The 91966-nt window shown below is 67.1% G+C and carries 80 protein-coding genes and 2 pseudogenes (1 of these 82 cut by a window edge); 48 read left to right on the top strand and 34 right to left on the bottom strand.

Annotated elements, in window-relative coordinates:
- A protein-coding gene (locus ACTJLD_RS16065) for a DUF4148 domain-containing protein (protein WP_027792873.1) crosses the window boundary here: on the bottom strand, window positions 1-35 show its beginning. Its footprint begins 244 nt before the window's first position; only the first 35 of its 279 coding nucleotides appear in the window; the start codon lies at window positions 33-35; its stop codon lies off the left edge, out of view.
- A 269-nt stretch (window positions 36-304) separates the two neighbouring features.
- Here ACTJLD_RS16065 and ACTJLD_RS16070 point away from each other — a divergent pair, with 269 nt between their 5' ends.
- From ACTJLD_RS16070 to ACTJLD_RS16080, 3 genes are all read left to right on the top strand, one after another.
- Window positions 305-3532 carry an efflux RND transporter permease subunit gene (locus ACTJLD_RS16070; RefSeq protein ID WP_059699599.1) on the top strand — a complete coding sequence of 1076 codons (3228 nt, stop codon included), beginning with the start codon at window positions 305-307 and terminating at the stop codon, window positions 3530-3532.
- A gap of 70 nt (window positions 3533-3602) precedes the next feature.
- Window positions 3603-4982, top strand: a complete 1380-nt coding sequence (locus tag ACTJLD_RS16075; RefSeq protein WP_440659274.1) for an efflux RND transporter periplasmic adaptor subunit — start codon at window positions 3603-3605, stop codon at window positions 4980-4982.
- Window positions 4983-5012: 30 nt separating this feature from the next.
- Complete coding sequence (locus ACTJLD_RS16080; protein ID WP_440659302.1) at window positions 5013-6584, top strand: efflux transporter outer membrane subunit; 1572 nt, start codon at window positions 5013-5015, stop codon at window positions 6582-6584.
- Here the strand turns inward: ACTJLD_RS16080 and ACTJLD_RS16085 are convergent.
- Both ACTJLD_RS16085 and ACTJLD_RS16090 read right to left on the bottom strand, forming a co-directional pair.
- Window positions 6565-8073: a heavy metal sensor histidine kinase gene (locus ACTJLD_RS16085; protein ID WP_333975741.1), complete on the bottom strand. Its 1509-nt coding sequence runs from the start codon at window positions 8071-8073 to the stop codon at window positions 6565-6567. The two genes, ACTJLD_RS16080 and ACTJLD_RS16085, sit on opposite strands and share 20 nt — an antisense overlap.
- Window positions 8070-8747: a heavy metal response regulator transcription factor gene (locus ACTJLD_RS16090; protein ID WP_021160488.1), complete on the bottom strand. Its 678-nt coding sequence runs from the start codon at window positions 8745-8747 to the stop codon at window positions 8070-8072. Before ACTJLD_RS16090 ends, ACTJLD_RS16085 begins: the two co-directional genes overlap by 4 nt.
- Window positions 8748-8946: 199 nt before the next feature.
- Here ACTJLD_RS16090 and ACTJLD_RS16095 point away from each other — a divergent pair, with 199 nt between their 5' ends.
- On the top strand, window positions 8947-9204 hold the full coding sequence (locus ACTJLD_RS16095) for a DUF4148 domain-containing protein (protein WP_027792878.1): 258 nt from the start codon (window positions 8947-8949) through the stop codon (window positions 9202-9204).
- 274 nt (window positions 9205-9478) lie between these two features.
- Here the strand turns inward: ACTJLD_RS16095 and ACTJLD_RS16100 are convergent, their stop codons facing one another.
- The 8 genes from ACTJLD_RS16100 to ACTJLD_RS16135 form a co-directional block, all read right to left on the bottom strand.
- The gene (locus ACTJLD_RS16100) at window positions 9479-10591 is read right to left on the bottom strand and encodes a Rieske 2Fe-2S domain-containing protein (RefSeq protein ID WP_027792879.1); all 1113 of its coding nucleotides are present in this window, start codon (window positions 10589-10591) and stop codon (window positions 9479-9481) included.
- Between the two features lie 24 nt (window positions 10592-10615).
- Window positions 10616-12316 carry an NAD(P)/FAD-dependent oxidoreductase gene (locus ACTJLD_RS16105; protein ID WP_059686233.1) on the bottom strand — a complete coding sequence of 567 codons (1701 nt, stop codon included), beginning with the start codon at window positions 12314-12316 and terminating at the stop codon, window positions 10616-10618.
- 93 nt (window positions 12317-12409) lie between these two features.
- Window positions 12410-13495, bottom strand: a complete 1086-nt coding sequence (locus ACTJLD_RS16110; RefSeq protein WP_060084748.1) for a monodechloroaminopyrrolnitrin synthase PrnB family protein — start codon at window positions 13493-13495, stop codon at window positions 12410-12412.
- Window positions 13495-15111 (bottom strand): tryptophan halogenase family protein, encoded by a 1617-nt coding sequence (locus tag ACTJLD_RS16115; protein WP_060357110.1) that lies wholly within the window; start codon window positions 15109-15111, stop codon window positions 13495-13497. The genes ACTJLD_RS16110 and ACTJLD_RS16115 overlap by 1 nt, the downstream gene beginning before the upstream one ends.
- Before the next feature lie 497 nt (window positions 15112-15608).
- Complete coding sequence (locus tag ACTJLD_RS16120) at window positions 15609-16208, bottom strand: LysE family translocator (RefSeq protein WP_222211016.1); 600 nt, start codon at window positions 16206-16208, stop codon at window positions 15609-15611.
- Window positions 16209-17168: 960 nt separating this feature from the next.
- Complete coding sequence (locus ACTJLD_RS16125) at window positions 17169-18143, bottom strand: PLP-dependent cysteine synthase family protein (RefSeq protein ID WP_226113105.1); 975 nt, start codon at window positions 18141-18143, stop codon at window positions 17169-17171.
- A gap of 11 nt (window positions 18144-18154) precedes the next feature.
- Window positions 18155-18562, bottom strand: a complete 408-nt coding sequence (locus ACTJLD_RS16130) for an MAPEG family protein (protein ID WP_440659275.1) — start codon at window positions 18560-18562, stop codon at window positions 18155-18157.
- Between the two features lie 219 nt (window positions 18563-18781).
- On the bottom strand, window positions 18782-19648 hold the full coding sequence (locus tag ACTJLD_RS16135) for an NmrA family NAD(P)-binding protein (RefSeq protein WP_059699618.1): 867 nt from the start codon (window positions 19646-19648) through the stop codon (window positions 18782-18784).
- 208 nt (window positions 19649-19856) lie between these two features.
- On the opposite strand from ACTJLD_RS16135, the gene ACTJLD_RS16140 reads away from it, so the two are divergent.
- Entirely contained in the window at window positions 19857-20789 is a 933-nt protein-coding gene (locus ACTJLD_RS16140; protein WP_124672324.1) for a LysR family transcriptional regulator, read from the top strand.
- A 76-nt stretch (window positions 20790-20865) separates the two neighbouring features.
- Here the strand turns inward: ACTJLD_RS16140 and ACTJLD_RS16145 are convergent, their stop codons facing one another.
- Window positions 20866-21828 (bottom strand): GlxA family transcriptional regulator, encoded by a 963-nt coding sequence (locus ACTJLD_RS16145; RefSeq protein WP_060174497.1) that lies wholly within the window; start codon window positions 21826-21828, stop codon window positions 20866-20868.
- Window positions 21829-22013: 185 nt separating this feature from the next.
- On the opposite strand from ACTJLD_RS16145, the gene ACTJLD_RS16150 reads away from it, so the two are divergent.
- On the top strand, window positions 22014-22892 hold the full coding sequence (locus ACTJLD_RS16150; protein ID WP_060174498.1) for an SDR family oxidoreductase: 879 nt from the start codon (window positions 22014-22016) through the stop codon (window positions 22890-22892).
- A 54-nt stretch (window positions 22893-22946) separates the two neighbouring features.
- On the opposite strand, the gene ACTJLD_RS16155 is transcribed toward ACTJLD_RS16150, so the two are convergent.
- Entirely contained in the window at window positions 22947-24014 is a 1068-nt protein-coding gene (locus tag ACTJLD_RS16155) for a glycosyl hydrolase (protein ID WP_081072709.1), read from the bottom strand.
- An 812-nt stretch (window positions 24015-24826) separates the two neighbouring features.
- On the opposite strand from ACTJLD_RS16155, the gene ACTJLD_RS16160 reads away from it, so the two are divergent.
- Entirely contained in the window at window positions 24827-26230 is a 1404-nt protein-coding gene (locus ACTJLD_RS16160; protein WP_060174500.1) for a GGDEF domain-containing protein, read from the top strand.
- A 98-nt stretch (window positions 26231-26328) separates the two neighbouring features.
- On the opposite strand, the gene ACTJLD_RS16165 is transcribed toward ACTJLD_RS16160, so the two are convergent.
- Window positions 26329-27003 carry a lytic polysaccharide monooxygenase auxiliary activity family 9 protein gene (locus ACTJLD_RS16165; protein WP_059699683.1) on the bottom strand — a complete coding sequence of 225 codons (675 nt, stop codon included), beginning with the start codon at window positions 27001-27003 and terminating at the stop codon, window positions 26329-26331.
- 870 nt (window positions 27004-27873) lie between these two features.
- Between ACTJLD_RS16165 and ACTJLD_RS16170 the strand changes: the two genes are divergently transcribed.
- Window positions 27874-28962 (top strand): porin, encoded by a 1089-nt coding sequence (locus tag ACTJLD_RS16170; protein WP_060174501.1) that lies wholly within the window; start codon window positions 27874-27876, stop codon window positions 28960-28962.
- A gap of 75 nt (window positions 28963-29037) precedes the next feature.
- On the opposite strand, the gene ACTJLD_RS16175 is transcribed toward ACTJLD_RS16170, so the two are convergent.
- Window positions 29038-29412, bottom strand: a complete 375-nt coding sequence (locus tag ACTJLD_RS16175; protein WP_027792893.1) for a hypothetical protein — start codon at window positions 29410-29412, stop codon at window positions 29038-29040.
- Between the two features lie 422 nt (window positions 29413-29834).
- On the opposite strand from ACTJLD_RS16175, the gene ACTJLD_RS16180 reads away from it, so the two are divergent.
- The 5 genes from ACTJLD_RS16180 (at window position 29835) to ACTJLD_RS16200 (ending at window position 37506) form a co-directional block, all read left to right on the top strand.
- Window positions 29835-30743: a LysR family transcriptional regulator gene (locus ACTJLD_RS16180; RefSeq protein WP_027792894.1), complete on the top strand. Its 909-nt coding sequence runs from the start codon at window positions 29835-29837 to the stop codon at window positions 30741-30743.
- Window positions 30744-30765: 22 nt separating this feature from the next.
- A complete protein-coding gene (locus tag ACTJLD_RS16185) occupies window positions 30766-31440 on the top strand; it encodes a response regulator transcription factor (protein ID WP_060174502.1) in 675 nt (224 codons plus the stop codon).
- A 157-nt stretch (window positions 31441-31597) separates the two neighbouring features.
- The gene (locus tag ACTJLD_RS16190; RefSeq protein ID WP_440659276.1) at window positions 31598-34852 is read left to right on the top strand and encodes an efflux RND transporter permease subunit; all 3255 of its coding nucleotides are present in this window, start codon (window positions 31598-31600) and stop codon (window positions 34850-34852) included.
- Window positions 34842-36047 carry an efflux RND transporter periplasmic adaptor subunit gene (locus ACTJLD_RS16195; protein ID WP_440659277.1) on the top strand — a complete coding sequence of 402 codons (1206 nt, stop codon included), beginning with the start codon at window positions 34842-34844 and terminating at the stop codon, window positions 36045-36047. Before ACTJLD_RS16190 ends, ACTJLD_RS16195 begins: the two co-directional genes overlap by 11 nt.
- Window positions 36040-37506 (top strand): efflux transporter outer membrane subunit, encoded by a 1467-nt coding sequence (locus ACTJLD_RS16200; protein WP_440659278.1) that lies wholly within the window; start codon window positions 36040-36042, stop codon window positions 37504-37506. The genes ACTJLD_RS16195 and ACTJLD_RS16200 overlap by 8 nt, the downstream gene beginning before the upstream one ends.
- 83 nt (window positions 37507-37589) lie before the next feature.
- Here the strand turns inward: ACTJLD_RS16200 and ACTJLD_RS16205 are convergent, their stop codons facing one another.
- Window positions 37590-38765 (bottom strand): porin, encoded by a 1176-nt coding sequence (locus ACTJLD_RS16205; protein ID WP_060316198.1) that lies wholly within the window; start codon window positions 38763-38765, stop codon window positions 37590-37592.
- 322 nt (window positions 38766-39087) lie between these two features.
- Between ACTJLD_RS16205 and ACTJLD_RS16210 the strand changes: the two genes are divergently transcribed.
- Both ACTJLD_RS16210 and ACTJLD_RS16215 read left to right on the top strand, forming a co-directional pair.
- A complete protein-coding gene (locus ACTJLD_RS16210) occupies window positions 39088-39360 on the top strand; it encodes a DUF4148 domain-containing protein (RefSeq protein WP_119337469.1) in 273 nt (90 codons plus the stop codon).
- A 69-nt stretch (window positions 39361-39429) separates the two neighbouring features.
- Complete coding sequence (locus ACTJLD_RS16215) at window positions 39430-39585, top strand: hypothetical protein (RefSeq protein ID WP_162923038.1); 156 nt, start codon at window positions 39430-39432, stop codon at window positions 39583-39585.
- 59 nt (window positions 39586-39644) lie between these two features.
- Here the strand turns inward: ACTJLD_RS16215 and ACTJLD_RS16220 are convergent, their stop codons facing one another.
- The 4 genes from ACTJLD_RS16220 to ACTJLD_RS16235 form a co-directional block, all read right to left on the bottom strand.
- Window positions 39645-40328, bottom strand: coding sequence for a response regulator transcription factor (locus ACTJLD_RS16220; protein WP_060084764.1), 684 nt, complete (start codon window positions 40326-40328; stop codon window positions 39645-39647).
- 58 nt (window positions 40329-40386) lie between these two features.
- Window positions 40387-41784, bottom strand: a complete 1398-nt coding sequence (locus ACTJLD_RS16225; protein WP_440659279.1) for an ATP-binding protein — start codon at window positions 41782-41784, stop codon at window positions 40387-40389.
- A 13-nt stretch (window positions 41785-41797) separates the two neighbouring features.
- On the bottom strand, window positions 41798-42475 hold the full coding sequence (locus tag ACTJLD_RS16230; protein ID WP_021160456.1) for a response regulator transcription factor: 678 nt from the start codon (window positions 42473-42475) through the stop codon (window positions 41798-41800).
- Between the two features lie 321 nt (window positions 42476-42796).
- The gene (locus ACTJLD_RS16235) at window positions 42797-43006 is read right to left on the bottom strand and encodes a hypothetical protein (protein ID WP_060174508.1); all 210 of its coding nucleotides are present in this window, start codon (window positions 43004-43006) and stop codon (window positions 42797-42799) included.
- 277 nt (window positions 43007-43283) lie between these two features.
- Between ACTJLD_RS16235 and ACTJLD_RS16240 the strand changes: the two genes are divergently transcribed.
- Complete coding sequence (locus ACTJLD_RS16240) at window positions 43284-43589, top strand: DUF4148 domain-containing protein (protein ID WP_440659280.1); 306 nt, start codon at window positions 43284-43286, stop codon at window positions 43587-43589.
- A gap of 352 nt (window positions 43590-43941) precedes the next feature.
- On the opposite strand, the gene ACTJLD_RS16245 is transcribed toward ACTJLD_RS16240, so the two are convergent.
- The 3 genes from ACTJLD_RS16245 to ACTJLD_RS16255 all read right to left on the bottom strand — a co-directional run bounded on the left by ACTJLD_RS16245 (window position 43942) and on the right by ACTJLD_RS16255 (window position 47424).
- Window positions 43942-44934, bottom strand: a complete 993-nt coding sequence (locus tag ACTJLD_RS16245) for a LysR substrate-binding domain-containing protein (protein ID WP_027792905.1) — start codon at window positions 44932-44934, stop codon at window positions 43942-43944.
- Between the two features lie 613 nt (window positions 44935-45547).
- Complete coding sequence (locus ACTJLD_RS16250) at window positions 45548-46420, bottom strand: ferritin-like domain-containing protein (RefSeq protein WP_440659303.1); 873 nt, start codon at window positions 46418-46420, stop codon at window positions 45548-45550.
- A gap of 56 nt (window positions 46421-46476) precedes the next feature.
- Complete coding sequence (locus tag ACTJLD_RS16255; RefSeq protein WP_440659304.1) at window positions 46477-47424, bottom strand: fatty acid desaturase family protein; 948 nt, start codon at window positions 47422-47424, stop codon at window positions 46477-46479.
- Between the two features lie 418 nt (window positions 47425-47842).
- Here ACTJLD_RS16255 and ACTJLD_RS16260 point away from each other — a divergent pair, with 418 nt between their 5' ends.
- From ACTJLD_RS16260 to ACTJLD_RS16370, 23 genes are read left to right on the top strand one after another with little or no spacing between them, the layout of a single operon-like run.
- Window positions 47843-49606: a fatty acyl-AMP ligase gene (locus tag ACTJLD_RS16260; protein WP_334010842.1), complete on the top strand. Its 1764-nt coding sequence runs from the start codon at window positions 47843-47845 to the stop codon at window positions 49604-49606.
- Window positions 49603-50313 carry an ABC transporter ATP-binding protein gene (locus ACTJLD_RS16265; protein WP_060085965.1) on the top strand — a complete coding sequence of 237 codons (711 nt, stop codon included), beginning with the start codon at window positions 49603-49605 and terminating at the stop codon, window positions 50311-50313. Before ACTJLD_RS16260 ends, ACTJLD_RS16265 begins: the two co-directional genes overlap by 4 nt.
- The gene (locus ACTJLD_RS16270) at window positions 50285-51502 is read left to right on the top strand and encodes an ABC transporter permease (RefSeq protein WP_175864727.1); all 1218 of its coding nucleotides are present in this window, start codon (window positions 50285-50287) and stop codon (window positions 51500-51502) included. The genes ACTJLD_RS16265 and ACTJLD_RS16270 overlap by 29 nt, the downstream gene beginning before the upstream one ends.
- Entirely contained in the window at window positions 51499-52239 is a 741-nt protein-coding gene (locus ACTJLD_RS16275; RefSeq protein WP_322072664.1) for an outer membrane lipoprotein-sorting protein, read from the top strand. Before ACTJLD_RS16270 ends, ACTJLD_RS16275 begins: the two co-directional genes overlap by 4 nt.
- Entirely contained in the window at window positions 52229-53548 is a 1320-nt protein-coding gene (locus ACTJLD_RS16280; protein ID WP_440659281.1) for a hypothetical protein, read from the top strand. The genes ACTJLD_RS16275 and ACTJLD_RS16280 overlap by 11 nt, the downstream gene beginning before the upstream one ends.
- Window positions 53549-53563: 15 nt before the next feature.
- Window positions 53564-54667, top strand: coding sequence for a hypothetical protein (locus ACTJLD_RS16285; RefSeq protein ID WP_136470783.1), 1104 nt, complete (start codon window positions 53564-53566; stop codon window positions 54665-54667).
- 58 nt (window positions 54668-54725) lie between these two features.
- The gene (locus tag ACTJLD_RS16290; RefSeq protein WP_006481176.1) at window positions 54726-54980 is read left to right on the top strand and encodes an acyl carrier protein; all 255 of its coding nucleotides are present in this window, start codon (window positions 54726-54728) and stop codon (window positions 54978-54980) included.
- Between the two features lie 7 nt (window positions 54981-54987).
- Window positions 54988-55890: a hypothetical protein gene (locus ACTJLD_RS16295; RefSeq protein ID WP_440659282.1), complete on the top strand. Its 903-nt coding sequence runs from the start codon at window positions 54988-54990 to the stop codon at window positions 55888-55890.
- A 1-nt stretch (window position 55891) separates the two neighbouring features.
- A complete protein-coding gene (locus ACTJLD_RS16300; protein WP_440659283.1) occupies window positions 55892-56515 on the top strand; it encodes a hypothetical protein in 624 nt (207 codons plus the stop codon).
- Window positions 56516-57499 carry a ferritin-like domain-containing protein gene (locus tag ACTJLD_RS16305; RefSeq protein ID WP_440659284.1) on the top strand — a complete coding sequence of 328 codons (984 nt, stop codon included), beginning with the start codon at window positions 56516-56518 and terminating at the stop codon, window positions 57497-57499.
- 3 nt (window positions 57500-57502) lie between these two features.
- On the top strand, window positions 57503-58483 hold the full coding sequence (locus ACTJLD_RS16310) for a ketoacyl-ACP synthase III family protein (RefSeq protein ID WP_048027510.1): 981 nt from the start codon (window positions 57503-57505) through the stop codon (window positions 58481-58483).
- A complete protein-coding gene (locus tag ACTJLD_RS16315) occupies window positions 58473-59648 on the top strand; it encodes a PLP-dependent decarboxylase (RefSeq protein ID WP_059688711.1) in 1176 nt (391 codons plus the stop codon). Before ACTJLD_RS16310 ends, ACTJLD_RS16315 begins: the two co-directional genes overlap by 11 nt.
- 24 nt (window positions 59649-59672) lie before the next feature.
- Window positions 59673-61256, top strand: a complete 1584-nt coding sequence (locus ACTJLD_RS16320; protein ID WP_440659285.1) for an acyl-CoA ligase (AMP-forming), exosortase A system-associated — start codon at window positions 59673-59675, stop codon at window positions 61254-61256.
- Window positions 61253-62344 (top strand): hypothetical protein, encoded by a 1092-nt coding sequence (locus tag ACTJLD_RS16325; RefSeq protein WP_049097861.1) that lies wholly within the window; start codon window positions 61253-61255, stop codon window positions 62342-62344. Before ACTJLD_RS16320 ends, ACTJLD_RS16325 begins: the two co-directional genes overlap by 4 nt.
- Window positions 62344-64194 carry an acyl-CoA dehydrogenase gene (locus ACTJLD_RS16330; protein WP_440659286.1) on the top strand — a complete coding sequence of 617 codons (1851 nt, stop codon included), beginning with the start codon at window positions 62344-62346 and terminating at the stop codon, window positions 64192-64194. The genes ACTJLD_RS16325 and ACTJLD_RS16330 overlap by 1 nt, the downstream gene beginning before the upstream one ends.
- Window position 64195: 1 nt before the next feature.
- On the top strand, window positions 64196-65458 hold the full coding sequence (locus ACTJLD_RS16335) for a citrate/2-methylcitrate synthase (protein WP_440659287.1): 1263 nt from the start codon (window positions 64196-64198) through the stop codon (window positions 65456-65458).
- 38 nt (window positions 65459-65496) lie between these two features.
- Window positions 65497-66159, top strand: a complete 663-nt coding sequence (locus ACTJLD_RS16340; RefSeq protein WP_440659288.1) for a class I SAM-dependent methyltransferase — start codon at window positions 65497-65499, stop codon at window positions 66157-66159.
- Window positions 66160-66162: 3 nt separating this feature from the next.
- A complete protein-coding gene (locus tag ACTJLD_RS16345) occupies window positions 66163-67236 on the top strand; it encodes a TauD/TfdA family dioxygenase (protein WP_440659289.1) in 1074 nt (357 codons plus the stop codon).
- A gap of 13 nt (window positions 67237-67249) precedes the next feature.
- The gene (locus tag ACTJLD_RS16350; RefSeq protein WP_440659290.1) at window positions 67250-68263 is read left to right on the top strand and encodes an ATP-binding cassette domain-containing protein; all 1014 of its coding nucleotides are present in this window, start codon (window positions 67250-67252) and stop codon (window positions 68261-68263) included.
- The gene (locus ACTJLD_RS16355) at window positions 68256-69335 is read left to right on the top strand and encodes an ABC transporter permease (protein WP_027792024.1); all 1080 of its coding nucleotides are present in this window, start codon (window positions 68256-68258) and stop codon (window positions 69333-69335) included. The genes ACTJLD_RS16350 and ACTJLD_RS16355 overlap by 8 nt, the downstream gene beginning before the upstream one ends.
- Before the next feature lie 44 nt (window positions 69336-69379).
- Window positions 69380-69922, top strand: a complete 543-nt coding sequence (locus ACTJLD_RS16360) for a permease (protein WP_322072671.1) — start codon at window positions 69380-69382, stop codon at window positions 69920-69922.
- A gap of 2 nt (window positions 69923-69924) precedes the next feature.
- The gene (locus tag ACTJLD_RS16365) at window positions 69925-71343 is read left to right on the top strand and encodes an FAD-binding oxidoreductase (RefSeq protein ID WP_440659291.1); all 1419 of its coding nucleotides are present in this window, start codon (window positions 69925-69927) and stop codon (window positions 71341-71343) included.
- A 32-nt stretch (window positions 71344-71375) separates the two neighbouring features.
- Window positions 71376-71618 (top strand): hypothetical protein, encoded by a 243-nt coding sequence (locus tag ACTJLD_RS16370; protein ID WP_440659292.1) that lies wholly within the window; start codon window positions 71376-71378, stop codon window positions 71616-71618.
- Between the two features lie 100 nt (window positions 71619-71718).
- Here ACTJLD_RS16370 and ACTJLD_RS16375 read toward each other — a convergent pair whose 3' ends face one another.
- The 4 genes from ACTJLD_RS16375 to ACTJLD_RS16390 form a co-directional block, all read right to left on the bottom strand.
- Entirely contained in the window at window positions 71719-73071 is a 1353-nt protein-coding gene (locus tag ACTJLD_RS16375) for a TRAP transporter large permease (protein WP_027792027.1), read from the bottom strand.
- A 4-nt stretch (window positions 73072-73075) separates the two neighbouring features.
- Window positions 73076-73645 carry a TRAP transporter small permease gene (locus tag ACTJLD_RS16380; RefSeq protein WP_119338409.1) on the bottom strand — a complete coding sequence of 190 codons (570 nt, stop codon included), beginning with the start codon at window positions 73643-73645 and terminating at the stop codon, window positions 73076-73078.
- Window positions 73642-74628, bottom strand: coding sequence for a TRAP transporter substrate-binding protein (locus ACTJLD_RS16385; protein WP_440659293.1), 987 nt, complete (start codon window positions 74626-74628; stop codon window positions 73642-73644). The genes ACTJLD_RS16380 and ACTJLD_RS16385 overlap by 4 nt, the downstream gene beginning before the upstream one ends.
- Before the next feature lie 459 nt (window positions 74629-75087).
- Window positions 75088-76173: a helix-turn-helix transcriptional regulator gene (locus ACTJLD_RS16390; RefSeq protein WP_244115839.1), complete on the bottom strand. Its 1086-nt coding sequence runs from the start codon at window positions 76171-76173 to the stop codon at window positions 75088-75090.
- A 432-nt stretch (window positions 76174-76605) separates the two neighbouring features.
- On the opposite strand from ACTJLD_RS16390, the gene ACTJLD_RS16395 reads away from it, so the two are divergent.
- Window positions 76606-77718 carry a histidinol-phosphate transaminase gene (locus ACTJLD_RS16395; RefSeq protein ID WP_060349617.1) on the top strand — a complete coding sequence of 371 codons (1113 nt, stop codon included), beginning with the start codon at window positions 76606-76608 and terminating at the stop codon, window positions 77716-77718.
- Window positions 77719-77781: 63 nt separating this feature from the next.
- Here ACTJLD_RS16395 and ACTJLD_RS16400 read toward each other — a convergent pair whose 3' ends face one another.
- Window positions 77782-78033, bottom strand: a complete 252-nt coding sequence (locus ACTJLD_RS16400) for a hypothetical protein (RefSeq protein WP_027792032.1) — start codon at window positions 78031-78033, stop codon at window positions 77782-77784.
- A gap of 773 nt (window positions 78034-78806) precedes the next feature.
- Entirely contained in the window at window positions 78807-79295 is a 489-nt protein-coding gene (locus ACTJLD_RS16405) for a RidA family protein (RefSeq protein WP_060170263.1), read from the bottom strand.
- 280 nt (window positions 79296-79575) lie between these two features.
- Here ACTJLD_RS16405 and ACTJLD_RS16410 point away from each other — a divergent pair, with 280 nt between their 5' ends.
- Window positions 79576-79875 carry an H-NS histone family protein gene (locus ACTJLD_RS16410; protein WP_021160271.1) on the top strand — a complete coding sequence of 100 codons (300 nt, stop codon included), beginning with the start codon at window positions 79576-79578 and terminating at the stop codon, window positions 79873-79875.
- A gap of 172 nt (window positions 79876-80047) precedes the next feature.
- Here ACTJLD_RS16410 and ACTJLD_RS16415 read toward each other — a convergent pair whose 3' ends face one another.
- Complete coding sequence (locus ACTJLD_RS16415) at window positions 80048-80380, bottom strand: cupin domain-containing protein (protein WP_059697042.1); 333 nt, start codon at window positions 80378-80380, stop codon at window positions 80048-80050.
- A gap of 415 nt (window positions 80381-80795) precedes the next feature.
- Here ACTJLD_RS16415 and ACTJLD_RS16420 point away from each other — a divergent pair.
- Window positions 80796-80919, top strand: a pseudogene (locus ACTJLD_RS16420) (integrase); the annotation flags it as partial.
- A gap of 372 nt (window positions 80920-81291) precedes the next feature.
- On the opposite strand, the gene ACTJLD_RS16425 reads toward ACTJLD_RS16420, so the two are convergent.
- Window positions 81292-82362, bottom strand: coding sequence for a substrate-binding domain-containing protein (locus tag ACTJLD_RS16425; RefSeq protein WP_440659294.1), 1071 nt, complete (start codon window positions 82360-82362; stop codon window positions 81292-81294).
- Between the two features lie 248 nt (window positions 82363-82610).
- On the opposite strand from ACTJLD_RS16425, the gene ACTJLD_RS16430 reads away from it, so the two are divergent.
- Genes ACTJLD_RS16430 through ACTJLD_RS16445 form a run of 4 tightly spaced genes read left to right on the top strand, consistent with a single transcriptional unit; the run spans window position 82611 to window position 87151 of the window.
- Window positions 82611-83627: a sugar ABC transporter substrate-binding protein gene (locus tag ACTJLD_RS16430; protein ID WP_440659295.1), complete on the top strand. Its 1017-nt coding sequence runs from the start codon at window positions 82611-82613 to the stop codon at window positions 83625-83627.
- Window positions 83624-85174: a sugar ABC transporter ATP-binding protein gene (locus ACTJLD_RS16435; protein WP_440659296.1), complete on the top strand. Its 1551-nt coding sequence runs from the start codon at window positions 83624-83626 to the stop codon at window positions 85172-85174. The genes ACTJLD_RS16430 and ACTJLD_RS16435 overlap by 4 nt, the downstream gene beginning before the upstream one ends.
- Window positions 85171-86199 (top strand): ABC transporter permease, encoded by a 1029-nt coding sequence (locus ACTJLD_RS16440; RefSeq protein ID WP_059697046.1) that lies wholly within the window; start codon window positions 85171-85173, stop codon window positions 86197-86199. Before ACTJLD_RS16435 ends, ACTJLD_RS16440 begins: the two co-directional genes overlap by 4 nt.
- A complete protein-coding gene (locus ACTJLD_RS16445) occupies window positions 86192-87151 on the top strand; it encodes an ABC transporter permease (protein ID WP_440659297.1) in 960 nt (319 codons plus the stop codon). Before ACTJLD_RS16440 ends, ACTJLD_RS16445 begins: the two co-directional genes overlap by 8 nt.
- Window positions 87152-87184: 33 nt before the next feature.
- Here ACTJLD_RS16445 and ACTJLD_RS16450 read toward each other — a convergent pair whose 3' ends face one another.
- Both ACTJLD_RS16450 and ACTJLD_RS16455 read right to left on the bottom strand, forming a co-directional pair.
- Window positions 87185-88243 carry an ABC transporter permease gene (locus ACTJLD_RS16450; RefSeq protein ID WP_376699221.1) on the bottom strand — a complete coding sequence of 353 codons (1059 nt, stop codon included), beginning with the start codon at window positions 88241-88243 and terminating at the stop codon, window positions 87185-87187.
- A 9-nt stretch (window positions 88244-88252) separates the two neighbouring features.
- Window positions 88253-89776 (bottom strand): sugar ABC transporter ATP-binding protein, encoded by a 1524-nt coding sequence (locus ACTJLD_RS16455; protein WP_440659298.1) that lies wholly within the window; start codon window positions 89774-89776, stop codon window positions 88253-88255.
- Window positions 89777-90230: 454 nt separating this feature from the next.
- Here ACTJLD_RS16455 and ACTJLD_RS16460 point away from each other — a divergent pair, with 454 nt between their 5' ends.
- Window positions 90231-90452, top strand: a complete 222-nt coding sequence (locus ACTJLD_RS16460; protein ID WP_440659305.1) for a carboxymuconolactone decarboxylase family protein — start codon at window positions 90231-90233, stop codon at window positions 90450-90452.
- Window positions 90453-90531: 79 nt separating this feature from the next.
- Window positions 90532-90945, top strand: a pseudogene (locus ACTJLD_RS16465) (cation diffusion facilitator family transporter); the annotation flags it as partial.
- Window positions 90946-90996: 51 nt separating this feature from the next.
- Here the strand turns inward: ACTJLD_RS16465 and ACTJLD_RS16470 are convergent.
- Window positions 90997-91614 carry a hypothetical protein gene (locus tag ACTJLD_RS16470; RefSeq protein WP_440659299.1) on the bottom strand — a complete coding sequence of 206 codons (618 nt, stop codon included), beginning with the start codon at window positions 91612-91614 and terminating at the stop codon, window positions 90997-90999.
- Window positions 91615-91966 lie beyond the last annotated feature (352 nt).

Consider the following 91966-nt stretch of genomic DNA (forward strand, 5'->3'; position numbering starts at 1 on the left):
AGCAGCGCGGTCGCTGCGATCAGTCTGCGATTCATGATGAAACTCCCCAGAACGGTTAGATGAGGACGCATCGTCGATGCGCCGCCGGCGGTGCCGCGGATGCGGTTCTCCGCCCGACGTCTTCATTCTGGTGACTGCGGCCGGCACGACGCTGACCGTTACATGACAATCCTGAAATCTGCGGCGCCACGCGCAGATAACAGTTTCGTAATCTTCGAGTCAGGGCCGGGTCAACGCGGCACCGGCAGACTGCACGCTCGTCGCATCCATCGCGGCGCCCTTGCCCTGCTTCGAGGAAAACATCATGTGGATCGTCCGGCTGGCGTTACGCAGGCCCTATACGTTCGTCGTGCTCGCACTGCTGATCTTCATCGCGGGCACGCTCGCGATCCTGCGCACGCCGACCGACATCTTTCCGAACATCGACATCCCGGTCGTCAGCATCGTCTGGTCGTACAACGGCTTTTCCGCCGAGGACATGGCCAAGCGCATCACGACCAACTACGAGCGCGCGCTCACGTCCGACGTCGACGACATCGAGCACATCGAATCGCAATCGCTGAACGGCGTGTCGGTCGTGAAGATCTTCTTCCACCCCGGCGCGGACATCAATCGCGCGATTGCCGAAGCCTCCAGCAACTCCGCGTCGATCCTGCGGATCCTGCCGCCGGGCACGCTGCCGCCGAACATCATCACGTACAACGCGTCGACGGTGCCGATCCTGCAGCTCGGGCTGTCGAGCAGCACGCTCGCCGAGCAGCAGCTGTACGACCTCGGCAACAGCTTCATCCGCACGCAGCTCGCGACCGTCCAGGGCGCGGCCGTGCCGCTGCCGTTCGGCGGCAAGGTGCCCGAGATCGTCGTCGACCTGAACATGCGCGCGCTGCAGGCCAAGGGGCTCGCGCCGATCGACGTGGTCAACGCGATCAACGCGCAGAACCTGATCCTGCCCGGCGGCACCGCGAAGATCGGCGCACGCGAATACAACGTGCAGATGAACGGCAGTACGCAGACCGTCGCCGCGCTGAACGACCTGCCGGTGAAGACCGTCGGCGGCAACGTCGTCTATGTGCGCGACGTGGCCCACGTGCGCAACGGCTACGCGCCGCAGACCAACATCGTGCGCAGCGACGGCAAGCGCGCGGCGCTGCTGACGGTCGAGAAGACCGGCAGCGCATCGACGCTGACGATCATCGGCCAGGTGAAGGCGATGCTGCCAAAGATCGCGGCCGGCCTGCCGAAGGCGCTGCACATCACGCCGCTCGGCGACCAGTCGGTGTTCGTGAAAGCGGCGATCCAGGGCGTCGCGCGCGAAGCGCTGATCGCCGCGTGCCTGACGGCGCTGATGATCCTGCTGTTCCTCGGCAGCTGGCGCGCGACGCTGATCATCGCCGTGACAATCCCGCTCGCGGTGCTGACGTCGCTGTGCGCGCTGGCCGCGCTCGGCGAGACGATCAACATCATGACGCTCGGCGGGCTCGCGCTCGCGGTCGGGATTCTCGTCGACGATGCGACCGTCGCGATCGAGAACATCACGCACCACCTCGAACGCGGCGCGCCGCTCGAGGAGGCGATCCTGACCGGCGCGGGCGAGATCGCCGTGCCGACCTTCGTGTCGACGCTGTCGATCTGCATCGTGTTCGCGCCGATGTTCCTGCTGACGGGCGTCGCGCGCTACCTGTTCGTGCCGATGGCCGAAGCGGTGATCTTCGCGATGATCGCGTCGTACTTCTTCTCGCGCACGCTGATCCCGACGCTCGCGATGGTGCTGATGCGCGCCAAGGGGCACGGCAAGCCGCCGCGCGGCATCTTCGCTCGCTTCGCGCGCTTCCAGGCCGCCTTCGAGCACCGTTTCGAAGCGGTCCGCGCGCGCTATCGCGCGCTGCTGTCGGCCGCGATCGCGAACCGGCGCCGCTTCGCGGCCGCGTTCCTGCTCGCCTGCGTGGCTTCCACGAGCCTGTTCGCCGTCGCCGGGCAGGATTTCTTCCCGTCGGTCGATACCGGCGAGATCCGGCTGCACCTGCGCGCGCCGACCGGCACGCGGATCGAGGAGACCGCGCGCCTGACCGACGAGGTCGAGACGCGGATCCGCTCGGTGATCCCCGCGAACGAACTGGCCGGCGTGCTCGACAACATCGGCGTGCCGGTCAGCGGGATCAACCTGACCTACGACTCGTCCGATCCGGTCGGCGCCGGCGATGCCGACATCATGATCACGCTGAAGCCGAACCACCGGCCGACCGCGCAGTACGTGACGAAGCTGCGCAACCTGCTGAACCAGGCGTTCCCGGGTGTGACCTTCGCGTTCCTGCCGGCCGACATCGTCAGCCAGATCCTCAACTTCGGGTTGCCTGCGCCGATCGACATCCAGATCGTCGGCAACCGGCTCGATGCGAACCGCGCGGTCGCGAACCGGCTGCTCGCGCAACTGCGCGGCGTGCGCGGCCTCGTGGACGCACGCATCCAGCAGCCCGGCGACGCACCCGCGATCAACGTCGACGTCGATCGCACCAAGGCGATCCAGGCCGGGCTCCAGCAGCGCGACGTGGCGCAGAACCTGCTGATCGCGCTGTCCGGCAGCTCGCAGACCACGCCGAACTTCTGGCTGAACCCCGCCAACGGCGTCAGTTACCCGGTGCTGGTGCAGACGCCGCAGTACGACGTCAATTCGCTGCAGTCGCTCGCGAACATCGCGATGCCGACCGCCGCGCAATCGCCGCAGACGCCCGCGGGCGGCCCCGCGGCCGGCGCGGGCGCGCAGAACCTGCTCGGCACGCTGGGCACCTTCTCGCGCGCCGAGCAGCAGGCCGTCGTGTCGCACTACAACGTGCAGCCGGTGCTCGACATCTTCGCGTCGGTGCAGGACCGCGATCTCGGCGGCGTGACGGCCGACGTGACGAAGCTCGTCGACGCCGCACGCGCGCAACTGCCGCCCGGCTCGTCGATCGTGCTGCGCGGCCAGGTGCAGGCGATGCACCAGTCGTTCGCGGGGCTGCTGAGCGGCCTCGTGCTCGCGATCGCGCTGGTCTACCTGCTGATGGTCGTGAACTTCCAGTCGTGGCTCGACCCGCTCGTGATCGTCAGCGGCCTGCCCGCGTCGCTCGCGGGCATCGCGTGGATGCTGTTCGTCACGAACACGACGCTGTCGGTGCCCGCGCTGACCGGCACGATCCTGTGCATCGGCATCGCGACCGCGAACAGCATTCTCGTCGTCAACGCGGCGCGCGAGCTGAGCGCCGGCGGCACGCCGCCGTGGCAGGCCGCGCTCGACGCGGGGTTCAGCCGGTTCCGCCCGGTCGTGATGACCGCGCTCGCGATGCTGATCGGCATGCTGCCGATGGCGCTCGGCCTCGGCGACGGCGGCGAACAGAACGCGCCGCTCGGCCGCGCGGTGATCGGCGGCCTCGCGTTCGGCACGGTGTCGACGCTGCTGTTCGTACCCGTCGTGTTCGGCTTCGTCCATGCGTGGCTCGAACGGCGACGCGATGCGGCCGCCGCACGCCGCGTGCCGGACACGCCGGCACTGCCTTGAGCACGGATACCCGGATAGCTGGACTGGATACCCGCCGATTTCCTCCGACTCGCCCGACTTCGAACCCATCATGAACGACTCGACCGAACCTCTCGCCCAGCTTTCCGCCGAAACGGCGGCGGTGCCGCCTGTCGCGCGCGACACCGCATCCGACGCGCCGCTGCCCCGTCGCGGCCGCAGGCTCGCCGTGCCGCTGGCCGCGCTCGCACTCGCCGCCGCGCTGCTGGCCGCCGGCATCGTGCCGCGTATCGATGCACGCGCCGCGCAGCGCGTGCAGGTGGCCGCGCAGCAGGCGCTGCCGGTGTCCGTGATCCGGCCCGGCGCCGCGCCGGCCGACCAGACGCTCACGCTGCCGGGTGCGGTGATGCCGTACGCGGAAGCGTCGATCTATGCGCGCACGAGCGGCTACATCGCGCACTGGAGTGCGGATATCGGCACGCATGTGAAAGCCGGGCAGACGCTCGCGCAGATCACGGCACCCGACCTCGACGCGCAGTTGCGCCAGGCGCACGCCGACACGTCGACCGCGCAGGCGAACTACGACTACGCGAAATCGACCGCGCAGCGCTGGCAGGAGATGCTGAAGACGCAGTCGGTATCGCAGCAGGACACCGACACGAAGGTCGCCGACATGAACGCGAAGCGCGCGATGCTCGCCTCCGCGCAGGCGAATGCCGCCCATCTGAATGAACTCGTGTCGTACGAATCGGTGACGGCGCCGTTCGACGGCGTGATCACCGCGCGCAACGTCGACGTCGGCACGCTCGTCACGGCGGGCGGCACACCGGGCAGCCCGGGGCTGTCGGGCGAGCTGTTCCACCTCGAGCAGACCGACACGCTGCGCGTGTTCGTCGACGTCCCGCAGGATAGCGCGGCCGGCGTGTCGGCCGGCACGCCCGTGTACCTGACCACGCAGCAGTATCCGGGCCGGCGCTTCGCCGCACGCGTGGCGCGCAGCGCGGGCGCGATCGATCCCGTGACGCGCACGCTGCGGGTCGAGATCGACGTCGACAACCACGACGGCGCGCTGATGCCTGGCGCGTATGCGCAGGCGCACCTGCTCGTCGCGAGTGCGGCGCCCGCGTTCGAGCTGCCGGTCAGCGCGCTGCTGTTCCGGCCGAACGGCGTGACGGTCGCGACCGTCGCCGCGAACGGCACCACCGCGCTGAAGACCGTGCAAATCGGCCGCGATTTCGGCACGCACGTCGAGATCGTCGCGGGGCTGGCCGCGACCGATCGGGTGATCGACAACCCGGGCGATTCGATCGCCGGCGGCGAGACCGTGAAGATCGTGGCGGTCGAGCCCGGCGCGGCGCAGGCGGCTGCGCGGGCCGGCTCGGCTACCGGCGTGCCGGCGGCGCCTCGCGCGGTTGCGGCCGCGGCAGCGCCGGCCGCCGTCGCGGCGCCCGCGTCGACGCCGGTTGCGACGTCGACGAAGGCCCGCAGCTGACCGTTCATGACAACCCGCGAGATCTCCACCATGTGCCTCTTTCATCCGCTCCCGTTCGCGCGCCGCGTCGTCACGCTCGGCATCGCCGCCGCGTTGACCGCATGCTCGACGCTACCCGCCTACTCGCCCCCCACCGTCGCGGTGCCTGCGCACTATGCGGGCATACCGGCTACGGGCGTACCGGCTACGGGCGTACCGGCTACGGGCATACCGGCTTCGGGCGTACCGGCTTCGGCCGCCCCCGTCTCCCAACCCGGCTGGAACGTCGCCACGCCCGCCGATGCCGCGTCGCGCGGCCCGTGGTGGACCGTCTTCGACGACGCCGCACTGAACGCGCTCGAAGCGCGCGTCGACATCTCGAACCAGACCGTGAAGAAAGCCGTCGCCGATCTCCAGCAGGCGCGCGCGATGGTCGGCTACCAGCGTGCGGGGTTCCTGCCGACCGTCACGGCCGGCGTCGCACAAAGCCGCTCGCGCTTGTCGCAGAACAAGCTCGGCTCGTCGCTCGCCGGCAAGACGACGCCCGACTACCAGGCCGGCATCGCCGCGAGCTGGGAACCCGACCTGTTCGGCCGCATGCGCGACGCCGTGACGGGCGCGCAGGCGAATGCCGACGCGAGCGCGGCCGACCTGCAGGCCGTGAGGCTGTCCGTCACGGCCGAGCTCGCGACCGACTATTTCGCGCTGCGCTCGCTCGACACGCAAAAGCAACTGCTCGACGAAACGGTGCGCGCGTATGCCGATGCACTGAAGCTGCTGAAGCAGCAACTCGCGGACGGCGCGATCGACGCGTCGGCCGTCGCGCAAGCCGAGACGCAGCTCGAATCGACGCAGACGCAGGACACCGACATCGACGCGTCGCGCGCGCAACTTCAGCATGCGCTCGCGACGCTGGTCGGCGAAAGCGCGTCGACCTTCACGCTGCCGCCGCGCGTGCAGGCATTCGACGTGCCGGCGATCCCGGCCGGCGTGCCGTCGCAACTGCTCGAGCGGCGGCCCGACATCGCGGCGGCCGAGCGGCGCGTCGCGGCCGCGAACGCGCAGATCGGCGAGGCGCGCGCCGCGTTCTTTCCCGACCTGGTGCTGTCGGCGAGCGCGGGGCTCGAGAGTTCGTTCTTCGCGCCGTGGCTCACCGCGCCGAGCCTGTTCTGGTCGCTCGGCTCGCAGCTCGCCGGCACGCTGTTCGACGGCGGGCGCCGCAGCGCGTCGCTGCATGCCGCGCATGCGCAGTACGACGGCGTGGTCGCCGATTACCGGCAGACCGTGCTGGCCGCGTTCCAGCAGGTCGAGGATCAACTGTCCGCGCTCGATGCGCTCGCATCGGAAGCGAACAGCCAGCAGCGCGCGACCGACGCGGCCGACCTGTCGCTGAAGCTGACGACCAACCGCTTCAACGCCGGTGCGGTCAGCTATCTCGACGTCGTGACCGCGCAGACGATCGCGCTGTCGAACCGGCGCCTGGCCGACCAGATCGCCGCGCGCCGGATGGAGGCGGCGGTCGCGCTGCTGACGGCGCTCGGCGGCGGCTGGAACAAGGATACGGATATGGATGCGCACGCAACGGCCGCCGCGCACGCGGCCGCTACGCCGTCGGCGTCCTGACGAACGTGAGGATGAAGCGCGTGCCGGCCGCGTCGCTTTCGACGCGTGCGGTGCCGCCGTGCAATTCCATCACCGAGCGCACGATCGCGAGGCCGAGCCCGGCCGTGCCGCCCGGCACGCCGCCGCTGCGCGCGGGGTCGCCGCGCACGAAACGCTCGAAGATGCGCGGCAGCAGCGCGGGATCGATCGGCTCGCCCGGGTTCGCGACGACGACGCGCACCGCATCCGCCGTTTCGTCGACGCTCATCGCGATCACGCCGCCCGCCGGCGTATAGCGCAGCGCGTTGGCCAGCAGGTTGCTGACCGCGCGGCGGAACAGTTCGAGATCGGCGGTCAGTTGCCCGTGCCCGTCGACGCGCAGCGTCGATCCCGCTTCGTCGGCCAGCCCTTCGAAGTAGCCGGCGATACGCTCCAGTTCGTCATGCACGTCGAACGCACGCTGCCGCGTGACGAAGCCCGGATGCTCGGCGCGCGCGAGAAACAGCACGTTCTCGATCATCCGCGCGAGACGGTCGTATTCCTCGAGATTCGATTCGAGCAGCGCCTGGTACTCGTCGGGCGAACGCGGCCGCGCGAGCGCCACCTCGGTCGCGCCGCGCATGTTGTTCAGCGGCGTACGCAGGTCGTGCGCGAGATCCGCGCTGAATTGCGACAGGTGTCCGAACGCCTGCTGCAGGCGGCCGAGCATCGCATTCTGCGCGTCGACGAGCGCCGTCAGCTCGCGCGGCGCACGCGACGCGTCGAGCCGCGTATCGAGCTTGTCGACGGTGATCCGGCCCGTGTTCGCGACGATCTCGCGCAGCGGCGCGAGCGATGTGCGGATCAGCCAGTAGCTGAGCAGCATCGCGAACAGCGCGCCCAGGCCGCCGGCGATCTTCAGCCGGTCACGGTAGCCGTCGAGCATCGCGGCGCGATCGCTCATGTTGCGCGCGATCGCGATCCGGATCGTCGAGTGGTCGCGCAACTGCGCGTCGCTGACGACGCCGCGCACGGACACGCCGCCGGCGGCCGTCCAGGTCGCGATCCGGTCGGTGGTGATCCGTTCGTTCGCGGGCACCGGCGTCGCGTGCGGCGGGAACAGCGCGGCGTCGGGCAATGCCGGCAGCGCGGGCGAGGTGGGCGAGGTGGGCGAGGTGGACGTCGATGCGGCTGCCGCCGGCTCGGGCGAGTCCTCGAACCCGGTGCGCTCGACGTTGTGGCGCGCGAGCACGTTGCCCTGCCCGTCGACGACGGCGATCGACAGCGCCGCGTTGCCGAGCACCTGGCTCGTCAGCCGGTCCGCATGCGTGCGCACCTCGTCGAGCGAATCGAGCTCGCCCGCCAGCCGGCGCGTGTGCCGCGCGGCGAGCACGATGTCGAGGTCGTCCTGCGTGCTCACCTGCCGCTCGAGGGCCGTATACACATAGGTGCCGACAAGCGCGAAGACGGCGAGCATGGTCGCGCCGAACGCGAGCGCGAGCGTCGCGCCGATCGAGCGGCCGAGCGTCATGCGGCGTCCTTCGGTTCGAGCACGTAGCCGACGCCGCGCACCGTATGGATCAGCTTGACCGCGAAATCGTCGTCGATCTTCGCGCGCAGCCGCCGGATCGCGACTTCGACGACGTTGGTGTCGCTGTCGAAATTCATGTCCCACACGTACGACGCGATCTGCGTGCGACTCAGCACCTCGCCCTGCCGGCGCGCGAGCAGTTGCAGCAGCGAGAATTCGCGCGGCGTCAGGTCGATCCGCACGGTGCCGCGCTTCACGCGGCGTCGCACGACATCGATCTCCAGGTCGCCCACCGCGATGCGCTCCGTCTCGCGCGGCGGCCCGCGCCGTGCGAGCGTGCGGATCCGCGCAAGCAGCTCGACGAATGCGAACGGCTTCACGAGGTAGTCGTCGGCGCCGAGTTCGAGGCCGTGCACACGATCCTGCACGTCGTCGCGCGCGGTCAGGAACAGCACGGGCGTCGCGTGCGTGTCGCGCAGCCGCTTGAGCACACTCCAGCCGTCGAGCACGGGCAGCATCACGTCGAGCACGATCACGTCGTAGCTTTCCTCCTGCGCGAGCGTCAGGCCCTCGCCGCCATCCTTCGCGAGATCGACGCTGAAGCCGGATTCCTCGAGCCCTTTCTTCAGGTACGCGCCGGTCTTCGGTTCGTCTTCGACTATCAGGATGCGCATGGTCGGCTCCGTCGCATGGGGTGGTGACATGCGCCGATGTTACCGGGAAACGCGGCGCGCGAGCCGCATCGTGCAAGCGCGAAACGGGCGGATTACAAAACTGTAATCGGCGGGTCAGCGTCGTGACTGCCGCGGCAACCAGAATGGGATACGTGGGGCCGCCCCACTCGCCCGTTCGTTCAACCACCAGGGAATCGCCATGAAACTCTTCACTGCCTTTGTCGTTGCCGCGCTGAGCCTGCCGTTCGGTACACAGGCCTTCGCCCAGTCCACGCAGGCGCCGCTCACGCGCGCCGAAATCTACCAGCAGCTGATCAATGCCGAAGCCGGCGGCCTGCTGCCGACGGACCGGAACGACTACCCGCCGTCGCAGGCGCAGATCGCGCGCAATCGCCAGCTTTACGCGCGCGCGCATCCCGATGCGGCGCCGGTCGCGACGGCATCGGCCGGCTCTTGATCGCCGCCTATGTTCGGCAGCCGGCTGACAGCCGGATCGCGCGCCGACCCGGCGCCTGGCGGCGGATTTCGCGGCGCCCGCAGCCGGGCCCGCGAAATCCTTGTCGCTCAAGCGCTCGAGCGCACCGGCCCGACGGCCGCCCGCCCGTCCGACGACGTGAAACGATGATCGCGAAAAAACGGGCCGTGCTCGGCCCGGGCATGCCGGCCGCATGCCTTTCCGGCGCGATCCTGCTCATTGGCCGGCTCCCGGCCGCCGCCTCACGCCTCGCCGCTCACTCGCGGCGGTGCGGTCGAGCGCCCGTCTCGGCCACGCGGTCGACCCAGCCCCGGTAGAACGCGCGGTACTTGAGCACGAGCTTGTCGTACCTGCTGTACGCGCCGCCGCCGTCCGGCTTCATCCCGTTCCAGATCCTGACGTCGTACCCCGCGGCCTGTCGGGTCTGCAACCCGAACAGCACGTAGTCGGTCGCGCGGCGCAAGACGCCGCCCACCTTCTTGATCGAGATGAGCATGTGCATGACGTTTTTGCCGTCGCTCACCGGCGTGACGCACTGGAGCAGCTTGTATTTGAAGTCTCCGTCCAGCGCGACGGTCATGACGCACCCGCCGGGGTAGCCGTCGAAGTGCAGGTTCATCTGCGACATGTTCAGGCCGAGCGCGCGCGACAGCATGCCGAGGGGCCCGAAGTACCGGTTCACGGTGAAGTCGATCCCGGCACCGAACCACGCGCCCGCCCGGGCCAGCGGCTCGACCTCCGGCCACGGGCGCCAGTCGTCGAACAGCTTGAGTTCGAAGGCCGAGATCGGGAGCGCGTGCACGGGGGTCGCGTGCTGCGCGTCGTAGAAGTTCTCGACGATCCGCAAGACCGCCGTCGTCGTCTCGAACGCGAAGTGCAGGTGCATGAAGTCGCCGTTGTCGACGTCGGCCGCGGCGATTTCGGGCAGCGGGTGCAGCGGCTGCGGGGAGCCGTACCAGACCCACACGTAGCCGTACCGCTCCGCGGTGACCCACGTCGGCTGACGCGCGCCGCGCGGAACGGGCTCCAGCTGCCGCACCACCTGGCTGTGTCCGGGGATGTGAACGCACCGGCCCTGCTCGTCGTACCGCCAGTGGTGAAACGGGCACTGGATGCACCCGTCCGTGACCCGCCCGTCGGCCAGGTTCGCGCCGAGGTGCGAGCAGTGGCGGTCCATCACCACCGCGCGCCCCGTCGCACCGCGCCACGCCACGCACGGACGGCCGAACAGCGTCAACTCCGTCGGCTTGTCCTTGAGGTCGTCCGAGCGCATCGCGACGTACCAGCTCGCGGCCACGCGCGTGGTCGCGTCATACACCCCCGGGGCTTGCTCCGTGGCGACCGCTTGATCGAATTGAACGTCGTTCATCGTTTTCCTGGCGGTGTCGGCCGGCTACTTCAGCGCCAGGCCGATGCGGGTCGTGATGTACGCCTTGAGCAGCGCGAACATCGGGTTGTAGTCGAAGTACCGTTTCACCTCTGCCGGCGCGCTGGTTTGCGTCCAGTGCATCAGCTTCATCGCCGGCACCAGGCTGTACTTCGAGTTGTTGAGTTGCGGCCTGGCCCCGGTGATGCAGTACCCGAAGCCGAACATCGGCCTGGCGAACTCGCGTTCGTCGATGAGGGCGTGAATCCGCGCCGCGGCCTCCCCGGCCTCCTTGCGCCCGGCGCTCACGGCCTCGACCTCGGCTTTGGCGTCGTTGAACAACTGGTAGTACCCCTCCATGTCCGCGCACAGGTACCCGAGATACGGAGGGTCGTTGTCGAGGTGATCGAGGTCGCCCTCGTCACGCGACGCGCGGAACCTCGCATGGGCCTGCACGAGCCGGAACTGCCCGAGGATCGTGCCGACCGCCCACAGCCTGTGGAACGCGTCCCACAGGCGGAAGTCCGCGAACGCCGTGTAGCAGCAACTGACGAAGTCGTCGTTGTGGTCCAGGAGCTTCTGCTGCAGGCGCTCGATGTACTCGAAGCGCTCGGGGGAGAAGTCGTCGTCGCGCAGCGCCTTGATGAGGCGCGCCGCGAGCGCATGGATGGTCACCGCGGTGTTCTCGAGCCCCCGGGAGAACAGCGGGTCGATGAACCCGTTCGCATGCAGCATCAGGCAGTAGCGGTCGCCGACGCAGGCGCTCGACGAGAATTGCAGGCGGTCGGTCTTGACCCAGTCGCGCACCGGCACGGCGTCCCGGAACTGCGCCGCGATGCTCGGGAACCGCGCGAGGAACTCGTCGAATTCCTGCTGCGCGGAGATGTCCGTTTTCGGGTAGACACGCGGGTCGAGCTGCAGGCCGACGCTCACCAGGTTGTTGGTCGATCGCGGGTGGTTGTTGAACGGAATCACCCAGAGCCAGCCGCCCGCGAACATGTGATGCAGGGTTCCCTCGTGCCAGCGCCAGCGCTGCCCCTTGACCTTGAAGATGTCGTCGAACGGCTTGACCCCGAGCATGTGCGTGTAAATGCTGCGCGAATGCGTCTTGAAGCGGCACGGCTCTTCGCGGAGCTTGAACTTGGTCGCGAGCGGCGCGCGCGGCCCGCCGCAATCGATCATGTACCGGCCGGTGAACCGTTCGCCCTGGGCGGTGGTCACCGCAACGCCGTCCTTGTCGGCGTGGTATTCGGTCACGTTCGTCTTCTGGCGCACCGTGCAGCCGTATTTGATCGCGGCCTGCAACAGGTAGGCGTCGACGTCCTGGCGGTAATAGTGGCTCTCCGGGCCCCACGGCAGTTCGGGAATCACGCACTGCGTGAATTCCTTCGGATCGTGCTCCTGGCCGGGCTTGTGGAACACGAAGCCGAAGTTGCGCTTGATGCCCGTGCTCGATGCGACGTAACGCTGCGTCGCGTAGAACGACGTGATGCGGTCGAGCTCCGGAATGCCGTAGCGATCGGCGATGATGCGATTCATCAGGGACGTCTCGGGGATCGACGATTCGCCGATCGTGAAGCGCGGGTGCGACGACTCCTCGATGATCAGCACGCGAAACTGCTGGTTGGCCAGGATCGCCCCCATCTGGGTGCCGGACATGCCCGACCCGAGGATGATCACGTCGAAGTGGTTGCTGTCGCGCCCGTTCGCGGGGCTCTTTTGAGTCATGAGGGCACACTCTCCTTGTGAGATGGAACACATGGCTGCACGCGTCGGGCGTCGGGCGTCGGGCGTCGGGCGTCGGGCGTCGGGCGTCGGGTGTCAGGGCTCGTCGAGCGCGGCGCGAAGGCGGGACCGCACGGCACGCGTGAGCGTGAGCAGATCGCCGAGCATGCTGGGCGCGTACCCCCCGCTGCCGATCGTCGGGCCGCTTCGCCCGACCTCGTACGCCCGCTCCGCCAATTTGACGTGCGGCGCGCGGAAGCGCAGCAGGATCTCGAAGACCCGGTCGAGGGCGGCCAGCCCGGCCACGACGGGCTCACTCCGCGCGCCGGTCGCCTGCACCTCGTCGAGCACGCGGTCGACGAGCGACGGCGCCCCGGCGAACCGCGCGTAGATCGCCCCGAACGCGGGAAGCACGTAGGGCAGGTACGTCTCCTTGAATTCCCGATAACCCGGGTGGTCGGATTGCGACCCCCACAGCACGTGCTCCAGCACGAAGAGCGGCATTTCCACCGCACCGGGGCCGAGGTAGCTCCGGCCCCCGACCCGAATCGGTTCGTAGTACGGCCGAAGCTCGTCGTAGAAGACCTGCACCGAGATATAGCGGTAGGCGTAAACGATCGATTCGACCATCTTGTGGAGATAGTCCGCCAGCTCGTCGCACCCTTCGGCGAACGACGGCGACCGCAGGGGCACGTCGTACAGTTCGACGGTCATCCCGATGGCCGCCTCGAGCGCCGCCATCGAGATACGCACGCTCTCGAGCAGGTGCGCTTCGTCGCGCAGCCCGGTGTAGCTCCGCTGCGCGTCGGCCGCCGCGGGGTTCCAGACCGTCACGTGCAGAAGCGTCTCGCGCGGCGGCAGGCCGGTCACGCGCGCCAGGTCGAGCAGCACCGGCTCGAGCCCGGGCACCGCGTCCACGGGCTCGTGGCCGTGCCGCTTGAGCGAGCCCAGGAAGAACCCGATGTCCCGCATCGCGGCGGCGGCTTCGACGAAGCCCCAGCCGGCGGGCACGCCGCGCACCGGGAGGAACTCGCGCAACAGGCCGACGATGCCGGGCACGTCCTTCTGACGGTTCAGGCCCGGCAGTTGCAGAACGAGTGCCCGCGCCCGCAGCGGATCGCAAGCCGCCACCGCGGCGTGCGTCGCCGCGAATGCGCATGCGCGGTCCAGGGTGCGCTCCACTACAGGATTTCCGGCGCCGCGAGCGTCGGCCCGGGCTGGCTGCGAGACAGCCCCGCGCCGCCGTCGCGCAGCGACCGCAGGTAGTCGTAGTTCGTCGGCAGGCTCGTCCGCAGACGCTCGGCCTCGCGCCGGATGCGGGCGAACATCGCCTCGGCCTTGTCGATCGACTCCGGCCGGTGCTGCAAGAGCGGCAGCGACCGGTCGGGCAGTAGCCCCAAGCCCGCAAAGATGCAGTAGTAGTTTCCGTTCAACCAGAAGTTCCTGAATTCGTAGTCGAACGTTTCGTAGTACGTCGAATCGTCGAACGACGTGGTGGTCAGCGGCAATCCTGCCTTGTAGCGCTGAACCTTTTCCTTGATGGCGTCCGAGAGGCGCAGGTCGTGCCGGTTCGCGAGCCAGAACGGCGTGTCGTCGCGCGACGAGGTGAAATAGTGCGCCTGGACGAAATCCCGGCAGTCGTCGAACATGTGGACGATCTCGGCGTTGAATGCGTCCGCCAGCCGCGGGTCGAACGAGGTATCGGGGAAGTGCTTCACGAGCTGATAAAGCGCCGCGTAGATGAAGTAGATTCCCGTCGATTCCAGCGGCTCCAGGAAGCACGACGAGAGCCCGATCGCGACGCAGTTGTTGACCCACGCCCGCCCGTTGCGCCCGACCCGGAACTTGATCTGGTTGAGCGGCTGCTTGTCCGACAGGCCCCAGAGGTTGAGGAAGTCGGCGGTGGCCTGGTCGCGCGACGTGAACTTGCTCGAGAAGACGTAGCCGCTGCCGAACCGGCCCAGCATCGGAATCTTCCAGGTCCACCCCGCATTCATGGCGATCGCCGAGGTGTACGGCTCGACTCCCACGCGCGCATCGGCGTTCGGCACGGCGCTGGCGACCGCGCTGTCGCACAGCAGGTAGTCGGACATGTCGATGAAGGGCTCTTTCAGCGCCTGGTTGATCAGCAGCCCCCGCATGCCGGAGCAGTCGATGAACAGGTCCGCCTCCAGCGTGCGCCCTTCCTTGGTGGACAGGCTGGCGATGTAGCCGCGTTCGTTCAGGTGAACCTGCTCGACCTCGTCGATCACCTGTTTCACCCCGCGCTCGATGGCCCAGCGCTTCAGGAAGTCGGCTACCAGGTGCGCATCGAAGTGCCACGCGTGGGACATCTGGCGGGTACCGTCGGACAGGCACGGTGCGAGCTTGGCGTCGAGCGCCCCGGGCTGCGGGTAGCACGCGTACTCCATCGGCTGCTGGAAGCCCTGTTCGCGCTTGCGCATCCAGTAGTGGGTAAGCGGTACGCCGTCGCAGTTCGGCACGGTGCCGAACAAGTGGTAGAAATGATCGTCGCGCGAGCGCTCCGGGGACTTCCTCCAGTTCACGAACTTGATGGCGGCCTTGAACGCGCCGTTCACCTGGGGCATCCACTCCCGCTCCGGTATCCCGAGGAAGTCGAAGAACACCTTCTGCAGACTCGGGATGGTCGCCTCGCCCACGCCGATCCGGGGGATCGCCGCGGACTCGACGAGCGTAATGCTCGTGTGCTGCTGGAGCGCCCGGACGAGGTACGAAGCGGCCATCCAGCCCGCGGTGCCGCCGCCCACGATGACGATATTCTTGATCGGGTTGCTCATGACACGGTTCTCATAGGATTTGAAACCTGAAGGGATGGTGCCGCCTGATCGAGCTGAACTCGTAAATCGTCCGGTAACGCGTCATGAATGGATTGGCTTGCTGATGCGGAAATTGCCATTAACGCATCGAATGCACATGAGACTTCATCCTCCCGAAGCTTTCCATACCGTTCGCGCAACCTGTCCGATACACCTTAACAGCGTTCACGACGGCATACCTCGTAAAATTTCATATCAATTTTCATTGCTCCAGAGAAATATTCAATCCATAAAATATCGTCGAGATATTTTATGGATGAGCATTTACATTTTTAAAAATCAACCATTTCATTTTTAGACAACACACCCATTTATTGTATGAAAACGATAAATTAACTACCCAATTAACGGGAAACGAATAAGGTCGCCACCATTTGCGAAACAATGATGTCGACCCTTGCGCATTTCGGCGAACTTGACCTGCTCCCGGCGATGAGAGGGGTGCTGCCCGACAGGCCTTAGCGATTGAGTACGGAAAACGCCAGCGTGCCCGCGAACATCGCCAGCACGACAGACGCGCCGCGAAGCAGCGTTCCGGTATGGGTGGCCAGCGACCGGCGCGCCGTCAGGACACCGCCGACGACAAGCCACATCGAACCGATCGTCACGGCAAGCGCCGTAAAGACCGCGATCGAGCAGAGATAGAACGGAACCGATACGAAAGCCTGCGGGGGAAAGACCGCCGTGGCGAACAACAACGCCTTCGGGTTCATGGTCGTCGCGACGAACATGTCGCGAAAGCCGATGGTGCCCGACCGGATGTCTTCAAGATGCGGGCTTTTCCATAGCTGCAGGGCGAGATAGAAGATGTAGGCCGAACTCCCCAGCTTCAGCACATCGTAAAGCCAGGGCCGCGTGGCCGCGAAGGTCGCCAGGAAGAAGCCCCACAGTGATATCGCGAAGCCGTAGCCCGATGCCTCCGCCACCAGGAGTCGCGACGATTGCCGGAAGCCGACCTTGATTCCCGAGGACAGCAACAAGGTATTTGTCGGGCCTGGCGTGGCCAGGACCAGCGAAACGTAGAGTGCCATCTTCAACATCACCTGGAATGTCGGCATCTTGCTTCCTTGGTGTCGATGACGGTCGCCATGCGTCGGGGCGAGCTGTCGTATCGGTTGTGGGTCATTCTGCATTCGGGCTGCTGTCGACGTTCGCAACAGGCGCCAGCGGTGCCCGGCAACCATGCCAATGGCGATCAAGAGAAAACCAGCCGGGTTCGAGGGGCTTTGGGGAAATGGCGCATTTTTCACGGCATTACCGTTTCGCAGCGAATTGTACGTCGCCGATCCGAATTATGCTGCGCCTGAAAATTCCCGCCTGAGATTAAAAATATATGCAACCAATGTTACTCAATCACACATTTTTTAATTCTGAAAATTAAAGCGCAACTTTCCGCGTGATTGATTCAATTACGTGTTCTTAATCGTTTAATCGGGTCACGATGATCAAAATGGCTCCAATAGCCCCGACAAGAACCGCGCGGTGAAACAAACATCGCCTGCGCGCCACCCTGAATATGTCACGGGTCAAATCCGCCAATGGCTGGATTCGTATTGGTTCATAACAGGCACCGACCCTGCCGTTCGGCACGCAGACTTTCGCACCATCCACGCCGGCGTCGCTCACGCGCGCCGAAGTCCGCCAGCAACCGATCGATGCCGAAGCCGACACACCGCTGCCGACCAACCGTAACGACGGTCCACCGTCGCACACGCACGCGCATCCCGATGCGGCACCGGTCGATCGTCGATCAACGGTGGACGGCCGCGTCGCAGACGCCGTCCCTTTTCATTCGCTCCACCGCTTTATTATCAGGAATCCTTTCATGTCATCCAGTAGAGCGATGCATCATCCACGGGTGAGGCCGACGTGAGTGAACCCGAGGCCTTCCCGCCAGCACGGCGCCCTGCCCGCCACCGGATCATCGGCGTCGTGCCGGTCGCGCTGATCGCCGTTCACCTGCTGCGCCAGACGAAACCGGTCTTGGTGCAAAACGATGCGACTACGACCAATGGCCGTCAGCCCGTCGTTGGCGCGAACGACTTCAGGTACTTCATGCCGGTGTCGCACATGATCGTCACGATCGTGGCATCCGGGCCAAGCCGTTCGGCGAGTCGCAATGCACCAGTTACGTTGGCTCCGGTCGACGTACCGCAGAACAACCCCTCTTCGGCGGCCAGTCGGAACGCCATGGCTCTCGCCTCCTCCGTGGAGACACGCTCGAGCTCGTCAGCAATCCCGTCGCGCCAAAGCGGCACGACATAACCCGCGCCGATCCCGTCGATCTTGTGCGCGCCGGTAGGGCCACCCGACAGTACCGCGGATTCGGCCGGCTCCACACCGGCGATCCGAATGCGTGCATCGTGTTCGCGCAAGCGCCGCGAAATCCCGCGCAGCGACGCAGCCGTGCCGACGCTCTGGACGAAGCCGTCGAGGCGGCCGCCGGTCTGCTCCCAGATCTCGTCGGCCATCTTCGTATAGGCGTTGAGCTGATCGGTGTTTTCCATCTGCGCCGTGATGTATGCGCCCGTCTCGCCGGCAATTCGATGCGCTTCGCGAATCATGTCCTTCGTCAGCTTCTCGGTTTGCTTGCCGTTGTCGCTGGCGACGAGCGTCAGCTTCGCGCCCAGCAGGCGCATGTGATCCAGCTTTTCCTTCGAGAACGCATCCGATGAAACCAGATGCAGCGGATGCCGCTTGACGGCACACACCAGCGCCAGCGACACACCTGTGCTGCCGCCGGTGTATTCGACCACTGCGCCGCCGGGCTTCAGACGCCCATCCCGCTCGGGAGCTTCGATCATCTCGAGCGCGATCCGATCTTTCATGCTGCCGGTTGGATTCTGACTTTCGAGCTTGACGAAAAGGCGTGCGCCGTTCTTCGGGACAACGTTTCGCAACGGGACGAGTGACGTGTTGCCGATCGTGTCGAGGATGTTGCCGGGAGTCGATTTCATGGTGACCTCTGAAGTAAGCAGGCAAGTGAAACGCAAGTGCGTGGGGGTCAGCTCGCTTGTCCGAGCAACGCAACAGCGAACGTGAGCGTCGCCGCGAAGCCGGCCAGGAAGGCGATCGTGCGAACAACGGGAATGCCGGCGGCGTAGACCACGTAGTGAACCAACCGGGCACCGAGATAGAGCTTGGCCGCGAACACCGTCGCCGGGCCGCTCGCCCCCGTCATTGCGCACATCAGCACGAGCGGGGCGAACACGGCGAGATTCTCGATCGCGTTCGCATGCGCGCTCCGTGCGCGTTCCGCCCACGGCGGATCGGGCGGACGGGACGGACCGGGATTTTTCAGGGCCGCCATCAGGCCACGCGTCATGATCCTGGCCAGCATGTACGGAATCCACATCAGCAGCGTTGCGATTGCAGTGAGCGTCAGCAGGTGAAGTTCTGGCGAAAATGTCATCGGATTGGCCTTGTCGTACAGAAGGTGCAGCAGAGATCTGCGGATGCCGGAAACGCTTCGCAGTCTAGACTCGCGACGAGGTCTGATCCATAGTCACAAATGACATTAATAGCGACAATCGCGACATCCAATCGACACGGAATCCGGCAGTCGTTCGACCGCGACGATGCATCGTTGGCGCGTAGCACCAACGCGCCACACGCCGCCCACCGAATTCATTCAGACCGCACGCGACACAAGCTCGCCGAGAACCGTATCCAGTGCAATGCGACCACGCACGATTTCTTCCGGATTACTTTCGAAATCGATCCAGCCTTCGTTGAAGCCGTCCAGCATGCGCATGCGGGGTAGTGGATGTTTCATGCCCTGCGCACGGAACAGCGCTTCCCACGTTCGCCTGTCGACGCCTTCCGCGCGCACCTGCCGGCCCAGAACGCGAGCGAAGGCGAGTGCAAGATCGTCGGGGCTCACGCGGCGCGGGCCCTCGAGCTCGACGACACGCACACCGCGCCAGGTCTGCTGGAGCAGTTCGGCCGCAACGCGACCTACGTCCGCGGTGGCGACCATCGGCACGGGCTTGTCGAGCGGCTGCAGGTAGCTGGCGACGACGCCCTCGTCGCGCGCGGACGCGACGTCCCACGCGGCGTTCTCCATGAACCAGCCGGGCCGCAGGAACGTCACGGGCATCGGCATCTCGCGCAGCGCCTGTTCCATCAGCGTGCGTTGCGTGAGCAGATTGGGCTCGTCAGCCTGTGCACCGATCGTCGACAGGCAAACGACCTTTTCGGGGCGCGCCTTCAGAAGCGCCGCGGACACGGCCTCGATCACCTTCCGCGCCTCGGGAAACCCGGGCTCCGGATCGAACTCCGAAGGCGGCAGGATGAAAACGCCCGCAGCGCCCGTGAACGCGGCGGCGAGCGACGATGGGTCTTCCATGAAGGCGGTCGCAATCTCGCACCCGCGCGCCGCCCACGCCCCTGCCCGCGTCGTGTCGCGCGCGACCGCGCGCACCGGCCGCCCCGCCGCCAGCAGCTCGCTGGCCAATGCGCCGCCGACCTTGCCGGTGATTCCTGTTATCGCATACATGTTCGTTCTCCGTGTGTGAATACGTCGGTCGCATTCTGGCCAAACATCGAGCGAAACAAAACGACATGGATGGAAGCAGATAAGTGACAACGCGTCACTAATTCGGCATGATCGACGCAGACGACCGGCATTGCTGCGCTGTCCGGCGTCGGCGTGGCGGCCTTCAGCGGGTCGCCCGCGATCCGCCACCGTATGCACTCGAACAACCATGAGATCCAGTAGCGAGAAACTGTCCGGCAGCATTAGCGTGTTCGCCGCCGTGGTCGATGCCGGAACGTTTGCGGCTGCGGCCGACGTAATAGGCATGACGCCGCCGGGCGTCAGTCGAGCGATTGCGCGACTGGAAAGAAAGCTGAACATCCGGCTTTTCAACCGAACGACGCGGTCGGTGTCGCTGACCGAAGAGGGCCGCAGGTTTTACGAGCAGGTCATGCCGCATCTTGCCGGGCTGGAGGAAGCGGCCGCGGCGGCCGCAGGCGGCGCCTCCGTCGTGCGCGGAAAGCTGCGAATCAATCTGGATCCCGTCGTTTACCGGGCCATTCTCGGGCAACAACTCGATGCGTTCATGGACGCACATCCCGACCTCGAAATCGAGCTCATCGCGCGAGACAGCCTGGGCGACCTCGTCATGGACGGCTTCGACCTCGCCGTGCGATTCGGCGAACCGCGATCGTCCAGCCTGATTGCGAGAAAGCTGCTCGATACCGGCGTCGTGACGGTCGCGGCGCCCTCGTACATCGCTCGCCGGGGACGGCCGGCCAAACCCGAGGACCTCGAAAGCCGGAGCCACCGGTGCCTTGAATTTCGCAACCCGGAGACAGGCAAGCCGTTCGCCTGGGAATTCCATCGTCGGCGCAAACGCATCGTGGTCGACACCCGGGGACGCCTCACGGTCAACGATCCAGGCGCCCTGCTCAGCGCGTGCCTCGCCGGTTCCGGCATTGCGCAGATGCTGCTGCTCGGTGCCGAGCCGCTGATCGCCGACGGCCGGTTGATCGATCTCTTTCCCGAATGGGCCGACGAGCGGTATCCGTTATATGCGTACTACCCATCCCGGCATCACGTGCCGGCCAAGACCCGGGCGTTCCTGGATTTCATGGTCGAACTGACGGGTATTCACGGGCGCGCCGGCAGGCGCTAGTCCCGTTCCGGCGGCGCCCACGGCCCCGTGGCTCGGCATTCGCCGCGTACGGCACGCCGCTTTTCAAGGCCGGACGCTACCGATTGCTGGCGCGCAATTCCCGCACCCCACGGCCGAGCCTGCGACGCAACAAGGCCCGCAACGTCGCCGCATCCGCGTAGCCGACCTCGCTCGCAATCGTCTCCAGGTCGTAACCCATCGACACGAGATTCTGTGCCCGTTCGATGCGGAGATCCTGGACGAACGCCAATGGCGACTTCCCAAGTACCGCCTCGGTACGGCGCTGCAGCGTGCGCGGTCCGACGGCCAATGCGGCGGCCGCCGCCTGAAGCGAAAAACCCGCGGAAAGATGCTCGCGGGCCCATCGCTCGAATCGAGCGACCAGCGGATCCGCATGGGCAAGGTAATCCGGAATGATGTATTCGGCCTGCGACGAACGCTTGTCGATCAGCATGAAACGGGCAACGAGCGTGGCCAGTTCGGGACTCGCCTGACGCATCAACCACAGCGCAAGGTCGAGATGACCCATGGCCGATCCCGCCGTCACCAAGCGATCCGCGGCGACGACCATGCGTGAATCGTTCAGATCGACCGCAGGATAACGTTGACGAAAGAAGGGCGAGAGCGACCAGGTTGTCGTCGCCTCGCGATGATCCAGAAGCCCGGCTTCCGCCAGCACGAACGTACCGATGCAAGCGGCGGCGACGCCGACGCCATCGGCATGCCACGCCCGAAGGTGCGCCATTGCATCGCGCACGTCCGGACGCTCCAGCGCCTCGATCAGGCGCTCCGGCTGCCTGATGCCAGGCGCGGGCACGACCACCCAGTCGGCATGGCGTGCGCTGCTTGCGGGCTCCGCCAGCATGGACAGTCCGTGCGCGGTACGGACGCGTCTGCGTACGCCGACCACTCCGACGTCGAAGGGCGGCGCGGCAAAGCCCTGAGCGGCAGCCAGTTCGTTGGCCATCGCGAAGGTATCCAAAAGCACCGTCAGGCCGGTGTCGAACAGCCCTTCGAGCGCCAGAATGGACAATCTCATGTCGTAAACGCATCCATTAATGTCATTTGCGACTATAGCCCGCTTTCCGTGAAAAACCTAGACTGCACTGCAATGCGGCGAAGAGTTCTCCAATGACGTCGCCCATTTCATCTCGACCGCGTCGGACATGCTCGCGCTGATTCGGTTGCGGCTCTCCAACCTTGTTTTGCTGGAACACACTCGACATGACCAAAACTATTCTGATAACCGGCGCCAGCAGCGGCTTCGGCCGCCACACTGCAGAAGGGCTCTCGGCGGCCGGGCACCGGGTATTCGCGTCGATGCGCGACATCGCCGGCCGAAACCGGCCGCATGCCGAAGCCCTTCAAGCGAAAGGCATGCACGTCATCGAACTGGATGTGGCGGACGATGCGTCCGTCGAGCGAGGCGTGGCTTCCGTGCTGGAAAATGCCGGGCATCTCGACGTCCTCGTCAACAACGCAGGTATCGGATCAGCGGGTATTTCCGAGGCGTTCACGACACAGCAGGTACAGGCGCTCTTCGACGTGAATGTATTCGGCATCCAGCGAACGTCGAGGGCGGTGCTGCCAACCTTCAGGAAACTGGGCGAAGGCCTGATCGTGAACATCGGCTCGATACTCGGCCGCGTGACGTTTCCGTTCTTCGGTCTTTATGGCGCATCGAAGTTCGCGCTCGAAGCGTTGACCGACAGCTACCGCTACGAGTTGTCGACGTCGGGCATCGACGTCGTTCTCGTTCAACCCAGCAACTATCCGACGAATATTTTCGCCAGCGCGCAGCGGCCCGCCGACGCCGCACGCATACCCGGCTACGGCGAGGCCGGCGCGATTCCGGACAAGATGGTGGAGACGCTCATGGCGCTGTTCGCGAGCGACCACGCGCCGAACCCGCACGACGTCGCCGACGCGATCGTGCAGCTTGTCGCACAAGCCAACGGTACTCGCCCGCCGCGTTTGATCGTGGGCGAGTCATTCGGCGCTGACGCCCTCAACGCCCAAGCGGCATCGATTCAGGCGCAGGTGCTCGAGGGCCTCGGGCTGGCACACCTCGCCGAGCCGAAAGGGCGATCCGCCGCGGCCTGAAGGTACGCTCGACGCGGAAGCCGACACCGATCCGACGCGCTGCCCCCGCTTCGTTCAATTGCCGGGCGCGAGGTCGTTGGCAAACCGGTTCGTATAACCGAGCGTACCGACGCCGCCGATGGAGTTGCACGTCGACGATGCGGCGCCGGGCGGACAATCGACGTCACGGTCGAACGACCAGAAGTGGACACCCACGAGGCCATTCTGTTTCACGAACTGCGCAACGGTGTCCGCATCGGCCGGCGTAAAGGTTTCGCCGCTCACATCGTTGCCGCCGATCATCGGCGTCAGCTCGATCTGGCTGTACGGCACGCCCCAGTGATCGTGCAGGTTCATCGCCGCCTGGATCGCCGACTGTCCCATCTGGCAGGTGCCGTTCGCGACCACGCAGTTCCCCGCCCCCGCCGACCCGTAGTCCATCGTCATCAGGTCGATGGTGTAGTTCTTCAGGCCGTACGCCTGGATCGCCTGCATGACCCAGTCTCCATACACGTTGAAGCTGTCGGGGGCGCTAGCGCCCCAGGAGCCGGCCGTGGTCGCGCCCTGCTGGGAAGGGGCCAGTGTCGCGAGCGTAAAGCTGAAGCGCAGGCCGGGATAATTCTGCTGGGCGACCGCCACGCGCCGGACGAGATCGTCGATCACCTGTTGTGTCTGCCCGCCCTCGATATCGAAGTCGATCCCGATGAGGTTGTTCGACGCATAACGATTGATGAAGGCCGCCATGCCCGCATCCGACCCGCACGTGAACATGCCGGCCGCGCCGCCGGTGGAAATCACGTAATTCACATTGGCAGCAGTGAAAAGCGGCACATTGGCGGCCGCCATCGCGCCGCCGTCGACGCCCGCCCAGTTCTCGCTGCCGCATTCGCCGGTCGCAAACGCGAGCGTCAGCGTGCGGACACCGGCTGGCAGCACCGACAGCACCGGGCGCATCTGACCGGTGACGTTCGACGAGATGACGTTCGTGTTCCAGTTCATCGAAATCGTCGCGTCCTTGTACGGGCTATAAACGAACGCCGGCGCCGTGCCGGTACCCGTCCCGGCTGCCGCGGCGGTGCCGGTGCCGAAGGACGACCATGCCAGCAGAAGCGCCAGCGCGCCCTTCAAGGTCGATCGCTGCATGATTCCGGATCGGTTGCTCTTCATTTTCACGCCCTCATTGCGTTTTACGCATTGCCGGCATCGGTCTTTCACGCGATACATGCCGGGGAAGATTTCAGGAAGACGCGCTCCGTCCACACGGGCGTAACGAAAACCCGCCACGTCATGCGGACGGCAAGCGTCTGCACCATTGATACGGACTACCGAATCAACATCGTGATCAGATCAGCCTTTCGACTCCTCCACCCGGCGGCTTCCACTTTCGATTGACAACGCTCCGCCCAGGTCGAATTCAAGAGAAATCAACCTTACAAATTGCCATCCGAAGACAAATTTCGATATTGATTTTGTTCTTATATCTACGACGAAAAAACTGCGACTTCGGTCTATGCTGGTGAAGCATGTACACGCCACTTTCGCGCAAGACCGGATGCCCGTCACACGCGCGATGCAGGCGGTACGTGAAGCCGTCACGCAGGCCTGGGATAGCGTGCCTGCCACGCGGCGGCGGATACCGGTCTTTCGACGGCCGATGTAGTGATGCTTCAATCCGACGCCCGCGTTTCGTTTGGTTATACTACATAATCGTCAGGCATCAACCCTTGAATCGAGTATTTTCACCCGTATCGAAATCAGAAATATTCACGCGATCGCATTGCCATATTGCAATTATCGCCATTCGATAATTTAACCGGATATCCCGCAGCCATTTGGCTGATTGTTCAAAACAACGAAATTCAGGCGACGCGATCGGGCTTCATCGTATTGGCTGCCGACCCGCGATGACGTCACGTAGCCGTCCTTGATGCATCCACCGAACCCGGAGGCCGAACATGACTGTCGATCTCGCCCCCCAAGCGTCGACCCGCACCACCCAACTGGTCACCCGGGTGTACGCGAGGCTCCTGCTGGTCGGCTTCGCGCTGCTGCCCGCCTATCTGATCGCCTACCTGTACTTCTTCCAGGACCCGTCGCTGAAATTCGAGAATCACGCCTTTCACGAGCTGGCGATCGCGGCCGCCACGCTCGAAGGCGCGTTCGTCACGTATGTCTGCTGGCGCTGCTATCGCCTGTCGGGTGAGCCGTTGCTTCGCTGGCTTACGCTGGGCTTTCTGGGCTTTTCCGTCATCTATGCGTTGCACGGCCTGTTCACCGGCATGGCGCATCACAACATCTGGCTGTTCCTGCTGTACGGGCCGGCATCGCGCCTGACCATGTCGATCCTGATCCTTGTCGGGCAGCTCACCTATAGTCACAAGGCCGACAGCGCAACGACCCGCGCCGATCCCCGCATCTGGTTGCCCTGGCTCGCGCTGTTCGGACTCGTCGACGTCGCGGTCGCCGTGATCGCCTTCTCGCCGGTGGCCGGCAACCTGTGGGTGCGCCTGTCGATGGAAGGCGGCGCACTGCTGCTCTCGGCCGTGAACGTCGTTGCGCTGGTCGTACGCCGCATCCGCTCGCCGCTGATGACGATCTACGGCATTTCGGTCACGTCGTTCGCACTCTCGTCGCTCGCCTTCATCCTCGGGCGGCCGTGGAATCACATGTGGTGGCTCGCGCATGCGATTTTCGCAGCCGGCTTCTTCCTGCTCAGTTTCGGCGTGGTGCAGGCCTTTCAAACGACCCGTTCGTTTTCGAAGATCTACAGCCAGGCAGAACTGTTTGCCCGGTTGAGGGACGCGATGGCCAGGACGGAGCGTGCGTTGCAGGCGCTGCAACGGACCAACGAAAAGCTCGAGCACCTGGCGGCCACGGACCCGCTCACGGGCGCGACCAACCGGCGGCAATTCATCGAAAGCGTGGAAGCGGAAATCAACCGGGCCAAGCGCAACGGCGCGCCGTTCTCGCTGCTCGCGCTCGACCTCGACCACTTCAAGGCGATCAACGACAGTTACGGGCATCAGGCGGGCGATCAGGTGTTGCAACGCTTCGTCGACAAATGCACCGATGCGATCCGGCCGTACGATGGCGTCGCGCGGGTAGGCGGCGAGGAATTCATGGTGCTGCTGCCGCAAGCCGCGCTGGACACGGCCCGGTCGATCGGCGAGCGCATCCGCGCGGCAATCGCCGGCGCGCCGTTCGAAGCAGGCATCGGCGAACCGATCAAGGTCACCGTGAGTGTCGGCGCCTCCGAATTCGGCCGGGACGGCGAGACGATCGACGCGATCCTGCGCAAGGCCGACGAACGCCTGTACCGCGCGAAGCATCAAGGCCGCAACCAGGTGGTCGCCGGGTAAGCCGGTTGCCGTGTCAGTGCCGCTCACCGCGCTCCTCACACGGGTTCTTCAACTCATGACGCGCCGGGCATCGCCGGGCGCGTCATGTCGCGGCCGGATCAGAACGGGCTGCGTGTCGTATCGCCATTGGTGAAGATCGCGTCGACGACCTGATAGAACGCCATCGCCGTATCCGCGACTTCCCAGACTGCAAGGATGACGTGGTAGCCGCTACGCATCGGCAGCCGGCACGCGTGAATGGTCGGCTGCTGGGGCACCAGGTTCGCGTTCGGGTTCCAGTATGGCTGGCCGGGATTCTGGATCGTGCAGAACGGCGTGGGCTCGAACTGCGCACGCGTGAGCTTTTCCGACGGGTTCCAGTCGGCGCGTGTAATGAAGTAGTTCCAGCGACGCGTCTTGTGCACGGCGCTGAATTCCCACTTGAAATTCTGCACCGCGCCCGGCCGTAGCGGGATCTTCTGCCAGCGGCCCGGCGACTGCTCGTTCAGCACGGGCAGCGGGCCATTCGTGCTGGCGCCGGCGATTTCGCCGTCCTTCGGTGGTGCGGCATTCTTCGCGTCGTCCGGCGCGAACGGGTCCGACAGGCCGCTTTGCGTCGCGGGGAAGAACTTGCCGTTCTCCATCGCGTTCGCGTGCCACGCGTCGACAGGGCAGTTCGGATTCTGGCCTTGCGTGCACAGCACGATGCGCGAAGGCGGTTCGGTCAAACGGCCGTGCGCGTGCGCACCGGCCGCCGCGACCAGCAGTGCCGCACCGGCCAGCGCGCGTGGCATGACGAAAGCAACGTAGCTGCGGATGTTCTGGTTCATGAGCCCTCTCATGGCATGAATGTCGAAACGGATATGCGCACATCGAGCCTGTCGCAGGATTCCGCGAAGAGATTCCTGTCGACGCATCGTCGCGCATGCTGATCGGCGAAAGCGGCGGTCGAATGAAACCGCGGCAAGCAATGATCAATCGCCGTGCTTCCTGACAAATCACTTTCACCGAGTCGAACCTTATCCGCAAAAACCGGAAAAATAAACGTCCGTCATTGATAATCATTTGATTCGCAGCATCGAATCATCCATTCCTGGTTTCTTCGCCCTTCAACCCTGACGTAACGCGGATTCTGGTGTTTGACGATCGTGAATGATCGATCCCGGAATTTCGCGTTCGGAGGCCACCGGAATGGCCGACTCCATTGCTCAATAATTTGATTCGTCGATTGATATTTGAACTGGATAAAACCCGCCAATAATTCAAAATCCGGATCGGGACGAATCATTGTTTCGCTGAAAATTACGCCTGATCTGAAAATAGCTCGCAGGCCATCGTCGACCGGGAGCCTCCAGATCCGGGCATATTCAAACGCTGGCGCGCTGCGCATCGATGTCGTCAATGTCGGTCGCGTTGCGAAGCGCGGAGTCATCCCCCCAAGCCCCCACCCCGAAGCGAACAACCCACAGCGCCCAACGCCCGCGTTGTCGACCGCCCACAGGCACGAAACCAACGCAAAATCTGAAAGACTGAATTGCCGATCCGCACGCTTTTGACGCAGCTATATTCTCGACGACCAGCCCTTTAAACAAGGACTGCGAACAATATCCGTCAACCTACGTTCGAGACCTTCATCCATGAATAAAACGACACGGCTGCTGCGCATGACGTGCGCACTCGCCTGCTGCGGCCTGTTCTCCCACGCGCATGCGCAAAGCAGCGTCACGCTGTACGGCGTCATCGACACCGGGATCGACTTCGCGTCGAACGTCGACGGCCAGCACCTGTGGCAGATGGCGAGCGGCGTCAGCGCCGGCAGCCGCTGGGGGCTGCGCGGCAAGGAAGATCTCGGTGGCGGGCTCGCCGCGATCTTCGATCTCGAAAGCGGCTTCAATTCCACGAACGGCGGGCTCGGCAGCGGCCTCGCGTTCTCGCGCAACGCTTACGTCGGGTTGTCCGACCAACGCATGGGCACGCTGACGCTCGGCCGGCAGTGGGATCCGATCGTCGACCTGATCGAGCCGTATTCGCTGAACGACTATTACGGGGGCTGGTATTTCTCGCACCCGAACGACATGGACAACCTCGACAACGGCTTCGCGATCAGCAATGCCGTGAAATACACGAGCCCGACGATCGCCGGCTTCACTGCCGAGGCGCTCTACTCGTTCGGCGGGCAGCCCGGCCGCTTCTCCGACAACGCCGCGTACAGCGCGGCGCTCGCCTACACGAACGGGCCGTTCTCGGCCGGCGTCGGCTACCTGCGCGTCAACGATCCGGAGCAGGCTGTGCAGAGCTACCAGAACGGCGGCGGATACACGAACGCGGTGTACGGCGACGCGCTCATGAACGCGCGCAGCCAGAACATCTTCGCGGCCGGCGCGTCGTACCAGATCGGCAACGTCAAGCTGATGGGCAACTTCACCAACGTCGATTTCCAGCAAGGCGACGACGCGCAGGACGTGAAGTTCCAGAACTACGAGATCGCCGGCACGCTCGCCGCCACGAGCCAGCTCAACTTCGGCCTCGGCTATACCTACACGACCGGCCGCGACCACGCGACCGGCCAGGAACCCGACTACCGGCAACTGAACGCGAGCGCCGAGTACGAGCTGTCGAAGCGCACGGCGATCTATGCACTCGCGGCACTGCAGATGGCGTCGGGCGGCGCCGTCGCGCAGGTCGCGGGCTTCGATCCGTCGTCGAGCGGCCGGCAGGCGGTCGGCCGGATCGGGCTGCGCCACACGTTCTAGGCGATCGCGCGAAGGGGCCGGCTTCCCGTGTACCGGAAGCCGGCCCCGGCCGGCGCGATCGACCCACGCGCCGAATCAGTTCGGCAGGCTGACCACCATCTGCTCGTCCTCCAGCAGTTGCGTGAGCGACCCGTGCAGACGCTCGAGGCTCCGCGGCGGCAGCGCGAAACTCGCCCAGCCGAGCCCCGTGTGCCGGAGCAACAGCACCGCGCCGCCGTACAGCGGATGGCGCTCCGCATACCAGCACGGGTCCATCTCCGTCACGAACTGCTGCGCACGCGGCGGCATCTCGGGCACGGCCGGCTGCATCGACGCGCGCAACAGGCTCAGATACTGGATGACCGCGTCGACGTCCTCCGGATCGAGCACCGCGGCGCCCCGTTCGACCGACACCAGCACCACCGGCTTGCCGTGCTCCTGGATCATCTTGATACTCAGCGGCTGCGTCATTATTGCGTTCCTCGTGGCTACTCGTATCGGCCCATTATCGGCAGCCGCGTCGCGCGCGCACCTGAAGATTTGATGCAGCTTCATGAATTTATTTTTAGGTTGACTGCCGTTGCGACAATCGCGTACTCGCCGTCACGACGCACGACGATCTCGATGGCAGGGTCGATACCTTCGACGACACGCGTGTTCAGTGAATCGCAGCGTCAGGCGAGAACGCCGCCCCGCTCGCGCACGCCTCATCCCCCGCCTCGTCCGCCGCTTCCTTAAATGAAATTTCATCCATTCCGCGTCGTTTTTTAAGCGTCCGGCGCCGGCCCGCATCCCATAATCGGCTCGCTACCTTGCCGGTCACGCGCGGCGGCACGCATCGAGCGATGCGTCGGCGGCGCATGCGAACGGTCAATTCTTTCCTTCGGCGGACCATGAACCAACTGCAAGCGATGCGCGTGTTCACGCGTGTAGTCGAGTTGTCGAGTTTCAATCTCGCCGCGCGCCAGCTCGGGATGTCGGCGGCCGCGGTCACGCGCAGCGTCGGCATGCTCGAAGCGCACCTGAACATGCGACTGCTGAACCGGACGACCCGCAGCCTGTCCCTCACCGAGACCGGCCGCGAATATCTCGACGGTTGCCGCTCGATCATCGAGAAGCTCGACGAGATGGAATCGAACCTCGTGCAGGTCACGCGCGACCCGCGCGGCACGCTGCGGATCGCCGCGTCGGCGACCTCCGTCGCGGCCGGCCTCGGCATGCTGCTGTCGGCGTATCGCGACGGGCATCCGCGCGTCCGGTTCGACGTGACCACGTTCGACACGCACGTCGACATGGTCGAGGGCGGCTACGACGTCTGCTTCTGCGACGATCGCCGCCTCGTCAACGCGACCTTCGTGTCGCGGATGCTGACGAGCGTGCGCGACGTGGTCGTCGCATCGCCCGAGTACCTCGCGCGCCACGGCACGCCGAACGATCCCGTCGAGCTGAACGAACACAGCCTGCTGACCGTGTCGAACGGCACCGCGCGCAGCTGGGAATTCTCGGACGTCGACGGTTCCTACCGCGTCTACACCGGCAACGCGCTGGCCTCGACCGGCAGCATGATGGTGCGAATCGCGGCGCTCAATCACATGGGCATCACGCAATTGCCGCACCCGCTCGTCGCCGACGATCTCGCACGCGGCGCGCTGGTGCCGCTGCTCGAACGCTACGAAGTGAACGGCGGCGCGCGCTGCATCTCGATGCTTTACCCGAGCCGCAACCATCTGTCGACCAAGGTCCGCAGCTTCATCGACTACGTGGTCGAACACTATCGCGCGCCCGAGCGCGCCGCCGCCTGATTCCGCCCGGGCCGCCCCGTCCATGCCCCACATCCTGACGATCGAAGACGATCCGCTGATCGCGGATCACATCACCCAGACGCTGCGCGCCGCCGGCCACCAGGTGGACGTCGCGCGCACCGGCCGCGACGGCATGGCCAGGGCGATGAGTGCCGACTACGACGTCGTGACGCTCGACCGCATGCTGCCGGATCTCGACGGGCTCACGATTCTCGCGACGATGCGCGGCGTCGGCCTCGACACGCCGGTGCTCGTGATGAGCGCGATGTCCGACGTCGACCAGCGCATCCAGGGGCTGCGCGCGGGCGGCGACGATTATCTCGTCAAGCCGTTCTCGCTCGACGAGATGTGCGCGCGCATCGACGTGCTGATCCGCCGCCGGCCGCGCGGCGCGCAGGTCGAGACGGTCCTGCGCGCGGGCGAGCTCGCATTCGACCTGGTGCGGCGCCGCGTCACGCTCGGTGCGAGCGAGCTCGCGCTGCTGCCGACCGAATTGCGCGTGCTCGAATTCATGATGCGCCACGCCGGCCGCGTGCTCACGCGCACGATGATCTTCGAGGCGGTGTGGGGCTGCCGCTTCGATCCGGGCACCAACCTGATCGACGTCCACGTCGGCCGCCTGCGCAAGAAGGTGAACCGTCCGGATGCGGCACCGTTGATCCGCACGATCCGCGGCTCGGGCTACATGCTCGGCTGAATCCGGCCGCCGCCACCTAAAACTTCTTTCATCTTTTTAGCGACCGGCTGTTAGGGGCCGCTCCGCAGAATGCGGTCATCGGCTGCGTATCGGTGTTTTCCCGAAGCCGCGCGCATCCGGCTCTTCTTCACGACGCTTTTGAACGGAGCAGCACCCCATGCTGAAAATTGTCCGGCTCGCGCTCACCCGGCCCTACACGTTCGTCGTGCTGGCGCTGCTGATCCTGATCGCGGGTCCGCTCGCGGCACTCCGCACGCCCATCGACATCTTCCCGGATATCCGCATTCCGGTGATCAGCGTCGTCTGGAACTACGCCGGCCTGCAGCCGGACGACATGTCCGGACGCGTGATCACGTACTACGAACGCACGCTCGGCACGACGGTCAACGACGTCCAGCATATCGAGTCACAATCGTTCCGCGGCTACGGCATCGTGAAGATCTTCTTCCAGCCGACCGTCGATATCCGCACGGCGACCGCGCAGGTCACGTCGATCTCGCAGACCGTGCTCAAACAGATGCCGCCCGGCACCACGCCGCCGCAAATCCTCAACTACAACGCGTCGACCGTCCCCGTGCTGCAGATCGCGCTGACCAGCAACACGCTCGACGAACAGAAGCTGGCGGATTACGCGGTCAACTTCATTCGACCGCAGCTGCTGTCGGTGCCCGGTGTCGCGATTCCGACGCCGTACGGCGGCAAGTCACGTGAAGTGCAGATCGACCTCGACCCGCAGGCACTGCAGTCGAAAGGGCTGTCGGCGCAGGACGTCGCGCACGCGCTCGCGCAGCAGAACCAGATCATCCCGGCCGGCACGCAGAAGATCGGCCGCTTCGAATACAACATCAAGCTCAACAACAGCCCGCTCTCGCTCGACGCGTTGAACGACCTGCCGATCAAGTCGGTCGACGGCACGACGATTTATATCCGTGACGTCGCGCATGTGCGTGACGGCTACCCGCCGCAGGGCAACATCGTGCGCGTGGACGGCCGCCGCGCGGTGCTGATGAGTATCCTGAAGAACGGCTCGGCATCGACGCTCGACATCATCGCGGGCGTGAAGGCGAAGCTGCCGCTGGTCGAACAGACGCTGCCGCCGGGCCTGAAGCTCGTCACGATGGGCGACCAGTCGACCTTCGTGAACGGCGCCGTCAGCGGCGTGGCGCGCGAAGGCATCATCGCCGCCGCGCTGACGTCGCTGATGATCCTGCTGTTCCTCGGCTCGTGGCGCTCGACGCTGATCATCGCCGCGTCGATCCCGCTGGCCGTGCTCTCGGCGATCGCGCTGCTCGCGGCGACCGGCGAAACACTCAACGTGATGACGCTCGGCGGCCTCGCACTCGCGGTCGGGATTCTGGTCGACGACGCGACGGTGACGATCGAGAACGTGAACTGGCACCTCGAACAGGGCAAGGACACGCGCACCGCGATCGTCGACGGCGCGAAACAGATCGTGATGCCGGCGCTCGTCTCGCTGCTGTGCATCTGCATCGTGTTCGTGCCGATGCTGATGCTCGACGGCATCTCGCGTTTCCTGTTCGTGCCGATGGCGAAGGCCGTGATCTTCTCGATGATGTCGTCGTTCGTGCTGTCGCGCACCTTCGTGCCGATGCTCGCGCAATACCTGCTCAAGCCGCATGCGTCGGCCGGCCATGCGTCGGGCGAGCTCGCGGCGATCATGGATTCGCATGCGGGCCATGCCGGCGCGCACGACGCGCCGCCGTCGCGCAATCCGCTGGTGCGCTTCCAGCGTGCATTCGAGCGCCGCTTCGAGTCCGTGCGCGCGTCGTACCGGATCCTGCTGGGCCTCGCGCTCACGCGCCGCAAGCCGTTCGTCGTCGCGTTCCTGTGCGTGGTGGCCGCATCGTTCCTGCTCGTCCCGTGGCTCGGCCGCAACTTCTTCCCGACGATCGACTCGGGCGAGATCTCGCTGCACGTGCGTGCGCCAGTCGGCACGCGTGTCGAGGAAACCGCCGCCGAGTTCGACCGTATCGAAAACACGATTCGCGGCGTGATCCCGCCCGCGCAGTTGCGCGAAGTGGTCGACAACATCGGCCTGCCGAACAGCGGGATCAACCTGACCTACAACAACAGCGGCACGCTCGGACCGCAGGACGGCGACATCCTGATCTCGCTGTCGCACGACCACGCACCGACCGCCGACTACGTGCGCGAGCTGCGCGAACGCCTGCCGCGCGCCTATCCGGGCACCACGTTCTCGTTCCTGCCTGCCGACATCGTCAGCCAGATCCTCAACTTCGGCGCACCGGCCCCGGTCGACCTGCAGGTGGCCGGCCCCAACCAGCAGGCCAACCTCGCTTATGCGCGCGAGCTGTACCGCAAGCTGCGCCTGATCTCCGGCGTGGCCGACCCGCGCATCCAGCAGGCCAGCACCTATCCGCAGTTCACGGTGGCGGTCGACCGGACGCGTGCCGACCAGCTCGGCATCACCGAGCAGGACGTGACGAACTCGGTGGTCGCGACGCTCGCGGGCACCAGCCAGGTCGACCCGACCTACTGGCTCAATCCGCGTAACGGCGTGTCCTATCCGATCGTCGCGCAGACGCCGCAGTACCGGATGACCACGCTGTCGGCGCTGCAGAACCTGCCTGTCACCGGCGCGAACGGCCAGTCGCAGCTGCTCGGCGGTCTCGCGACGATCACGCGCGGCGTCGGCAACGCGGTGGTGTCGCACTACAACATCGAACCGCTGTTCGACATCTACGCGACCACCCAGGGCCGCGACCTCGGCGCCGTCGCCGCCGACATCGGCAGCATCGTCAAGGCCACCGCGAAGGACCTGCCCAAGGGCTCGACCGTCACGCTGCGCGGCCAGGTGCAGACCATGAACAGCGCGTTCACCGGCCTGCTGCTCGGGCTGGCGGGCGCAATCGTGCTGATCTACCTGCTGATCGTCGTGAACTTCCACTCGTGGGCCGATGCGTTCGTGATCGTCTCCGCGCTGCCGGCGGCGCTGGCCGGCATCGTCTGGATGCTGTTCACCACGCACACGCCGATGTCGGTGCCCGCGCTCACCGGCGCGATCCTGTGCATGGGCGTGGCCACCGCGAACGCGATCCTCGTCGTCAGCTTCGCGCGCGAGCGCCTCGCCGAAACCGGCAACGCGCTCGCCTCGGCGCTCGAAGCCGGCTTCACGCGTTTTCGCCCCGTGCTGATGACCGCGCTCGCGATGATCATCGGCATGGCGCCGATGGCGCTCGGCCTCGGCGACGGCGGTGAGCAGAACGCACCGCTCGGCCGCGCCGTGATCGGCGGCCTCGCGTGCGCGACGATCGCGACACTGTTCTTCGTTCCCGTCGTGTTCAGCCTCGTGCATCGGCGCGATGCGCTGAAACACGACGCACCCCGCGCTTCCTCCCCTTCCGCGTCCGGAGCTTCCCATGTCCACTGAGATCGAAATCAAGTCGCCGAAACGGCTGCCCAACCTCAAGCTCGTCGCCACGATCGCCGCGCTGGTCGCGGTCGGCATCGTGACGGCCGGCATCGCAGGCCGCGCGCACGCGAAACAGGAAATGACCCGATGGTCCGCCGAACAGGCGGTGCCGACCGTGGTCGCCTACACGCCGACGACCGGCGGCGACGGCGCCGCGCTCGTGCTGCCCGGCCACCTGTCCGCGTTCGAAAGCGCGCCGATCCATGCGCAGGTGTCGGGCTACCTGCGTGCGTGGTACACCGATATCGGCGCGCACGTGAAGTCGGGCCAGCTGCTCGGCCTGATCGACACGCCCGAGCTCGACCAGCAGCTTCAGCAGGCGCGCGCCGACCTGCAGAGCTCGCTCGCCAACGAGAAGCTGGCCGCGTCCACGGCCGCGCGCTGGACCAGGATGCTCGCGCAGGATTCCGTATCGCAGCAGGAAACCGACGAGAAGACCAGCGACCTCGCCGCCAAGCAGGCGATCGTCGCGGCCAACGAGGCCAACGTGCGGCGTCTCGACGCGCTGGAGGCGTTCAAGCGCATCGTCGCGCCGTTCGACGGCGTCGTCACCGCGCGCAAGACCGACATCGGCCAGTTGATCTCGGCCGGCGGCGGCGCCGGCCCCGAACTGTTCGCCGTGTCCGACGTGCACCGGATGCGCGTCTACGTGAGCGTGCCGCAGAACGAGGCCGCCGCGATCCGCCCCGGCATGAGCGCGACGCTGACCGTGCCCGAGCATCCGGACGAGACCTTCCATGCGACGCTCGCCGACACCGACGATTCGATCGCCGATTCGACCGGCACGCTGCTCGTGCAGCTGATGGTCGACAACCGCGACGGCAAGCTGATTCCGGGCGAATACACCGAGGTGCATTTCGCGCTGCCGGCCGGCAGCAGCCACGCGTTGACGATTCCGGCCAGCTCGCTGATCTTCCGCCAGGCCGGCCTTCAGGTCGCCGTGGTCGGCAAGGACGATCGCGCGGTGCTCAAGCCCGTCACGATCGCGACCGACCTCGGCACGCACGTGCAGATCGCGACCGGCCTCGCGCCCGACGATCGCGTGATCGACAACCCGCCCGACTCGCTGTCCGCGGGCGACCGCGTCCGGCTCGCGACGCCGGCCGGCACCGTCGCGGCGGCCGTGCGCGACACGGAGCGTGCGAATGGCTAACCCGCGTCGGCTCTGCGCGATGCTCGCCAGTATCGCGCTCCTCTCCGCCTGCTCGTTCGCGCCCGTCTATCACGCGCCCACCACCGCGCTGCCTGCCCAATTCAAGGAAGCGGGCGGCTGGCAACCGGCACAGCCGGCCGACCGCATCGCACGCGACGGCTGGTGGAAGGCGTTCCGCGATCCGGTGCTCGACCGGCTCGAAGCGCGGGTGGCGGCCGCCAACCCCGACGTGGCCGCCGCGGTGGCCCGCCATGACGAAGCCGGCGCGCTGTTCGATCAGGCGCGCGCGGGGCTGTTCCCGACCATCGGCCTCGGCGCGCAGGTCTCGAGCAACCGGCAATCGGCCACGCGCCCGCTGCGCGGCGCGAACCAGCCGAACGTGTACGGCTCGAACACGCTCGACGCCGGCTTCGACTACGACCTCGACCTGTGGGGCAAGGTGCGCAACGAGGTCGCGGCCGGGCGCGCGAACGCGCAGGCCAGCGCCGACGATCTCGCGTCGGTGCAGCTGAGCCTGCAGGCCAGCCTCGCGAACGCGTACTTCAACCTGCGCGGGCTCGACCAGCAGCAGCAGTTGCTGTCCGACACGATCGACACGTACCAGCGTGCGCTGAAACTCACGATGAGCCGGCACGCGGGCGGCATCGCATCCGATCTCGACGTCTCGCGCGCGCAGACGCAGCTCGACTCGGCCCGCGCGTCGGCCGAGGACGTGCGGGCACGGCGCGCGCTGTACGAGCACGCGATCGCGACGCTCACCGGCGTACCGGCCTCATCGTTCGCGCTCGCGCCGGACCTGAGCGTGGCGTATCTGCCCGCGATCCCGGCCGGCATTCCCGCCACGCTGCTGCAACGGCGGCCCGACGTCGCGGCCGCCGAACGCCGCATGGCGGCCGCCAACGCGCGGATCGGCGTGGTGCGCGCGGCGTTCTTCCCCGACATCACGCTCGGGCTGATCGGCGGATACCAGAGTTCGGGGCTCGGCCATTGGCTCAGTGCGCCGAACGAGATCTGGTCGATCGGGCCCAGCCTCGCGCTCACGCTGTTCGACGGCGGCCGCCGCCAGGCGCTCACGGCCCAGGCGCACGCGCAGCTGGCCGAGAACGGCGCGAAATACCGCGCGGTGGTACTCGATGCGTGCCAGCAGGTGGAAGACAACCTCGCGCTCACGCACCATCTCGGCGATGAAGCCGATCGCCAACAGGAAGCGCTCGACGCAGCCGAACGCACGTTGCAGTTGTCGATGTCGCGCTATCGGGACGGTGTCGTCAGCTATCTCGACGTGGTGACCGCACAGACTACCGAGCTCGAGACGAAGGTGGCGATGCTGGAACTGAATACGCGCCGGCAGTTGGCGGCGGTCGGGTTGATCGCGGCACTGGGCGGAGGGTGGTCGGCCGACGACGCAGCGTCCGGCGCGAAAGCGCCGGTCGCGACGCCGGCGCGTTCGACGACCTGAGCCCGTTGCGGCACGTGGGGAGCGTGTCGCGTTTGGATGCACCCGTCATCGCGACGGGTGCTTTTTTTCGCGGGCCCGGCCGGTCAGAACTTGTGGCGGATGCCGGCCGCGACCACCGCCTGGCGATCGTTGCCCGACGCGGCCAGATTGAAGATTCCTGCGTTGCCGAGCACCGCGACACCGTCCGCGCCCGTCACGCGCTGATACACGCCTTCGAGATAGAGATCGGTACGGCGCGACAGCGCATAGTCGGCCTGCAGCATGAACTGATTCCACTTCGGCGCGATGCTGCGGCCCGCATCGTCGAAGCGGCCCTGCGTGAACGTATACGAGCCGCCCAGCGAGAAGGCCGGCGTCAGGAAGTAGCGCCCGTTCAGTTCGTAGTTGCTGAAGGTCAGCAACTGGCCGTTCACGGTGCCGTACGCGCCGCCCTGCGACAGTTCGCGCGGGTCGTTCAGGATCGTTCTCGTATAGACGAAGCCGATCGTCGCATGATCGAACGCATAGTGCGCGCCGGCGCCGAACGTGCGCCAGCGGCCGCCCGCGAGCATCGCATCACCGTCCGAGCTGCTCAGCGATCCGCCGGTGTTCTTCGGCGCATTCACGCCGCCCGGCTGGTTCGACTGCAGGTACGCCACGCCCACGTCGAGCGGACCGTTCGCATACCGCGCGCCGACGCTGTACGCGTTGTTGTTGCTGAACCCGCCGCCCTGGTTGCTGAAGCCGTACGCGCCGCCGAACGTGAGGCCGCCGTAGTCTGCGCTGCGGAACTTCACCGCGTTGTTCATCCGCGTGTCGTTGGCGAGGTTGTCGTTGTCGTACGGGTGATCGGCGAGGTTGCCGCCGAATCCCGAGCCCGTCGCCGACAGCGGCGCGACGAAGTCGACCAGGAAATCGTATTGCCGGCCGAGCGTCACCGTGCCCCATTGGCGGCTCGCGAGACCGACCCAGGCCTGACGGCCGAACTCGTCGCCGCCGTTGCCGAACTTGCCGTTCGCGACGTTGAAGCCGTTCTCGAGGGTGAACACGGCGGCCAGGCCGCCGCCGAGATCCTCGTTGCCGCGCAGCCCCCAGCGCGACGTGCTGACGTTGCCGCTCTGCACGCCGTAAGCGGGCCCCGCGCCGGCCGCCGATTTCTGGTTGCTGATGTAGTCCAGGCCCGCGTCGATCGTGCCGTACAGCGTGACGCTGCTCTGCGCATGCGCCGCGCCTGCAAGCAGGCACGCAGCTGCTGCCGGGATTGCCAGAAGTTTCTTCATGATGGTTTCGCTAGAGTGGATCGGTCTTCTCGCATCGCCGGCCGGTGTGGAACGGCCGCTCCGTCCGCGATGCGATGGCGCACAATTTAGGCAGCGGGCGTGACAGCGCCGTTATCGAAACGGCCCGAAAAATGAAACCTTCTTCATCCTCGCGATACGCCGCATTCATGTCCGTGCGGAGCGCGCCGGCGCATGAATTTCTTTTCACGTTGCGTATGCCGATCCGATAGCCCCCCTCCCCTATGCTTGTCCTCAACCCGACGCGCGGCATCGACTGGCCGCACCGGGGATGATCCAGTCAATCATCATGAGGATTCCGAACATGAAAACCGCCACGATCGTCGCTTCCACACTGCTCGCCGCGTGTGCCGCACTGTCCGTTCCCGCGTTCGCGCAAACGAGTACCCAGGCGACGCAGATGACACCGGCCGCCACCAAGGACGGCGTGCCCGGCGCGCAGGCCGCGGGTCAGTGGGTGCCGCCGTACGGACAGCCGATCCACGAGAAAACGCGTGCCCAGGTCTACGCCGAACTCGTTCACGCCGAACAGGACGGGCAGATCAAGTACCTGGACTCCACGCTCTATTCGCATTGATGCGCACCGCCGTGCGGCCGGGCGTGCTGCCCGGCGCGCGCCGCCCACCTCTCGCATCACCCGTCATTCATGAAGCTTCGTCCCTTGCTCGTTCGTTCCGCCCGTGTTGCGCTCGTCGCGATCGCGGCCGGCGTGATGCTGTCCGGCTGCGCCGGCGCGCAGCCCGACGGCCCCGGCGATTGCGTCGGCCCGCCCGATTTCTGTGTGCCGTTCTTCGGCTCGTAAACGCACGACGGGCGCGCTGCCATCGGCAACGCGCCCGTTCGTACAGGGGGGCCGCTCGGCTATGCGTCCGGCAGCGTCACCTGGTAGCCGTAGCGGCTCACCGTATCGATCCGGACATCGGGCAGATGCCGCGCGAGCTTGCGGCGCAGCCGCGACACCACGAGATTGACGCTCGATGGATCGACATCGTCCTTGTCCTGCCACACATACCGGATCAACTGGTCGCGCGGCACCGGCGCGTTCGGATGGCGCATCAGGCATTCGAGCAGCAGGCATTCGCGCCGCGTCACGGCGAGGCGCAGCTTGCCGTCCTTGAGTTCGCGCGCGAGCGTTTCCAGCATGGACACCGCCGCGACCGGGCCTTCCGGGTCGCGCGGCCCGGCCAGCCGCTGCAACGCCTGCAGGCGCTCGTGCAGTTCGATGAATGAATACGGCGCGCCGAAACACGCATCGGCACCTGCGTGCAGCACGCGGATGCGCTCGCGCGCCGACGCCTGGCCGATCAGCACCACCAGTGCCGCACCGCCGCCGTCGGCGACGAAACGCGGCAGCATCGCGATCAGCGCGGCATCGCTGCCCGGCTCGAACGCGGTCGCGACGATCGCGTCGAACGTCTCCTGCGACGCGAGGAACAACCCGTCGCGCAGATCGTCCGCACGCTGCAGGCTGTGCCCGCTCTCCTGCAGCGCCTTGTACAGCCACGCTGCTTCCGGGTGCGGCGAAGTCACGAGCAGCACGCGCATCGTCAGCCCGCCTCGCGGCGGCAATGCGCGCGCACGTGCAGCCGGATGCGAACGACCGTCATGCGAGCGACCTCGGCCAGCATTCGATCGTCACGCGCGTACCCGGCTCGGCATTTCCGATGCGCAGCGTGAAGTCGTGCACGTTGACGACCGTCGACACGATGCTCAGGCCGAGCCCGGCCCCGGCGAGGTGCCCGGTGCGGCGGCTGCGGTAACGATGCTGCAGCACGGCCTCGCGCTCGTTCGCCGCAATGCCCGGGCCGTTGTCGACCACGTCGATGCGCGGACCGGACGGCGTATCGTGAAGTTCGAGGCGCACGGTGTCGCCCGAGGTCGTGTACTTGAGCGCGTTGTCGAGCAGGTTCGTGAGCGCCTCGAACAGCAGCGCGCGATCGCCGTGAATCCGCGCGACCGGTTCGACGAGCACGACGAAATGGATGGCACGGCTGTCGGCGAGCGGCTCGAACAGTTGCCCGACGTCCGTGACGAGATCTTCCAGCGCGAGCTCGGCGAACCCGCCGCGCCGCTGCAGCGACCCGATTTCGGCGATGCGCAGCATCGCGCGAAACCGGCTGAGCAGCACGTCGGTCTCGTTGCGTGCGCGAGCGACGAGCGTCGCCAGCGCGGCATCGTCGAGCCCGACCGCGCGCTCCGCCGCATGCGCAAGCAGCGTATGCACGTGCGCGAGCGGCGTACGCAGGTCGTGCGCGATACCGTCGCAAACGCCCTTCACCTCGTTCATCAGGCGCTCGACTTCCTCGAGCATGTGATTGACCAGATGCGACAGCAGGTCGATCTCGTCGTGCCCGCCGATCGGCAGCCGCTGCCCGAGGTCGCCCTGCGCGATGCGCTGCGTGATGCGCCGGACTTCCTTCAGGCGCCGCATCTGCCGCACGCTGAGAATCAGGCCGCCGACGACGCCCGCGCCCAGGCAGAACAGGCCGCCGCCGACCAGCGCCTGGATGATCGCCGCACGAATCCGCAGGATGTGCGTCAGGTCGCGCCCGAGCACCAGCACGTCGCCGTTGGTGCGCCGCTCCGCCATCGTGCGGACGACCGGCGGCACCTGGTCGCCCGCGATCGTCATCGTGTGGTCGAGCGTCACGCCGGTGCGATCCGGCCGGATGCCGTCGGGCATGGCCAGCACGTCGCCGGCGACATGCCTGCCGTCGGCCGTGAAGAGCCCGTAGTAGTTGGTGTGCATCCGCTCGTGCTCGATCCGGTGCTGGATGGCCGCGGCAAGCTGGTTGTCCTGGAGCGAATCGAAGTAGATCATCTGCCAGTCGATCACCACGTCGGTTTCGCGCTCCATGTCGTGCGTGATGATCGATGCGATGAAGCCGAGCAGCAGCATCACCGACACGGAAAACGTCACCGCGTAGACCGACACGAGCCGGAACGTGCTGGAATACCAGTGACGCTTCGGCGCCGGCTGGACGTGATCCGTCGAGGACATCAAGGTTGCGGACTCAGCCAAGGATGTAGCCCGCGCCGCGTACCGTCTGGATCATCTGCTTCGCATCGGGCGGATCGATCTTCTTGCGCAGCCGGCCCATGTGCACTTCGATCAGGTTGGTGCCGGGATCGAAGTGATAGCCCCATACGGCCTCGAACAGCATCGTGCGCGTGATGGTCTGGCCGGCATTGCGCATCATGTATTCGAGCACGCGGTATTCGGTCGGCAGCAGCGCGATTTCGTCGCCGTCGCGAAACACCTTGCGCGAAATCAGGTCGAGCCTGAGCGGGCCGACGGTCAGCGTCGTGGCGAACGGCGCCGGCGCGGTCTGGCTTCGGCGCAGCAGCACCTCCAGGCGCGCCGCCATTTCCTCGGGATCGAACGGTTTGGTCAGGTAATCGTCGCCGCCCGCACGCAGGCCGCGCACGCGTTCGTCGACATCGCCGAGCGCGCTCAGCATCAGCACCGGGGTGCGCACGCCGACGCTGCGCATCGTGGTCAGGATCGTGAGGCCGTCGACGACCGGCAGCATGCGGTCGAGCGTGATCACGTCGAACTCGTTGCCGAGCGCGCGGGCCATGCCGTCGCGGCCGTTCGCCACCCATTCGACCGTGAAGCCGCGCCCTTGCAGCTCCCTGACTATTTCGTTCGCGGTGATTTCGTCGTCTTCGATCGTCAGTACGTGCGCGATGGCCGTACCGCTCTTGGCCAGCCGGTCGGGCAGGGCCGGCGTGTTACCGGGGGAAACTGATGATGCCATTTACGATTCTCGTCTTCAGCGAAGGGACGCACGCGCTTCGACACCCGAAGGGCGAGCGCGTTCGGATGGAGACTACACGCGCGCGCGTAAATCGTGCGCGTCGACTTCATGAAGAAAGTTTCATATACGGCGGCAACGCCCGCCGGGGCTACCGGCGCGCGTTGTTGCGACAGGATGCCGCACGGCCCTTCGCCTTCGCGCACGGGCGGTTGCAACCGATCGCGTCGAAAGGTATCGGTAAAGAATCGCGCATCAGCTTCGGTGCGGCTCCGCGCCGGGCTGGTCGACGCGATGCGAAGCGACACGATGTGCCGCGTTCTCCACACGCTGCGTACGCTCGACCTTCTCGTGCGCGAGCGTCACGTCGGCAATCGCGAGCCCCGTTCCCTGCACCTTCGCGAACGCCAGCACCGGTGAGCACACCAGCGCGACGAGCGCGGCCATCCTGACGGTCTCTTTCATTGCATTACCCCGATGCGGGCCGCGCCGTGCGCAGCGTCGATTGATCACGGGTTCGACGATACGCCCGCACGGCTAACCATTCGGTCGCGCGTGCATGAAGGTTTCTTTAAGGTTCGATGCGTGCGACGACGATCGCTTCCGCCGCGGTTGATCCGGATAAAACTAGTTTCATCTTCGCGCGGCCGTTTCGATAGTCCACGGTGCCTAACCTGTGTCGTGAGGTCGACGTTGGCAATCCACCGTACGGCCGGTTCCCAACGCTTCCCAGGAGTCGAAGATGAAACATCCCGCCCGTTACCTCGCCTGTTCCACGCTGCTCGTGATGAGCTTCGCCGCGCATGCCGCACCGACACTCACGCCGGCGCAATGCCACGACTATCCGTTCGTGCATACGCACGGCCCGGTCTCCCACCGGCAACTGATCAACGAGCTGAACGAGCTGGAATCCGTCGGCTACAACCCGTCGTCGGGCGACGAGAGCAGCTATCCGGACGATATCGATTCGGCGCAGGCGCGCCTGATGAACGAGTATCAGAAGGATTGCGCGGGCGCAGCCAACACCGTCGCGTCGAACGGCAACTGACTCGCCACCGGCGAACGATCTCCGAGTTTGCGCGCGTGCCTCGCGGCCGCGCGTTTTTTTTTGTCGATGCCGTGCACGCTACGCGACCGTTTTTTCCAACGACGGGCGGATCGCGACGGAAGGCGACGTCGTGATCGTGAACGTCGCCGGACGCACGGCGATCGGCACGATCGATTTCACCGGGTACCACGGGCCGCCGCGATCGTGTGTTGTCCCCGTATGGCAAGCACGCACGCGCTCGTGATCGGCTTCAACGTGTCGGTGTCGCCGTTCGGCGGCACGACGCCGCTCGTCGCCGCATGGCGCGTCGATCGCACCGGCGTCGTGCGCGGCGGCACGCCGCGTACCCGTCCTATCCGACGCGATACATCGGCAGCACGTTGCTGCCGGCCGCTTCCTGGCCCGACGCGAGCGGATGGTGCGCCTGTTCGAGCAGCCAGTTGGTCAGCACCGCGATATCGAACTCGTTGCACGCATCCGGGTTCTGCACCAGCACGTAACTGCCCGATGCGACCGTGCAGTGCGCGAACAACTCGACGAGCCGGCCCTGCTTCAGCAGCCCGTCGACCAGCGGCCGCCGCCCGATCGCAATGCCGTGCCCGTCGACCGCCGCCTGCACCAGCTGGTCGTACTGGCTGAAATGCAGCGCACCGGCGGGCCGCAGGCGCGGCACGCCGAGTTCCTTCAGCAGATGGCTCCACCCGTGCCACGGCCATTCGCAGCGCGGATCGTCGAGATGCAGCAGCACGTGCTTTTCAAGATCCTCCGGCTTCATCGACGCCGCGTCACCCGCCGTCGCCATCAGGCTCGGGCTGCAGACGGCCACGACGCGCTCGCGAAACAGCACGTCCGTATCGTCCGTCGACGTATACGGCCCCGCATATCGCACGGCCAAATGCAAACGTTTGCGCTTGAGATCCTCAATTTCGCTCGTTGCCGATACGCGCACGTCGATGTCGGGGTAGCTTGCGCGGAACGAACCGAGGCGCGGAATCAGCCACAGCGCCGCGAACGATACGGTCGTCGACAACGAGATCGCGCGCTGTCCCACGCTCGACGACAGCTTGCCGATCACCGATTCGAGGTCGGACAACGCGAACGAGATCGCGTCGTACAGCTCCCGTCCCTTGTCGGTCAGCGTCAGCGATCGAATGTGCCGGTGAAAGAGCTCGATCCGGAGCTGCTCCTCGAGTGCCTTGACCTGCCGACTCACGGCAGATTGCGTGACGTTCAGTTCCTGCCCGGCGCGTGTAAAGCTCAAATGGCGCGCCGCGCATTCGAAGCCTCTCAGGAAATCCAGCGAAGGCATACTTCTCAATCGTTTTGCCAATCTCACATTAGCCATACCGCCGCCTCAAAGTTGCACCCATCGACAGGCAAGTCGCCTTTCGTTCCCCTGAATCGTTTCTCCTATTTGGATTCGGAAGCGATTTTATATTGAAGAATGGATGCTGATCATTCTTATTTTCAATCGTGACACTCGTATTTATCTATCGATTTTAGTCGGCCCGATATTCTTACATTAACATTATTAAGTAGTGGTTTTGTAAATAAATATCCGGGTGGAATGACGCGAGGAATGACCGAAAAATACCCACCAAAACAGGGGATTGCGGGCAGAAATCGATGTCACGGCGGACATCTCGACGCCACACCGGAATCGCGCCCCGTGCCTACAATACAATTTCAATCACCCGACATATCATTTCATTTGCCGCATTACGGAAAGAAAACACACGCCAACATACACGCGAAATACCATTTAAATCCTGAATTTCATGTTTATGAAAATATACTAAACGCATGAATTTTGATTGAATCATGCAATAACAGGAAATTGATGAACCCATTATGTCCGGAAATGAATATCCCGCCGGCCGGATACGGGACACCGTGCGCACTACGTCATCTTGCCGGCCGGAATCGGTTCCGCCCAAGCTGGACGGGGCACGGATCCGCTATACGCCGTCCACCACGCCATCCGCCACACGGCTCGTCCGCGCGGTCACTTCGCGGCGATAGCGGTTCAGCTCCTGCGCGGTCGTGAACGTGCGCCCGAACAGGATCGACAGGTTGTGCAGGATCCGCTCGACGACCTTCTTTTCCCACTCGCCGTCGAACCGGATCTGTTCGTCGAGCCAGCGCTCGAGCCATTCCGGATCGGGCAGGCGCGACTGCACGGTATCGCGCGGGAACAGCGCCTGGTTCACGTGCAGGTTGGTCGGGTGCAGCGGCTTCTCGGTGCGGCGCGCCGACGCCATCAGCACGCCGATCTTCGCGAACGCCGCGCGCGCGACGTCGCCGCAGTCGTTCAGCGCCTTCTTCATGTAGCGCAGGTAGGCGCCGCCATGGCGCGCTTCATCGCGCGAAATCGTTTCGTAGATCTGCTTGATGACCGGCTCGGTGTGCCAGTCGGCCGCGCAGCGGTACCAGTGGTTCAGGCGGATCTCGCCGCAGAAGTGCAGCATCAGCGTCTCGAGCGGCGGCGCCGGGTCGAATTCGAAGCGCACCGCGTGCAGTTCCGCTTCGGTCGGCACCCTCTCCGGCCGGAAGCGGCGCAGGTATTCCATCAGCACGAGCGAATGCTTCTGTTCCTCGAAGAACCACACGCTCATGAACGCGGAAAAGTCGCTGTCGTGCCGGTTGTCGCGCAGGAACATTTCCGTCGCGGGCAACGCCGACCATTCGGTGATCGCGTTCATCCTGATCGTCTCGGCCTGCTCGTCGGTGAGCAGCGACGCGTCGAACCGGTTCCACGGAATATCCGTCTCCATGTTCCAGCGCACCGCTTCCAGCGACCTGAATAATTCCGGATAGAGCATCGTCGTCACCGTCGTTGAACAACGTTCCGGCACGGCACGCACGCGGGCGGCCGGCCCCGTCGCGGTCATGCCGATTGCGTGGACGCCGGCGCCGCCGTTTCGGCATCGGGCGCACGCTCGTCCGCATCGTCGTCCACCGTGCGCGGCGCCAGCCTGCCGCGCAGCAGCGCGTAATAGAACTGCCGGTACGTGCGGTGGTAATAGCGGATGCGCGGCCCGATCGCCCCATGCAGGTCGTGCAGCCGCTCGATCGGCAGGTTCGGCATCATGTGGTGCTCGACGTGATAGTTGTTGCCGTTCGTGAACCACGTCATGAACGCGTTGCTCTCGATCGTCCGCGTGTTGCGGAACGGGTCGGTGCTCGTCAAGTCGCAGCGGTAGTGCTCGGGCATCTCGACCAGCGCATGCACGGGCGCGGCGACGAACACCAGCGGCACGACCCACACCCACACGGCAAACCACGTGTGCAGCGCGACCGACACGCCGGCCAGCAGCGCGATCGCCGCGACCATCAGCAGGTGATCGCAGCGGATCGCGCGCGACACGAGCGGGTTGTCGCCGAAGCGCGCCCCCGGCACGACGAGCTTCGCGACGTTCTTCGCGAACTGGATATAGTGCGCGGCCATCGACAGCCGCCACGCCCACCGGCCGAGATTGACGACGGGGCTCGCGCCGTACTGGTCGCCGTAGTCGAAGAACTCCTTGTTCTCCGGCGTGCCGAGCAGCCGGTGATGACGCAGGTGGCTGTCCTGGTACGCGTGGAACGACACCAGCATCGGCATGCCGAGCAGCACGCCGAACACCATGTTGAGCCGCTTGCTCCGGAACCCCTGGTAGTGCAGCGCCTGGTGCTGCAGCTCGACGCCGTGTGCGTACATCGCGCCGATCAGCAGGATCCCGACGATCTTCAGGATCACATACGTCGACAGCGCGAACAGCATGCCGTGCGCAATGAGCGCAACGTATACCGCGAGCTTCAGCGAGAAGACGACGCCGCTCGGGCGGCTCTTCATGTCTGCAACCGGTTTCTGACGGGCGACAAGCGATGAGGTGACGGACAAGACGCTCTCCTTGAGCCGGACCCTGCCCGGCGCCATGACACGGCGACGCTGGCGCGCTGCCGGGTTGCAATTCTTCTGTGAGTCGATGCTTCGGACAAACGAATTTTCCGAACGCATTGCATGACGCCGGCGCATGAGCGCACCACATCGTGAACTAGACGACCGGTCGAATGCGTACCGGCCATTCACCTGACGCGGGTTCAGATGCATACGTGCGGGGCAGACACGAGTGGATGCGTGCCGCTCATGCATAGCCTGCAAATATTCCGTTTGTCGTGTCACGTCGATCCGGCAAGAATCCCCCTCACTCGACGAACGGCGCCGCCGGCACCGTGGCACGAGCGGCCGTGTTCCTCAACGGGAGATTCTCGTGACGAAGTGCGCATCCACCATTCATCGCCTGATCGAATCGCTCGAGGACGTCGCGGGCGCCACGCATCGCATGACGTTCGTCGACGAGGCCGGCAACGAGGCAGGCATCACGTACCGGCGCTTCGCGGAAGAAGTGTTTCACCAGGCCGGCGCGCTGCGTGAACTCGACGTGCGCGAGAACGACCTGGTGATGCTCGCCTTGCCCGCGTCGGTCGAGCACGCGGTCGCGATGATGGCCTGCGTGATGACGGGCGCGCTGCCCTGCACCGTGCCCGTTCCCGCGCGCCGCGCCACCGCCGGCAGGCAAGTGATCGACGTCGCGTGCGAGCTGTACCGGCCGCGCCTCGTCATTGCCGCCGATGCACAGGCCGCCGCGTGGCGCGACGACGCGTTTCCCGCGGCATCGACGCGCGTGGTCGATCTCGACACGCTGTCGATCGCCGCGGATGCCGGCGCGCGCGCGCTGATCAGCGCGAAGAGCGGCCACGACCCGCATCACGTGCAGCTCACGTCGGGCTCGACGTCGCACCCGAAAGCCGCGGTGCTCAGCCACGAGAACGTGATCGCGAACGTGCTCGGCATCGGCGGGTCGGTCCGCTTCGACATCGCGGCCGGTGACGGCACCGCCTCGTGGCTGCCGCTCTATCACGACATGGGGCTGCTCACGCTGCTGTCGAACCTGCATTACCGCGCGCCGCTGCTGATGATGCAGCCGAACAGCTTCATCCGGAATCCGCTCGGCTGGCTGAAGCGCATCGCGTCGGCGCGCGCGACGACGACGTCGGTGCCGACCTTCGCGCTGCGCTACTGCGTGCGCCGCTTCAACGCCGCCGCGATGGAAGGCGTCGACCTGTCCGCGTGCCGCAACATCTTCATCGGCGGCGAACGCGTGGACGACGCGACGCTGCGCGACTTCGCCGCGACGTTCGCGCCATACGGCCTCGCGGCATCGGCGCTGCAGCCGTGCTACGGGATGGCCGAATCGACGCTCGCGGTATCGATGCATCGTGCGTGGCATGAAGGCACGGTGGACGGCGCACCGTACTTGATCGCCGACACGCTCGACCGGCGCGCGCTGATCGAGCGCCGCGACGCGCAACCGGCCGCCGCGAACGACGGCGCCGACACCGAGACCGAAACCGTGCTCGCGATGGGCACGCCGATCGACGGCATGGCCTTCCGGATCCTAGACGACGGCGACCACGCCCTCGCGAACCGCGCCGTCGGCGAAGTCGCGATTCGCGGCACGTCGGTGATGCTCGGCTACCTGAATCCCGACGACGGCTCGATCGCCGCGCCGCTAACGGCCGACGGCTGGTTCCGCACCGGCGACATCGGCTACGTCTCGGACGGCCAGCTCCATATCCTCGGGCGCAAGAAGGAAGTCATCATCATCCGCGGCAGCAACTACTTCCCGCACGACATCGAGGAAGCGCTGGCATCGCATCGCACGCTGCGCAAGAGCACGTGCATCGCGTTCGGGCTGCCCGACCCGGAGACGGGCACCGAGCGGCTGGTCGTCGCGATCGAGGCGCGGCCCGCCGATGCGACACCGCAGACGCGCGCCGAGTGCCAGCAGCTGCTCGCGTCGCGCATCGGCTTCGCCGCGCAGGATCTGTGCTTCGTCGAGCCCGGCTCGTTGCCGCGCACCACGAGCGGCAAGCTGCAGCGCCTGAAATGCCGCGACCTCTATGCGAACGGTGCGCTGCCTGTCATCCACGCAGCGGCGGCGGCCGAAGCCGGCCAGGGAGCGTACGCATGACGGCCGCCCCGCTCACGCCGGTGCTCGAGCTGCGCGACGTCACACGCGTGTACGAGGGCGCGGGCCGCGTCGTCGCGGTGCGCGACGCGTCGATCTCGATCGGCCCGCGCGACGTCGTCGCGCTCGTCGGCCCGTCGGGCAGCGGCAAGAGCACGCTGCTCAACCTGGCCGGCTTTCTCGACGTGCCGAGCAGCGGCGAACGCTGGCTCGAAGGCCATCGGATCGACGACGCGCCGGACACGCTCGAACGGATCCGCCGCGAGCGCATCGGCTTCGTGTTCCAGCAGTTCAACCTGATTCCGGTGATGTCGGCGCTCGAGAACGTCGAGCTCGGCTGCTTCGCGTGGGGCACGCCGCGCACGCGCCGCGAGCGCGCCCGCGCGATGCTCGACGCGGTGGGACTCGCCGCGCGCGAACGCCACCGCCCCGGCGAGCTGTCCGGCGGCGAGCAGCAACGGGTCGCGCTGGCGCGCGCGCTCGCCAAGGAGCCGGCGATCGTGATCGCGGACGAGCCGACCGCCAGCCTCGACAGCACCAACGCGCGCGCGGTGGCCGAGCTGATCCTCGACACCAACCGCACGCTGGGCACCGCCTTTCTGATTGCGTCGCACGACGATCGTCTGTGCGCGCACCTGCCGCGCCGCATCGAGATGCGCGACGGCGTACCGGGAGTGAATCGTGAACTGGTCGACGTTTGCGTGGCGTAACCTCTGGCGCAACAAGCGCCGCACCGTGCTGACGATGGCGATGATCGGCGTCGCCGCGTTCGCGTCGAGCCTCGCGCTCGGGTACGTGATCGCGACCTTCGACGCGGTGCGCGAAGGCTCGATCGACAGCGGCGTCGGCCACGTGCAGGTGCTGCATCACGGCTATCTCGACCTGATCGGCGAACGGCCGCTGCAGTACGGGCTGACCGCCGACGAGCAGGCTGCCGCCGCGCGCGCCGTCGCCGCGCTGCACGGCGTCGCCACCACCGCGCGCGGCATCGACTTCGACGGGCTGATCTCGAACGGCGATCTCAGCTACGGCTTCGTCGGCGAAGGCATCGAGCCGAACCGCGAGCCGCCCGGCTTCTTCGACTATCACACGGTGCTGTCGGGCCGCTACCTGTCGCCCGCGAATGCCGGCACCGAAGTCGTCGTCGGCGCCGAACTCGCGCGCAAGCTCGGCGTGCACGTCGGCTCGGTCGTGCAGTTGATGGCCTCGACCGCGCACGGCGGCATCAACGCGACCGACGCGCAGATCGTCGGCGTGATGAGCACGGGCAACAAGGACGTCGACGAACGGATCGTCGACGTGACGTTCGCGGCCGCGCAAGCGCTGCTGCGCACCGACCGCGCGTCGCGCATCGCGGTGTTCCTGTCGGACACGGCGCACACGCCGTCCGCCGCCGCGACGCTGCGCGCCGCGCTGCCCGCGCTCGACGTGAAGACCTGGGACCAGCTCGTGTCGCTCTATCACCAGGTCGTCGCGCTGTACAAGAACCAGTTCTCGGTGTTCGGCGCGATCCTGTGCGTGACGATCCTGCTGTCGATGAGCAACTGGATCCTGATGAGCATCGTCGAGCGCCGCCGCGAGATCTCGACGCTGCGCGCGCTCGGCGTGCCGGCCGCGACGGTGCGCGGCGTGCTGATCCAGGAGACCGCGTTCCTCGGCCTGCTCGGCGCGGCCGCCGGCATCGCGGCGGCGCTGCTGACGATGGTTGTGCTCAACCACGCGCAGATCCACCTGCCCGCGCCGCCGGGCCGCGTGAAGCCGATCCTGCTCGAATTCACGGTTTCGCCGGCCGCCGTGGCCGCCGTCGAAGGCGCGTTCGTCGTGCTCGGCGTGGCCGCCGCGCTGCTCGCGACGCTCGGGCTCGCCAAACGCAACATCCTCGAAGGACTCGCCCCATGAACCGCATCCGCCTGATGGTCGCCGCGCTCGTCGCGTGCGCGCCGCTCGCCCACGCAGCCGACGCACCGGCGGCCCAGACCATGCTCGCCCGTGCCGACGCGTACCGCAGCACGGCCGCCGACACGCAGACGAACATCCAGATCACGAACGAGGTCGGCGGACAATCCGGCGACGCGACGCGCTATCTCGTCTACACGCGCGGCAACGGCGACACGCTCGCGCTGACGCGCAGCGGCGAGAACGACGGCCAGAAGTATCTCGCGACGACGCGCGGCCACTGGTTCTACGTGCCGAACACGCACAGCGCGGTACGCATCAACGGGATGCAGCGGCTGCAGGGCGAGGTCGTGATCAGCGACATCACGCGCACGCACTGGGCGGACAGCTATCGCGCGTCGGCCGCGCCCGGCGCGACGACGATCGCCGGCAAGCCGGCCACCGAGCTCGACCTGACCGCGACCGATCCCGACAACGTCTACCCGACAATCAAGCTGTGGGTCACGCCCGACACCGACGTGCCGGTGCGCGCGCAGTTCTTCCTCGCGAGCGGGCTGCTGTTCCGCAGCGCCGATTTCTCCGCGCCGGTCGATGCGAACGGGCGCAAGGTGATCCGCAAGATCACCTATCGCAACGAGATCGAGAAGCAGCGCGCGAGCGTCGTCGACATCCTCGACGGCCAGCCGCGCAAGATTCCGTCGGGCTGGTTCAACCCCGACACGCTTGCCGATGGCCAGTGACCACGACGCCCATGCCGACGCCCGTCGTGACCGCCCTCGTCCCTCGTCCGGCCGCCTTTGGCCCAGCGTCGTACTCGCCGTTCCGCTCGCGCTCGGCTGCACGCTCGCGCACGGAGAATCGCTGATGGAACAGTTGAGCACGCTGAACGGCATCGCCTACGCACGCTCGGTCGACAGCATGGACGGTCATGCGCTGCTCGGCAGCCTGATCGGCGACCAGCCGCGCAACCAGCAGGAAGCGGGCCTGCTCGCGCGCATCGACGGCGAGAACCTGTTCCTGAACGCACGCGCCGTCGCGAGCAACCATTCGCTCGGCGCGCAGGCCACCCGCTTCAACGAGGCCGGCGTGCGCTACGCATTCGACAACGGCATCACGCTCACCGCCGGCAAGCGGATCGACCCGCTCGACACGTCGCAGGCGTTCTTCCCGCTCGGCTTCTTCCAGAAGCGGGCCGCGACCGCCGACATCTACGACCGCTACGGCGACGTCGAAGGCACGCCGCTCGTCGAAGCGAAATGGGCCGGCGAACAGGCCACGCTGCAGTTCATCGCCGGCGAGAACCGCACGCTGCGCAACGACGTCGACAACCGCGACGTGCAGGGCGCGACCCAACTCGTGCGCGGCGCGTACAACTGGTCGGGCGGCTCGGCCGCGCTGCTCGCCGGACGTCATGCGGGCCGCGGCGGCACGGGCGCGACGCTGTCGTTCGACGTCGCGCGCTCGAACACCGTCTATGCGAGCGCGTGGCTCGAACGCGGCACGACACGGCCGCTGCCGGCCTTCATCGCGAACGGCACGCCGCTCGATTCGCCGGCCGCGTACGACGCCGTCGATCGCCGCAACGACCGCCAGGTCATGTGGCGCAGCGCGGTCGGCATGCAGAGCGCCTTGCCCGGCAACCTGTCGCTGATCGTCGAGTGGTCGCACGACGAGGCGCGTTACGACGCGAACCAGTGGCGCCGGATGGTCGGCGCGGTGCGCGCGAACAACGCGCTGCTGCCCGTCGCGCCCGGCCCCGCGCTGGCCGGCCTCGGCGGCACCGCCGATTTCGTGAGCGCGGACGGCAACCTGCGCGACTACCTGTTCGCGCGGCTCGGCAAGAAGATCGGCCGCGTCGAGTATTCGCTGCGCGGCGTGTATTCGCCGCAGGACAAGGGCCTGCTCGCAATCGCCCAGGTCGTCGCCGACGTGAACAAGCGCGTGAGCGTCGATGTCGCGCTCACCCGCGCGTTCTCCGACAGCAACTCCGAGTACCGGATGGTCGGTCTCGGCACCCGTATCGACGCCGCCGTGCGCGTGCGCTTCTGACAGGAACCCCGCCCCATGTCCACGCTTTCCGCCCCCGCTTCGTCCGCCGACCTGCCGCCGCCGCCGCTGCTGCGCGTGGCCGACCAGGCCGCGTATCCGGTGCTGCGGCACCTCGACACGATCGGCACCATCGGCACGCCGCCGCGCGCGGCCGCCCGGCTCGTCGAGGCGGCCGCCGTGCGGCTGCTCGACAGCGAGATGGTGATCGCGCTGCGCGCCGCCACGCCGGACGTGCTGCCCGATTCGTCCGCATCGACGCCGCTGCGGCACGACGAGGCGCCGCTCACCGAAGCGCTGCTCGGCCAGATCGAACGCGAAGGGTTTCATCACCTGTTCAAGCCGTTCATGCGCGCGTTCATCCGCATCATGTTCGGGTTGTTCTTCTCCGACGACCAGAACCGTCGCGCATGCGACTGCATCGACAGCGGCCACAACTTCGCGTTCCTGATGAGCGACGGCGGCGGCCCGACCCTCGCCGCCTGGCGCACGGTCGTGCGCAGCGACGATAACGGCCTTGCGCTCACCGTCGACAAGGTGTGGGGCATCGAAGCGCATCGCGACTGCATGGCGGTCGTCGCCGCGCGGCTGCCGGGCGTGATGTTCCCGGCCGCGTACCTCGTGTGGCCCGACGAGTACCGCAAGCTCAAGCGCACGACCTGCGGCGCGCCGTTTCTGGCGGGCAACCTGCAACTCGCGAACGTCGGCGGCCAGGTGCGCGTGAGCGCCGAGGATCGCCTGCGGATCGGCGGCCCGACCGTGTTCAACAAGTACCTGACCGTCGTGCGCCCCTACTTCGTCCGCGCGCTGATGGCGCACGTCGAATGGCTCGCGCAAACCGGCCGCGTCGAACTCGACGCCGACGCGCGCGCCGTCCACCGCTTCATCGCGGACGCCGCGTGCAGCCAGACCGACGACGCGCACTACAGCTTCGGCAAGGTGCAGCGCGTGCTCGCGATCAAGCTGCTGTCGAACGAGTTCCTGACGGCGCTCGTGCGCGACGGCCGGGTCGCGACGTTCGACGACCAGCGCGACCTGCTGGCGTTTTCGAAGATGGAAGGCAGTTCGTACCGTTGTTATCACGAGCTTCGCAAGAGCCTGCGCTGCGAAGCCGGCAGTTGACCCACGCGACAGGCCGATCGATCCCGATCAACCCACTTCATTACCAGGAGCTCCTCTCATGACGACCCAGAACGTTCCGGCCGACGCGCTCGACATCCTGTCCCGCGAAGTCGCGAAGATCCTCAATGTCGAGACCGTCGACACCGATGCCGGCATCGGCGAACTCGGCATCGATTCGCTGAACATCGTCGAGCTGATCGTGTTCTGCGAACAGCTCTACGGTTCGATCGACCCGGAAGCGCTGAACATCACGCAGTACACGACGCTGCAGCAGCTCGACGCGCAACTGCGCAGCCAGCAGCACGCCGCCTGACACGACGATGCTCGCGCCCCTTGCGACCGTGGCGGCCGCCGCCGCCGAGCCGCTCCCGGCGGCCCCGGCGACCCCGGCGACCGCGCTGACCGTGCAGGCGCTCGCGTACCGGCGCGTCGCGCCGTCACGCGACGGCGCGGCTGTGCCGCTCGACGACACGGCCCGCGCGATCGGCTCGCTCGCGTGCGCCGAACGCGAGCGGCTGTGCGGCGCGGTCGGCGCGGACGACTACGTGGTCAGCTCGACGATCCTGTCGATGCTGCTGATGAACGATTCGCCGCAGCATCGCGTGTTCGCGCAGGCGCTCGCGGGCGCGAACGACTACACGCCCGACTGGATGACCTGTTCGTACGAATGCGCGGGCTGGGGCTACGTGCTGCGCCGCGCGCTCGCCACCGCGGCCGAAACCGGGCCGCGCACGCTGCTGCTGCAGATCGTCGACGTCGACGTGCACGGCTATACGTACTGGCACGGCAACCCCGCGTGGGGGCGTTCGGGCTTCGGCGTGTGCACGCTGCTCGTCGACGTCGGCCGCGAAGCGTCGCCGGCCGCACCGTCGGTGCTCGCAGACGCCGCGCCGCCGGCCAGCGCGGTCGTGCGGCTCGGCCGCGACATCCGCACCTTCTGCGCGGCGCGGCCCGGCGTGCACGCGGCGCTGCCGTTCTTTCCGGCGACGTCGCGCCGCGCGCTGCTCGCGTCGGTCGGCAAGACGCCGTTGCTGCCCGACGGCCACGGGCTGTTCGGGCATGCGTTCGGCAGCGACCCGTGGCTGTCGGTGCTGCTCGCGCATCGCGACGGCGACACGCCGCGCCGCGCGGCCGTCTGCTCGCTCGCGCTGAACGGCTATTACGCGGTCGCCGACGTCGCATTCGCGCCGGACGCGACGTTCTCTCTCGACAGCGAGGCATGACATGGTGCGGCCCGTTCACTTCACCTACCGGATCGAGCGCGATGCGCGGCAGCCGGTCGCAGTCGCCGCGAGTGCGTACCGGATGCCGCTCGACACGCCGGCCGACTACGCGCGCGCCGCGCTCGCGGAAGCGGCCGGCGAACCGTACGACGCCGGCGACGCATCCGGTGGCGAGCGCCGTGTGCTGCTCGACCACGTCCAGTATTTCGCGTTCCTCGCGGAAGCGACCGCGCGAATCCGCGACGCGGTGCATCCGGACGCACGCGTGTTCATCGAAGTCTGCGCGCCGTACTTCGGCGCGCTGCCGGCCGAACTGCTCGCGCCGCACGTGCTGCTCGGCGTGCACCTGTACGACGAAGCGCTGCGCGACGCCGCGCGCGGCGCGCCCGTCGTGTGGATCGGCGACCGGATCCTGCGCGATGCCGAGTTCTCCGGCGACAACCGCGTGTGCTGCGCGATCTGGCCCGCGCGACTCGCCGATGCGTTCGACGCGCAGCTGCGCGGCCCGTGGCCGTCGTATGCGATCCGCCTCGTGCCGCATCCGCCGACACCGCGCGCCGCCGCCGCGACGCTTATCGATTCCGCCCATCATTCCGGCGCCGCCGCGCGGCCGGGGAGACCCTAAATGACTGACACGCTCACCGTTATGCAGGACACGGCCGACATCCGCTGGTCGATGCCCGTCGACGCCCTGATGTCGAACGACTACGCGCTGCGCGAAGAGGCGCTGAACCGGCTCTACGAAAAGGCGAAGGCCGCGCAGTGGGACGTCGCGACCGACGTCGACTGGAGCCACGACCTCGACCCGGCGAATCCGCTCGGCATGCCCGACCCGACGCTGCTGATCTACGGCACCGAGCTGTGGAGCAAGCTGTCCGACACCGACAAGCGCGAGGTGCGCCATCACGCGCAGGGCTGGCTGCTGTCGCAGATCCTGCACGGCGAGCAGGCCGCGCTGATCTGCGCATCGAAGCTCGCGTCGGCCGAGGATGGCCTGAGCGCGCGCCTGTGCGCCGCCGCGCAGATGATGGACGAAGCGCGCCACGTCGAGGCGTACGCGAAGCTCGTCAACGAGAAGCTCGACGTCAGCTACCCGATGAGCCGCTCGCTGAAGGGCCTGCTGCACGACACGATCACGAGCAGCGCGCTCGACATGACGAACCTCGGGATGCAGGTGCTCGTCGAGGGCATCGCGCTGTCGATCTTCCAGAGCGTCGTCGCGTACAGCACCGATCCGTTCATCAAGGATCTCTTCCTGCGGATCCAGCGCGACGAAGCGCGTCACTTCGCGGTCGGCCGGATCACGCTGTGCCGCGTGTATGCGGAGATGAGTTCGACCGAGCTGCGCGAGCGCGAGGAATTCGTCTGCGAAGGCGCGGCCGTGCTGTACGAGCACCTGTGCGCGGACGACATCTGGGAACCGATGGGCCTGTCGAAGCGCGAATGCAGCGCGATGGTGCGCGAGTCGCCGGTCTCCAGCTCGATCCGCCGCTCGATCTTCCGGCGCCTGGTGCCGACGATCCGCGAGATGGGCCTGCTCACGCCGACCGTGCAGGCGACCTTCGAAAAACTCGATGTTCTCGACTACGCGGCGATGCCGCTCAACTGAACCATGACGAACTCCTCCCAAGCGTCACGCGATTTCTGGATCGGTATCGACGCGGTGGCCTACGAACTGCCGGGCCTGCCCGTCGACATCGAGGCGTGGGCCGCCGAGCGCGACTACCCGGCGCAACGGGCCGCGGCGATCGCGCAGTCGGGCAGCCGCTACTTCCACATGGCGCTCGACACGAGCGAGACCGATCTCGCGATCGCGGCGGCGGGCCGCCTGCTCGACACCGCGCGCGTGCATCCGTCCGACATCGGCGCGATCGTCCACGTGCACACGCAGCAGTTCAGCGTGCCGCCCGCGCCGCGCAGCCTGCCGCACGAGCTCGCCGCGCAGCTCGGCATCGAGCCGCTGTGGCTCGGCTCGGTCGCGCAGCTGAACTGCGTGTCGGTCGCGGCCGGCATCGAGACCGTTCGCGCGCTGATGCGTCGTTATCCGCAACTCGACGCGGCGCTCGTCGTGTCGTCCGACCGCGTGTACGGCGAGGATTACCGGATGCGGCAGATGACGGGCGTACAGTGCGACGGCGCGGCCGCGATGCTGATCGCGCGCAACAGCACGAAGAACCGGCTGGGCGGCATCGCGATCGAGACGCACGCGAAATGGCATCGCGGCTCGGACACCGTCGCCGCGAACGAGGCCGACCTGATCATGATGGAGTGGCCGTACACGCGCAAGGCGATCGACGCGGCGGTCGCGCTCGAACCGCACGCGCTCGACGCATACGAGCTCGTGCTGCCGCACAACGCCGACCTGCCGGGCTGGAACGCGCTGTGCCGCGCGATGCGCGTGCCGGCCGAGCGGCTGTATGCGGAGAACATCCATGCGCGCGGCCATGCGTGCTGCTCGGATTTCCCGATCAACCTGGCCGACGTCGGGCTCGACGCGGTCGCGCGCGGGCAGCGCGTGCTCGGCGTGATGCAGTCGAACTGCGGCGCGTATGCGGCCGCCACGCTCCATCCGGTGGGCCGCCATGACGCCTGAGCGCCCGCTTCCACCCGCCGGCGACCACGCGTGGATCGCCGACCTGCGCACGCCGTGCTACGTGTACGAGCCGGAAGTCGCGATCGCGCGCTACCGGTCGCTGAAGGCGCGGCTCGGCACGCGGCTGATCGTGTCGCTGAAGGCGAACCCGAACCAGGACATGCTCGCGCGCTGTGCCCATGCGTACGAGGACGGCGTCGAACTCGCGAGCCGCGGCGAACTCGACGCGGTGATCGGCCGGATCAGGACGCCGCGCTACCTGAACAACCCGTCGATGGACGAGATGTTCATGCGCGCCGGGCTCGCGTCGCGCTGCCATTTCGTGCTCGACAACCCGGACGCGGTCGCGCGCTTCGTGCCGCTGGCGCGCGAAGCCGCGGCCGGCGGCAGCACGCCGGGCCCGGTACTGCTGCGCGTGAATGCCGGCGCGCTGGCCGGCGACGACGCGCGGGCGCTGTGGCACGACCACTTCGGGATGACGCCGAACGAGGCGCACGACGCGGTGCGCACGCTCGCCGCCGCCGGCCTGCCCGTTGCCGGGCTGCACGTGTTCTCCGGCCCGCATTCGTTCATCCGCCAGGACGCCACGCAGCCCGACACGCTCGTGCTGCCCGAGCGGCTCGCGGCGCTCGCCCGCGATCTCGCGCCGGCCAACGGCGCACCGCTCGGCTCGCTGAGCCTCGGCGGCGGCTTCGCCGACGATCACCCGGGCGATGCCGCGTTCGAGCGCTATGCGACCGCGCTCGCCCCGCTGGCCGGCCGGTACTCGCTCGCGCACGAATCCGGCCGCGCGATCTTCGCCGACGCGGGTGTGTTCGCGACGCGCGTCGTCGCGGTCAAGACATGGCAGGACCGCACGATCGCCGTCTGCGACGGCGGGCTGTCGCATGCGTTCCTGCTCGCGCAGACCGAATCGGTGATGCGCCGGCTGGCCGCGCCGTCGCTCGTGCGCCGCACGCCGGCACCGCCCGCGCGCGGCGTGCCGACGATCTATGCCGGCAGCACGTGCAGCCGCGCGGACGTGATCGGCCGCGACGATACCGGCGCTCCGCCGCAGGTCGGCGACATCGCCGTGTTCGCGCGCTGCGGCGCCTATCACCGGACGTACTCGATGGCGCATTTCCTGTCCCACGAAGCCGCGCACGTGTACGTGCGGCCTGCCTAGACCCACCAGAGAGAGGAGCCGATCATGAACGCCCTGATCAGCATCGCCGACCTGCTCGACCACGGCGCCGCGCGCTGGCCGCATCATCCCGCGTACGCCGACGGCGGCGGCACGATGACCTACGAACAGCTCGCGCGCGCGGTCCGCCGCGCGGCCGCCGCACTCGCGTCGCGCGGCGTGCGGCCCGGCGAGCGCGTCGCCATCTACGCACCGAAACGCATCGAAACCGTGGTCGCGATGCTCGCGGCCAACGCACTCGGCGCGATCTTCGTGCCGGTCAATCCGCAATTGAAGGAAGCGCAGATCGAACACATCGTCGCCGACAGCGGCGCGGCGCTGTTCATGACCGGCGCGCAGCGATTGAAGCGCCTGCCGGCACTCGCCGCGCTCGTCGGCACCCGCACGATGCTGATCGAGGAGCTGGCCGATGCGATCGCCGCGTCCGACGCCGGCGCTCCGGCACCTTTGGCACCTTTGGCCGCCGGCCGCCCGGTGGACGACGATCCCGCCGCGCTGCTCTACACGTCCGGCTCGACCGGCAAGCCCAAAGGCGTGGTCGTGTCGCATCGCAACCTGGTGTCGGGCGCGTTCAGCGTCGCCGCGTACCAGGGGCTGGCCGACGACGACGTCGTGCTCGGCGTGCTGCCGCTCAGCTTCGACGCGGGCCTGAGCCAGCTCACGACCGCGCTGGCGTCCGGCGCGTGTTACGCGCCGCTCGACTTCCTGCAGCCGGCCGACGTGCCGCGCCATTGCGACGCGTTCGGCGTGACGTCGATCACCGGCGTGCCGCCGCTGTGGATGCAGCTCGCGTCGGCCGGCTGGAGCGATACGGCGCGCACGCGAATCCGCCGCTTCGCGAACACCGGCGGCCATCTCGCGACGCCGCTGCTGCACCGCCTGCAGGCACTGTTCACGCACGCCGCGCCGTACCTGATGTACGGACTGACCGAAGCGTTCCGTTCGACGTACCTGCCGCCGGCCGACGCGGCGTTGCGCCCGACGTCGATCGGCAAGGCCGTGCCGAACGCCGAGATCCTCGTGCTGCGTGCGGACGGCAGCGAATGCGCGGCCGACGAGCCCGGCGAACTCGTGCATCGCGGTGCGTTCGTCACGCTCGGCTACTGGAACCGGCCCGAGCTGACCGCGCAGCGCTTTCGCCCGCTGCCGCGCCGGCACGGCGAGATCCCGCGCCCCGACGTCGCGGTGTGGTCCGGCGACATCGTGCGGCGCGACGCCGACGGCTACCTGTACTTCGTCGCGCGCGGCGACGACATGATCAAGACCTCCGGCTACCGCGTCAGCCCGACCGAGGTCGAGGACGTGCTGTTCGCGCTGCCGCACATCCGCGAGGCGGCGGTGTTCGGCGTGCCGCACGCGTCGCTCGGCGAGGCGATCGCCGCGTGTGTCGTGTCGACGCTCGACGCCGACGCGTGCCGCGCCGACATCGCACGCGCGTGCCGCGACGCGTTGCCGACCTACATGAGCCCGCTCGTCGTCGAGCCGCTGCCGGCGTTGCCGCGCAACCCGAACGGCAAGATCGACCGCCCCGCGCTGAAAAACCAGTATCGCGACGCGTTCGCGCACACGAACGAGGAGACCGCCGCATGACCCTGTCGACGCTCGATGAAACCTGCCTCGGCGCGCGCCGCGTCGCCGAGCCCGGCACGCTCGCCCTGTCCGGCGGCGTCGTGGTGCTGCCGCCCGCCGTCGTGTTCAGCGCGATCCAGGCGCAGGAGCGCCATCCCGGTTACCGGCACCTGCTGCTGCCGCAGGCGCGCTTCGCGCGGCCGCGCGGGATGGGTGCGCTGACGCCCGAGGAAGGCACGCGCCTCGCGCCGGGCGGCCGGCCCGCGCTGCGGGTCGCGCCGCCCGGGCGCAGCCTCGCCGATCTCGCCGCCGACGCCGCGCTCGACCTGCGCGACCAGCTCGGCTCCGGGCAACTGGCCCGCACGACCCACGTGATCGTCGCGAGCTGCGCGCTCAACGAAGGCATCGGCGACTCGGTCGTCGGCCGCATGCAGTACGAACTCGGCCTGCAGCGCGTGACGCCGTTCGCGCTCGGCCAGAACGGCACGCTCGGCTGGTATTCGGCGCTGATGCTGCTCGACGGGCTGCTCGACGAAGGCGACCAGGCGCTCGTGATCCTCAGCGACAAGTGGCTCTATCCGTTCTTCCGCCAGTTCGGCGACCTGGTCGGCTACGGCGACGCGGCCGCCGCGCTGCTCGTGTCGCGCGCGGGCCCGGCGCCCGAGCCGGCCGACTGGGGCGGCGTGCGGTCCGTCGCGCTCGAGTTCGGGCCGTCGATCGCCGATCCGTGGGCCGACGCGCCGGGCGCGCTGCGCGACACGCTCGCGCCGCTCGCCGCGCGCGCGATCCGCCGCGCGCTCGACATGGCCGGGCTGCGCGCCGACCAGATCGACTGGTGCGTGCCTCCCGGCTTCGATCCCGGCTTCGCGGCGCGCGTGGCCGACGCCGCGTCGATCCCGGTCGGCGCGCGGATTCAGCACGACGGATCGGGCCACCTGTCGTCGGCCGAATCGGCGGCCGCGCTGATCCGGCTCGCCGGTGCGCTCGACGAAGGCGAGCGCCGCACGGTGCTCGTGTGGGATGCGGCACTGCATGGCGCGGCGGCGGCGGCCGTCGTCGACCTCGCCGGCGGCCTCGATGCCGCACTCGATATCGAAGGAGACGCATGATGAGCGCCTACAAGGTCAGCCTGCGCGAACTGCGCTTCTTTCTGTGGGAACTGTTCGAAGCCGACAAGCAGTTCCTGGCGGAACACGGCCTGTACGGTACCCACGACCGTGCGTCGATCGACGTGCTGCTCGAACGCGCGCGCGACTTCGCGCTCGACCTCGGCCGCAGCTACCAGCAGGCCGACGTCGAGGGCTGCACGCTGCTCGACGACGGCCAGGTGCGCATTCCGTCGCATTTCCACGCGTTGTGGGCGCGGTTTCGCGACGAATGGTCGAACACGCTGTTCGGCACCGCGCACGGGCTGCCGCCGATCGTCACGCAGATGATCTACGAGATGTTCATGGGCGCGAACCCGTCGTTCATGACGTACGGCGGCTTCACGCGCCCCGCGGTCAAGCTGCTGCAGATGCACGGCACGCCGCACCAGAAGGCGCTGATCGCACCGCTCGAGGCGTACCGCTGGGATGCGTGCTTCTGCGCGACCGAGCCGCAGGCCGGCACCGACCTCACCGCGGTCGCGCTGCGCGCGACGCCGCTCGAACGCGACATCTACGCGATCGACGGCGAGAAGGTCTACATCTCGGCCGGCATGCACGAGCTGACCGAGAACACGCTGTATTTCGTGCTCGGCCGCATCGACACCGCGTCGCCCGATTCCTTCTCGCTGTCGTGCCTCGTCGTGCCGCGCTTCTGGCCGGACGAGGAAACCGGCGAGCTGCAGCCGAACCATGTCGACTGCATCGGCCTGCCGCGCAAGATGGGGCTCAAGGGCTGCGCGAACACGCACCTGGTGTTCGGCGCGAACGGCACGACCCGCGGCTGGCTGCTCGGCGGCCGGCGCAATGTCGGCCTGCTCCAGCTGATGCCGCTGATGAACCAGGCGCGGATGAGTACCGGGATGTTCGGCGTCGGCGTCGCGTCGAGCGCGTACCTGCACGCGGTCGAGTATGCGGGCCGCCGGCTGCAGGGCCGGCCGATCGAGCGCGCGTCGAACACGAATGCCGCGCGCGTCGCGATCGTCGAGCACGCGGACGTGCAGCGCATGCTGGTCGACATGAAGAGCCGCGTCGACGGCTGCCGCGGCCTGCTCGGCAAGCTCGCCGCGACCGCCACGCGCGCGGCGATGCTCGAAGCGACTCCCGACGCCGATCCGGCCGAGATCGAGCGCCACCGCAAGCTGCAACTGCTGCTGACGCCGGTCTGCAAGGCGTTCATCTCCGACCAGGCGTGGCGAATCTGCGAAACCGCGATCCAGGTGCACGGCGGGCTCGGCTACACCGACGCGAGCCCCGTCGAGCAGAACGCGCGCGACGTGAAGATCCTGTCGATCTGGGAAGGCACGAACTACATCCAGGCGCAGGACCTCGTGCGCGACAAGCTCGGCTTCGGCCGCCATTCGCGGCTGATCCAGTACTACCGCGACGAACTCGACGTGTTCCTCGCGCGCCAGCATCACACGAGCACGCATGCTGAGCTGCGCCCGCTGTTCGACGCGCTGCGCACGGGCGCCGACCGGATCGCCGCCGCGCTCGACGACATCGCGCGCGACGTGCAGGACGGCCACACGCACCGCAGCAGCCAGTTCTACACGCGTTTTCTCGAGATGTTCGGCGTCGTCACGTCGGCGTGGGTGCTGCTCGAATCGGCGACGATCGCCGCGCGCCGGCTCGACGCGCCGGACACGGCCGACACGCCGGCCGAACTCGCGTTCTATCGCGGCAAGCTGAAAAGCGCGCGCTACTACTTCGCGAACGTGCTGCCCGTGGTCGACCAGCACGCGGCCGTGATCGCCGCGATGGCGCACGCGGCGATCAGCGTCAGCAGCGAAGAACTCGCGCAGGCGGAATGACATGGACACGACACTCGATTCCGGCACGAACGCTTCGACTGGCACGAACGCTTCGGCCACCTCGACCGGCGACGCGCCGCGCAACCTGCTCGGCCGCCCGGCAACGCGCCATCGCGGCACCGACATCGACGGCGCGACGCTCGAGCCCGAAGCGCTGCGCGTGCGCGATCTCGACCTGAACGCGCTGATCGGCGCGACGACGTTCGAAGGCGCGCTCGCGCACCTGTGGTTCGACGTCGCGCCGGACAACGCGGCTCATGGCAAGCACGAGGCGGCGATCCGCACGCGGCTCGCGGCGTTCGCCGGAGCGCTGGCGCCCGGCTCGGCCGCGCAGTCCGTCGCCGCGGATCTCGGCGCGGCGGGTGTCGCGCCGGTGTTCGCGGCCGCGTCCGGCCTGTTGCGCGGCTTCGACGACGTGACGGCACGCATGCACGGCAACGCGCCGGACGACGCCGATCTCGACACGATGCTGCTGTGCGCGGCCGCCGCGCCGTTCCTGCTGCACGCGGCGATCGAAAGCCGTCCGTTTGCCGCCGGCACCGACGGCGGCGCTTCGCTCGATACCGCCGCGACGCAAGCGCAACGCATGCTCGTGCTGACCGGCGCGACGCGCCACGATGCGCAAGCGCAAGCCGCAATGGACATGCTGCTCGTCGCGTGGCACGCCGGCTTCGGCTACATCACGCCGACCGTGCTCGCGCCGCGCGTCGCGATCGGCACCGGCGTCACGCTCACGCAGGCGATCGCGTCCGGTTTCCTCGCGAGCGGCCCGTCGCACGTCGGCGCGGCACTCGAAGCGATGCACTGGCTCGCCGCGCTCGCACGCTCGGTCCCGGGCGGCATCGACGCACCGCCCGCCGCGCTCGACGCCGCCGGCCGCGCGGCGATCGACGCAGCGCTCGACGCGAAACACACGCTGTACGGCTTCGGCCATCCGCTGTTCGTCGCCGATCCGCGGCCGCCGCACATGCGCGGCCTGTTCGCCGCGCACGGCTTCGACGGCGCGTACGTGACGCTGTTCGACGCGTGCTGCGCCCAGGCCGACGCCCGTCGCGCGTTGCGGCCGAACATCGATTTCCTGACGGCCGCGACGCTGCTCGAACTCGGTGTCGCCGCGCCGTCGTGGGGCGTCGGTGTCGGGCTCGGCGCGCGCATCGCGGCGATGGCCGCGCATGCGGTCGAGCGCCGGCGCCGCCCGGCTTTCGGCGTCAACAGCGCGACTGCGCGACGGCTGCTGGCCGCCGTGCCGGTCGGCTGGCTGTGAACCTTCATCCATCGGCACCATTCAGCAAAAGGAACGTCATGCTGCTCAAGAACCTGCGCCCGGCGAACGACTACGATCGCTTCGCCACCGAAACGCTCGAACCGTGGGACCTGCTGTTCATCAGCCGCATCCGCCAGCTCGCGCGCGGGATGACGCCCGGCGTGATCGTCGACATCGGCACGGCCACCGGCGTCGTGCCGGTGCGGCTCGCCACCGACCCGGCGATGCGCGGCTGGCGCTACGTCGGCATCGACCTCGATCCGGCCATGCTCGACGAAGGCCGCCCGCGCATCCGCGAACTCGATCTCGACGACACGATCGAGATGCGCGTCGGCGACGCGCTCGCGCTGCCGTTCGACGACGGCACGCTGACGATGGCCGTCGGCCGCGCGACGCTGCACCACCTGCCCGACAAGGCGCTCAGCCTGACCGAGATGTATCGCGTGCTGGAGCCGGGCGGCATCGCGCTCGTGCACGACATGCGCCGCGACGCGCCGCAGCACCTGCTCGACCGCTTCACCGAGATGCGCGCCGCCGCCGACTATCCGCCGACCCACGTCGAGGAAAAGATCACGCTCGACGAAGCGCGTGCGCTCGTCGCCGAAGCCGGCCTCGCGGACGTCGCGTCGATCTACAGCCCGAGCGCCGGGCTCGGCGCGCTCGGCTTCGAGATCCTGCTGAAGAAACCGGCGCTGGCCTGAGCGATGACCGACCTCGCCTTTCTCGCCGCGCACGCCGCCGTGCGGCTCGGCGCCGACGACGTGCACTGCGCGGCGGTCGCGCCCGGCGCGACGCTGCCGCTGTGCGTGACGCCGCGCAGCGCCGAGCTCGCGACCTCGCCGGAGATGTTCGTCGCGTGGTACCGCTCGCGGCTCGACACGATCGACACGCTGCTCGACGCGTGCGGCGCGCTGCTGTGGCGCGGTTTCGCGGTGCCCGACACCGCCGCGTTCGGCCGCCTCGGCGCGCTGTATCCGGCGCACGCGAACGGTTACACGGCGGGTGCCGCACCGCGCAAGCAGATCGACGGCCAGGTGTACGAATCGACCAGCATGCCGCCGCCGTTCAAGATCGGGCTGCACCAGGAGATGGCCTACATGCCCGCGTTCCCGCGCCTCGTCGCGTTCTATTGCCGGCGGCCGGCCGATGCGGGCGGCGAAACGCCGATCTGCGACATGCGGCGCGTGACGGCGCGCGTGCCGGCCGCGCTGCGCGAACGGTTCGCCGCGCGCGGCGTGATGTACCTGCGCAACTTCGCGGCGCCCGGCGATCGCGCGGACGGCCTCGCCGCCAACCCGAACCTGCCGTTCGCCGAATACCACCGGCCGTGGCACGACGCGTTCGGCACGCGCGACCGCGACGAGGTCGAGCGGCTGTGCGCGGAACGCGGCGTCGGCTGCCGCTGGCTCGACGACGGCAGCGTGACCGTGTCGCACGTCGGCAGCGCGCTGCGCGCGCATCCGCGCACCGGCGAAACCGTCTGGTTCAACCAGGCGAGCGCGCAGCATCCGAACCCGCGCTCGATGGGCGAGCTCAGCTACCGCTACCTGCAGCGCATGTACGGCGCGCGCGCCGCGTTCCCGTACGAGATCCGCTACGGCGACGGCTCGCCGATGCCGTTCGACGATCTCGTCGCGATCTACGACGCGTTCGACGAAGAGGAGCTCGCATTCCCGTGGCAGGCCGGCGACGTGCTCGTCGTCGACAACATGCTGGTCGCGCACGGCCGCAACCCGTACCGGGGCGCGCGCGACACGCAGGTCATGCTGTTCGACTGACAGGAAGCCGACGATGAGCGATTCGTTCCTCGCCTCCGTGCGCGCGCTGTTCGGCCCGCACACCGCGTTCGACCGGCCGCTGCGCACGGCCTCGCAGCCGCCGCCCGATGCGCACGCGCCGGATGCGGCGCTCGGCGCGCGCGCGATCGACGTCGCGGCCGGAGATTTCCGTTTCTCCGCGCGCCACGTGCGGTTCCGGCTCGGCGCGGTCACGGCGATCGTCGGGCCGAACGGTTCCGGCAAGACCACGCTGCTCGAAACGCTGCTCGGCTTCCGGCGCGGCGGCACCGACGTGCGCGTGCTCGACGTGCCGGCCGCGCGCTTCATGCGCGACACGCCGTCGCTGCGGCGGCTCGGCGCGCAGCTGCAGAAGGTCGAGTATCCCGACCATCTCCGCGTGTCGGAGATCGTCGCGCTGCACCGCGCGATGTACGTGCACGCGGACGCCGCGGTCACGGAGGCGCTCGGCATCGCCGAATTGCTCGACAAGCCGTGCCGCGCGCTGTCGAAGGGGCAGCGCCAGCGCGTGGATCTCTACGTGGCGCTCGCGCACCGCCCCGAACTGGCCGTGCTCGACGAACCGTTCACCGGCCTCGACCGTCGTTATGCGGGCGTCGTGATCGACCTGCTGCGCCACCGCGCGCGCGGCACGAGCATCGCGATGATCTGCCACGCCGAGGAAGAGCTTGCCGTCGTCGACGATCTCGTCTGGGTGCGCGACGGCGGCGTGCGCTACCAGGGCGACAAGGACGCGCTGCGCGCCGAGCTCGTCGGCGAAGCGCGCGCGGTCCTGCATTGCCGCGACGAAGCCGACGCACGCGCGCTGCGCAAGCGGCTCGCGGCGCTGCCGGGCGTGACCGGCGTGCGCGTGTCGGCCGCGCACGTCGTCGAGGTGTTCGGCGATGCGACGCTGCATCCGAACGTGCACCGCATCGTCGGCGAACAGGGCATCCAGCATCTCGCGCTCGCGCCGAGCACGCCGGGCGACCTGCTGCGCCTCTGTACCGAGGGCCCCGTCCATGACTAAGGTGTTCCTGATTCTCGTGCGCAACGAGCTGCTCGGTTATCTGCGCAGCCGCTCGTCGCTGTTCTGGACGCTCGTGTTCCCGGTGTTCCTGCTGAGCGTGATGTTGTTCGCGTTCGGCGGATCGGGGTCGCTCGGCACCGCCGACATCGCGTTCGACGTGCCCGGCGGCGCGACGCCGTACAGCCGCGCATGCGAAGCGCAGATCGTCGCCAGCCTCACGCACAGCGACACGGTGAAGGCGACCTTCGGCGGGCGCGGCGCGGCGGCCGATCGCGTGACCGTCGTGCTCGGCGCCGACGAGCGCACGCCGGCGACGATCCGCTACGACTTCAACGGCTCGCTCGCGGTCAAGGCCGCGTCGCGCGTCGTCGAGATCGCGCTCGCCCGCTGCGCCGCGCAGCGGCTCGGGCTGCCGGCCGCGCAGGCGCGCTTCGAGAACGCGGCACCGGCGCGTCGCCCGTTCGACTATGGCGCGTTCTTCGCGACCGGCATTCTCGTGATGGCGTTCATGGCGATCGGCCTGAACTCGACGACCACCGCGATCGCGTCGCTGCGCGAACGCAATACCTTCAAGCTGTACGTGTGCTTCCCGGTCTCGCGCGGCGTGTTCCTCGCCGCGCTGATCGTCGCGCGGATGGTGATGATGGCGCTGTCGGCGCTCGTGCTGCTGACGGTCGCACGCGTCGCGTTCGGCATCGCGCTGCCGATCGCGACGCCGGACGGGCTGCGCGCGTTGCCGATCGTGCTGCTCGGCGCGGCGATGGTGCTCAGCATCGGCGTGCTGCTCGCGAGCCGCACGCGGTCGCTCGCGGCCGCCGAACTCGCGTGCAACGTCACCTACTACCCGCTGCTGTTCTTCAGCGACCTGACGATCCCGATGCACGACGCACCGGCCTGGCTCAAGGCGGTACTCGCATTCCTGCCGACCAACCAGTTCGCCGTCGCGCTGCGCGGCGCGCTGGTCGACGGCGCCCCGTACGCGCAGCTCGCGCCGCAACTGCTCGGCATGACCGCGAGCACGGCGCTGTTCCTGTTCGCCGCCGCGCGGCTGTTCCGCTGGCACGACGCATGACGCATGACGCGTCGCCCATTGTTTCGACGAAGGAGAATCCCCCGATGAAATCGAGCAATCCCATCACCGACTACCTGCTGCACGCGAGCAACTTCCTGCCGGCGATCGCGTTCCTGTTCTACGGCCGGCTCGGGCCCGGACAGCCGGACGTGCGCTGGACGCACGCGTTCCTGATCGGCGGCGTGCTCGCGTTCGTGCACGGCGCATGGCTGATCCGCCGCGCGGACCGCAACAGCATCGCGATCGGCGTCGACCTGTTCCTCGTGATCGGCGCGGTGCTGGCGCTCGTGTCGCCGACAGGTAGCCGTTTGTGGGGGGAAGAACTCGGGCCGGCCGCGATGCTCGTCTGCGTGCTGGTCGTCGGCATCGTGCATACCGCGTGGTCGGACGGCGGGTTCGTCGACGGCACCTTCGTCGACCATGCGCGCGCCCGTTCGCTGTCGATCGTGCTGCTCGCCGTCACCGTCGTCGCGCTCGCGGTGTCGATCGCGATGCGCCACAGCCCGCTGTGGGGCGGCGTCGTGCCGCTGATCGCGCTGGTCGTCGTGCGCGGCCGCCTGCGCAAGCAGCTCGTGCGGGCCGGCTGACGATGAGCGCGCTGCCCGACCGTGCCGCCCAACGGCACGCGCTCGCCGCGACGCTCGGCGACGGCTGGCTCGACGGTGCGTCGGCCGAATCGTGCGAGCCGTACGCGACGGACGTGACGCTGCACAGCGGCGTCGCGCTCGGAGTCGCGCGGCCGGCGTCGACCGCCGACACGAGCGCGCTCGCGCGGGTCGCCGTCGCGCACCGCGTCGCGCTCGTCGCGCAGGGGGCGCGCACCGGGCTTGTCGGCGCCGCCCTGCCCGATCGCAGCGGCACGCAATGCGTGGTGTCGTTCGACCGGATGCGCGCCGTTCGCGCGTTCGACGCGGCGAATCGCAGCATCACGGTCGAGGCCGGCGCGCGGCTGTCCGACATCAACCGCGTGGCGGCCGACGCCGGCCTCTGCCTGCCGGTCGACCTCGGCAGCGATCCGGCGGCCGGCGGCCTCGTCGGCGCCAACGCGGGCGGCAGCCGCCTGATCAAGTACGGCGACGTGCGCCGCAACGTACTCGGCGTCGAAGTCGTGCTCGCCGACGCGGCGGGCACCGTGATCGACGCGCTCGCGCCGCTGCGCAAGCGCAACGCGGGTTTCGACGTCACGCAATGCTTCATCGGCGCGAACGGCGCCCACGGGCTCGTGACGGCCGTGTCGTTCGCGCTCGCGCCGCTCGAACGGTCGTCGTGTGCCGCGTTCGTCGCGTTTGCGTCGTACGACGCGGCGCTCGCCGGCCTGCTCGCGTTCGAGCGTGCGTTCGGCGAGATGCTGTCGGCGTTCGAATTCATGTCGGCCGCGGCCGTCGGTTGCGTCGCCGCCGCGTTTCCGGCGCTGCGCATTCCGTTTGAAACCGACGCCGCCGCATGCTACGCGCTCGTCGAGATCGCGACCGGCATGCCGGGGCTCGACGGGCTGCTCGAGGAACGCACGATCGCGACGCTCGACACGCTGGCGGGCGAACGCGTGGTACTCGACGCGGCCTGCGCGCCGGCCGAACGGTTCTGGCGGATCCGCGATGCACTGCCGGTCGCGGTTGCGCAGCACGGCATTCCGCTGTCGTTCGACGTGTCGTTTCCGCGCGGCGCGCTGGCCGCATTCGTCGCCGATGCCGAGCAATGGATCGCGGCGGCGCATCCGTCGCTGCGCTGTCACGCATTCGGTCATTTCGGCGACGGCGGCTGCCATCTCGTCGTGTCGATCCCCCACGCCGACGCGGAGCGCTACGGGCCGCTGCAGCAGGTGGCGCTGCGCGGCGCGCTGTACGAGCGCGTCGTGCGGGCCGGCGGCTGCTTCAGCGCGGAGCATGGCGTCGGGCCGGTCAACGTCGCGTATTACCGCAGGCACGTGCCGGCCGCGCAACGGGAACTCGCCGCCGCCATCCAGCACGCCGTCGATCCGTTGGGGTTGATCGGGCGTGTGCGCTATTGATGCGCCGTTTCGCGGCGCCAGGGAGAAATCGCATGATGCTTCGACACCCGCCCGGCCCGGGTACGGCTTCCGAACCGGATACCGACCCGCCGCTCTCCGGCATTCCGGCCACGCTGCCCGACTCGGGGGCCGTGATCAACGTGCGGGGGGTGGCCTACGTGATCCAGCTGCCGCCGCGCGATCATGCGCGCCCGGCGCTGTGGCGCGAGCTGGCGGATCGGCGCGACGAACGGTCGGCCGATGGAAACGGAGAACCGGAGGCGCGGCAGGATTGAGCGGGCATATGCGTTCCGGTGAATTGAAAGCGCACCGCGCAAACGAACGCGGCGCCGGACACCCTCGGTCGTCCGGCGCCGCGTCAGGCAACGCATACGGTCAGAACACCGCGTGTCCGCTGATCAGGCTGGGCAGCCAGGTCGAGAAGAACGGCATGTAAGTGACGATGTTGATCGCACTGAAGATCGCGAGGTAATACGGCCACGCCATCTTCGTCGTCTCCCCGATCGACACGTTGCCGATCGCGCAGCCGACGAACTGCACCGAGCCGATCGGCGGATGCACGAGGCCGAGCGAGCAGTTCAGCAGCAGCATGATCCCGAACTGCACCGGCCCGACACCGCACGCCATCGCAATCGGCAGGAACAGCGGCGTCGTGATCAGGATGTGCGCGGCCATGTCGACGAACGTGCCGAGGAACACCTGGATGATGTTGATGTACAGCAGCATCAGCCACGGCGCGGCGGTCGACTGCTTCAGCAGCCCCTCGATCGCATCCGGAATCTCCAGATACGACATCTGGAAGCGCAGCATGTTCGACACCGCGATCAGCAGCAGCACGACCCCCGTCGTGCGCGCCGCATGCGACAGCGCGCGGCGCAGCTTCTCGGCCGTCAGCGTGCGGTACACGACCGCGGTCAGCACGAGCGAGTACACGACGGCGATCGCGGCGGCTTCGGTCGCGGTCGCGATCCCCTTCGCGACGCACACGAGGATGATCGCGATCACCATCAGCCCGGGCACCGCGCCGACGAAGCTGCGCAGCACCGCATACCAGCCGGGAAACGCGGGCAGCGCGGACGAACCGTCTTCGCGGCGCGGGTAGCCGTGGCGCACCGCCTGCCAGTACGCGGCGGCGAGCACGAAGCCCATCACCCACAACACCGGCAGCAGCCCGGAAAACAGCAGGTCGCCGATCGACACGCCGCTCACCGGCTGGCCGTGCAGCATCCCGGTGATGCCCTGCGCGGCGAACGCGTAGATGATCATGTTGGTCGACGTCGGCATCAGCGCGCCGGCGAGCGACGCATGCGTCGTCACGTTGACCGCGTACGCGGCGCTGTAGCCTTCGCGCTTCATCAGCGGAATCACCACGCCGCCCATCGCCGACGTATCGGCGGTCGGCGAGCCCGACACGCCGCCGAACAGCGTGCAGGCGACGACGTTCGCCATCCCGAGGCCGCCGCGGAAATGGCCGACGGTCGCCTGCGCGAAGCGCAGGATCCGGTCCGCGATGCCGCCGTGCAGCATCAGTTCGCCGGAGAAGATGAAGAACGGCACGGCGAGGAACGAGAACGCATTCATCCCCGAGATCATCGCCTGCATCGCGGTCGCGATCGGCAGGCCTTCGACCATATAGGTCAGCACGCAGGCGATGCCGAGCGCGAACGACACGGGCACGCCGAGCACGAGGAAAATCAGAAAACTGACGGACAGGATCGCAAGTTCCATGGCGTTATTGCCCCGGCGAAGAACGACGAAGCGCGAGCAGGTGCTCGAGCGAGAAGAGGATGATGGCGATCGCGGCCGGCATCGCGATCAGGTAGCGCACGCCTTCGGGCAGCCCGATGATCGGAATGCGGTCGCCCATCGTCTCGGCGGCCATGCTGCCGCAGCCGGCCATGATCATGATCGCGAATGCGATCAGGCTCACGTGCTGGATCGCGATCACCACCGTGCGCGACCTGGGCGGCAGCCGGCGCACGAGCGAATCGAGGCCGATGTGACCACCGTCGCGCACCTTCATCGCCGCGCCGAACATCGCGATCACGATCACGAGCAGCAGCGCGATCGGCTCCACGAAATCCGGCGCGTTCTCGAACACGTAGCGCATCACGACCGCGTAGAACACCAGCACCGTCAGCACCGCGAGGCACGCCGACGCGATCACCGCCAGCACGCGAAACAGCACGTCGTTCACGCAGCGCAGGAGCGGCGCGACATGCGGCCGCGCCGGCCCCGCGCCGTCCGGGGCGGCCGCCCCGCCGGCGGTTGCGGCGCCGTTCAGGGAAGTGCGACGCGTCACTTGGTGGCCTCGATCTCGTCGACGATCTGCTTCATCTGCGGCGTCTTCTCGTACTTCGTCCACAGCGGCTGCATCGCCTTCACGAACGCCGCGCGATCGATCTGCGCGGCCGGCAGGACCTTCGCGCCGCCCTTCGTCACCGCCTGCTGCGCGGACGCCTCGCGCGCGGTCCACAGCTTCTGGTAGTACGGCACCGAATCGGCCGCGGCCTTCCTGATCGCCGCCTGCTCCTGCGGCGACAGCGTGTCCCAGACCTTCTTCGAGAACACCAGCACTTCCGGCGTCATCGCGTGCTGCGTCTCCGAGTAGTCGGGCGCCACTTCGTAGTGCTTGGTTTCCTCGTACGACGGCATATTGTTTTCGGCCGCGTCGACGAGGCCCGTCTTCAGCCCCGTGTACACCTCGGCGAACGGCATCGGCGTCGGCGTGCCGCCCATCGCCTTGATCTCGTCGACCATCAGGTCAGACGGTTGCACACGCACCTTCAGCCCCTTCATGTCGGCCGGCGAGCGCACCGGGCGCTTCGCGTAGATCGAGCGCGCGCCGCTCTCGTAGAACGTCAGCGCGATCATCCCCTTCGCGGTGAACGCGTCCAGGATCTTCTGGCCGGCCGGGCCGTACATCGCCTTGCGGAAATGATCGACGTCGCGGAACAGGAACGGGAACGACGGGATCAGCGATTCCGGCACGATCTCGTTGAACGACGCACCGTTCACGCGCGCCATGTCGATCGCGCCGATCCGCACCTGGTCGACCGTGTCCTTCTCCGAGCCGAGCGCGCTGTTGCCGAACACCTTGATCGAATCCTTGCCGCCCGTCTGCCTCGACAGTTCGTCGCCCATGAACTTCACGGCCATGTTGGTCGGGAAGTTGTCGCCATGCACGTCCGCCGAGCGGAACACGCGCGCCTGCGCGGACATCGCGAAGCCGGCCAGCAGCGCAACGGCCAGGGCGGTACGGGAGCGGGTGAATCGGTGCTTCATCGTCAGTCTCCTTGATGGTTGTACTCGTTGTCGCGCGGCGATCGGCCGGCATGCGCACGCTTCGACGCCGTGCTCGCCGACCGCAGAGTCATACGTCGTATGACGTGTTGACGCGAATGTACGTCGGTTAATCGTTTAACTCACTTGGTGCATACCCGTAGAACCGCAGCCACGATGGGTTTGCAGCGAATTTCGGGGAATCGTATTCTCTGTTTAGGCGACGCTATGCGAAACGTTTTCCGGAAGCGGGTTCGCATTTGCGCCGAGCGGCTGGTTGATTGCCTCGACCGACAGGGGAAATCGATCGATCGCTTCGCTTTCTATTGTCGTAGGATGACTGATCTCGATGCGTGTACGTCGGCGCAATGTCATGCGCACGCGCCGCCGGCGGCGCGATTCAGGAAGGAAAGAACGAGGGGGAAAACGTGCAACGACAGGCGCGCTCGCCTGCCGTTGCCGTCATGTCTGCATGACCAGCGACGTCAGTTGCGCCGCGCGCGCCACGGCCGTCTTCGCGTAGATCGACTTGATCTGCGTGCGGATCGTGCCGATCGACACGCCGCGCAGCCCCGCGCATTCCTGCGGCGACAGCCCGTCGCAGCACAGCAGCACGGCGAGATCGGCCTCGGCCGACGACAGCCCGTAGAACACGCGCAGCCGCTGCGCGCGGGCCGACGGCGAACGCAGGTCGGCGGCCGTCATCAGCGTCGCGACGCCCGGCCGCTCGCGCATCAGGCGCGACTGCTCGGGCACCGGCATCAAGGCCAGCGGCAGCGGTTCGCCCGTCGCGCGCCGCAACAACAGCCCGCCGCGCGCGTACGCGTGCCGCCAATGCACATCGTCGACGCAGCCTTCCGGCGCGAAACGCCCGTTCACCACCCGCAACGCCGGCTCCGCCGCGATCAGCTGATCGGCCGCGCGATTCGTATAGCGCAATTCGCGCTGCGCGCCGAGCAAAAACACCGGCACCGGAATCGCATCGAGCGCCGATTCGGCCGCGGCCACACGCGCCTCGAGCTCGCCGATCCGCGCCTGGATCTGCAGCGCGCGGCTGATGTGCATTCCCATGTTTTCGATCGCGCGGCGCTGATCGTCGGACAGCCCCTGCGATTCGAGGCCGCCCTGGACGCTGAGGAATGCGCCCGAACCCTCGCTGCGATGGATGTACAGGCCCGAGATGCTGCCGATCCCGTAAGGGTGAAGGAACTCCTGATAGAACTCGCTGTGCGCGCGCTGGTGCGCGGACAGGTGCTTGACGTCCTCGAACCAGCGGCCCGCCGGCCAGTTGCCGGCGACCGGCACGACCGGGTCGTACCGATAGAACTCGGTGTTGTACGTGTGATAACACGCGGCGACCCATGACGCGTCGTCACCCGCCGCCTTCTCGATCGCCGGCACCCGCGCCGCGTCGTCGAACGACAGCAGCGTGACCATGCGCACGCCGACCCACGATCGCAGCCCGTCCAGCACTGTTTCCCAGCGTTGATCGCCCAGTGCCGCGGCATAGACGTCATCGATCCATGCCGATGGAATCAACCCGTTCATTTGCATCTGGCTACCCCGCGCCGTGCGTTTTTGTCGAGCGTCTTCTGCGCATCTTAGTCAATTGACGCCAACGTTTGAATCACTCGTTCGCATTTGGTCGAAATACGACGTTTGTTACCGTTTATCGTCAGACGTAATGGGCGTTTTCCGGCGTTTCGGCTCAATCGAATCCGGCGCACGCAGGGTGGCGCGCTTTTCTTCCGGAGCGCGGTATGCCATGATGCGGCGCATGACGATTCGAATCACCACGCTCTCGCTGCACCATCACCACGGACGCCCCCTGTTGCGCCGTGGTTCGTTTCGCATCTAGCAATTGCATCGGGTGAATGCCCGATCAAGACGACAACCAAGGCGCCTGCGGCGCCTTTTTTGTTTTTTGCCGCCTTAAAAACCTGCTGAGCCGATTAATCGATACCGTACGGAGTGTTTTCAATGCAACAGCCCTGGAAAGAAATCGCCTTGTCGGATTTGCCGCTGCGCGAGGACCTCAGGTTGCAGCACGCGTACGGGGCGCCGCAGCTCGACGTGCCGGTCTGCCTGAACGTCAACGAGAATCCCTATCCGCCGTCGCCCGCGCTCGTCGAGCGCATCGCGACCGCGGTGGCCGACGCCGCGCGCGCGGCGAACCGCTATCCCGATCGCGACTTTGCCGGGCTGCGCTCGCATCTGGCGGCCTATCTGACGCACGACACCGGCGTGACGGTCGACGCAGCGGGCATCTGGGCCGCCAACGGCTCGAATGAGGTGATCCAGCAGATCCTGCAGGCATTCGGCGGCCCGGGGCGATCGGCGCTGGCCTTTACGCCCGCGTATCCCATGTATGACGAATACTGCCGCACGACTTTCACGCGCCTCCATACGTTGCCGCGCACCGGGGATTTCGCGCTGGACGTGGATCAGGCGCTCGACGGTATCCGCACGCACCAGCCGGGCGTGGTGCTGCTGACGTCGCCGAACAACCCGACCGGAACCGCGCTGCCGGTCGGCGATATTCGCGCCATCCTCGACGTCGCGCCGGGCGTGGTCGTCGTCGACGAAGCCTATGCGGAGTTCCGGCGTCGCGGCGTACCCAGCGCGGTGACGCTGCTACCGGATCATCCGCGGCTCATCGTGACCCGCACGTTGAGCAAGGCATTCAAGTTCGCGGGCGGCCGCGTCGGGTATTGCGCGTGCGCGCCCGCGATCGTGCAGGCGCTGAAGCTGGTTCGATTGCCCTACCACCTGTCCGCCTTCACCCAGGCGGCGGCCTGCGCGGCGCTGGTCGCGCGCGACGAGATGCTGTCGCAAGTCGAGACGATCAAGGCCGAACGCGATTCGACCGTCGGCTGGCTGCGCGGCCTGGGCCTCACGGTGGCCGATTCCGATGCGAACTTCGTGATGTTCGGCGAGTTTGCCGACCGGCACCGGATCTGGAGCGGCCTGCTGCGCCACGGCGTCCTGATTCGCGAATCGGGCCCGCCGGCGTATCTGCGCGTGTCCATCGGCACCGCTGCGGAGATGGCCGCATTCCGTGCGGCCCTGCTTGACGTGATGGCGGCCGGATAAGCGACCGGCCATCCGGTCGACGACGCGACGAAACACGTGCCGGCGCCGCATCCGACGATGTACTTACTTCATCGCCGCGAAGCGCATTTCCATCTCGTCGATCTTCGCGAGCACCGCTTCGCTGAGCTTTCTGATGTGGCGCGGCACATCGGGCGCCGACAGCAGCTCCTCGATTCGCCCGCGCCAGTAGCTCGGATGCCGCACACGTACCGCGCCCGACATCGACACATCGTCAGCGTTCTGTTCGCTGTCCAGGAGAGCCACCATTCTCTGGATGTGAGAGAGCTCTCGTTCCACATAGTCTCGTGCCAGCATATTGATTGAAATTCCCCGAAATACGACAGCAGGCCTTCCGTCATCAACGCGCCATCGTGCTGCGATGAAAGCGACTCACCGCACACATCGAACGCCATCGTAAGCAGAAGCTGTGTCAGTAGACTGCGTGGGCATGTGTTGATTTCGACTCGGAATGGCGGGCCTGCCCGCTTGTTCTGATGCCATCCGTCCCCGATGCCCTGTGGTCAATCGTAGGCTTACTGTCGGGCAATGGCATCTCCCAAAGTGGGGATGCCGTCCGATATTGGCGGGGGAATTTCCGGAAATCGTGGGGAGTCGGGGGCGCACATGCGGCGGCCGGCCGGGGATGAATTCTCGATGGGCCGGCTACTTGAATGGCGTGCAGCCGGCGCACTGCCGCCGGGCAGGCAAGGGGAGGATTTGCAGCGCGCATGAGCATGGCCCGGGGTTCGTGTTCACGACGATTGCAGACGGGAACGTGTGACGTCCGTCGTATGCCGTGCGCGTCGACAACGTTTGCGCCTGCTTGATGCGCCAGCGTGCGAGATTATTTAGACATGGGGCGCGCGACGGCGCAGCCCACTTGCCCGGCTCGCCGCGCGCATTCACATCGCCGGTATCGAACGCCGCCCGACGCTTCGTCAAATCCTTTTGATCGAGCAACCTGTCGAAGTCCTTCGGCGGGTGTTTTTTTGGTATTGCAAGCGCTTGTCGGTAGTGACTCGCGTATCGCGCGCGAATATCCGGATGTTTCGCGAAACGACCTACCCGCGAGATACAGCCCATCGGAATCAGATACCGGCATTGCCCTGCTTCAACCCGAAAATGAAATCCGCTTCCACCGATGCGCCTTTGGGCAATTGCAGCACGCCGACCGATGTCCGCGTATGAACACCGGCGTCGCCAAGCACCGCATACAACACATCGGATGCGCCGTCGGCAACTTCGCTTTGCATCGTGAAGCCGGGTGCACTTCGCACATACACGGTCATGCGCGGCACCGTCGCTATTACGTCAAGCGTGCCGCAGCGCGTTCTGATCAGCGAGAGCGCACGGAGTGCCGATACACCGGCAGCCCGGCGACCTTCATCGAGCGAAATGGATTCCCCCACTATGCCAACGAAATGCACCACTTCGCCGATCCGCGGAATCTGGCCTGCAATATAGGCCGTATTCCCGTCGACCAGAACGGGTGTGTACTTTCCGCCAATCCTGATTTCCTCGTCCGGATTGAAGCCGAATTCGGCGGCAATCTGAATCAGCTTCTCGTCTCTGTTCATCAGTGAATTCCCCGATACTTCATAAAAATGTAAAGAGTAGTTAAATCCCGATTGCTTGTCTTGAAGAAGAAAACCCGTGCGATCGGTCAACTTGACATGCTGGTGCCGTTAAAGATGCCCGGGTAATCCTCTACGTCTTCGTCAATACGACACACTTCTCAGGTGTTCGAAGCAGTCCTGCATCGCCATATTGACGACAAAACACGTAGTCGACGAATTTTCCTCAAAATTTTCCGTTGAAACCGCTATCATGTGAGTACTCAAACCTGAAGAGCGATACATGGCAACGTACAAGGAACTGAAAGCCCAAATGGAAGCTTTGGCCGAGAAAGCCGAAGCTGCACGTGCCGCGGAATTCCAGGCGATCGTCGACGACATCCGCACCAAGGTTGCGGAATTCGGCATTACCGAGAAGGACATTTTCGGTAACCGTCGCGGCCGTCCGGCCAAGCAAGCGGCCGCCCCCGTGCAGGCAAAGTATCGCGACCCGAAGACCGGGGCAACCTGGTCGGGCCGCGGTCGCGCACCCGCATGGATCAAGGACGCGAAGAATCGCAATCGATTCCTGATCCAGGAATAAGATTCTCGACGCGTACCGGCGCGCGGTTTTGCGCGCCGTCCTGCTATTTGGGCATCGATACCGGCGGTATTCAACGACCGCGCCGGGTTGATGAGGCTTTGTCTCCTTCGGCGCGCGGCGGCATGCTGCGCGCCGGATCGTATTCGGCCCCGCCCTCGCAATATTTCCTGATTCAACGTTCGTAATAGATCGCAAGCCAGACGGTTTGCGTTTCTTCGTGCGTCCACGCTACGCGATGGCGGCAATGCGGCTCGATCAGCACATAATCGCCGGGATGCATTTCATGGCGCGTCGGGCCTTCTTCGAATTCGAGCACCGCCGCCCCCGACAACAGCACGACCCATTCGGCGCGTGCGTCGTCATACCAAAAACCGTCCGGGCTCGTGTGGCCCATCGATACGATTCGCTCGACGTTCAGACGCTGGCCCGTGACAAGGAGGTCGATTTTTTCGTCCTCCTCGCGCCGGCCATCGGCGATGAACAGGTTGCCGGTTTGAAGTTGCATGGGTTGGCCTCGTCGGCGGTATTGGATGGGCGCCAGGGTTGACGGTGGCGGGTAATGTTCACTGTAGCCCAATGGATGCGATTGGAACCGGCTCGTTTCGCTGGAAGAAGACGATGGTGGTGCCTATTTCCCTGATCGGCCGACAAGAGACGATCATCGTCCTTTTCTCAATGACCGCTGTTGGGAGACATCGCGTCGAGCAGACGGCGGGTTTGGTTTGCGATCGTGTCGGAATCCTTGACCTCGCCAACCGCCGATGTGTTTTTACCGCTACACGAAAGCTCGTTACGCCCTGGAAACGTTGCGCACTGGACATCCGAAGGTCGCTACGCTACAGAATCCGAGTGCCCCGTTCGAGTTCCTTTCCCTGACCGTCAAAACGAAAGAGGAGCGAAGCAGACAGCGAAAATTGATACTGCTTCCGAGTCGGCTGCACGCTTCGCCGCATCTTTCGATGCCGGCAATACGCTCGGCTGGTTCATCGCTGGATCGCGTCCGTCGGCTTGGACGATACCTCGGCATCGAGGTTGACGATGCGCTTGAGATGGTGGAACAAACAGAGGTCTAACCCAACGGCCGGCGAGCGATCGTTTGCCGGCCGCAAGCGGCCATTGGCTCATCCAAAGCAAACGGCCGCTTCCCGTCGGGATGCGGCCGTTCCTGGCGGCAACTGTCACGTTACGCAAATCGTTGGGTTTAGCCAGTCGTTCAAGTCATTGGGTCGATCACGCGAGTCAGGTTTTGATAGATGCGGTCATTGGCACGCTGATCGTCGACACTGAACTTGCCGTGCTATTCATCGGATGCGGGAGATCCGTCGGATTGCAGTCGTCTGCCCGGAAAGGCGCACGAGAATCGAAGCCCGCCAGTGCTACGTATGGTCACGTACCGTAAGCAAAAGCCACCGCGCGTTAATCCGTCGCCGGAATCCACGATGCCGTCGCCGCTTCGCTTGCGCGGAACGCGGGAAACTTCGCGCCGAGCTCCGCGATCGTGTGGATGTCGTTCTTCACGAGATCATCGCGCGTGATCAGCGTCGGCTTGACCACGATCCGCCGGCCCGGATCTTGCCCCGCGACGAGCAAAGCGGCGGCCCGCACCGACACCGCGCCGACGACCGCGGGATTCGTCGCGGCCGTCGCGACCCATGCGCTGCCGGGCGCACGAATCGCCTCGATATCGGCGGTCGAAATGTCGGCGCTATAGATGCGCAACTTCGACGCCAGCTTCGCCTCGTCGGCCGCGAGCTTCGCACCGCGCGCGAATTCGTCGTAAGGCGCGAACACCACGCGGATGTCGGGATGCGCGCGATAGGCGGCCGCGGCCTGGTTCGCGACCGATTGCGCGATCGGATTGTCGACGGTGCCCCAGCGCGCCTGCTCGCGCACCTTCGGATGCGCGCGCTTGAAGTCCCGCCACGCGGCGTCGCGCCGGTCGAGCGGCGCGAATCCGGCAACGTACACGTAGCCGGCCGAGAACGCATCGCCGTTGTCCTTCACCGCCTGGTCGAGCAGCAAGTTCGCGAGGTCGCGATCGCTCTGCTCGATCTGCGGCACCTTCGGGTTACCGAGGTCGACATCGAACGCGACGACCTTGATGCCCTTGTCCAGCGCGCGCTGCACGACGTCCTTCAGCGATTCGGGGAGCCCGTGGTTGACGATGATCGCCGACACGCCCACGCTGATCGCCTGCTGGATCTGCTCGCGCTGCTCGGTTGCGTCCTGGCGGCCCTCATAGATACGCAGGTCGATACCGAGCGCCTTCGCCTGCTTCTGCGCGCCGGCCTCGTATGCCTGGAAGAAATCGCCGGTCGACAGGTAGTTGACGAGCGCGACCTTCACTCCGCCCTTGTCGAACGGCGCGGGTGCGTCTTTGAGCGGGCCGGCATGCGAGGCGGGCACGGTCAACGCGGCAACGGACAGGAGCGCGAGCGCGCGGATCATCCGGACGGGGCGCAACGGACGGCGAAACGGGAATCGCATGCGGGTCTTCCTTGGCTGGTGTCGGTATCCGGAAAATCTATCAGCGCGGCGAACCGCTTCAAACCGAGCGATTCGGCAATCGATATTCCTTCGGATGGCAAATCGTTGAAGCCGACCGCGTCGCGCCTGGAACAAGCATTCGAGCGCGCGCGTGATATGCGTAGCAGGAATCGATGGTTAGCGCGCGGAAGCGTTGTCATTAGAGTCGCAAAGTTCAGCTCCCTCTTTTTTCAGCGCCCATCGACGCCATGCCCCGTCCCGCCCGAACCCGTCGCACCTTTGCCGCCGCCCTGCTGACGCTCGCCGCCGTCGCCGCGCTCTCCCCTGCCCGCGCGCAAAGCGATGCAGCGGCAAGTAACGCCGCCGTGCCGTCGCTGAAAGGCAAGCGCATCGGCATCACGGCGATCGGCACCGATCATTACTGGGACCTGAAGGCATACCAGGGGGCGATCGACGAAGTGAAGCGGCTCGGCGGAACGCCGATCGCACTCGACGCCGGCCGCAACGACAACCGCCAGATCGCGCAGATCCAGACGCTGATCGCGCAGAAGCCCGATGCGATCATCGAGCAGCTCGGCACGGCGAGCGTGCTCGAACCGTGGCTGCAAAAGATCCGGCAGGCAGGCATTCCGCTGTTCACGATCGACACGGCCTCGCCGTCGAGCCTCAACGTCACGACCTCGGACAACTTCTTCATCGGCGAGCAACTCGCGCTGAAGCTCGTCAACGACATCCACGGCGAAGGCAACATTCTCGTGTTCAACGGCTTCTACGGCGTGCCGGTGTGCGCGATCCGCTACGACCAGTTGAAGGCGGTGCTCAAGTACTACCCGAAGGTGAAGATCCTGCAGCCCGAGTTGCGCGACGTGATTCCGAATACCGTGCAGAGCGCCTACGCGCAGGTCAGCCAGCTGCTCGCGAAATACCCGAAGGGGCAGATCGCCGCGATCTGGGCCGCGTGGGACGTGCCGCAAGTCGGCGCGACGCAGGCCGTCGACGCCGCGCGCCGCAGCGAGATCAGGACCTATGCGGTGGACGGCAGCCCCGATGTCGTCGCGCTCGTGAAAGACCCGAAATCGAGCGCGGCGGCCGTGGTCGCGCAACAACCCGCGCTGATCGGCAAGACCGCGGTCGACAACGTCGCGCGCTACCTGGCCGGCGAGCGCACGCTGCCGCCCTATACGTACGTCCCGTCGCTGCTCGTCACGAAGGACAACGCCGGCTCGGCCCAGCAGACGCTCGGGCAGGCCGCCGCCCCGAAATGAGCGCCGACTCGCGCCCGCCCGCGCTGGCGCTGCGCGGGATCGTCAAACACTTCGACGGCGTGCCGGCGCTGCGCGGCGCGTCGCTCGACGTCGCGCGCGGCACCGTGCACGGGCTGATCGGGCAGAACGGCGCCGGCAAGTCGACGCTGATCCGGATTCTCGCCGGCATCGACACCGCCGATGCCGGTACGATCGCGATCGACGGTGCGACACAGGCGCTCGCACACCGCGCGCCGCCGGAGGGCATTGCGTTCATTCATCAGGAGCGTCTGCTGCCGGCGACTTTCACGGTCGCCGAGGCGCAGCAGTTCGGCAACGAACCGGCCTACGGCGCGGGGCCGCTCGGGCTGCTGGCGGCACGCCGGATGCGACGCGATGCCAGCGACGCGCTGCACGCGCATTTCGGCCTCGACCTGCCGCCGAACCGCCTGATTGCCGAATTGAGCGTCGCAGAGCGGCAGATCGTGCAGATCACGCGCGCGCTGATGCGCGACCCGCGCATCCTCGTGCTCGACGAACCGACCGCCGCGCTCGTCAGCAGCGAGGTCGACCGCCTGCTGCAGACACTCGACCGGCTGCGGCGCCGCGGGCTGACGATCCTCTACGTGTCGCACTACCTGAACGAGATCGCGGCGATCTGCGATCGGGTCACCGTGCTGCGCGACGGCACCGACGTCGCGCACGTCGACGCACGGACCACGCCGACCGAGGCGCTCGTCGCGGCAATGATCGGCACCGGGATCGCCGCACGATCGCAAGCGCCGGTGCGCGTGCCCGGCCCGTCCGCGCTGCGGGTCGCCGGCCTCGCGGCGCCCGGCCGGTTCGACGACGTGTCGTTCGAGGTCCGGCGCGGCGAGATCGTCGGTGTCACAGGGCTGCTCGGTTCCGGCGGAAAGCAGGTCGTGCGCAGCCTGTTCGGTCTCGAACGCGGCGTGCGCGGCACGGTGACGCTCGACGGCCGCGTGACGCGGCTGCGCAGCCCGCGCGACGCGGTGCGTCGCGGCATCGCGTTCGTGCCGGAAGACCGCCGCTCGCACGGCATCGCGCCGAGCCTGTCCGTGCGCGAGAACATCACGCTCGCGAGCCTTGCGCGCTTCACTCGATTCGGTCTGGTCGCGCGGCGCCGCGAGGACGACGCGGTGCAACGGCTGATCGCCGCGCTCGACGTGCGGGCGCCCGGCCCGGACGCGCCGGTGCGCCAGCTGTCCGGCGGCAACCAGCAGAAAGTCGCGCTCGCGAAATGGCTGAACCGTGGCGCCGATCGCACGTCGCCGGTGTATCTGTTCGACGAGCCGACGGTGGGCGTCGATATCGGCGCCAAAGCGGAAATCTACCGGCTGCTCGACCGCCTCGCACGCGACGGCGCGGCGATCCTGCTGTTCTCGAGCGACCTGATCGAGCTGCTGGACGTCACCGATCGCGTGCTCGTGATGGCACGCGGCCGGATCGTGCGCGACGTCGCGACCCGCGACGCCACGCGCCACGATCTGCTCGCGTGGGCGACCGGCGCACGCGGCCACACGCCGCGGCAGGAGGTGGCCGCATGAACCGGATCCTCGATCGTGCGCCGCCCGGAGCGGCGTTCGCGCGGCTGCCGGGCACGTTCGGTGCGCAATTCTGGCTGCGCTGGGGCGCGGCACTGGCGTTCGCCGTCGTGTGTGCGGTGTTTGCCGCGAGTTCGCCGCTCTTTCTGACCGTCGCAAACCTCGCGAACGTGCTGCAGCAGTCGGCCGTGGTCGGCATCCTCGGGTTCGGGTTGACCGCCGTGCTGATCGGCGGCGGCCCCGATCCGATCCGCGGCGGTCTCGACCTGTCGGTCGCGGCGAACATGGGCCTCTGCGCAGCCGTGCAGGCCGTCGCGCTGCGCGACGGGGCGCCGGACGGCGCGGCGCTTGCGCTGATGCTGGCCACCGGCGCGGCGGTCGGTGCGCTCAATGCGTTCGCGGTGATCGCGCTGCGCATCGTCCCGCTGCTGGCCACGCTGACGACGATGAATCTCTGCGCCGGCTTCGAACTGGTGCTGACGCAGAACACGTCGGTCGCGGCGGCGAGCCCGGTGCTCGCCTTTCTGATCGACAGCGGCCCGTTCGACATACCGCATCTCGCGCCCGCGTTGCTGATCGTCGCGCTGCTGTTCGGCGTGCTGCTGCACCGAACCCGCTTCGGCCTGCGGCTCGCCGCGACCGGTGCGCATCGCGATGCCGCCCGCGCGGCCGGACTGCGCGTGAACGCGTATGTCGCGGCCAGCTACGTGCTGAGCGGCGTCTCCGCCGCGCTGGCCGCGCTTGCGTCGAGTGCCTTGCTGAGCGGCAGCTCGCCCGGCGCCGGCGAAAACCTGCTGGCCGTCGTCGCGGTCGCGCTGCTCGGTGTCGTGTTCTCGCGGCGGCTCGTGCCGACGATACCGGGCACGCTGCTCGCCGCGCTGTTCGTCGGCATCGTCGGCAACGGCTTCCAGCTCGACAACGTGTCGAGCTACTGGGTCAACGGCGTCGAAGGCGCGCTGATCCTGTTCGTCGTCGCGACGACTGCGCTGATTCGGCGCCGCCATACGGAACACCATGCCCATGACTGAACGAATCGGCCGCCTGCAGCGGTTCTCGCTCGTGGCGGCACTGCTCGCGGTGATCGCCTTCTTCGCCGTGTTCGCACCCGGGTTCACGCGGCCCGCCAATCTCGCCGACGTGCTGGTGAACAACTTCGCGCTGCTTGCGATCGCCGCGCTCGGGACGACGCTCGCGCTGTCGATCGGCGCGGTCGACCTGTCGCTGGGCACCGCGATCGACGTCGCGAGCCTCGTGTTCGTGCAGCTGGTCGCGCACCAGGTGGGCGTGCTGCCGGCCCTGCTCGGCGGCCTCGGTGCGGCGGTGCTGGTCGGCACGTTCAACGGCGCGCTGGTCGCCGGCCTCGGGATCGCACCGTTTCTCGCGACGCTCGGCACGCTGTTCATCGGCCAGACCGTCCAGCAGCTCGCCACCGGCGGCGGCCAGCCCGTCTACCTGCTGAACGTGGCGCTGCCGCCGCTGTTCGGCGCGCTCGCGCACGGTACGCTCGCGGGCGTGCCGGTGCCGCTGTGGTGCGTCGTCGTGCTCGCCGCGGCCGTGCATGTCGTGCTCGCGCATTCGGCGTTCGGGCGCTACAGCGCCGCGCTCGGCGCGCAGCCGGGCGTCGCGCGCCATTCGGGGCTGCCGGTCGCGGCGACCGTCGTGGCGACGTTCGTCGCGAGCGCGCTCGTCTACGGCGTGGTCGGCCTGCTGCTGTCGTCGACGGTCAAGGCCTATGTGCCGCAGGCCGGCAACGGCTTCCTGCTGAACGCGATCGGCGCGACCTTCATCGGCACGACGCTGTCGCCGACACGCCGCCCCGGCGTCGCCGGCACCCTACTCGGCGTGCTGCTGATCAGCCTCGTCGCCAACGGGCTGCTGCTGATCGGCTGGAACTTCTACTGGCAGCAGGTTGCCACCGGCGCGCTGATCCTCGCGGTGCTCGCGCTGAGTTTCATGGGGCGGCGTGTACGCGCCGCGTGAGCCGCCGCACGCCGTGCCTCCCCTACACCGCGTTCAGGCGCGGGCGTCCGCGCGCCGGCCGATGCCGAACGTGAACGCCAGCGCGAGCACCAGCAGCGCCCCTTTCACGAAATCCTGCAGGTAATACGGCGCATTGAGCATCGTCAGGCCGTTGAGCAGCACCCCGACGAACACGGCCCCGACCACGGTGCCGAACACGTTCGGCCGCTTCGCGCCCCACACCGCGTACCCGACCAGCGCGGCGGCCACCGCGTCGAGCAGCAGCGAGTGCCCGGCGCTGACGTCGCCGCGCCCGACGCGGGCGGCGATCAATACGCCCCCCAGTGCCGCGATTGCGCCCGATACGACATACGCCGCGACCCGGTAGCGCGCAGCAGGCGCACCGGCCAGCCGCGCGGCCGTCTCGTTGCCGCCGATCGCATAGATCACGCGGCCCCAGCGCGTCGCTTCCATCGCGATGCAAGCCAGCACCGTCACCGCCGCCAGTATCAGAACCGGCAACGGCACCACGTCGAACACGCGCAGGCGCCCGAGCGCGAGAAACGCGTCGGGAAACGTGCCGCTCGCTTCCGTGCCGTCGGGCAGCACCGAACCGGTCGCGAGCGAACGCCCGCCGGTCGGAATCAACTGCAGGCCCGCGAGCAGGAACAGCGTGCCGAGCGTCGCAAGCTGGTCCGGCACGCGCAGGCGCGTGATCAGAACACCGTTGAACAGGCCGGCTGCCACACCGAGCGCAACGCAGGCCGCCACCGCCGCGAGCGCGCTGCCGTGCCAGACAACCAGCACGTAGCTGGCCGCCATCTGCGCGGATGCGGCGATGCTGCCCACCGACAAGTCGAAGCCGCCCGCCGCGAGCGTGATCGTCACACCGATCCCGAGCAGCGCGACGATCGACACCGCCTGCAGGATGCTGAACAGGTTGTCCACGTTCAGGAACGCGGGCTCGTTGACGGTAAAGACGACGACCAGCGCGGCGAGCACGAGCAGGATGCCGGTGCGTTCGAGGCCGGCGCGCAGGCGAGCCGACGCGGGCAACGCCGGCCTGGTGGACGGCGCATCGGGTGCAACGGCAGGTGTGGCGGATTTCAGCATCGTCATGGATCAGTCCGACGGGTGGGAGGATGAATGATCGAGCGTCGCGCGGTCGAACCGGACGACTCGATCGGCGACTTCGACCGCTTCCTCGAGATCGCTGACGAACACGAGCGTCGCGCGTTCGTGCGCATGGCGCCGCAACATGTCGACGATATCGGCGCGCGCACCGGCGTCGATGCCCTGGAACGGTTCGTCGAGCAGCAGCAGCCGCGCGGGTTCCGCGTGCCAGCGGGCGAGCACGACCTTCTGCTGGTTGCCACCGGACAGCCGCACGAGACGGTCGTCGGGGCCCGTGCAGCGAATCCCGAAGCGCGCGATCGCGGCGGCGGCGGCCGTGCGCTCGCGCGCGGCGCGCACCGCGCCGCCGCCGAACCAGCGCGACAGGAACGGGAAGCTGATGGTGCCCGCGATCGACGCAAACGGCACGCTGTCGGGAAACAGCGACGTGCGCCAGCGGTCCTCGCCGGCGAGGAACACGCCGGCGCGAATCGCGTCGGCAGGTGAACGCGGGCGCCACGGCCTGCCGTCGAGCGTCATCGCGCCCTGCGCCGCGCGCACGGTGCCGAAGATCGTGTTCGCGAAGCGCGATTTGCCGCCGCCGACGGGCCCCGCGATCGCGACGATCTCGCCGCGCCGCACGTCGAGATCGAACGGCGCGCTGGCCTGCGTCAGGCGCAACCCGCGCACGCTCAGGCCGCCGTCGCCGGGCCGCGCGATCGGCGCCGGGCCCGGCGCACGCGCCTTCGGCAACGGCCGCCCGACCATCGTTTCGACCGCCGCGTCGAAATCGACCGGTGCGGCGAGATCGGCGACGATCCGTCCGTCGCGCACGATCGCGACGCGATCGGCGATACGGCGCAGGTCGCCGAGCCGGTGCGACACCAGCAGGACCGCGACGCCTTCGTCACGCAATGTATCGAGCAGCGCGAACAGGCGCTCGGCCTCCGGCGCCGACAGGCTCGCGGTCGGTTCGTCGAGGATCAGCAGGCCCGGCTGCCCGGCAAGTGCTCGCGCGAGCGTCACACGCTGCTGGTCCGCCAGCGAAAGCGACGCGAGCGGCGCCGCCAGGTCGGCATCGAGCCCGACGCGTTCGGCGAGCGGCCGTGCGGCATCGCGCCGGGCGGCCGGCGGCACGCGCCACGGCGATGCCGGATCGCACAGCCGGTCGAGCAGCAGGTTGTCGGCGATCGACAGCGTCGGCACCACCGCGTCGGCAACCGACTGATGCACGGTCGCGATGCCGAGCTGCTTCGCCGCGTGCGGCGACGCGGGCCGATAAGGCGTGCCGCGCAGCGTCAGCGTGCCGCCGTCGTGACGGATCACGCCGCTCAGGATCTTGACGAACGTCGATTTGCCCGCGCCGTTGGCCCCCATCAGCGCGACGACCTCGCCGGCGCCGATCGACAGGTCGAGCGATGCGAGCGCGGTCGTCGCGCCGAAGCGCTTCGACACGCCGATGGCCGTCAGGACGGGCGGCCGCGCGACGCGATGCCGTCGATCTACTCGGAGATTGGATGAAGTCGTCGTCAATGCGGTGTCGAAAAGATGTGCCTCTCGGCGGGCGGTGCCATGTGCGCAACGCCACCTGGTCACCGGAAACGTGCGGGGGATGCTTTGCGCAGGGGCCATCCCGCTTGGGCGGAGACACCATGTCGCGGCTCATCGACTTCGGCCTCCACGTCGATCCGCGTCGAGCATGACTGTGCACCGGGCAGGCATCGACGCCGGTTCGGCCAATCTAGCGTGCCGCACGATGTACCCGCAAACAACGATTTCTGTCATCGATATGACGTGGGCGAGAATCCCGACTCCACTCCCTGTCACGCCCCTCGCGCTGCCGGGGATGTGCGAACCGCTGCGTGACGCGCTCTAATACTTTTTCTTTACCGGACTTTGTTTACCTGAAAATATAGCCCCGCCGTTCGCGCGATTTGCAAAGAGTCTGGACATTTGCGGATACGCGTATCGCCGGCCCGGCATTGATCTGAAGACGCGGCACCTCGTCACGCTTGGAGTAAGCAGTGCCATGAGCGGCTGCGAGAATCAATTGCGTTTCCAGCCTGGCGCTGCCTTGAATCTCGGCATCTCGGTCGAGCAGATCCGCGAGGTATTCATTCAGGTGCAAGTTTTTGCCGGGAATGCGCGGGCGTTCAATGCGGCAGCCATTTTCAAATCCGTCGCCGACACGTTTCAGAATAACGAATAGCATGATGCCCTCGACCCGGTGGCAACTGATCGTGACGTATGTGTGCGCCGACGCAGCCGTGACGGTTATTTCACCGGATGCCGGCATCGTCGGCGACCTGTTCGGCTACCCGCTGCTCCCCCCGTCGCCGCGCTGATCGTCGGCGGGATGATCGTGAAAATGGGCGCCACGTTCGGCTGGGACGCATTGCATGATCTGATGAACCGGGCGGCCGACGATGAAGATGTGCAGGCGATCCGCGCAACGCTGGTTGCGACACGTGGTGTGCTCGACGTACACGACCTGCGCACACGCAAGACCGGCGACTTGATCCTCGTGGACGTGCATCTCGACATCGACGCTGATCTTACGGTCGCACAAGGGCACGACATTGCGGTGGAAGCGCGTGCGCGCGTGATGAAGCATCACCGTGTCCTGAATGCCACGACGCACGTCGATCCACGGAGCCGCGAGAGCCTTCCCCGAGGTCGCCTCCGGGATGCGCGTTCGGTAGCCGGAAGCGGCTGGACGATGCACCCGATCGAAAGATTGCGTGCGCCGCGTGTCAATCGGACCCGCGCGGATGATGGCCGCGTCTGAAAGTCAACCGGCGTTCATTGACGAGTGCCCGCCAATCGAGCTTCATCAGCGCGAACACGAGGCCGAGCAAGACCAGTTGCGTGACGACGAAGTAGCCGCCGAGATACGTGCCTTCGAGTTCTGATTCCACGTCCAGCCGGGTCGATGCAAAGCGGCCGAGATGCGCCCAGATCGCATAGGTCGTTGCGCGGCCGATGAAGAACGCCGCCGCGATGATTCTGAGTGGCAACCCGGAAAGCCCGTATGCAACGAAGAGGTAGTTCGACGGCAGCGGGCTCAACGCGTAGAAGAAAAACGCGCCGGCGGTGACGGTCCGGTGCTGTCGCAGCCAGCGCGTGGCGACGTCGATATTCTCGCGGTCGGATTCCCGCATCCAGCGGGAGTGGACAAGCGCTCTCGCGAAGGTCGCCAGAATGACACGGCCGGTCGTCGCCGCGCCGGCCGCCACAACGGCAAAGATGAACGGATTGCCGTCGGGCAGGTTGAACCCGACCCATGACATCGCCATCCACGTGGGCGGGGCGAACGCCGGCATGAGATTCAGCAGAAGAATCAGCACGAAGAGTACAGCCAGCGTCAGCACGATATCGACTCCAGGCCATCCGGTGTCACGGCTCAATTTTGCTGAGGAAAGGGGCCGATGGCTTGACTCACGTCAAGCAACGCGGCGTGCCGGTCGTTCACGGGAGGCACGCCGTCCTGACCCATGTCAATGCTCAAAGCGCGGCGCTTCCTAGACTGATGCCACGCCGTCCGCAACCGAAACCGGATGCGGCGAACACCACCATGCACGGCGATCGGAGCAATGGCCATGTCCCGAGTCCCCTGGTCGATCGATCTCGTGTTGCTGATTCTGGCGGCCGCCACGCTCGCCGGCGGCGGCGTATGCGTGGCGTTCGGCCAGCCGTCGCTCGCACGATTCGCCTGGCTGCTGG

Origin of the sequence: Burkholderia sp. 22088 (assembly GCF_052045915.1) — a bacterium.
In the GTDB taxonomy this organism is placed as follows: domain Bacteria; phylum Pseudomonadota; class Gammaproteobacteria; order Burkholderiales; family Burkholderiaceae; genus Burkholderia; species Burkholderia cepacia.

Excerpts from the sequence above, each read along its gene's own strand:
- ACTJLD_RS16220 (WP_060084764.1), bottom strand. The coding sequence starts at position 40,328 with ATGCGCGTGCTGCTCGTGACTTCGCCGCACCCGGAAGCAGCGTGGCTG.
- ACTJLD_RS16355 (WP_027792024.1), top strand. The coding sequence starts at position 68,256 with ATGACTAAGGTGTTCCTGATTCTCGTGCGCAACGAGCTGCTCGGTTAT.
- ACTJLD_RS16375 (WP_027792027.1), bottom strand. The coding sequence starts at position 73,071 with ATGGAACTTGCGATCCTGTCCGTCAGTTTTCTGATTTTCCTCGTGCTC.
- ACTJLD_RS16410 (WP_021160271.1), top strand. The coding sequence starts at position 79,576 with ATGGCAACGTACAAGGAACTGAAAGCCCAAATGGAAGCTTTGGCCGAG.
- ACTJLD_RS16205 (WP_060316198.1), bottom strand. The coding sequence starts at position 38,765 with ATGAAGAAACTTCTGGCAATCCCGGCAGCAGCTGCGTGCCTGCTTGCA.
- ACTJLD_RS16240 (WP_440659280.1), top strand. The coding sequence starts at position 43,284 with ATGAAACATCCCGCCCGTTACCTCGCCTGTTCCACGCTGCTCGTGATG.
- ACTJLD_RS16085 (WP_333975741.1), bottom strand. The coding sequence starts at position 8,073 with ATGACGCTCGGCCGCTCGATCGGCGCGACGCTCGCGCTCGCGTTCGGC.
- ACTJLD_RS16135 (WP_059699618.1), bottom strand. The coding sequence starts at position 19,648 with ATGTATGCGATAACAGGAATCACCGGCAAGGTCGGCGGCGCATTGGCC.
- ACTJLD_RS16325 (WP_049097861.1), top strand. The coding sequence starts at position 61,253 with ATGACCCTGTCGACGCTCGATGAAACCTGCCTCGGCGCGCGCCGCGTC.
- ACTJLD_RS16395 (WP_060349617.1), top strand. The coding sequence starts at position 76,606 with ATGCAACAGCCCTGGAAAGAAATCGCCTTGTCGGATTTGCCGCTGCGC.
- ACTJLD_RS16165 (WP_059699683.1), bottom strand. The coding sequence starts at position 27,003 with ATGCCACGCGCGCTGGCCGGTGCGGCACTGCTGGTCGCGGCGGCCGGT.
- ACTJLD_RS16210 (WP_119337469.1), top strand. The coding sequence starts at position 39,088 with ATGAAAACCGCCACGATCGTCGCTTCCACACTGCTCGCCGCGTGTGCC.
- ACTJLD_RS16235 (WP_060174508.1), bottom strand. The coding sequence starts at position 43,006 with ATGAAAGAGACCGTCAGGATGGCCGCGCTCGTCGCGCTGGTGTGCTCA.
- ACTJLD_RS16300 (WP_440659283.1), top strand. The coding sequence starts at position 55,892 with ATGGTGCGGCCCGTTCACTTCACCTACCGGATCGAGCGCGATGCGCGG.
- ACTJLD_RS16330 (WP_440659286.1), top strand. The coding sequence starts at position 62,344 with ATGAGCGCCTACAAGGTCAGCCTGCGCGAACTGCGCTTCTTTCTGTGG.
- ACTJLD_RS16265 (WP_060085965.1), top strand. The coding sequence starts at position 49,603 with ATGACGGCCGCCCCGCTCACGCCGGTGCTCGAGCTGCGCGACGTCACA.
- ACTJLD_RS16160 (WP_060174500.1), top strand. The coding sequence starts at position 24,827 with ATGACTGTCGATCTCGCCCCCCAAGCGTCGACCCGCACCACCCAACTG.
- ACTJLD_RS16340 (WP_440659288.1), top strand. The coding sequence starts at position 65,497 with ATGCTGCTCAAGAACCTGCGCCCGGCGAACGACTACGATCGCTTCGCC.
- ACTJLD_RS16440 (WP_059697046.1), top strand. The coding sequence starts at position 85,171 with ATGAACCGGATCCTCGATCGTGCGCCGCCCGGAGCGGCGTTCGCGCGG.
- ACTJLD_RS16095 (WP_027792878.1), top strand. The coding sequence starts at position 8,947 with ATGAAACTCTTCACTGCCTTTGTCGTTGCCGCGCTGAGCCTGCCGTTC.
- ACTJLD_RS16155 (WP_081072709.1), bottom strand. The coding sequence starts at position 24,014 with ATGCAGCGATCGACCTTGAAGGGCGCGCTGGCGCTTCTGCTGGCATGG.
- ACTJLD_RS16150 (WP_060174498.1), top strand. The coding sequence starts at position 22,014 with ATGACCAAAACTATTCTGATAACCGGCGCCAGCAGCGGCTTCGGCCGC.
- ACTJLD_RS16080 (WP_440659302.1), top strand. The coding sequence starts at position 5,013 with ATGTGCCTCTTTCATCCGCTCCCGTTCGCGCGCCGCGTCGTCACGCTC.
- ACTJLD_RS16305 (WP_440659284.1), top strand. The coding sequence starts at position 56,516 with ATGACTGACACGCTCACCGTTATGCAGGACACGGCCGACATCCGCTGG.
- ACTJLD_RS16275 (WP_322072664.1), top strand. The coding sequence starts at position 51,499 with ATGAACCGCATCCGCCTGATGGTCGCCGCGCTCGTCGCGTGCGCGCCG.
- ACTJLD_RS16175 (WP_027792893.1), bottom strand. The coding sequence starts at position 29,412 with ATGACGCAGCCGCTGAGTATCAAGATGATCCAGGAGCACGGCAAGCCG.
- ACTJLD_RS16295 (WP_440659282.1), top strand. The coding sequence starts at position 54,988 with ATGCTCGCGCCCCTTGCGACCGTGGCGGCCGCCGCCGCCGAGCCGCTC.
- ACTJLD_RS16225 (WP_440659279.1), bottom strand. The coding sequence starts at position 41,784 with ATGTCCTCGACGGATCACGTCCAGCCGGCGCCGAAGCGTCACTGGTAT.
- ACTJLD_RS16140 (WP_124672324.1), top strand. The coding sequence starts at position 19,857 with ATGAGATCCAGTAGCGAGAAACTGTCCGGCAGCATTAGCGTGTTCGCC.
- ACTJLD_RS16425 (WP_440659294.1), bottom strand. The coding sequence starts at position 82,362 with ATGCGATTCCCGTTTCGCCGTCCGTTGCGCCCCGTCCGGATGATCCGC.
- ACTJLD_RS16245 (WP_027792905.1), bottom strand. The coding sequence starts at position 44,934 with ATGGCTAATGTGAGATTGGCAAAACGATTGAGAAGTATGCCTTCGCTG.
- ACTJLD_RS16415 (WP_059697042.1), bottom strand. The coding sequence starts at position 80,380 with ATGCAACTTCAAACCGGCAACCTGTTCATCGCCGATGGCCGGCGCGAG.
- ACTJLD_RS16195 (WP_440659277.1), top strand. The coding sequence starts at position 34,842 with ATGTCCACTGAGATCGAAATCAAGTCGCCGAAACGGCTGCCCAACCTC.
- ACTJLD_RS16100 (WP_027792879.1), bottom strand. The coding sequence starts at position 10,591 with ATGAACGACGTTCAATTCGATCAAGCGGTCGCCACGGAGCAAGCCCCG.
- ACTJLD_RS16390 (WP_244115839.1), bottom strand. The coding sequence starts at position 76,173 with ATGAACGGGTTGATTCCATCGGCATGGATCGATGACGTCTATGCCGCG.
- ACTJLD_RS16090 (WP_021160488.1), bottom strand. The coding sequence starts at position 8,747 with ATGCGCATCCTGATAGTCGAAGACGAACCGAAGACCGGCGCGTACCTG.
- ACTJLD_RS16200 (WP_440659278.1), top strand. The coding sequence starts at position 36,040 with ATGGCTAACCCGCGTCGGCTCTGCGCGATGCTCGCCAGTATCGCGCTC.
- ACTJLD_RS16190 (WP_440659276.1), top strand. The coding sequence starts at position 31,598 with ATGCTGAAAATTGTCCGGCTCGCGCTCACCCGGCCCTACACGTTCGTC.
- ACTJLD_RS16290 (WP_006481176.1), top strand. The coding sequence starts at position 54,726 with ATGACGACCCAGAACGTTCCGGCCGACGCGCTCGACATCCTGTCCCGC.
- ACTJLD_RS16320 (WP_440659285.1), top strand. The coding sequence starts at position 59,673 with ATGAACGCCCTGATCAGCATCGCCGACCTGCTCGACCACGGCGCCGCG.
- ACTJLD_RS16180 (WP_027792894.1), top strand. The coding sequence starts at position 29,835 with ATGAACCAACTGCAAGCGATGCGCGTGTTCACGCGTGTAGTCGAGTTG.
- ACTJLD_RS16385 (WP_440659293.1), bottom strand. The coding sequence starts at position 74,628 with ATGAAGCACCGATTCACCCGCTCCCGTACCGCCCTGGCCGTTGCGCTG.
- ACTJLD_RS16215 (WP_162923038.1), top strand. The coding sequence starts at position 39,430 with ATGAAGCTTCGTCCCTTGCTCGTTCGTTCCGCCCGTGTTGCGCTCGTC.
- ACTJLD_RS16405 (WP_060170263.1), bottom strand. The coding sequence starts at position 79,295 with ATGAACAGAGACGAGAAGCTGATTCAGATTGCCGCCGAATTCGGCTTC.
- ACTJLD_RS16185 (WP_060174502.1), top strand. The coding sequence starts at position 30,766 with ATGCCCCACATCCTGACGATCGAAGACGATCCGCTGATCGCGGATCAC.
- ACTJLD_RS16145 (WP_060174497.1), bottom strand. The coding sequence starts at position 21,828 with ATGAGATTGTCCATTCTGGCGCTCGAAGGGCTGTTCGACACCGGCCTG.
- ACTJLD_RS16120 (WP_222211016.1), bottom strand. The coding sequence starts at position 16,208 with ATGCCGACATTCCAGGTGATGTTGAAGATGGCACTCTACGTTTCGCTG.
- ACTJLD_RS16075 (WP_440659274.1), top strand. The coding sequence starts at position 3,603 with ATGAACGACTCGACCGAACCTCTCGCCCAGCTTTCCGCCGAAACGGCG.
- ACTJLD_RS16335 (WP_440659287.1), top strand. The coding sequence starts at position 64,196 with ATGGACACGACACTCGATTCCGGCACGAACGCTTCGACTGGCACGAAC.
- ACTJLD_RS16450 (WP_376699221.1), bottom strand. The coding sequence starts at position 88,243 with ATGCTGAAATCCGCCACACCTGCCGTTGCACCCGATGCGCCGTCCACC.
- ACTJLD_RS16365 (WP_440659291.1), top strand. The coding sequence starts at position 69,925 with ATGAGCGCGCTGCCCGACCGTGCCGCCCAACGGCACGCGCTCGCCGCG.
- ACTJLD_RS16360 (WP_322072671.1), top strand. The coding sequence starts at position 69,380 with ATGAAATCGAGCAATCCCATCACCGACTACCTGCTGCACGCGAGCAAC.
- ACTJLD_RS16130 (WP_440659275.1), bottom strand. The coding sequence starts at position 18,562 with ATGACATTTTCGCCAGAACTTCACCTGCTGACGCTCACTGCAATCGCA.
- ACTJLD_RS16315 (WP_059688711.1), top strand. The coding sequence starts at position 58,473 with ATGACGCCTGAGCGCCCGCTTCCACCCGCCGGCGACCACGCGTGGATC.
- ACTJLD_RS16105 (WP_059686233.1), bottom strand. The coding sequence starts at position 12,316 with ATGACTCAAAAGAGCCCCGCGAACGGGCGCGACAGCAACCACTTCGAC.
- ACTJLD_RS16310 (WP_048027510.1), top strand. The coding sequence starts at position 57,503 with ATGACGAACTCCTCCCAAGCGTCACGCGATTTCTGGATCGGTATCGAC.
- ACTJLD_RS16435 (WP_440659296.1), top strand. The coding sequence starts at position 83,624 with ATGAGCGCCGACTCGCGCCCGCCCGCGCTGGCGCTGCGCGGGATCGTC.
- ACTJLD_RS16070 (WP_059699599.1), top strand. The coding sequence starts at position 305 with ATGTGGATCGTCCGGCTGGCGTTACGCAGGCCCTATACGTTCGTCGTG.
- ACTJLD_RS16370 (WP_440659292.1), top strand. The coding sequence starts at position 71,376 with ATGATGCTTCGACACCCGCCCGGCCCGGGTACGGCTTCCGAACCGGAT.
- ACTJLD_RS16280 (WP_440659281.1), top strand. The coding sequence starts at position 52,229 with ATGGCCAGTGACCACGACGCCCATGCCGACGCCCGTCGTGACCGCCCT.
- ACTJLD_RS16115 (WP_060357110.1), bottom strand. The coding sequence starts at position 15,111 with ATGAGCAACCCGATCAAGAATATCGTCATCGTGGGCGGCGGCACCGCG.
- ACTJLD_RS16400 (WP_027792032.1), bottom strand. The coding sequence starts at position 78,033 with ATGCTGGCACGAGACTATGTGGAACGAGAGCTCTCTCACATCCAGAGA.
- ACTJLD_RS16345 (WP_440659289.1), top strand. The coding sequence starts at position 66,163 with ATGACCGACCTCGCCTTTCTCGCCGCGCACGCCGCCGTGCGGCTCGGC.
- ACTJLD_RS16445 (WP_440659297.1), top strand. The coding sequence starts at position 86,192 with ATGACTGAACGAATCGGCCGCCTGCAGCGGTTCTCGCTCGTGGCGGCA.
- ACTJLD_RS16430 (WP_440659295.1), top strand. The coding sequence starts at position 82,611 with ATGCCCCGTCCCGCCCGAACCCGTCGCACCTTTGCCGCCGCCCTGCTG.
- ACTJLD_RS16350 (WP_440659290.1), top strand. The coding sequence starts at position 67,250 with ATGAGCGATTCGTTCCTCGCCTCCGTGCGCGCGCTGTTCGGCCCGCAC.
- ACTJLD_RS16285 (WP_136470783.1), top strand. The coding sequence starts at position 53,564 with ATGTCCACGCTTTCCGCCCCCGCTTCGTCCGCCGACCTGCCGCCGCCG.
- ACTJLD_RS16170 (WP_060174501.1), top strand. The coding sequence starts at position 27,874 with ATGACGTGCGCACTCGCCTGCTGCGGCCTGTTCTCCCACGCGCATGCG.
- ACTJLD_RS16255 (WP_440659304.1), bottom strand. The coding sequence starts at position 47,424 with ATGAAGAGCCGCCCGAGCGGCGTCGTCTTCTCGCTGAAGCTCGCGGTA.